We start from the raw sequence: 91312 nt of genomic DNA, 5'->3' as shown, positions 1-91312 counted from the left end.
GGCGGCTCCGGGCCCGTGCCGCGGCCGCCGTCACCGGCGGGGCCCTCCCGCGCGCCGCGGGGCTCGTCCGGGCGGGTGCGGCCAGCCCGACCGGCGGCCGGAGACGCCGCCCCGTGAGGCTCGCTCCCCCGCCGCTGATCGGCCGTCGTCTCGTCCTGGTCTCGTATCACTCGTCACCGCCCGGACGAAGATGGTGACACGTCGGGAAGGTGCCCGGGTGCCCGAGGGCGCATTCACCCATTGCGAGATATCCGACACCACCGCCCGCACCACGGCGCGCGCCCCCCGGCGGCCGCCACTCCTGTCCGTGGCGTGCGGCAGGATGGCCGTCATGCGAGGGAACGAGCCGCAGGGCCCGCCGGAGCCGCCGGATCTCCCGGAGCTCCCGGAATACGCGGAACGGGTGCTGGACGTGGTCGACGGCATACCGCCGGGCCGCGTGCTGACCTACGGCGACGTCGCCGAATGGCTCGGCGAGGGCGGGCCCCGCCAGGTGGGCCGGGTGATGGCGCTCTACGGCGGCGCCGTGCCCTGGTGGCGGGTGGTCCGCGCGGACGGCGTGCTGCTCCCCGGCGCGGAGCGGCGCGCCCTGGACCACTACCGCGCCGAGGACACCCCGCTGCGCTCCGCGGGCGCCGCGGCACCGGACCACACCCCGCGTCTCGACATGCGGAAGGCCCGCTGGGACGGGCGGCCCGTCCGGGAAGCGGGCGGCTGACCACCGGCTGCGGCTGCTCACACGTACCAGCTTCCGTCATCTCCGGCGGCCGGCGGCGCCGAGCCGTCCGTACGGAGTACCCGAGCGACGCGCTGCGGCACGGGCGTCCCCTGGCGTAGCGTCTGCACCACCCGGCACAGACCCTCCCCTAGGCGATCCACGTGAGCTCCTCCCTGCACCCGGCACCCCGGCGTTCCGCCCACCGGCCCGGCGCGGCCGCCGGTGCGTACCGCCTGGTGCGTACCCGGCCGGAGCCGGTGGAGTCCCCTGCCTTGGACGCACCGCAGCGTGCCGTGGTTGACCATGCGGGCGGCCCGCTGCTCGTGCTCGCCGGGCCGGGCACCGGCAAGACGGCCACCCTGGTGGAGGCCGTGGCCGAGCGGGTGCGGCGCGGGGCCGACCCGGAACGCGTGCTGGTGCTCACCTTCAGCCGCAAGGCGGCCGTGGAACTGCGGGACCGGATGGCCGCCCGGATCGGCGGCACCCGGGCGCCGCAGGCCACCACCTTCCACTCGTACTGCTACGCCCTGGTGCGGGCCCACCAGGACGCCGACCTCTTCGCCGAGCCGCTGCGGCTGCTCTCCGGACCGGAGCAGGACCTCTACATCCGCGAACTGCTCGCCGGGCAGCTCGAGCTGGCAGCCGAGGGCCGGGCCCGCATCGCCTGGCCGGACGAACTGCGCGCCTGCCTGACCACCCGGGGCTTCGCCGACGAGGTCCGGGCCGTGCTCGCCCGCAGCCGGGAACTCGGGCTCGGCCCGGACACGCTCGCCGCCTTCGCCCACCGCACCGGCCGGCCGGACTGGGCCGCGGCGGCGGACTTCCTCGCCGAGTACCTGGACGTGCTGGACGCGCAGGGCGTCCTCGACTACGCCGAGCTGGTGCACCGGGCGGTGCTGCTCGCCGGACGGCCCGAGGTCGCCGCCGGGCTGCGCGGGCGCTACGACGCGATCTTTGTGGACGAGTACCAGGACACGGACCCGTCCCAGGTCCGGCTGCTGACGGCGCTGGCCGGCCCGGCGCAGACCCTGGTCGCCTTCGGCGACCCCGATCAGTCGGTCTACGCCTTCCGCGGCGCCGACGTCGGCGGCATCCTCGGCTTCCCCGAGCGCTTCCGGCGGCCCGACGGCACCCCCGCGCCCGTACGGGTGCTGCGCCGCTCGTGGCGCTCCGGCGACCGGCTCCTCGCGGCCACCCGGGAGATCGCCCGGCGGATGCCGCTGAACCGGCTGCCCGCGGAGGCCGTACGGGAGCACCGGGCCCTCGCCGCGGCCCGTGAGGGCGGGCGCGTGGAGGTGCTGACCTGCCCCACACCGGGCGTGGAGCTGGACACCGTGGCCGACCTGCTCCGCCGGGCCCATCTGGAGGACGGCGTCCCCTGGAGCGAGATGGCGGTGCTGGTACGGGCCGGCGGGCGCAGCATCCCCGGAGTGCGGCGGGCGCTGACCTCGGCCGGAGTGCCGCTGGAGGTGGACGGGGACGACGTGCCGCTCCGGCAGGAGCCCGCCGTCGCCCCGCTGCTGACCGCCCTGCGGGCGGTCGCCCGCGCGGCCCTGGAGCGCCCCGCCGCGGACCCGCCGGCGGAGCCCGGCGGCGCCGCGGCCGGCGCGTCCGGGGCGCCCTCCGCGGGGGAGGGGGACGCGGGGGAGGCGGACGCGGGGGAGCCGTCCGCGGGGGAGGCGGACGCGGCGGCCGCCGGCCCTCCGGGGTGGCTGGACACCGAGACGGCGCTCGGTCTGCTCACCTCCCCGCTCGGCGGCATGGACGCCGCCGACCTGCGGCGGCTGGGCCGTGCCCTGCGGGACGAGGAGCGGGCCGCCGGCCGCGCCGTTCCGCGCCCCTCGGACACGTTGCTGGCCCTGGCCCTCGCCGAACCCGAGCGGCTGGTCGCCCACGACCCGGCGTACGCGCGCGGCGCGCAGCGCCTCGGCCTGCTGCTGCGCAAGGCACGGGAGCTGCTGGCGGGCGGCGGTACCGCCGAGGAGGCGCTCTGGCTGCTGTGGGACGGCACCGGCTGGCCGCAGCGGCTGGAGCGTACGGCCCTGCGCGGCGGTCCCGCGGGGCGGAACGCCGACCGCGACCTGGACGCGGTGTGCGCGCTGTTCGCGGCCGCCGCCCGCGCCGAGGAGCGCACCGGCGGGCGTGGCGCGCTCAATTTCCTGGAGGAGATCGACGCCCAGGACATCGCGGCCGACACGATGGCCCCGCGGCCCGTACGCCCGGACGCCGTCCGGCTGCTGACGGCGCACCGGTCCAAGGGCCTGCAGTGGCGACTCGTGGTGGTCGCCGGGGTGCAGGAGGGCCTCTGGCCGGACCTGCGGCGGCGCGGCTCGCTGCTGGAGGCCGACCGCATCGGCCGGGACGGGCTCGCCGAGCCGCTCAGCCCGGGCGCGCTGCTCGCCGAGGAGCGGCGCCTCTTCTACGTGGCGGCGACCCGCGCCCGGGAGCGGCTGGTGGTCACCGCGGTGCGCGCCCCGGCCGACGACGGCGACCAGCCCTCCCGCTTCCTCTCCGAGCTGGGCGTGGAGCCACGGGCGGTGACCACGCGTCCGCGTCGCCCGCTCTCCGTTCCGGCGCTGGTGGCCGAGCTGCGTGCCACCACGGTCGACCCGGAGGCCTCCCCGGCGCTCCGCGAGGCCGCGGCCCGGCGGCTGGCCCGGCTGGCGGCGCTGCGCGACGACGAGGGGCACGCGCTGGTGCCGGCGGCGCACCCGCAGCGCTGGTGGGGCCTGTACGAGCCGACCCGGGCGGCGCAGCCGCTGCGGGATCCGGAACGCCCTGTGCTGCTCTCCGGCAGTGCGCTGGAACAGCTCGCCCAGGGCTGCTCGCTGCAGTGGTTCCTGGGCCGTGAGGTCCGGGCCGAGGCGCCCGCCGGCACCGCGCAGGGCTTCGGGAACGTGGTGCACGTGCTCGCCGACGAGGTCGCCTCCGGCGGCACGCCCGCGGACCTGTCGGCGCTGCTGGAGCGGCTGGACTCGGTCTGGGACGGACTGGCGTTCGACGCCCCGTGGAAGTCGCGGCAGGAGCGGGAGAACGCGCGGGACGCGCTGGAACGCTTCCTCCGCTGGCACGTCCTGGAACGCGGGGAGGGCCGGCGTCCGGTCGGCAGCGAGCACGACTTCGACGTGACCCTGGAAGCGGGCGGGCACACCGTACGGATCCGCGGCAGCATGGACCGCGTCGAGGAGGACGCCGAAGGGCGGGCGTACGTGGTCGACTTCAAGACCGGTCGCGCCAAGCCCACCGGCGCGGAGGTCGCCCGGCACCCGCAGCTCGCGGTCTACCAGCTCGCGGTGGCCGAGGGCGCCGCGGACGGGCTGTTCGGCGGGCGCCGTCCCGAGCCCGGCGGCGCCGAACTGGTGCATCTGCGGCTCGGCGCCACCCGGCGCGAGGGCGGCGACGCCCATCCCGCCGTGCAGCGGCAGGAGGCCCCGGAGACCGGACCGGACGGCGACTGGGTGGGGGAGCTGCTCGCCGTCGCGGCCGGCCGGGTCCTGGACGAGCGCTTCGCCCCCGCCACCGGCCGGCAGTGCGCGCACTGCTCCTTCCGCAGCGCCTGCTCCGCGCAGCCGGAGGGCCGGCAGGTCGTCGAGTGACGCCCCGGCCTCCCGGCCCGTGGACGCAGGGGAGGCCGGGACGCCCGCCCACCGTGCCGCGGGCCGGCACCCGGTCTCCGCAACTCCCGGCCGCCGCAGGGGAAGTGACGGAGCAGTCCCGGGCGGAGCAGGCGCGCGCGGGGCGCATGCCGGGGCGGGCCGTACGCGCTGTCGGTGGCGCCCGCTAGCGTCTGAGGGATGTCCACGCGCCTCACCGACCCCGAGCAGCTCAGGGAGCTGCTCGGCATCCCGTTCACCCCGGAGCAGCTCGCCTGCATCACGGCCCCGGCCGCCCCGCAGGTCGTGGTGGCCGGTGCCGGCTCCGGCAAGACGACGGTGATGGCGGCGCGGGTCGTCTGGCTGGTCGGCACCGGCCGGGTCGCGCCCGAGCAGGTGCTGGGCCTGACCTTCACCAACAAGGCGGCGGGCGAGCTCGCCGAGCGGGTGCGCGCGGCACTCGTACGGGCCGGGATCACCGACCCGGACCCTGCTCCGGATCCCGCGGTCCCCGCAGACGCCGGGGACGGTGGGGAAGCCGTGCAGGGTGAGCCGCAGATCCTCACCTACCACGCCTTCGCCGGCCGGCTGCTGGCCGAGCACGGGCTGCGGCTCGGCGTCGAGCCGGGCGCCCGGTTGCTGGCCGACGCCACCCGGTTCCAGCTCGCGGCCCGGGTGCTGGCCGCCGCCCCCGGCCCCTTCGAGGGGCTGCGGAACGCGCTGAGCACCCATGTGCAGGACCTGCTCGCGCTGGACTCCGAGCTCTCCGAGCACCTCGTCCCCCCGGAGCGGCTACGGGAGTACGACACCCGGCTGCGCGAGGACCTGGCGGCGGCCGAGGCGGCCGGCCGGCTGACCAACCAGGAGTTGCGGCGCATCCCCGGCACCGCGCTGGCCCGTACCGAACTGCTGGGCCTGGTCGAGGAGTACCGTGCCCGCAAACGCGAGCGCGACCTGCTGGACTTCGGCGACCGCATGGCCCTCTCGGCGGTGCTCGCCCGGGACGTGCCCGAGGTGGGGCGGCTGCTGCGCCGCGAGTTCGCCGTCGTGCTGCTCGACGAGTACCAGGACACCTCGGTCGCCCAGCGGGTGCTGCTCTCCGGGCTGTTCGGCGGGGGCCCCGCCGGGGACGCCCCGCGGGAGGGCGCCGGGCACCCGGTCACCGCCGTCGGGGACCCCTGCCAGGGCATCTACGGCTGGCGCGGCGCCTCGGTGGCGAACCTCGACGACTTCCCCGAGCACTTCCCGCACGCCGACGGCCGCCCCGCCGACCGCCTCTCCCTCAGCGAGAACCGCCGCAGCGGCGGCCGGCTGCTGCACCTGGCCAACCGCCTCGCGGCGCCACTGCGTGAGCGACACGCGGGCGTCCGTCCCCTGCGGCCCGCGCCCGGCGCCGAGCACGACGGCGTGGTGCGCTGCGCCCTGCTCCCCACGCACGCCGAGGAGCTGGAGTGGCTGGCCGACTCGGTGGCCCATCTGGTCCGCACCGGCACCCCGCCCGGGGAGGTCGCCGTGCTCTGCCGGACGGCCGGCGACTTCGCCGAGCTCCAGCGGGTGCTGGTGGCCCGGGAGGTCCCGGTGGAGGTGGTCGGGCTCTCCGGGCTGCTTCATCTGCCCGAGGTCGCCGATCTGGTCGCCATGTGCGAGGTCCTCCAGGACCCCACGGCCAACGCTCCGTTGGTCCGCCTGCTCACCGGCCCCCGGTGGCGCGTCGGGCCGCGCGACCTGGCGCTGCTCGGGCGGCGCGCACGGCTGCTGGTACGCCGGGAGGAGACCGCGGACGACGACCCGGAGCGGCGGCTGGCGGCCGCGGTCGAGGGCGTGGACCCGGCCGAGGTGATCTCGCTCGCCGACGCCCTGGACACCTTCCTGGAGAGCGAGGGACACGACGACGAGCTGCCCTTCTCGGCCGAGGCGCGGGTACGCTTCGCCCGCCTCGCCACGGAGATCCGGGAGCTGCGCCGCTCGCTCGGCGACCCGCTGATGGACGTACTGCACCGGGTCCTGGCGGCCACCGGGCTGGAGGTCGAGCTGGCGGCCTCGCCGCAGGCGCTCGCCGCCCGGCGCCGCGAGACGCTCGGCGCCTTCCTGGACGTCGCCGCCGGCTTCGCCTCGCTCGACGGCGAGGCGACGCTGCTCGCCTTCCTCGGCTTCCTGCGGACCGCCGCCCAGTACGACAAGGGGCTCGACTCCTCGCTGCCCGGCGGCGAGGACACCGTGAAGGTGCTCACCGCGCACAAGGCCAAGGGGCTGGAGTGGGACGTGGTGGCCCTGCCGGGGCTGGTGGCCAAGCAGTTCCCCAGCGAGCAGCCCCGGGAGTCCTGGCTGACCCGGCCCGGGGTGCTGCCGCACCCCCTGCGCGGGGACGCGGCGACGCTGCCCGCGCTGGAGGAGTGGTCCGCCCGCGCGCTGCGGGAGTACGACACCCGGCAGCGCGACCACCAGGCCCTGGAGGAGCTCCGGCTCGGCTATGTGGCGTTCACCCGGGCCCGCTCGCTGCTGCTGGGCTCCGGGCACTGGTGGGGGCCGCGGCAGAAACGCCCGCGCGGGCCCTCGGCGTTCCTGGAGGCGCTGCGCGAGCACTGCGCGGAGCACCCGGCGCACGGGGAGGTCGAGGCGTGGGCGGGCCCCCCGGAGCAGGGTGCGGAGAACCCGGCGCTCGCCGAGCCTGCCGAGGAGCGCGCCTGGCCGCTCCCGCTGGACCCCGCAGCGCTGGCCCGCCGCCGCGCGGCGGCCGCCCGGGTGCTGGCCCATCTGGACGGGCCCGGGGAGGCCCCCGGCAGCCCGCGCGGCGAGGTTCCCGGGGACGAGGCGTCCGGGGACGTCCCGGGGTGCGCCGCCGAGGACGCCGCCGAGGACGGGGTGGCCGCCGGGCACCGGGCCGCGGGGCACGAGCCCCCCGGGCACTCCGCGGGGTACGCGCACCCGGGGCATCCTGCAGGACACGCGCCCCCGGGGCAGGCCCCGGCACCCCGCGCCCGTTGCGGGCCCGTGCCCGGCCCGCGCCGGACCGGGGAGGGCACGAAGGCACGGGACCACGCCGCCGGGGAGGAGCCCGCCGCCCCGGAGCCGGTCACCCCCGAGGAGGCGCGCCTCGTCGCCTCCTGGGACCGGGACCTGGACGCGCTCGCCGGCGAGCTGCGGCGGTCGCGGTCAGCCGTGCGTGAGGTGCCGCTGCCGCCCTCCCTGACCGCCTCCCAGTTGCTGCGGCTGGCCGCCGACCCGGAGGGCTTCGCCCGCGAACTCGCCCGCCCCATGCCGCGCCCCCCGCAGCCCGCCGCCGCACGGCGCGGCACCCGCTTCCACGCCTGGGTGGAATCCCGGTTCGAGGAGTTGACGCTGCCGATGCTCGGCCCCGACGAGCTGCCGGGTGCGGACGACGAGGACGCCGGCGGCGCCCACGGAGCGGCACCGCCGCAGATCGCGGACGAGCGGGACCTCGCCGCGCTCAAGGAGGCCTTCGCCCGTACGCCCTACGCGCACCGGACGCCGTACCGGGTCGAGGCGCCGTTCCAGCTCGAGCTGGCGGGGCGGCTGGTGCGCGGGCGCATCGACGCCGTCTACCGCGAGCGCGGCCCGGACGGCGGCACGGTGTGGGAGATCGTCGACTGGAAGACCGGCCGCGGCCGGGACGCCGACCCCCTCCAGCTCGCCGTCTACCGGGTGGCCTGGGCCGAGCAGCAAGGCGTGCCGCTGTCCGCCGTCGGCGCGGCGTTCCTGCACGTCCGCAGCGGGGAGCTGGTGCGCCCGGAAGGCCTGCCGGACCGGGAGGGGCTGGAGCGGCTGCTGCTCGGGGAGCAGCCGCCGGACGGGCCGGAGCCGCCCGGTGCACGGGAGGCGGCGGACGGACCGGACGCACCGCATGGGCCGGACGAGTGAGGCAAGGGGGACAGGCCGGGCGGCCCGGACGCTGGGACGACGGGGAGGGGAGGCAGCAACCGGGCACACCGGGGCCGGCCGGGGCTGCCGCGGGCCCGGAGCAGCCCCGGGGCCCGGTGCCGGCCGCGGAACCGGATTCCGGGCCGGGCGGCCCCGCCGGATAGGGTGCGGCGCATGAGCACCGCCCCGGACAGCGCCGTCCGTGCCTTCGTCGCCGACGCCCGTGAGGCCTTCCTCGCCGACCTGGAGGAGTGGCTCCGCATCCCCTCCGTCTCGGCCGACCCGGCGCACGCGGGCGACGTACGCCGCAGCGCGGAGTGGCTGGCGGAGAAACTGGCCGCGACCGGCTTCCCCACCGTGGAGGTGTGGGACACCCCCGGGCACCCGGCCGTCTTCGCCGACTGGCCCGCCGGGGACCCGGACGCGCCGGTGGTGCTCGTCTACGGGCACCACGACGTGCAGCCCGCGGACCGGACCGACGGCTGGCACACCGGACCGTTCGCCCCGGTGCGGCGGGACGGGCGGCTGTACGCGCGCGGTGCCGCCGACGACAAGGGCCAGGTCTTCCTGCACACCCTCGGCGTCCGCGCGCACCTCGCCGCCACCGGCCGCACGGCCCCCGCGGTGCGGCTGAAACTGCTGATCGAGGGCGAGGAGGAGTCGGGCTCCCCGCACTTCCCCGCACTGCTGGAGGACCACGCCGAGCAGCTCGCCTGCGACGCGGTGCTGGTCTCGGACACCGGCATGTGGGCGGCGGACACCCCCACCGTCTGCACCGGGATGCGCGGGCTCACCGACTGCCAGATCGACCTCTTCGGCCCGGACCAGGACATCCACTCCGGTTCCTTCGGCGGCGCGGTGCCCAACCCGGCCACCGAGGCCGCCCGGCTCGCCGCCGGCCTGCACGACGCCGACCGCCGGGTGGCGATCCCCGGCTTCTACGACGGCGTGGCGGAGCTGACCGAGGAGGAGCGCGCGCTCTTCGCCGAACTGCCCTTCGACGAGCAGGAGTGGCTGCGTACCGCGCACTCGCGGGCCACGCTCGGCGAGCGCGACCACACCACCCTGGAGCGGGTCTGGGCCCGCCCCACGGCGGAGGTCAACGGCATCTCCGGCGGGTACCAGGGTCCCGGCGGCAAGACGATCGTGCCCGCGCGGGCGCAGCTCAAGCTCTCCTTCCGCACGGTCGCCGGACAGGACGCGGAGAAGATCCAGCAGGCGGTGCGGGAGTGGGTGGCCCGGAGTCTGCCGGCCGGCATCCGGCACGAGATCACCTTCTGGGGCGCCACCCGCCCCTGTCTGACCCCGCTCGGCCATCCGGCGCTGCGCTCGGTCGTACGGTCGATGGAGCGCGCCTTCGGCACCCGGGTGCGGTACACCCGGGAGGGCGGCTCCGGTCCGGCCGCGGACCTGCAGGACGTGCTGGGGGCGCCGGTCCTCTTCCTCGGCATCTCGGTGCCGTCCGACGGCTGGCACGCGCCGAACGAGAAGGTGGAGCTGGAGCTGCTGACGAAGGGCGTGGAGGCCGCCGCGCACCTCTGGGCGGACCTGGCGGCACACTGGAGGCCCCGGGAGGACGCGCGCGAGGCGTAGGGGCGGCCGCGCCGGCCGGCCGCCCCCGGCGGGCGGCACCGCGGCTGAGTCGCCGCACCCGACGGCCGCACCCGGCCGCCGTCACGCGCCGGGCACGACGCCGACCGGGAACGCCGACCGGGCCGCCCGCACAGCCGACCCACGCAGACACCCACGCAGACCGCCCACGCAGACGACGAGGGGAAACGGGACACCGCCGTGACCATCTGGACCGACCGCGCAGCCGCCGGACGCCCGATCGCGCTGACCGGCACCGGCGGCATCGACCGCGCCGCGCACCACCGGCTGGACGAGGCCTGGCTCGCCGCGGCCTGGAGCCACCCGAGCACGCGGGTCTTCGTGGTCTCCGGCGGCCAGGCGCTGATCGAGGACACCGACGACGGACGTACCGAGCTGGTGACCATGCCGGCCTTCGACGCGCCCTTCACCGAGGCGCACCGCTACTTCCTGGGCACCGACCCGGAGGGCGTGCGCTACTTCGCCCTGCAGAAGGACGCGCTGCCCGGCCGCATGGACGACGTCGCCCGCCCGGCGGGGCTGCGGGAGGCGGGCGTGCTGCTCTCGGAGCGCGACGCGGAACTGCTGGTGCACGCGGTCGCCCTGGAGAACTGGCAGCGGCTGCACCGCTTCTGCTCCCGCTGCGGCGAGCGGACCGTCATCGCGGCGGCCGGGCACATCCGGCGCTGCCCGGCCTGCGGTGCCGAGCACTACCCGCGCACCGACCCGGCCGTGATCATGCTCGTCACGGACGAGCACGACCGTGCCCTGCTCGGCCGCCAGGTGCACTGGCCGGAGGGGCGCTTCTCGACGCTCGCCGGCTTCGTGGAGCCCGGCGAGTCGATCGAGCGGGCGGTGATCCGCGAGGTGTGGGAGGAGGCGGGCGTCGACGTGGGCGAGGTGGAGTACGTCGCCAGCCAGCCCTGGCCCTTCCCGTCCAGCCTCATGCTGGGTTTCACGGCGCGCGCCACCTCGCCGGAGGTCCGGGTGGACGGCGACGAGATCGAGGAGGCGCGCTGGTTCTCCCGGGACGAGTTGGCGGCCGCGATAGAGAGCGGCGAGGTGCTGCCGCTCTCCGGCATCTCCATCGCGGCGCGGCTGGTCGAGCTCTGGTACGGGAAGCCCCTGCCGCGGCCGGCGTGAGCCCTGCCGGGACCGGCGTGGGCCCCTGCCGCGGCCGGCGTGCGCCGCGGCCGCGGCGGGGCCCGCCGCGGGGGCGGCGGGCCGGCCGGTCAGCCGGCCCCGAGGGCCTGCTTCACCTGGGCCAGGCTGGGATTGGTCATCACGACCTCCGAGCCGCCGTTCATCGGCACCACCTGCACGGTGGGGACCGTCTGGTTGCCGCCGTTGGCCTGCTCGACGAAGGCCGCGGACGCCGGGTCGCCCTCGATGTTGATCTCGGTGTACGCGATGCCCTCCCGGTCCATCTGGCCCTTCAGCCGGCGGCAGTAGCCGCACCAGGTGGTGCTGTACATCGTGACGGTTCCCATGGGCCCTCGTGCTCCTTCGCTCGTCGTGCGTGCTGCCGGTGCGCCGGTCACTCCGTGCATCCCCGCGGACGCACTGTGCAGAGGCCGTGCCAGAGGGAGGAACGCACGGGGGCGCCGCGCCATTCCCGTACCGGAGGCGGGCGGGACCGGTACGACTGTCGACCCGGTTCCGCGGGCTGTGGACACCGCGCGCGGGGCCCGCCGGGGAACTGGCAGCATGGCGGGGTGACTCAGGCAACGGACACCCCGCTCTTCTCCCAGGCCCCCGGACCCACGGCCGCCCCCGGGCCCACGGCAGGCGCCGGGCAGCCCGAGTACGCCCTGCCGCCACGGGACGCCGACGCCGTGCTGGAGGGGCTGGACCCCGAGCAGCGCGAGGTGGCCACGGCCCTCGGCGGCCCGGTCTGCGTGCTCGCGGGGGCCGGCACCGGCAAGACCCGCGCCCTCACGCACCGGATCGCCTACGGCGTGCGGGCCGGTGTCCTCGCGCCGGCCAGCGTGCTGGCGGTCACCTTCACCAACCGCGCGGCGGGGGAGATGCGCGGCCGGCTCCGCCAGCTCGGCGCCGCCGGGGTGCAGGCGCGCACCTTCCACTCCGCCGCGCTCCGGCAGCTCCAGTACTTCTGGCCGAAGGCGATCGGCGGGGAGCCGCCCCGGCTCCTGGACCGCAAGATCCAGCTCGTGGCGGAGGCGGCCGCCCGCTGCCGGATCCGGCTGGACCGCAACGAGCTGCGGGACGTCACCGGCGAGATCGAGTGGTCCAAGGTCACCCGCACCACTCCGGAGGACTATCCGGCGGTGCTGGCGAAGTCGGGCCGCGACGCCCCGCGGGACCCGGCGGAGACCGCCCGGGTCTACGCCCTGTACGAGCAGCTCAAGCGGGACCGCTCGGTGATCGACTTCGAGGACGTGCTGCTGCTGACGGTCGGCGTGCTGCAGGACCGCCCGGACGTCGCGGACACCGTGCGCCGCCAGTATCAGCACTTCGTCGTGGACGAGTACCAGGACGTCAGCCCGCTCCAGCAGCGGCTGCTGGAGCTGTGGCTCGGGGACCGGGAGAGCCTCTGTGTGGTGGGGGACGCCAGCCAGACGATCTACTCGTTCACCGGCGCCACCCCGGACCACCTGCTGGACTTCCGCCTCCGGCACCCGGGCGCCACCGTGATCAAGCTGGTCCGGGACTACCGCTCCACCCCCCAGGTGGTGCACCTGGCCAACGGGCTGCTGGGACAGGCCCGGGGGCGGGCCGCCGAGCACCGGCTGGAGCTGGTCTCCCAGCGGGAGGCGGGCCCGGAGCCGGTCTACACCGAGTACGCCGACGAGCCCGCCGAGGCCGAGGGCACCGCCCGGCACATCCGGGAGCTGCTCGACTCCGGGCTGCCGGCCAGCGAGATCGCGGTGCTCTACCGCATCAACGCCCAGTCCGAGGTCTACGAGCAGGCCCTCGCCGACGCGGGTGTGCCGTACCAGTTGCGCGGCGCCGAGCGCTTCTTCGAACGGCCGGAGGTCCGCGAGGCCGGCGTGGCGCTGCGCGGTGCCGCCCGCGCCGGGGGGAACGACACCCTGCTCGACGGCGCCGGCGACCTGCCGTCCCAGGTGCGTGCGGTGCTCACCTCCCGTGGCTGGACCACCGAGCCCCCCGCCGGGTCCGGAGCCGTCCGGGAGCGCTGGGAGTCGCTGGCCGCGCTGGTGCGGCTTGCGGAGGACTTCGGCCGGGCCCGGCCCGACGCGACGCTCGCCGACCTCGTCGCCGAGCTCGACGAGCGGGCCAACGCACAGCACGCGCCCACCGTGGAGGGGGTCACTCTCGCCTCCTTGCACGCCGCCAAGGGCCTGGAGTGGGACGCCGTCTTCCTGGCCGGGCTCACCGACGGCATGATGCCGATCACCCACGCCAAGACCCCCGAGCAGGTCGAGGAGGAGCGGCGGCTGCTCTATGTCGGCGTCACCCGGGCGCGGCGCTTCCTGACCCTCTCCTGGGCGCTGGCCCGCTCGCCCGGCGGCCGGGCCGGGCGGCGCCCGAGCCGCTTCCTGGACGGCCTGCGGCCGGGCTCGGGGGCGGCTGGCGGTCGCCGGCCCGGCGGGGGAGGCGGCGTCGAGCGCGGGGCCGGGGCGCGGTCCCGGAAGCGCCGGGGCCCGGTGCGCTGCCGGGTGTGCGGGCGCACGCTGACCGATCCGGGCGAGATGAAGCTGATGCGCTGCGAGGGCTGCCCGTCCGATCTCGACGAGGGGCTGTACGAGCGGCTGCGCGAGTGGCGCGCCGAGCGTGCCAAGGAGCTGGGTCAGCCGGCGTACTGCGTCTTCACGGACAAGACGCTGATGGCGATCGCCGAGGCCGTGCCGGACGACGAGGCGGGGCTCGCGCGGATCTCCGGGGTGGGCGCCCGCAAGCTCGACCGCTTCGGGACCGAGGTGCTGGTGCTGTGCGCGGGGGAGGAGTTGCCCGCCTCGGCGGGTGACACGGCCGGTGACGAGGACGGCGTCGCGGGCGGCGGCATCGACGAGGGCCCCGGCGACGGCCCCGAGGGGACCGGGGACGAGGGCGCCGCGGAGGATGTCACGACGGCTGTTACAGAAGAGGCGGGAAAATAGTTTGCGCGCGCCGTGCGCAGCCTCATAGCCTTCCGGACATGGACAGGGCGGGGGCTTCTCGCTTCACCCCATCCATGCTGTACTGACCCCTGAACATCTTCGGATCGACCCGGCTCCGGCCGGAGCGCCGGTCCCCGAGACGCCGAGAGGAGGCGAGCCCAGTGATCAGCTTCATTACCACCGCGAGGAAGACGGACCGCTCGGCCGTCTCCACGTGCCTGCTCGGCTCCCGCTTCGACGGCACCGGTGTGTCCGGCGTCGTGCTGGGCGGCCGCGAGCGGCTCCTCGGCAATGAGCGACCGACCAAGGCACCCGCGGCAGCGGCGAAGGCACAGGCGTGCGCCTATGCCTTCGGCTTCGCGGCCAACGGTGCCGGCGAGGGTCGCCAGAAGCAGCAGCACCACCTGATGTGGGCCATCCGTGGCCACGAACCCTGGAGAGATCCAGCCTGATCGGCAGATCAGGTCGGCACCTTCCAGGGCCGCGGAACCCACACCGGGATCCGCGGCCCTTCTGTTTGCCCCAGCCGCCCGGTCACCAGCCGGGCCGACCAGACAACAGACCCGACAGACGAGGAAGACCCGACTGTGCACACCGACGCGCACGCCCCGTCACCGATGACCGACCTGATCCCGCCCGATGCCACGGAGGACTCCTTGAACGCCCCTCTCATCACCCTGAACGAGCTCGACGAGGCCATCGACCGCCTCGGTGTCGCCGTTCCCTGCCGCTCCTACGACCCGGAGGTCTTCTTCGCCGAGGCCCCCGCGGACGTCGAGTACGCCAAGTCGCTCTGCCAGACCTGCCCGCTGCGGGAGGCCTGCCTCGCCGGCGCGAAGGACCGCCGTGAGCCGTGGGGCGTCTGGGGCGGGGAGCTGTTCGTCCAGGGCGTCGTCGTACCCCGGAAGCGGCCCCGTGGCCGCCCGCGCAAGAACCCGGTCACGGCATGAGCACCCTCGGCACGATCGATCACCCGTCGACGCGCGATCCGGCGCTGCGTCACCTTCTCGAGCAGGACCCGACGATGAAGACCACCGACTTCCAGACCCCCGGCCGGCACCGTGACGACATCGGTGCGGCACGCCAGAAGAGGACCCGAGACATGCAACTCATGCCAGAATCACTGGCTCGTGCCCATATGGACTCACGCCTGCGCGAGGCCGAGTCCGAGCGCAGGGCGATGCGGGTGCTGCTCGCCCGCCGCCTGCAGCGCAGGGCGGAGCGCGCCTCGCTGCGCGCTCGCCGGGCCATCGCCATGGCGGTCATGCAGTGACCGGGCGATAGACCGAAGCAACGAGCGAACGAGGAACCGGGGCGTTGCGCCCCGGTTCCTCCGTGTATCCGGGGGGTGCGAGGGCTATCTTCGGGCGGGTGGAAGAGAAGAACCAGCCCGCGCCTACCGTGTGCTACCGGTGCGGAGCGGTCGCGGAAGGCCGGCCTGTCACCTGGGTCTGCTCCGTCGAGAACGGGGACCGGCGCTACTTCTGCCCCGAGTGCTCACGCGCCCATATCCGCGCCATCGAGGGGAGGCTCGATTCCTCCTGGTGGTGAGGCCACGAAGCCGGGCACCCAGTCCTCCAGCTCGTCCCGCATCCGTACCGTCGCGCCGAGCTGGCACAGGACGCCGATGGTGCTCAGCGTCACGCGGTGGATCAGCAGGTACGACGGCGGCAGGTTGAGCTGCCGGCCCAACTGGTGCGCGGGGGAACGGGGATCGGCTATCCGCGCCGCCTGCTCCCGCATCCAGCCCCGGTCGAAGGTGAAGGCGTCCGCCCGGGCCGGCTCGATGATGGGCACCAGGTAGTCCAGCACCGCGGCCGGGTCCAGCTCGATCGTCTCCTTGACGAAGCCCTCCTCGCACAGCAGGTCGTAGACCCCCTCCGCCCGGTCCTCGAGCGCCATCCGCAGCGCCGTCCCGATCGTCTGGGGCAGGCCCTCGGGCAGCCGGTCCACGGTGCCGAAGTCCATCACCCCCAGCCGCCACCGCTCCGGCGGGCCCTCCGGTGCGTCCTCGGTGAGCAGCCGGAAGTTGCCCGGATGCGGGTCGGCGTGGAGCAGGCCCGTGCGGGCCGTGCCGGAGAAGAGGAAGCGCGTCAGGAGCTGCCCCGCGCGGTCCCGCTCCGCCTCGTCGCCCTCCCGGATCACCCGGGAGAGCGGTACCCCCTCCAGCCACTCGGTGACCAGCACGCACTCGCCCTGGTGCACCACCCGCGGCACGCACACGTCCGGGTCGTCCGCGAACTCCTCGGCGTACGTCTGCTGGGCCTCCGCCTCCAGGGCGTAGTCCAGCTCCTCGGTGACCCGGTCGCGCAGCTCCTCGATCAGCGGCTTGAGATCCATCCCGGGGATCAGAGGGCCCAGCAGCCGGGCGAAGCGGCCGAGCTGGGAGAGATCCGAGATCAGCGCCTCCCCGGCGCCGGGGTACTGCACCTTCACGGCGACCGGACGCCCGTCGTGCCAGACCCCGCGGTGCACCTGGCCGATGGAGGCCGCAGCCGCCGGTTTGTCCTCGAACTCCTCGAAGAGGGCGCGCCAGTCCTCGCCCAGGTGCTCCGCCAGCACCGCGTGCACCGTCTGTGTCGGCATCGGCGGCGCCGCCTCCTGGAGCTTGGTCAGGGTGGCGCGGTACGGCCCGGCGAGGTCCTCCGGGAGGGCGGACTCGAAGACGGACAGGGCCTGCCCGAACTTCATCGCCCCGCCCTTGAGCTCGCCCAGCACCCGGAAGAGCTGCTCGGCGGTGCGCTGCTGGAGCTCGTGCCCCACGAGATCCGCGGAGTAGCCGCCGATCCGCTTGCCCAGACCCCAGGTGGCGCGCCCGGCGAAGCCCAACGGCAGCGCGGCCAGCTTGGCGGTGCGGGTGACCGCCTTGCGGGGAAGATCGGACATGAACCCCTCCAAGTCACTGACTGCACGACCCAGTACGACCGAACGGCGCCATGCGGGGCGGAAGCACCGGCTACCCGGCCATTGTGGCCTGCCGCGGCATCGCTGCCGAGGGCGGAGGGGGGTGCGCCGGTGTGGCCGCACCGCAGGGGCACTCCGGATGCGCGGTGAGCTGCTCGGTGTCCGGCAGAAGATGGGGCAGCGCCAGCCGCAGGCGGTACCCCGCGCCACAGCCGCCGTCACCGTCCAGGAAGCTCAGCGCATAGGAGGCGACGGCCCCCGCGACCATCGTCGCCAGTGCGGCGTCGCAGGCGGGCACTCCGGTGCGTCTGCGCCCGCCCGTGCGCCACTGGCCCACCACCAGCGGCCAGCTCGGCTCCCGCTCCGCACGGGTGCGCAGCAGGCACCCCGCGCAGGGCGTCGTCCCCGGCAGCACCAGCGGGCCCACCACACCGGTCGCCTCGACGATCCCGCCGTACAGATGCGGGATGCCCGCCGCCAGGAAGCGCTCGGCACCGGCCGGGTCCGGGGCGTAGGCGTCCAGGCCGTCGCGCGGGGCGAGCACCGCCAGGGCGAGCCCGTCCCCGTCCCGGGTCCGGGCCGCCCGCGGCCAGGGGCGCGCCGCCCGTACGCTGCGGCGCGCCGCCGTGTCCCGGCGCTCCCCGGTGCGCTCCGCCGGGATGCCGCCGGGCAGGGTCTCCCAGGGCTCGACGTGACCCCCGTCCACGACGTCCACCCGGCCGACTCCCGCCGCCGAGAGCACCGTGGCCACCGTGGCCCCCACCCGGCCCGCGCCCCGCACCTGGACCCGCGCGGCCCGTCGCGCGGCAAGCCGGCGCGGACCGGCGCCGGGCTCGGGGTGCACGGCCCCCAGCGAGGCGAGATCGGCCCGCACCCCGTCACCCAGCTCGGCTGCCGCGGAGCGCTGCGCCGTGGCGTCGTCGAGCACCCCGGCGCGGGACAGCCGGTCCGTCAGCCGGTCCGCGGTGTCCGGGGGCAGCCCCAGCTCGCCGGCCTCGGCACGGAGCCGCGGCAGACTCCGGGTGCCGTCCAGCAGGTCGAGGAAGGCGGCCGTCGCGTCGTCCACGGGACCGAGCAGTACGGCGTGCGCCGGCGCCACGCCGTACTGCACGGTCTGCCGGTCCCGCCATGCCCGTCGCAGCGCGGGCTTGATCATCGGATGCATGACGCCAGCATGCGCGTTTCCGGCGCAGCGGGCTCCGCGCTGTCCACAGCCCCGATGGGATCGTCGTACGCATCCTCGGCGGGCGGCCCCTCCCGCCCTTGCCGCCGCCCACTCTCCCCGCGGGACGAGGCGTGTGACGGTCGCGGGGCGGGAGGCATTCCGGCCCCCGCAGCGGGTAACGTCGGGGCGTGTCCGCCGATCCCCTGAAGAGCGCCGACCGGGGCCTGGTCGAGGTGCGCCGCAGCGCGCGGCGCAGACGGACGGTCTCCGCCTACCGGGAGGGCGACCGCACCATCGTGCTGCTGCCCGCCCGGATGTCCGCAGACGAGGAGAAGCGCTGGATCGGCGTCATGCTGGACAAGCTGGCCGCACAGGAGAGCCGGCGGATGCCGGGCGACCGGGAGCTCGCGGAACGGGCCGAGCACCTCTCCCGGCAGTACCTCCAGGGCCGCGCCCGGCCGGCCACGGTGCGCTGGGTCACCAACCAGAACACCCGCTGGGGCTCCTGCACCCCGGCCGAGCGCAGCATCCGGCTCTCCCACCGGCTCCAGGGCATGCCGGAGTACGTCCTGGACTACGTGCTCCTCCACGAACTGGCCCATCTGCTGGTGCCCGGTCACGGTCCCCGGTTCTGGAAGCTGCTGGAGGGCTATCCCCGTACCGAGCGGGCCCGCGGCTTCCTGGAGGGCGTGGTCGCCGCGGACCGGCTCCCGCACGTTCCCGCCGCAGGGGAGGATGGATCCGTCACCGGTACCCGCTAGCCTGGCGCGACGCACACTCACGGCTCACCGGATGGGGGACGGTCGTTACGTATGGCCAGGGAATTCCAACGCGGCCACAAGGCCAGGATCAGTGACCTGACGGCGGGCACGGATCTGTACGTCGGCGTGCAGATCTCCGGGCCCGGTCTCAGCTTCGACATCGGCTGCTTCGGCCTCGACGCCGGGGAACAGCTTTCCGACGACCGGTACTTCGTCTTCTTCAACCAGCCGAAGTCGCCGGAGGAGGCCGTCCAGCTCCTCGGCGCGCAGGCCGGGGACACCGAGTCCTTCCGGGTCACGCTGGACCGGATTCCGGCGCACGTCCAGAAGCTCTCGTTCACCGCGGCGCTCGACGGCGCGGGTCAGATGTCCCAGATCGGCCCGGGGTACCTGCGGATCGTGGCGGGCGGCGAGGAGGTCGCGCGCTATCCCTTCGACGGATCGGAGTTCACCTCCGAACGCGCCGTGATGCTGGGCGACTTCTATCTGAAGGACGTCTGGCGGTTCGCCGCCGTGGGCCAGGGCTTCGACGGCGGCCTGGAGGCGTTGCTCCGGCACTTCGGCGGCGAGGTGCTGGAGGAGGAGCAGCCCGCGGCGCCGGACGGCGGTTCCGCGGTGCCCGGTTTCGCGCCCCCGCCCGGCCCGGCCGGCCCGGACAGCACCGTGACGCCCGCCCAGCCCGCGCCCGGCTTCGCGCCGCCGCCGGGTGCCGCCCCGGCGGGGCAGCCCCAGCAGCCGCAGGCGCCCCAGCAGGTGCCCCCGCCGCCGCAGCAGCCGGCACACCCCGCCGCGCAGCAGCCCCCGGCCTTCGGCGCGCCCCAGGCCCCCCCTCCGCCCCAGGCCCCGCAGCCGCCGCAGCAGGTGCCCCCGCCGCAGCCCCCGGCGCCCGGCCCACGGGACCAGGCGTCGACACCCACCGTCGCCGCTCCGGTCCCCCCGCCGCCCGGGCAGCAGGGACCGCCCCAGCCGGTGCCGCCGCCCGGCGCACCGCAGGGCGTGCCGCAGCAGCCCTACGGACCGCCCCAGGCCCAGCCGGTGCCACCCCCCGGGGCCCAGCAGCCGCCGGCCCCCGGCGTGCCCGGCCAGGCGCAGCAGCCCCCGGCCCCCGCCGCCCCGGGCCAGTCCCTGCCGAACCCCTTCGGCGGGCAGGCGCCGCAGGCACCCGCCGTCCCGCAGAGCCCGGCGGCCGGCCTCGGCGCCGGCCTGGAGAAGTACCGGGAGGCCCCCACCGGGCAGCGCTGGACGCTGCAGAACGGCCAGCTCGCCCGGGTCGACCTGGGCGTGGACGGCCAGCCGGTGCTCGCCCGGCAGGGCAGCATGGTGCTCTACCAGGGCAAGGTCGACTTCGGCTACAAGGGCGCCGGTTTCCGCGGCCGGGTCGTCGGCAACGCCACCGGCCAGGAGATGCAGCTCATGCGCTGCTCCGGCGGCGGCCAGGTGTTCTTCGCGGACAACTCCGCCCATCTGCACCCGATCGAGCTCCAGGGCGACGCCCTGTGCGTCTCGGCCGAGAACGTCCTCGCCTTCGACGAGTCGCTCCAGCACGAGGTGCGCCGCATCGAGGGCCACGGCATCCCGGGCGGCGCGCTGTTCACCCTGCAGTTCCAGGGCACCGGCACGGTCGTGGTCAAGACGCGGGGCACGCCCGTGGTGCTGCCCGTGACCCCGACGACCTTCGCGGACGCGGACGCGGTCGTCGCCTGGTCCGCGGCCGCCCAGGTGATCGTCTCCAGCCAGGTGCGGCTGCGCCGTCAGGCCTATCCGGGGCACAGCGGGGAGTCCGTGAACCTCCAGTTCCGGGCCGCGCCCGGCAACTTCGTCGTCGTCCAGCCCTGCGAGGTCTGAGGGAGCCCGCCATGAACCAGCAACTCGTCTCGGGCTACGCCCCGACCCAGCCCGCCGCCCGCATGGAGAACCACGGCACCAGCATGCTCAAGGTCGCCATGCAGTCCGGCCAGGACCTGTTCGCGCGCACCGGATCGATGGTCGCCTACGAGGGCTTCGTGCAGTACGAGCCCAACCCGCCCGCGGTGCGCCAGACGGCCTCCCAGTGGCTCACCGGCGAGGGCGCGCCGCTGATGCGCTGCCACGGCGACGGCATGCTCTATCTCGCCGACTACGGCGCCGACGTGGTGGTGCTCAACCTCGCGGAGGACAGCCTCTCGGTGAACGGCACCAACCTCCTCGCCTTCGACGCCCATCTGAACTGGGGCGTCCAGCGGGTCAAGGGCATGGCGAAGTTCTCCGGCCAGGGCCTGTTCAACGTGGCGATCTCCGGGACCGGCTGGGTGGCCGTCACCACCCGCGGCACCCCGGTGGTCGTCGACTGCGGCCGCGGCGCGGACGAGACCTGTGTCGACCCGGACGCCCTGGTGGCCTGGTCGACCCACCTGAAGATGAAGGGCAAGCGCAGCTTCAAGGCGTCGTCGATGATCGGCCGGGGCAGCGGGGAGGCCTACCAGCTCGGCTTCTCCGGCGAGGGCTTCGTCGTCGTGCAGCCCAGCGAGGACAGCGCCGACCGCCTGCGGGCCCGGGGCTGAGGGGGAGCGAGGAAGAATGCAGAGTCCGCTTTTCGGCCACACCGAGGTCCAGACCGGCGAACGCTGGAGCCTGCAGAACGAACGCCTGCTGCGGGTCGCGCTCAGCGGCCACGAGGACGTGCTCGCCCGGCAGGGCAGCATGGTCGCCTACCAGGGCATGCTGGAGTTCGACGGCGAGTACCAGACCCGCGGCCAGCGCCGCGACCGCGCCATGACCGGAGAGGGCCTGGATCTCATGCGGGTCTCCGGCGAGGGCACGGTCTTCCTGGCCAACCTCGCGCAGTACGTGCACATCATGGACGTCGACCACCAGGGCCTGACGGTCGACAGCCAGTACGTCCTGGCGCTCGACTCGGGGCTGCACTGGGAGGTCATCTCGGTGGACAGCCAGTACGGTGTCTCCGGCTCCGGGAAGTACAACCTCAACATCACCGGCCAGGGCCGGGTCGCCCTCATGACCTCGGGCCAGCCGCTGATGCTCCGGGTCACCCCGGACGCGTACGCCAACGCCGACTCGGACGCCGTGGTGGCCTGGTCCGCCTCGCTGCGGGTCCAGATGCAGGCACAGACCAGCTCCTCGGGCGTGTGGCGCCGGCGCGGCAACACCGGTGAGGGCTGGGAACTCAGCTTCATGGGCGAGGGCTACGCCCTGGTGCAGCCCAGCGAGCTGCTGCTGCCGCAGAACGCGGTGCTCGGGCAGGGCCTCGCCGCCCAGTACGGCATGGGCCAGCACGGCGCCCGCGGTCAGAACCAGGGCAACATCTGGACCAACTGAGCCCGTGGCGACGCGGGGGCCGGGCGGTCGTCCCGGCCCCGCGTCACCACGGCCGGTGCCTGCGGGGGGCGCGCACGGGCTCAGACCCGGACGCTCTCCACCAGCCGCACCACCGAGCCGTCGGCCACCCTGTCCACCTCGTCCCAGGGGAACCAGCGCAGGTCCAGCGACTCCTCGCTCACCGCCTCCACGGCGTCCTGCGACGCCAGCGCCGCGTACTGCACGTCGAGATGCCAGGCGCAGGGCGTCCGGTGCCGGTCCAGCCGCATCGGTCCGCCCGGCAGCAGGGCCAGCCCGGGAATGCCGGACTCCTCGGTCGCCTCCCGCAGCGCCGCCTCGCCGAGCGTGGCGTCCGACGGTTCGCAGTGCCCGCCCGTCTGCAGCCACATCCGCAGCTTGCGGTGGAGCGTCAGCAGCACCCGCTCCCGCTCCGGGTCGACCACCAGCGCGCTGGCGGTGAGATGCCCGGCCGTACAGCTCCTGGCCATGGCGTCCGGGTGGGCGGCCAGGTGCTCCAGATAGCTCTGCCGCAGCCGTTCCTGTCCGGTGTCGGGAGCCCGCCACTGCGTGAGCACCCGTACGGCGTCCTGGTGCAGCCCCGCGCCGGCGTACGGCCCGGGGACCTGCTGCCCGGTCACCGCCGCCCGTCGCCGGCGTCGCCCGGGCCGTCCCCGTCCTCACCCGTGGCGGGACCGCGCTCGCCCGGGCCATCCTCGCCCGGACCCTTCTTCCGAGGGCCGCCTGCGCCGCCGCCGGCGGCGTCACCGAGCATCTTGTCCAGCTCCGAGAAGTCGGGCTGCTCCCGGTGCACGAAGCCGTCCGGGTCGTCCAGGTCCCCGGCGGTCGGCAGCATGTCCGGGTGCGCCCAGAGCCCGTCCCGGCCCTCGACGCCCCGCGCATCCGTGAGCGAGGCCCACAGCCGGGCCGCGTCCCGCAGCCGCCGCGGCCGCAGCTCCAGACCGATCAGCGTGGCGAAGGTCTGCTCCGCGGGCCCGCCGGAGGCACGGCGCCGCCGCAGCGTCTCGCGCAGCGCGCCCGCCGACGGCAGATGCGGCTCGGCCGCGGTGTGCACCACCGCGTCCACCCAGCCCTCGACCAGGGCCAGCGCCGTCTCCAGCCGGGCCAGCGCCGCCTTCTGCTCCGGCGTGTCCTCCGGCTGGAACATGCCCTGCTGCAACGCTTCCTGCAGCTCCTCGGGCCGCTGCGGGTCGAGCTGCCCGACCACGTCCTCCAGCTTCGCGGTGTCCACCTTGATCCCGCGGGCGTACCCCTCCACGGCGCCGAAGAGGTGCGAGCGCAGCCACGGCACATGGGCGAAGAGCCGCTGGTGCGCCGCCTCGCGCAGCGCCAGATACAGCCGCACCTCCTCCTGCGGCACGCCCAGTCCCCTGCCGAACGCCTCGACGTTCACCGGCAGCAGCGCGGCCTTGCCGGCCGGGCCGAGCGGCAGCCCGACGTCCGTGGAACCGACGACCTCGCCGGCGAGCACCCCGAGCGCCTGCCCGATCTGCGTCCCGAACATCGCGCCGCCCATCGAGCGCATCATGCCGAGCAGCGGGCCGGCCATGGCCTGCATCTCCTCGGGCAGCACATCGCCCATGGCGGCGCCGACGCGCTCCGCCACCGGGTCGACCAGGTCCTTCCAGACCGGCAGCGTCGCCTCGACCCACTCGGCGCGGCTCCACGCCACGGCCGACCCGGAGCCGGAGGGGAGGGACGTGGCGCCGTCCAGCCACAGGTCCGCCAGACGCACGGCCTCCTCGACCGCGGCCCGCTCCGCCGGACCCACGCTGGTGTCCTTGGAGCCCTCCGGGCCGCCCTGGGCGACGGTCTGGCGCGCGATGTCCTTGGCCATGTCCCAGTTCACCGGGCCGCCCTCGTAGGAGAGCATCTGGCCCAGCCGCTGGAACGCCGCACCGAGGTCGCCCGGGTCGAAGGAGCCGCCCGGGCCGCCGCCCAGCGAGCCGAACATCGCCGCCAGCGGGTTCTCCGCACCGCCCTGGCCGCCCTGGCCGCCGCCGAAGCCGAAGGGGTTCGCCTGGCCGCCCTTGCCGGGCTCCCGGCCCTCGCCGCCCTTCTTCCTGCTGTCGTCGTCCCCGTCCTCCGGCTCCTCGGGAGGTACGCCGAATCCGAATGGGCTGTCACTCACGGTTTCCTCGGCTCTGTCTCGTCGGACGGTGCGCATCGCGCGACCGGTGTGTTCCGGTGCAATCCGTTCTGCACCGGGATGTTCCGGTGTCTTCCGGTGTGATCTGTCTGCGATCTGGCGGGCTCTGCCTCCAGCCTAGACACCCGTCAGGCAGGATGGAGCCTCCGCACCTCGTACCAGAAACAACCACTGGAGACGCCCGGTGAGTTCCTCCGAGACCGACGTTCGCGCAGCGCGAACCCCCACCGTCGCCGTGACCGGGGCCGCCTCGGGGGTGGGCGCGCTGCTCACCGAGCGGCTGGCGGCCTCGGCGGAGATCAAGCAGGTCGTGGCCGTGGACGAGCGGCGCGGCGAGGTGAGCGAGGCCCAGTGGCACATCCTGGACGTGCGCGATCCGGCCATCGCCGACCGGCTGCGGGGGGAGGGGCACGCCGTCGACGTCGTGGTGCACCTCGCCCTCGATCTGGACCTGGAGTCCGATCCCGCCGCCCGCACCGCGTTCAACGTGCGCGGCACCCAGACCGTGCTGACCGCCGCGGCGGCGGCCGGGGTGCGCCGTGTGGTGCTGTGCACCTCGGCCATGGTCTACGGCGCGCACCCGGACAACGACGTGCCGCTCGCCGAGGACGCCGAGCTGCGGGCGACCGCCGAGGCCACCGGCGTCGGCGACCTGCTGGAGATCGAACGGCTCGCGCGCCGCGCTCCCCGTGCCCACCCCGGGCTGAACGTCACCGTGGTACGTCCCGCCCTGCTCGTCGGCGGCACCGACACCGCGCTCACCCGTTACTTCGAGTCGCCCCGGCTGCTGGTGGCCGCCGGTTCCCGGCCGTGCTGGCAGTTCTGCCATGTGGAGGACCTGGTCAGCGCGCTGGAGTACGCGGCGCTGGAGAAGGCGGAGGGGGAGCTGGCGGTCGGCTGCGACGGCTGGCTGGAGCAGGAGGAGGTCGAGGAGCTGACGGGCATCCGCCGCATGGAGCTGCCGTCCGCCGTCGCCCTGGGCGCGGCCTCCCGGCTGCACCGGCTCGGCCTCACCCCGTCCCCGGCCGGTGACCTGGCGTACACGATGCATCCCTGGGTGGTCAGCGGCCGGCGGCTGCACGAGGCGGGCTGGCGCCCGGCCTGGACCAACGAGGAGGTGCTGGCCGAGTTGCTGGAGGAGGTCGCGGGCCGGCACACGGTGGCGGGCCGGCGACTGGGGCGCAAGGACGCCACGGCGGCCGGTGCGGCGGGTGCGACGGTGGCCCTGCTGGGCACGGCGGCCCTGGTCAGGCGGGCCCGCCGGCGGCGCGGGCTGTGACCGGGGCACCGGACGGCGGTTCCGGTACGGGCCCGGGTAGGGCAGCATGAACCGCATGGCACAGACGTACGACCACCCCGGTGAGCAGGCGGCGCCGGACCCGATCCGCCTGCTCGGCGTCCGTGAGACGCCGCTCTCCCTCGACGAGGTCTTCACCGCCGTCGGCGATCCCTCGGCGGGCGGCACCGCCCTCTTCGTCGGCACGGTGCGGGACCACGACGGCGGCAGCGACGTCACCCGGCTGGGCTACTCGTCGCACCCGACCGCCGAGGCGGAGCTCCGCCGGGTGGCGGAGAAGGTCGCCGCGGACTTCCCGGTGCGGGCGCTGGCGGCGGTGCACCGGGTGGGGGACCTGGGTGTGGGGGACGTCGCGGTGATCGTCGCGGTCTCCTGCCCGCACCGCGGGGAGGCCTTCGCGGCCTGCCGCCGCCTGATCGACGACCTCAAGCACGAGGTCCCCCTCTGGAAGCACCAGACCTTCTCGGACGGCACCGAGGAATGGGTCGGCGCGTAGCGCCGTCCGTGAGGGGTGGTGGTCGGGTGACGGGAGGGCCGGTGCGGGTACCGCCCGCGTGTTCCTGTTGCGTAACCCGGGCCGGCAGCCGAGCGTTGTTACCGCCAAGAGTTAAATGTGCTCATCGGCCGGGTCTGCGTCCGGCCGCAGGCCTGCGAGGGTCGGGAGGTTCTCGATGGCGGCTCTCCTCTGGCTACTGATTCCTCTCGCCGCCGGTGTGGCGGCCAGCGTGTGGGGCGGCTGGGCCGTGCGCCGGCGCACGGCACCTCCGGACGCCGCCGGGGTGGCCGGATATGAGCGGTTCCGCGCCGCGATGGAGCGCACGCACGGCGCCGAGTGCGTGGCGCCCGCGGCGTCCACGCCCCGCCTCCCGGCCGGTGCCGGAGGGGTCCCGGACGGGCGGGCCCGGGAAGCCCGCTGAGGGACCGGTCGCGTACTGTCGGTGGCATGCCTCGCCGCACCGCGTCCATGCTCGCGTCCACACTGCTGCTCATAGCCATGCTCTGCGCGGCGGTGCTGATCGAGGTGCCGTACGCAGGCATGTCGCCCGGTCCGACATACAACACGCTGGGCAAGGTGCACGGCGAGGAGGTGCTGTCCTTCCCGGACCGGGACGTCTCGGACAACCGCGCCAGCGGCCATCTCAACATGACCACGGTCCGCGTGACGGGCTCCGAGTACCGGATGAACCTCTTCGAGGCGGTCTACGGCTGGATCAGCGACGACGACGCCGTGGTGCCGCACTCCACGCTCTACCCCGACGACAAGTCGGCGGAGGAGGTGGACGAGGAGAACGCCGAGGAGTTCAGCCGGTCCCAGGAGAGCGCCAAGGTGGCCGCGCTCCGGGAGCTGGGCAGGAAGGTCCCGACGCGGGTGATCGTGCAGTCCGTGCTGAAGGGCGGCCCCTCGCAGGGTGTCCTGCACGCCGGAGACGTGATCAAGGCCGTGGACGGGAAGCGGGTCAGGACGCCGCAGCAGGTGGCCGACCTGGTGACGAAGCACGAGCCCGGTGAGAAGGTCCGCTTCACCGTCGTCCCGGCGGACCGTGCCGAGGCCGCCGAGAAGGCGAAGAAGAACCCTTCCGCGCTGGAGGGCGAGGAGCTCACCCTCAGCACGGAGAAGGCCGACGACGGCCGGGCCATCGTCGGCATCCAGCCCGGCACCGCGCACACCTTCCCGTTCCCCATCAAGATCACGCTGGCCGACGTCGGTGGCCCCAGCGCGGGCCTGATGTTCTCCCTGGGCATAGTGGACAAGCTGACGGACGAGGACCTGACCGGCGGTGCCTTCGTGGCCGGTACGGGCACCATCGACGACAAGGGCCGGGTCGGTGCCATCGGCGGCATCGGCATGAAGACCATCGCGGCGCGCGAGAAGGGCGCCGAGTTCTTCCTGACCCCGGCGCGGAACTGCGCGACGGCGGCCGCGGACAAGCCCGAGGGGCTGACCCTGGTCAAGGTGCGCACGCTGGACGACGCCCTGGACTCGCTGGAGAAGATACGCGAGGACCGGCTCTCCGGCCTGCCACGCTGCACCACCGGCTGACCGACCGGCTGCACCACCGGCCGGCCCGCCGGCCCGGCCCGGTGCCGGCCGCACCGAGCAGTACCGGGCCGGCGCCCGGTGGGGGAACCGGTGGCCGGGAAGTCAGCCGTCGAAGGTGGCCGCCAGCGCGTCCGCCAGCCCCGGCACCAGGTCGGGCCCGGTGAGCACCTCCGTCGCGGTGTCCTTCTCCCGGAGCCGCAGTGCCGACTCCCGCGTGCCGTCCCGCAGCACGGCGACCGTCATCCGTACCTCCTGGCGCTCCGGGTGCCCGGCCACCCAGCGGGCCAGCTCCGCTCCGTCCAGCTCGTCCGGCACCGACTCCTCCGCGCTCGGCGGCAGCATCAGCCGCTCGACGGTCAGCGCGCAGCCCGTCACGGCGTCCGGCCAGGCGATGGTGCCCAGGAACTCGTCGAGCGGCGTGCCGCCGGGCAGTTCCTCCTGCTCGACGGGGGTGAGCGCGCCCTCGCCGTCCCGGGGGCCCGGCTCCGTGCCGCCCTCCGCACCACCGAGCCGCGCGGCGAGCGCGGGCTCCTCGGCGCGCAGCCGCGCGGTGTCGACCAGCGCGAACAGCCGGGCGGGCCGGTCCCAGCCGAGCCCGGCGACATAGCCGTCGATCTCGAGAACGGCCCTGGTCAGCGGAGATGCGGCGAGGGGGGTGCCCTCGCCCGGGGAGTGGTCCGTGTCGTCCATGGCCCTATCGTGCCTTCCCGGACCCCAGGAACGGGAACTGAGTAAAGCTTGAGTAAGTTGCCTAGGTGGGTCCACCATGCGGGCCCAGCTTTCATCCCTGCGAATCTTCGAGGTGCGCACCTTGGCTTTCCAGATGCCGGACCGGGGCTCAGGTGGCCCCACCGGGCCACGGATCAGAGTGGGCCGACCCTCGCGGCGCGCCCGGACGCTGTTGATCACGGCAGGCGTGCTCGCGGTCCTGGCCATGCTTTTCGTCATGTTCGCCGGGTTCTGGACCGACTGGCTCTGGTACCGATCGGTGGACTACAGCTCGGTGTTCACCAGGACGCTGTGGACCAAGGTCGGCCTCTTCGCCGTGTTCGGGCTGCTGATGGCCGGATTCGTCGGGCTCAACATCTGGCTGGCCCACCGGCTGCGGCCGCCGCTCAGCGCGATGTCGATGGAGCAGCAGAGCCTCGACCGGTACCGCATGGGCATCGCGCCGTACAAGAAGTGGATCCTGCTCGGGGTGACGGCGCTGATCGGCCTCATCTCCGGCGCCTCCGCCGCGGGGCAGTGGCGCACCTGGATGCTCTGGGTGAACGGCGTCCCGTTCGGGAAGGAAGACCCGCAGTTCGGCAAGGACATCTCCTTCTACGCCTTCGACCTTCCGTGGTACCGGTTCCTGCTGAGCTTCGGCTTCGCGGCCGTCATCCTCTCCGTGCTGGCCGCGGCGCTGGTGCACTACCTCTACGGCGGGCTGCGCGTGACCAGCCCCGGCGCGCGTGCGACGGCCCAGGCCACCGGCCATCTCTCGGTGCTGCTGGGGATCTTCGTGGCGCTCAAGGCCGTGGCCTACTGGCTGGACCGGTACGGGCTGGCGGTGAAGGGCAGTGACTTCAAGGCGACGGACAACTGGACGGGCCTGAAGTACGTCGATGCCAACGCCTATCTGCCGGCGAAGACGATTCTCTTCATCATCGCGATCATCTGTGCCCTGCTCTTCTTCGGCACGCTCTGGCGGCGCACCTGGCAGCTCCCGGTGATCGGCTTCGGGCTGATGGTGCTCTCCGCCATCCTCATCGGCGGCCTCTACCCGGCCATCGTGCAGAAGTTCCAGGTCGAGCCGAACGAGCAGGCCAAGGAGACGCCGTACATCAAGAAGAACATCGAGGCCACCCGGGAGGCGTACAAGATCGACGATTCCCGGGTGACCGACTACCGCGGCACCAGCGACACGGGGAACGCGCAGCTCCGGGAGGCCGCGGACAGCACGGCGAGCTACCGCCTGCTCGACCCCAACGTGGTCTCGCCCACCTTCCAGCAGAAGCAGCAGGTGCGCGGGTACTACCAGTTCCCGGCGACGCTGGACGTCGACCGCTACACCGGCGAGGACGGCTCCGAGCAGGACACCGTCGTCGGCCTGCGGGAGATCAACACCAACGGCATCCCGAAGAAGGGCTGGATCAACGAGCACTTCAAGTACACCCACGGGTACGGGATGGTCGCCGCCAAGGGCACCGCGGTGGACAAGGACGGCGAGCCGGTCTTCACCGAGAAGAACCTCCCGCCCAAGGGCGAGCTCGGCGAGTACCAGCCGCGCGTCTACTACGGCGAGAAGACGACGCAGTACTCGATCGTCGGCGGCCCGCAGAAGGAGCTCGACTACGCCGACGACAACGGTGAGAAGACGTACACCTACACCGGCGACAGCGGGATCTCGCTCTCCAACGTGGTGAACCGCGCGGCCTACGCGGTGAGCTTCAACGAGCCGCGCATCCTCTACTCCGGCGCGATCGGCGAGGGTTCGCAGATCCTCTACAACCGCACGCCGAAGGACCGGATCGAGGCCGTGGCGCCGTGGCTGACGATCGACGGCGATCCCTACCCGGCGGTCGTCGACGGGCGTATCCAGTGGATCGTGGACGCCTACACGACCACCAACAACTACCCCTACTCCTCGCGCACCACGCTGGGCGACACCACCGCGGACGCGCTCACGGACAGCCAGCGGGCCGTGGTCGCCCAGCAGAACCGGGTCAACTACATCCGCAACTCGGTGAAGGCGACGGTCGACGCCTACACCGGTGAGGTCAAGCTCTACGAGTGGGACACCCAGGACCCGGTGCTGAAGACCTGGCGCAAGGCCTTCCCGGGCACCGTGCAGGACCGCGGGGAGATCAGCGACGCGCTGATGGCGCACTTCCGGTACCCGCAGGACCTGTTCAAGGTGCAGCGGGAGCTGCTGACCCGCTACCACGTCACCTCGGCGTCGCAGTTCTACAGCGGCAGCGAGCGCTGGCAGATCCCGGACGACCCCACCCACAAGGGGAACGCCGTCCCGCCGTACTACCTCAGCATGAAGATGCCCGGGGACGAGGAGCAGAAGTTCTCGCTGACGACCACCTTCAACCCGGTCGAGCGCGAGACGCTGGGCGCCTTCATGGCCGTCGACGCGGACGCCACCAGTGAGGACTACGGCAGGATCGAGATGCTGAGACTGCCGTCCAACACCACGGTGGCCGGCCCGCAACAGGTGCAGAGCAAGATCAACTCCGATCCCGAGATCGCCAACGACCTGAACATCCTCAAGCGGGGCGACTCCGAGATCGAGTACGGCAACCTGCTGACCGTGCCCCTCGAGGGCGGGCTGCTCTACGTCGAGCCGATCTACATCCGCGGCGCGGACACCAACTACCCGCGCATGCGGAAGGTGGTGGCGGTCTACGGCGAGCGGGTCGCCTACGAGAACACCCTCGAGGAGGCCCTGAACGCGGTCTTCAACAGTGACGGCGGCGGCGACACCGGCGAGGACACCGGCGGTCAGGACCAGAACCAGGAGCAGAACCCGGACCAGGACCAGCAGGAGGGTGACCAGGACGGCGGTGGCGACACCGGCGGCGGCTCCCTCCAGGACGCCCTGCAGGACGCCCAGGAGGCGTACGAGCGCGGCGAGAGGGCCCTGGAGCAGCGGGACTGGGAGGAGTACGGCCGGGCCCAGGACGACCTGAAGGAGGCGCTGGAACGGGCCGAGCAGGCCCGCGGTGGCGACGGCGGCTGACGCCCCGTCGTCGCCGGCTCCGGGTCGCCGGTCGGAAAAGCGGTCCGGACCACCCCGCGACGTGGTGTAGAGTGAACATCGTGCTCAGGCACACCCGACGCGGGGTGGAGCAGCTCGGTAGCTCGCTGGGCTCATAACCCAGAGGTCGCAGGTTCAAATCCTGTCCCCGCTACTGAAGATGGGAAGGACCCGGAGTCAACTCGGCTCCGGGTCCTTCACTTGTGTGGGGGGCATCACACGCGTGGCGTTTGAGTCGTACTGGGGTCGGGAAGTCGACAAAGCGCCGAAGAGACCTCACTTGGCTGCGGTATTCCAGGTGTACGCGGGTTGCGGGTGGTGCGACGATGGGGCTTATGGGGGACAAGGTCAGAATTGACGAGGTGGGTGTCGTCGACACCCGCGACACCGCTGCCCTGAGCGTGCTGGGTGCGCAGCTTCTGCGCCGGGGGGATCTCGACGGGGCGGAGTCTCCGCTGCGGGCCGCCACCGCGGCGGGGGACCGTGCCGCGGCCAACAATCTGGGCGTGCTGCTGCACCAGCGCGGCTATGCCGAGGAGGCCGCCGGGTGGTGGCGGATCGCCGCCGTGGCCGGCTCCGGCGCCGCCGCCCACGCACTGGGCCGGTACCACCGCGAGCGCGGTGACGAGCCCGCGGCGCACTACTGGCTGCGCCAGTCCGCCGAGTCGGGCCATGTGCTCGGCGCCTACGCGCTGGCGGACCTGCTGGACCACCGCGGGGAGGAGGAGGCCGAGGAGTGGTTCCGGGCCGCCGCCGAGCGCGGGCACCGGGAGGCGGCGTACCGGGTGGCCCGCATCCTCGCCGACCGGCACCGTGCGGCCGGCGGGGGCGCGCCCGAGCCGCCCGAGGCCGAGCAGTGGTTCCGGCAGGCGGCCGCCCGCGGTCACCGCCGGGCCGCACTGCGCCTGGGCACCCTCCTGGAGCGGCGTGGCGCGCTGCAGGAGGCCGGCCGCTGGTACCTCACCTCGGCCAAGGACGGGGAGGCGCGGGCCGCGTGCGCGCTGGGCTTCCTGCTCCGGGACGCCGGCGACGAGGAGAGCGCCGCCGTGTGGTGGCGTCAGGCCGCCGAGCAGGGAGACGGCAACGCCGCCAACGCCCTCGGTGCGCTGCACGCCGAGCGCGGCGAGCGGCAGGCCGCCGAGCGCTGGTACCGCGTGGCGCTGGAGGCGGGCGACGACAACGGTGCCTTCAACCTCGGGCTGCTCTCCGCCGCGCAGGGCCGCTCGGCGCAGGCCGAGCAGTGGTACCGCCGCGCCGCCTACGCCGGCCACCGGGAGGCGGCCAACGCGCTGGCCGTGCTGCTGCTCCAGCGCGGTGACGCGGAGGGCGCGGAGCCGTGGTTCTCCAAGGCCGCCGAGGCGGGCAGCGTGGACGCGGCCTTCAACCTGGGCATCCTGCACGCCGGCCGCGGGGACGACCGTACGGCCCTGGTCTGGTACACCCGGGCCGCCGACGCCGGGCACGCCGAGGCCGCGCTCCAGGTGGGTATCGCCGCGCTCCGCGAGGGCGACGTGCACACGGCCGAGCAGCGGCTCCGGCGCGCCGCCGGCGGCGGCAGCGTCGAGGGTGCCTTCCGCCTCGGGTCGCTGCTGGAGGACCGGGCCGTGGAGGGGGCCGTCACGGAGGGCGTGGAGGCCCGTCCGGAGCACGAGGAGTGGTACGAGCGGGCCGCCGAGCGCGGGCACCGCCGGGCCCAGGTGCGGCTCGGCATGTGTGCGGCGCAGCGCGGCGAGGTGGTGGACGCCGCTCGTTGGTACCGCGCGGCGGCCGAGGCGGGCAGCCCGAACGGCGCCTTCAACCTCGGCCTGCTGCTGGCCCGGGAGGGCAGTGAGCCGGAGGCGGCGCTGTGGTGGACCCGTGCGGCGGAGGCCGGGCACGGCCGGGCCGCGCTCCGGCTGGCGCTGGTCAGCGCCCGGCGCGGGGCCCTCGACGAGGGCCGCCGCTGGTGCGCCCGGGCGGTCGAGCTGGGTCCGGCCGAGGTGGCCGAGCGGGCGGCGAAGCTGCACGACGCGCTGCACACCGAGCTGTCGGCCTAGGTGTGTTGTCCCGGCACGTCGGTGACGGGCGACACCCCTAGGGCCTGGCGGCCGCGGGTGCCTCGGGTGTGCCCCGCAGGCGGCGCGCCGGTCACGGATTTGCGCTGGTCGGCGCCGCGTGGTTAAAGTAGGGGCACACAACGACGCGGGGTGGAGCAGCTCGGTAGCTCGCTGGGCTCATAACCCAGAGGTCGCAGGTTCAAATCCTGTCCCCGCTACTGTGCCGGAAGGCCCGGATCCTCGGATCCGGGCCTTCCGCATGTCCAGAGGGCGGCCGCGCGGGGCTGCGGGCGGCCGGCCCGGTCTCAGTCCGTCGCGGAGCACCCCGGGCAGAGCCCGCGGTAGGTGACGGTGGCGTCGGAGACGGTGAAGCCGTACCGCTCGGCGGCGGGGAGGGCGGTCAGCGGATCGCCGGTGGGGTGCACGTCCCGGATGGTGCCGCAGCGGGAGCAGACCAGGTGCTGGTGCGTGTGCCGGGCGTTCGGGTCGTACCGCTTGGCGCGGCCGTCGGTGCTGACCTCGATCACCTCGCCGAGGGTCACCAGCTCGCTCAGCGTGTTGTACACGGTGGCCCGGGCGATCTCGGGCAGCCGCTCGGCGGCGCGGGCGTGCACCTCGTCGGCGGTGTAGTGCACGTGGTCGCCGTCGAGCACCTCGGCGACGACTCGCCGCTGTGCGGTGAGCCGCCAGCCGCGGTCCCGGAGGCGCTGCAGCAGGTCACTCATGAGAACAGACTAGCAGCGCAGCGGTCCACGGCCAGAACCGGTACGGGATTCGGACGCTTCTTGACTTAGACATTGTCCAATGTAGGATCGGGTCCCTGGTTCGAGCCAGGACAGGTCTGATGAGCAGGAGGCGCAAGTGACCGTGCAGGACGAGAACACCGGACCGCTGACCACGGAGGCCGGCGCACCGGTCGCGGACAACCAGAACAGCCAGACCGCGGGCGTGGGCGGTCCGGTGCTGGTCCAGGACCAGCTCCTGCTGGAGAAGCTGGCGCACTTCAACCGTGAGCGCATCCCGGAGCGGATCGTGCACGCCCGCGGTGCGGGCGCCTACGGGACGTTCACCGTGACGGCCGACGTCACGCCGTACACGCGGGCGAAGTTCCTCTCCGAGGTCGGCAAGCAGACCGAGGTCTTCCTCCGCTTCTCCACGGTCGCCGGCAACCTCGGTGCGGCGGACGCGGTGCGCGATCCCCGTGGCTTCGCGCTCAAGTTCTACACCGAGGAGGGCAACTACGACCTCGTCGGCAACAACACCCCGGTGTTCTTCATCAAGGACGCCATCAAGTTCCCGGACTTCATCCACACCCAGAAGCGCGACCCCTACACCGGCTCCCAGGAGGCGGACAACGTGTGGGACTTCTGGGGGCTGAGCCCGGAGTCCACCCACCAGGTGACCTGGCTCTTCGGTGACCGTGGCATCCCGGCCTCCTACCGGCACATGAACGGCTACGGCTCGCACACGTTCCAGTGGACCAACGCGGACGGCGAGGTCTTCTGGGTCAAGTACCACTTCAAGACGGACCAGGGGATCAAGAACCTCACCCAGGACGAGGCGGACGCCCTGGCCGGCAAGGACCCGGACAGTCACCAGCGGGACCTGCGGGAGTCCATCGAGCGCGGCGCGTACCCGACCTGGACCGTGCAGGTGCAGATCATGCCCGCCGCCGACGCCCCGCACTACCGCTTCAACCCGTTCGACCTGACCAAGGTCTGGCCGCACGCGGACTACCCGCCGATCGAGATCGGCAAGCTGGAGCTCAACCGCAACCCGGAGAACATCTTCGCCGAGGTCGAACAGTCGGTCTTCTCCCCGCACCACTTCGTGCCGGGCATCGGCCCGTCCCCGGACAAGATGCTCCAGGGCCGCCTCTTCGCGTACGGCGACGCACACCGCTACCGCGTCGGCATCAACGCCGACCACCTGCCGGTGAACCGCCCGCACGCCACCGAGGCCCGCACCCACGGCCGGGACGGCGTGATGTACGACGGGCGGCACGGCCGCGCGAAGAACTACGAGCCGAACAGCTTCGGCGGCCCGGCCCAGACCGGCCGGCCGCTCTGGGAGCCGGTCGCCGTCGCGGGCGGCACCGGTGACCACGTGGCACCCTCGCACGCCGAGGACGACGACTTCGTCCAGGCGGGCAACCTCTACCGGCTGATGCCGGAGGACGAGAAGCAGCGCCTGATCGACAACCTGGCGGGCTTCCTCTCGAAGGTCTCGCGCGACGACATCGCGCAGCGGGCCATCGAGAACTTCCGGCAGGCCGACGCGGACTACGGCAAGCGGCTGGAGGCCGCGGTCCAGGCCCTGCGCGGCTGACCTCCACCCGGGGGACCCGCTCGCCGTAAGAGCCCGGAGGGACCGGATGCCGTGGGGCCCGGTCCCTCCGGTGTGCTCTTCTCCCGGCCGGGCCCGGGTCCGGCCTCAGACCGCCGCGGCGTCGCGGCGGTCGTGCTGGTCCGGGATGCCCGACCAGCAGCGGACGATGTCCCGGACGGAGACCACGCCCACCGGCTCGTGGTCGTTCAGCACGATCAGGTGACGGAAGCCGCCGTGTGCCATGGCGCGCGCCGCCTCGTGCAGGGTCCAGCGCGGGCTGGCGAAGACGACCTCGGTGGTGGTGTGGGACTGTGCCGTCTCCTGCTCGGGGTCGAGCCCGGCCCCGACGGCGTTCAGGATGTCGCGTTCGGTCAGTATCCCGACGCCGCTGTGGTCGGTGTCGAGCACCACGGCCGCGCCGACGCGCCGGGCGGACATGAGCTGCGCGGCCTGCCGGAGGGTGTGGGCGGGTCCGATGGTGAGCACCAGACTGCTCATCGCGTCCTGGACGAGGGTGGGCATGAGGGAAGCCCCTCTCGGAGAGATTCGAGAATGGATTCACAAAGTCACAAGCTCTCGGACTCTCATGCTCACACGCTCGCGGGGGGACAACAAGAGCGCACCCGTGGCGCCACCGGCCCGGGCGCGCTGCCGTCGCCCTCGCGCCGTCCCGCACCACCCCGCGTGCGCCCGTGCCCCGGCGCGCGCTCGTGCGCCGTGCGCCCGTGCCCCGGCGCGGGCCGGAGGCGGCCCGGCCCGTGCCGCACCCGGCGGCGTGCGCCGGGCCCCCGCACGGGCCGCCGGATCAGGCCGTCAGCCGGCGCAGCAGCTCCTCGTGCAGCAGCCCGTTGGACGCGGCGGCGTTGCCGCTGTGCGGTCCCGGCCGGCCGTCCAGACCCGTGAACCGGCCGCCCGCCTCCTCGACGATGACCGCGTTCGCCGCCATGTCCCACAGCGAGAGCTCCGGCTCGGCGCACATGTCCACCGAGCCCTCGGCGACCATCATGTACGACCAGAAGTCGCCGTACCCCCGGGTCCGCCAGCAGGACCGGCTCAGGTCCAGGAAGCCGTCCAGCATCCCGCGCTCCTCCCAGCCGGACAGCGAGGAGTAGGCGAACGAGGCGTCGGCCACCCGGCTCACCTGGGAGACCCGCATCCGCGTCGCCTGGGAGAGGCTGCGCCCGGTGTACGCCCCGCCGCCCCGCACCGCCCACCAGCGGCGGTGCAGCGCCGGCGCCGAGACCACGCCGACCACCGGCCGGTCCCCGCCCTCACCGGTCTCGGTGAGGGCGATCAGGGTGGCCCACACCGGGACGCCCCGCACGTAGTTCTTGGTCCCGTCGATGGGATCGATGATCCACCGCCGGGGACCGTGTCCCTCGGTGCCGAACTCCTCGCCGAGCACGGCGTCCCGCGGCCGGGCCCGCTGGAGGTTGCTGCGGATCAGCTCCTCGGCGGCCTTGTCCGCCTCGCTCACCGGGGTCATGTCCGGCTTGGTCTCGACCTTGAGGTCGAGCGCCTTGAACCGTTCCATGGTCATGGAGTCGGCGGTGTCCGCCAGTACATGGGCGAAGCGCAGGTCATCGTGGTAGTCCGGCATGTGCGAACAGTATCGAGCCCCCGGCTGCCGGGCCACACGACGGTGTCCGTACGGGGGGTCGCACGAGGGGCGCGCCGCCGTACGGGTACACACGTGCCCGTACCCGGCCCGTGGGAGCGTGTACGGGCGGGGTGCTCCCGGCCGTCTTCCGGACGTGCGAGGTGTATTGACAGCCTCTGCCGGTCCGTCAATTCTGTCCGGCACGCCAGCCCGCCGAACGGGAGACGCCGATGCCGACCGCACGGGAGACCCTGCTCGAGGCCGCCCACGCGGCCGTGTCGGCGCGTCCGTGGGCCGGGGTGCGGATGATCGAGGTGGCGGAGCGCGCGGGCGTCTCCCGGCAGACCCTCTACAACGAGTTCGGCAGCAAGGAAGGGCTCGGCATCGCCCTGGTGCGGCACCGGGTGGAGCGCTTCCTGCGGGGCGCCGTCACGGCCTCCGGGCAAGCCGCCCGGAAGAGCGGCGACCCCGCGGCCTGCTGTGTCGCGGCGGCCGCCTGGCTGCTGCGCACCGCCCGGGCAGACCCGATCGTGCGGGCCGCGCTCACCGGCTGCTGGGGCACCCGGATGCCGCTGTCCGTGCGGGACCGGCCGGGGGAGCCGGGCGAACTGGCCGCGGAGTTGCGGGACCGGCTGGTCGCGGCGATGACGGAGCGGCCGGGGCTCCCGGGGACCCGGGACCCGGAGGTCCTGCGCCGGGCCTGCGAGGCCGGGCTGCGGCTGGCGCTCTCCTACGTCGTCGCGCCCGCTCCGGGCGCGGAGGAGGAGGCCTGCCACCGGATCCACCAGGTCGTACGGGCACTGCTGGACCCGGTGCCGGAGGAGCGGGCGTTCCCGCGAGGGGCCGAGGGGGTGCCGGCGGGCCCCGGACGGGCGGACCGGGTCCCCCGCCCCGGCCCCGCGCCCGGAGGCCGTCCGGTCGACCGCGCCGGGGGCTGAGCCGCGGACGGTTCCCCGCCCGCACCGGGAGTGCCGGGCCGCACCGGAGGCCGTCCGGTCGCCCGCGCCGGGGACCCGGCCGTGGGCGGTACCGCCCGCGCGCCCGCCTCTCGTGCCGGAGCGGTCAGTCGCCCTCGCGCCGCTCCCGGGTGGCCAGCAGCCGGCGCAGCGAGTGCAGCCGCTCCGGGCTCGCGTGCCCCTCCGCCACCCAGGCGTCCAGCGCGCAGTCCGGCTCGTCGTGGCTGCACGCGCGGGGGCACTCGGCGGTGCCCGGCTCCAGGTCGGGGAAGGCGTGGATCACCCGCGAGGGGTCGACATGGTGCAGCCCGAAGGAGCGGATGCCCGGGGTGTCGATCACCCAGCCCGTGCCGCCGGGCAGCGGCAGGGCCAGCGCCGAGGTGGTGGTGTGCCGGCCGCGCCCGGTGACGGCGTTGACCTCGCCGGTCGCCCGGGCACGGTCCGGCACCAGCGCGTTGACGAGCGTCGTCTTGCCGACCCCGCTGTGCCCGACGAAGGCGGTGGAGCGTTCCCGGAGCAGATCCCGCACCCGTTCCGCCGCGTCGCCCGACGCCAGCTCGTCGCGGCTGGTCACGACGTGCCGTACCCCGAGCGGGGCGTAGGCCGCCAGCAGCGGGTCGGGCGGCGCCAGGTCGGACTTGGTCAGCACGAGCAGCGGGTCCAGCCCGGCGTCGTACGCGGCGACCAGACAGCGGTCGATGAGCCGCGGGCGCGGCTCCGGGTCGGCCAGCGCGGTGACGATGGCGAGCTGGTCGGCGTTGGCGACCACCACCCGCTCGTACGGGTCGTCGTCGTCCGCGGTGCGCCGCAGCGCCGAGGCACGCGGCTCCACCCGTACGACCCGGGCCAGGGTGTCCTTGTCGCCCGACAGGTCGCCGACGACCGCGACCCGGTCGCCCACCACCACGCTCTTCCGGCCCAGCTCGCGGGCCTTCATGGCGGTGACGGTGCGCCCCTCGACCAGGCAGGTCAGCCTGCCGCGGTCCACCGTCAGCACCAGGCCCCCGGCGGCGTCCTCGTGCTTCGGCCGGATGTGGGTACGCGGGCGGCTGCCCCGGCGGCCCGGGCGTACCCGGATGTCGTCCTCGTCGGTGTGCTTGCCGTAGCGGCGCATGGCGGCTCGCCCCTAGGCTCTCGCTCCGAGCATGCCGAGCCACATCTCGGGGAAGTCCGGCAGCGTCTTCGCGGTGGTCGCGACGTTCTCCACCCGCACCCCGTCCACGGCCAGCCCGAGCACCGCGCCGGCGGTGGCCAGCCGGTGGTCGTCGTAGGTGTGGAAGACCCCGCCGTGCAGCGGCCGCGGGCGGACGCGCAGCCCGTCCGCCGTCTCGGTGACGTCCCCGCCGAGGCCGTTGATCTCCTTGGTGAGGGCGGCCAGCCGGTCGGTCTCGTGCAGGCGCAGGTGGGCGACGCCGCGCAGCACCGACTCGGAGTCGGCCAGTGCGGCCACCGCGGCGATCCCGGGGGTGAGCTCGCCGACCTCGCCCAGGTCGATGTCGATGCCGTGCACCCGGCCGCCGCCGGTCAGCGTGAGACCCCGCTCGTCCAGCTCGCAACGACCACCCATGGCGGTGAAGATCTCCCGCAGGGCGTCACCCGGCTGGGTGGTGTGCGCGGGCCAGTCCGGAATGGTCACCCGGCCGCCCGTGACCAGCGCGGCCGCCAGGAAGGGCTGGGCGTTGGAGAGGTCGGGCTCGACCACCAGGTCGCGGCCGAGCAGCGCCCCCGAGGTGACCCGCCAGACGTCCGGCTCGCCGCCGTCCTCCGGGGCGTCCACCTGGCCGCCGGCGGCGCGCACCATCTCGATGGTCATCCGGATGTGCGGCAGGGAGGGCAGCCGGCCGCCCGTGTGGCGCACCTCCACGCCCTGGTTGAACCGGGCGCCGGAGAGCAGCAGGGCGCTGACGAACTGGCTGGAGGAGGAGGCGTCGATCTCCACCGCGCCGCCGTCCAGCGAGCCGGAGCCGTGCACGGTCATCGGCAGCGCGCCGCGCTTCTCGTCGTCGATACGGGCGCCGAGGGTGCGCAGCGCGTCGATGACCCCGCCCAGCGGCCGCTCGTACGAGCGCGGGTCGCCGTCGAAGCGGACCGGTCCGTCGGCCAGCGCGGCCACCGGCGGCACGAAGCGCATCACGGTGCCCGCGTTGCCGACGTCCACGGTGGTGGGGCCGTGCAGGCCCGCGGGGATGACCCGCCAGACCTCGCCGGGGTGCCGGGCGCCGTCCGCGGGCCCGGTGCTGGACGGCACGGTCTCCTCGATCTGCACGCCCATCGCGCGCAGCGCCCCGGCCATCAGCAGGGTGTCCCGGGAGCGGAGCGGGCGCCGCACCCAGCCGGGCTCGGTGGAGAGTGCGGCGAGCACGAGCGCGCGGTTGGTCACCGACTTCGAGCCGGGCACGGTGACGGTCGCGTCCACCGGGTCGGCGGCGCGCGGTGCGGGCCAGAGAGCGGGATCCGTGACGGTGTGGCCGGTGGTCTCGGTCATGGGACTCACTTTAGGGCCCCCGCCCCCGCTCCCGGGCGGCAGCGCCCCGCCCGGACCGCGGTCAGAGCGCCAGCAGCCAGCGCCCGCCGCCGAGCAGGGAGCAGATCGAGACGGCGTGGAAGAGGAGCAGCCACAGCGCCGGGGGCGCGTGGGTGAGCCGGGCGAGCTGGTCGACGTCGGAGTCCCCGGCCGCCGTCCGCCGTCCGGGCATCGCGCCGGCCACCGGCCAGGACGCCCCCTGCGCGGCCGGCTCCGGGGCCGGGGCGCCGCGCGTCCGGCGCCGCTTCGCCTGCAGCTCGAAGACCGGGCGTACGCCGCCCAGCAGCAGGAACCACACCACGCCGTAGGCGAAGGCGGCCTGCACCTGCGGTCCGGTCAGCCAGGAGACCAGCAGGAAGGCGCCGCCCGCGACCACCACGGTGAGCACGCCGTAGGCGTTGCGGATCATTACCAGCATGGCCAGGAGCAGCGCCGTCGCCCCCCAGAGCAGCGCGGTGATGCGGTCGGCGGAGAGCAGCCAGGCGCCGCCCAGGCCGAGCAGCGGGGGTGCGGTGTATCCAGCGGCGGCGGTGAGCACCATCCCGACGCCGTGCGGCTTGCCGCGGGAGACCGTCAGCCCGGAGGTGTCCGAGTGCAGCCGGATGCCGTCCAGTCGCCGCCCGGTGAGCAGGGCCACCAGGCCGTGCCCGCCCTCGTGTGCGATGGTCACGGCGTTCCGGGAGAGCCGCCACACCCGGTGCGGCCCGACGGCCGCCAGCGCGACGAGGCCGCTGACGACGACCAGCCAGAGGTCCGGCTCGGGCTGGGTGCCGAAGACCCGGCCCCAGAGCCCGGAGATGCTCGTGGTGTCCATACGCTCCCTGGTCCTCCCCTTGTCCGCCGCTCGGCCGCCCCTGCTCCGTCACCGCGGCTCTCCTGCCCCGGCAGCGGCTCTCCTGCCCCGGCAACGGACGGCGGCACGCACGCGTGCCGTGCAGTGTGACACTCCGGCGGGCGGCGCCGGGCACGACAGCCGCCTGCTCAGGTCGGACGGCCGGGGAGGGCCGGGGCGTGCGCGGGCACCGCCTGCTCCGTCCAGATCGTCTTGCCCTGCGCCGTGTAGCGGGTGCCCCAGCGTTTGGTGAGCTGGGCGACGATCAGCAGCCCGCGGCCGCCCTCGTCCGTGGTGCGGGCGTGGCGCAGCCGCGGGGAGGTGCTGCCGGTGTCGGAGACCTCGCAGATCAGGGCGCGCTCGCGGATCAGGCGGAGCAGGACCGGCCCGGTCGCGTACCGGATGGCGTTGGTGACCAGCTCGCTGACGATCAGTTCCGTGGTGAAGGCCAGGTCGTCCATGCCCCACTCCGCCAGCCGCTCGGCGACGAAGGTACGGGCGTCCGCGACGACCGCCGGGTCGGCGGGCAGGTCCAGGGAGGCGACCCGGGTCGAGTCCAGGACCCGGGTACGGGCCAGCAGCAGCGCGGCGTCGTCGGAGGGCGGCCCGGGCAGCAGCGTCTCCACGGCGTGGCCGCCGGCCGCCTCCAGGTCCGGCCCGGCGGTGCCCAGGACAGTGCTCAGCCGGGACATCCCGACGTCGATGTCCCGGTCGGAGGTCTCCACCAGGCCGTCGGTGTAGAGCGCCAGCAGACTGCCCTCCGCGAGCCGGAGCTCGTGGGACTCGAAGGGCAGCGCCCCGAGACCGAGCGGCGGCCCGGCCGGCAGCTCCTCCAGGACCCGTGCGGACCCCTCCGGCGTGACCACGACGGGCGGGAGGTGCCCGGCCCGGGCCAGCGTGCAGGTCCCGCCGACCGGGTCGTACACGGCGTACAGGCAGGTGGCGCCCAGGAAGGTGGCGGCCGCGTCGTCGGTGCCGGCCGCCGGGACGTCCTCGCCGCCGGGCGCCTCCATCAGGTCGCCGACCAGGTCGTCCAGGCGGGCCAGCAGCTCGTCGGGGGGCAGGTCCAGGTTGGCCAGGGTCCGGACGGCCGTGCGGAGCCGGCCCATGGTGGCGGCGGCGTCGATCCCGTGGCCGACCACGTCACCGACGACGAGCGCGACCCGGGCTCCGGAGAGCGGGATCACGTCGAACCAGTCGCCGCCCACCCCGCTCGGCGCGTCGGCCGGCAGGTACCAGGACGCGACCTCCAGCGCGGAGCCCCCGGCGAGCGCCTGGGGCAGCAGCGAACGCTGCATGGCCTGTGCCGCGGTGCGCTCACGGGTGTAGCGGCGCGCGTTGTCCACGCAGAGCGCCGCCCGGGAGGCCAGTTCCTCGGCCAGCCGCACGTCGTCCTCGGTGAAGGGGCCCAGCCGCGGCGAGCGGACGAAGGTGGCCGCGCCCAGGGTCACGCCGCGGGCGCGGAGCGGCACCACCAGCAGTGAGCGGGAGCCGGCCCCTTCGGCGACGACCGGCCCGGCCTCCCCGGACGACGCCACCACAGCCCCCACAGCCCCCACCGCTCCCACCGCTCCGACCGCCGCGGCGGCCGCGTCGGGGAGCCGGGGGCCGCCGTCCGGATGCGCCGCCACCAGGCTCCGGCCCTCCAGCAGGCAGCGGGCCATGGCCGAGGAGGGGAGGCGCGGGACCGGTTCGCCCACCGCCGGGCCGGTGTCCGGCTCCTCCGTGCGGGCCGACTTCCGTCCCGCGCGGACCAGCGTGGGGGTGTGGCCGACCGGCCCGGGTGGCGGTTCCTCCCCCCGCACCACCGTGTCCAGCAGGTCGACCGCGGCGAAGTCCGAGAAGTCCGGCACGGTGTCGTCCGCCAGCTCCTGCGCGGTCAGCGTCACGTCCAGCGAGCTGCCGATGCGGGCGCCGGCGCGGTTCAGCAGGGCCAGGCGCTGCTGAGCCTTCCGGCGTTCGGTGACGTCCACGACCATGTAGCAGACGCCGACGTGCCGGCCGTGGCGGTCCTCCATGGCGAAGAAGGAGGCGGAGTAGGCGCGTTCCTGGTGAGGGTCGGCGAAGGCGGGACCCCGGATCTCGTGGTCCAGCACCGGGGCGCCGGTGGCCAGCACCTTCCGCATCAGCTCCTCGAAGCCCTGCCCCTCCAGTTGCGGCAGCACGTCCCGCACCTGCCGGCCCAGCCTCCGCGGCAGCGGTATCACCCGCTCCAGCACGTCGTTGACCCAGACGAACCGCAGATCGGTGTCGAGCACGGCCATGCCGACGGGGGCGTGCGTGAGGAACGGCTCCAGCATGAGCTGGTTCACCCCGCCGCCGGGCATCCGCCAGAAGGCCCGTTCCGGGGGCCGTCCGACCCACCGGCCGAAGATCACCGCCGCGACGGTGGCGACCAGCACGGCCGGGACCATCTCGTAGATGTCCGACTCCAGGGGGCCGAGCAGCGGGTTGATCCGGTCCCAGAACAGGACGGTGCCCGCGCCGGTCACGATGCCGGCCATGGCACCCGCCCAGGTCATCCGCGGCCAGTAGAGCGAGAGGACCACCACCGGCCCGAAGGCGGCGCCGAAGCCGGCCCAGGCGTGGGCCACGATGCTGAGCACACCGCCCCCCTTGAGGGCGATCCCGTAGGCGACCAGGGTCACCGCCACCACGGCGCACCTCCCGGCCCAGACCAGCACCCGGTCCGGGGCGTTGCGGCCGAGGAAGGCGCGGTAGAAGTCCTCGGTGAGGGCGACCGAGGACACCAGGAGCTGGCTGTCCGCGGTCGACAGGATGGCGGCCAGCACGGCGATCAGCATGACGCCCGCGACCCAGGGGTTGAGCAGGGCGTCCACGAGGGCGATGAAGACCGTCTCCGGGTTGGTGAGCGGTTCGTCGAGCTGCCCGATGCCCACCAGGCCGACCAGCGAGGCGCCGGCGAGCACCACCAGCACCCAGCCCATGGCGATGCGCCGGGCGGCGGGGATGGCGCGGGTGCTGCGGATGCCCATGAATCGGGCGAGGATGTGCGGCTGGCCGAAGTAGCCGAGGCCCCAGGCGAGCAGCGAGATGATCGCGACGGCACCGAGGGGCCCGCCGGCCGACCACTCGCCGCCGGAGAACCCGGCCCGGGCGCCCATGTCCAGCAGGGACGGCGTCCGGGAGTCGAGGGCGTCGCGCAGCGCGCCGAACCCGCCGAGCATCGCGATCCCGGCCACCGGGAGCACCAGCAGGGCCAGGAACATCAGCGTGCCCTGCACCACGTGCGTGAGGCTGACGGCGAGGAAGCCGCCGAGGCACGAGTAGACGACGATCACCAGAGCGGTCACCGTCGCCCCGAGCCCGAAGCCGAGCCCGAAGACCTGCTCGAAGAGCAGCCCGCCGGCGACCAGGCCGCTGGACACGTAGAGGGTGAAGAAGACGACGGTGACGGCGGCCGTGACGATCCGCAGCATCCGGGTGCGGTCCTCGAAGCGCTCCTCCAGATAGGCGGAGAGGCTCACCGCGTTGTCCGCCCGCTCGGTGTAGGTCCGTACGCGCGGCGCCACGAAGAGCCAGTTGAGATAGGTGCCGACGGCCAGGCCGACGGCGATCCAGGTGGCGCCGATGCCGGCCGCGTAGACCGCCCCGGGGAGGGCCAGGAAGAGCCAGCCGGACATGTCGCTGGCCCCGGCGGAGAGGGCGGCGACCGGCGCGGTCAGCCGGCGGCCGCCCAGCGCGAAGTCCGCGAAGGTGCGGGTGCGGGTGTAGGCCCAGACGCCCACGGCGATCATGGCGACCAGATAGACCGCGAAGACGGTCAGGATCGGAGCGCTCAGGTCGAACATGTCCTCACCTGGGGGAACGACGAACTCGTTCGGCCTCCCGGCGGGAGGGGCGGCGGTCGTCGGGGGACATCCAAGGAATATGTGAAGATTAGCCCAATGGGAAGGGGTTTCTCCTTCTCTCTCTCGTTCTCTGCCGATCGTTCCTGCCGTACGGAGGGCCCGTGGGCCGGGGGACGCGGGTACCGTGCGGGGTGGAGCGGCCGAGGCGACGGCGGGCCTCCGCGCCGGTGCGGGGACACCGCCGGTCACAGAGGTGAAGGCGGTATGTGCGGACGGTATGCGGCGAGCAGGCGGCCCGAGGACCTGGTCGGCCTGTTCCAGGTGGAGCGGTGGCGCCCCGAGGAGACCGTGGAGGCGGACTGGAACGTCGCGCCCACCAAGCAGGTGCACGCGATCCTCGACCGGCCCGAGAAGAACTCCGGCGACCCCCGGCCCGTGCGGCAGCTCCGGGTGCTGAAGTGGGGCCTGGTGCCCGGCTGGGCCAAGTCGCCGGACATGGGCGTGAAGATGATCAACGCCCGGGCCGAGACGGTGCACGAGAAGTCGGCCTACCGCCGCCCCTTCGCCGCCCGCCGCTGCCTGCTGCCGGCCGACGGCTACTTCGAATGGATGACGGGCGAGCAGGAGCTCGACCTGGAGCAGCAGGGCCGCCGGAAGCGCTCCCGGAAGCAGCCGTACTTCGTGACCCCGGCGGACGGCGCCGTGCTGGCGATGGCGGGACTCTACGAGTTCTGGCGGGACCGTACGCTCGCCGACGACCACCCGCAGGCGTGGTGGGCCACCTGCACCGTGATCACCACGGCGGCGGAGACCTCGCTGCTGGCCGGCGCCACCGGCGAGGCCGGGGCCCCGGGGCCGCAGTCGCTCGCGGACATCCACCCCCGGATGCCGCTGATGATGACTCCGGACCGCTGGGACGCCTGGCTGGACCCGGCCCGCACCGACCCGGAGGAGCTGCGCGAGCTGCTGGCGCCGCCCCCGCCCGGCACGCTGCGCGCCTACCCGGTCTCCACCGACGTCAGCAACGTGCGCAACAACGGCCCCGAACTGCTGGAGGAGCTGGAGGCGCCGGAGGCGGGCACCCTCTTCTGAGGAGTGGGACCCGGGCCACATTCCGGGACGGCCGGGCGCCCCCGGCGTCTGCCGCGCGGGGTCTCCCGGCCGGGTCCGGGCACGTCCCCCCGGATCCGGCGCCCGGGTACGGCAGGCTGGGCGGATGAGCGAGACCACCGGGAAGTCCGGCAACCCCACGACGGCCCCTGCGCCGTCACGCACCGAAACCGTCCCCACCCCGCACGGCGACGCGCGGATCACCTGGTACGACGCCGCGGCACCCGGCCTGGTGCTCGCCCTCGGGCACGGCGCGGGCGGCGGCGTCGAGGCCCGCGACCTACGGGCGCTGGCGGCGGCGCTGCCAGGGCACGGCGTGACCACGGCGCTGGTCGAGCAGCCCTGGCGGGTGGCGGGGAAACGGGTCGCTCCGGCCCCGAAGACCCTGGACGCCGGCTGGCGGGCCGTCTGGCCCCGGCTGGCGGCACCGGGCCTGCCGGTGGTCGCGGGCGGCCGCAGCGCCGGGGCCCGGGTGGCCTGCCGTACCGCGGAGGAGCTCGGCGCACGGGCCGTGCTGGCACTCTCCTTCCCCCTGCACCCCCCGGGGAAGCCGGAGCGGTCCCGCGCGGAGGAGCTGACCGGCGTGGAGGTGCCCGTGCTGGTCGTGCAGGGTGCCCGCGACCCCTTCGGGCGCCCGGGCGAGTTCCCCGCCGGCACCGAGACGGCAGAGGTGCCGGGCGGTGACCACGGCTTCGCGGTGCCGAAGCGCGCGGAGGTCTCCCAGGAGGCGGCCCTGGAGGTGCTCACCGAGGCCGTGCGCCGCTGGCTGGCCGGTCTGGCCTGAGCACCGGCCGCACCCGGCGCCGGGCGTCCGCCCCCGGGCCGGGCGTCCGCCCAGGGCCGGGCACCGTCCGCGGCGACCGCACCGGCCCGGCGGGACCGGCCCGGCGGGACCGGCTCCGGCCCCGGGCGGGGCGGGAAGCGGGCGGCCGACGGCGGGCGTGACCCGCTGTGACGTGGGAAACCCGGCCGCCGGGAATGGACGGGGTCCGGACACTGTTGTGCCCGGTGCATCGCACGTGCCGACGCGCACGTTCACCACGAGGAGGAGCGGACCGCATGGGTTCTGTCGCTTGCCCGCAGCGTCCCCAGGCCGTCGAGCTGGACTGGGCCACGCTCGCGCTGGCCGGAGGCGTCCCGGCTCAGGCGGCGGGGGGCACGGGTCGTCGTCTATTCTCCGAGGCGGACGGGTCCTCGCGCGGACCCGGCACGGCATCGGAGGAGGTGGGTCCGGTCACCGGGACCGACGACGGCACGGAGAGCACACCGAGCGCGCCGCAGGAGACGGCGGCGGAGCGGAGCGCGCGCTTCGAGCGCGACGCCCTGACCTTCCTGGACCAGCTCTACTCCGCGGCCCTCCGCATGACGCGGAACCCCGCGGATGCCGAGGACCTGGTGCAGGAGACCTACGCGAAGGCGTACGCGTCCTTCCACCAGTTCCGCGAGGGCACCAACCTCAAGGCCTGGCTCTACCGCATTCTCACCAACACCTTCATCAACTCCTACCGCAAGAAGCAGCGGGAGCCGCAGCGCAGTGCGGCGGAGGAGATCGAGGACTGGCAGCTCGCCCGCGCCGAGTCGCACATGTCCACCGGACTGCGTTCGGCGGAGGCGCAGGCGCTCGACCACCTGCCGGACTCCGACGTGAAGGAGGCCCTGCAGGACATCCCGGAGGAGTTCCGGATCGCCGTCTACCTGGCGGATGTCGAGGGCTTTGCCTACAAGGAGATCGCGGACATCATGGGGACACCCATCGGCACCGTGATGTCCCGTCTGCACCGCGGGCGGCGGCAGCTCCGCGGCATGCTGGAGGACTACGCGCGGGAGCGCGGTCTCGTCCCGGCCGGGGCCGCGGGAGACCAGTCGCACGACCGGAAAGGCTCGGGGTCATGAGTTGCGGAGAGCCGCACGAGACGGACTGCTCTGAGGTCCTGGACCACCTCTACGAGTACCTGGACCGGGAGATGCCCGCCGCCGACCGCGCCAAGTACCGGGAGCACTTCGACGAGTGCTCGCCCTGCCTGGAGAAGTACGGTCTGGAGCAGGAGGTCAAGAAGCTCGTCAAGCGGTGCTGCGGGCACGACGACGTGCCGTCCGACCTGCGGGCCAAGGTGATGGGCCGCATCGAGACGATCCGGGCCGGCGAGTTCGTCGAGGAGAGCGAGGAGTCCGGGCCGGAGCCGGGCCCCCGCACGCACCTGGCCTGACACTCCGGGGCCGGCCCCTCGCATCGGCCCGCCCGTCCTCGCCGGCGGCACATTCCCGGAACGCACCCGGCATTCACCCGTACGGGTGCGGTTTGCCCCGGGGGCCTGCCCAAATTGGGCGTATGCCCCCGTAGCCCCGCGTGCCGCCCCTATCGTCCCTCACCTGTGCGCGAGGGCGGCGAGCGAAGGGGGGCACGCCATGAGTGTTCGGGGGGCGGGGCGGCCCGGATTGCCCCTCGGGGCGCGCGCCCTGATCGCGTCCGTCGCGCTCGCGGCGGCGGCGTGCGCCGCACCCGTTCTCCTCCGGCCGGGCGGCGTGGACCCCCGCACGCTGCTCGCCCTCGCCGCGCTGCACGCCCTGCTGGAGTACGCCCCCCGGTGCCCGGCGCTCCGCCGGCACCGGCCGCCCTCCCGCACCGGAGGTGAGCACGGCGGCCCCGCGGAACTCTGCGGGCCGGTGCTGCTGACCGCCGTCCTCCTGCTCCCGCCCGGCGCGGCGGCCCTGGTGCCGCTGGCCGGCGCCCTGACCGGCCGCGTGGCGGCGGGGCACGCCGTGGCCCGGCGGCTCTGGCGCGCCGCCCAGCTCGCCCTCGCCGCGGCGGCCGCCGGGGGCGTGCTGGGGGCCCTCTCCGCGCCCCTCACCCGGGAGACCGCCGCGGGTGCGCTCCCGTCCGCGCTGTTCCCCGCCTGTGCGGCGGCGCTGGCCTTCGGTGCCGTCCGGGTGGCGCTCGACGGGGCGATCCTGGTGGCCGCCGAGGGCTGCCCGCCGGGCAGGGCCTGGCGCGGCCGGTTCCGGCGCGCGGCGGCGCCGTACCTGGTGCAGGGGCCGGCCGGGCTGCTGATGGCGGTGGTCTGGCGCAGCCCGTACGGGCCGGTCGCGGCGCTGACCGTGCTGCTGCCCATGGCGGTCTGCTGCTGGGTCTTCGCCCAGTACCACCGGGAGCGCGCCGCCCATCAGGCGACCGTCCGCGCCCTGGTGCAGGCCGTCGACCTCAAGGACCGCTACACCCGCGGCCACGGCGAGCGCGTGGGGCGGGCCTCGGTGCTGATCGCCCGCGAGCTGGGCATGCCCGAGGAACGGGTGGAGCTGCTCCGGTTCGCCGGGATCCTGCACGACGTGGGCAAGCTGGGCGTCCCCACCCGGCTGCTGCGCAAGGAGGGGCCGCTCACCGCGGCGGAGCGCCGCGTCGTCGAGCGGCACCCGGAGTACGGGCACGAGATGGTGCGCGGCATCGGCTTCCTCCGTGAGGCGTGTACGGCCGTGCTGCACCACCACGAGCGCCTCGACGGCGCGGGCTATCCCTACGGGCTCGCCGGGCGGCAGATCCCGGAACCGGCCCGGGTGGTCGCGGTGGCCGACGCCTTCGACGCGATGACCTCCACCCGCAGTTACCGCCGCGGCCGGCCGGTGGCCGCCGCCGTCGCCGAGCTGCGGCGCTGTGCGGGCACGCAGTTCGACCCGCGGATGGTCGACGCGCTGGCCCGGGCGCTCGAACGGCACGGCTGGCACCCGGCGGTGACCACTGACCAGCCGGACATGCCGGTCCCGGCCGGCGCCGTGCTCCCGCCCGCGGGGGCCGGCGAGGCCGTCGGGTGCCCGACCGCGCCTTCCCCCGCCGCAGCCTGTCCGGCCCTGAGCCCGTCTGCCGGGCCGTGTCCCTCCGTGGCCTGTCCTGCTGTGCCCTGTCCCTCCGCCGGGACCTCCCCGGCCCGGCCCTCCCCAGCCCGGCCCTCCCCGGCCGGGGCTCCGCCACCCGCGGCCGCCCACCCGCCGTACGGCACCGCCACCGGCGCGGCGCCCGGCCTCCCGGTGCACCCTGCGGCGCCCGGCTCCCAGGCCACGGACACGGCACGGGGAACCTCCTCGTCCGGCCCCTCCTCCCCCGAGGCGGCCCCCGGACCGTCGGCCACCCCAGGCGCCGCACGCCCGGGGCGCGGAGGCCCGCGCTCATGAGGCGGTCGTGAGGGGCGGCGGGACCGCGGCCGCCGCGGTACGCGCCGCCGGCGGCCTCGTGGCCGTCGTGGGCGTCGCCGTGACACTCGGGCACGGCCTGCCGCAGCCCCGGGTCGCCCTCGCCTTCGGCCTGGTCGTGGCCCTCGGCGAGGCGCTGCGGGTGCGGCTGCCCGGCGTGGCCCGGCCGGCCGCGCCGCTCGGCGCTGCGGGTGCGCTCGGCTACGCCCTGCTGGACGCGGTCGGCGGGCGGCCGGTCACGCACGGGGTGCCGGAGGTGGTGGCGGTCACCGCGGTCGCCACCCTGGCCGGGCTCACGCCGCACGTCCTGCGTGGCACGGCCGGCCGCGATCCGCTGGAGCACGCGGCCCGCCGGGTGCTCACCGCGGGCTTCGCCGCCACCTGCTGCCTGCCGCTCGGCGCCGGAGGGCCGCCGGGCGCCTGGACCGGCGGCCCGTACGCGGTGCTGCTGCCCGCCGTACTGCTGCTCACCGGGCTCTGCGACGCGGTGCTGCGCGCCGTGGCCGCCGCCCGCAGCGGCCGGCCCTTCCCGCTGCTGCTGCCCGAGGAGATACGCGCGACCGTGGGCATCGTGCCCGCCGTCGCCGCCACCGGCGTGGTGCCGGCGCTGGCTGTGGGCGCCGCCGGGCTGTGGGCGCTGCCGGTCTGCTGTGTGCCGCTGCTCCTCACCCATCTCGCCTTCCGCCGCCACGCCGCCGTACGGGCCACCTACCGGCAGACCGTCGCCTCCCTCGCCCGGGCCACCGAGATCGCCGGCCACACCCCGCACGGGCACGCGCGCCGGGTCGCCGTGCTCAGCCGTGCCGTGGGGCGTGAACTGGGCCTGTCCGGACCGCGGCTCACCGTCCTGGAGTACGCCGCGCTGATGCACGACATCGGGCAGCTCTCGCTGCCGGACCCGGTCGAGGGAGGCGCCACCGAACCACTGGCGGAGGACCGGCGGCGCCGCATCGCCCTGCTGGGCGGCGCCGTGGTGCGCCGTACGGGCGTGCCGGAGGCCGTGGCGGTCGTCGTGGAGCGGCAGGCCGACCCCTACCGGGAACAGCCCGTGACGGCGCGGATCCTCCGGGTGGCCAACGCCTATGCCGAGCTGACGGCCGCCCCGGCCCGTGGCGGGGCCGTGGCGGGGCCGCTGCACGCGCTGGAGCGGCTGCGGCTGGGCGGCGCCCGGGACTTCGACCCGGGCGTGGTCGCGGCGCTCTCCCGGGTGGTCACGGGCGGCGGCCCCCGGCGACCGCCGGGTAGGACCTCCGGGTAGTGAGCGGGGTCCGGACTGGGCATGGTTGGATGCGAGGGGGGAACCGCGGAAGCGACCGGAGACGGTACGACGAGGGGAGACGGAGGCGCTCCAGGGGCGGCGCGCGGCGGACACGGGACATGCGACAGGCGGGACATCAGGCGGACATCGTGAGGATCTTCGGCAGGGTGCGGCACCGGCCCTCCGCCTCCTGGCGGCAGGCGACCGACCGCGCGTTCACACTCATCGGGGACGGGCGTTACGAGGACGCGGGCGCCCTGCTCACCCGTGCCGCCGATCTGGAGCCCTGGCTGTCCGAGTCCTGGTTCAACCTGGCGCTGCTGCACAAGTTCCGCCACGACTGGGATCAGGCCCGCGCGGCCGGGCTGCGCGCGGTGGCCCTGCTGGACCGGGACGCCGGAGCGCCCGACTGGTGGAACGTCGGCATCGCCGCCACCGCCCTGCAGGACTGGCCGCTGGCGCGCCGGGCCTGGCAGGCGTACGGGCTGCGGGTGCCCGGCGAGGCGCACGGCGCCGCCGCGGCAGGCGAGCCCACCGGGATGCAGCTCGGCAGCGCGGCCGTGCGGCTCTCCCCGGAGGGCGAGGCCGAGGTCGTCTGGGGCCGGCGGATCGACCCGGCACGGCTGGAGATCCAGAGCATCCCGCTGCCGTCCTCCGGCCGCCGCTGGGGCGAGGTGGTGCTGCACGACGGCGTGCCGCACGGTGAGCGCACCACCGCCGCCGGGCCGTCCTACCCGGTCTTCGACGAGATCGAGCTGTGGGCACCGTCACCCGTCCCGACCTGGGTGGTGCTGCTGGAGGCGGCGGACGAGTCGGACCGGGACGCACTGGAGCGGCTGGCCGCCGACGCCGGGTTCGCGGCGGAGGACTGGTCCTCGTCGGTGCGGCTGCTGTGCCGGTCCTGCTCGGAGAGCACGATGCCGAGCGACGAGGGCGACGGCACGGTCCACCTGGACCCGCACGACCACAGCTCGCCCGGCCACCCCGGGCCGCTGGGGCACATGACCCCGGGCGGCCCCGGCGATCTCTGGGTGCCGGAGCGCGAGTGCGGGCTGGCCGCGCCGGCCTCGCTGGTGCGCGGGCTGCTCGACGGCTGGGTCGCGGACAGCCCGGACACCCGGGAGTGGCGGGATCTCGAAGAGGTCTGCTGAGCGGGAGCCGTACCCTGTAGGGCGACCCTGCGGACGGCCGCGAGCGCGCGGGGCGACGAGTCCAGACGGTGTCCCGCGGACCGGGCACCCGGTGTGAGGAAGGCGTACGGCGGAATGGCGCAGCAGCAGGAGACCCGGTCGGAGCCGGTCGACGAGTTCGTCGACGACACCCAGGACTGCGAGGAGCGCGAGCAGGCTCACCGCTCCCGCGGCACGGCGCGGCCGATCACGGTCGTCGGCAACCCGGTGCTGCACCGGGAGTGCCAGGAGGTCACCGAGTTCGGCGACGACCTCGCCACGCTGATCGACGACATGTTCGCCAGCCAGCGCGCCGCCGAGGGGGTGGGGCTGGCCGCCAACCAGATCGGCGTCGACCTGAAGGTCTTCGTCTACGACTGCCCGGACGACGACGGCGTCCGGCACGTCGGCGTCGTCTGCAACCCGGTGCTGGACGAACTCCCCGCCGGGGAGCGGGTGCTGGACGACTCGAACGAGGGCTGCCTCTCCGTGCCCACCGCCTACGCCTCGCTGCCGCGCCCGGACGTGGCCGTGGTGCGCGGCCAGGACGCGGAGGGCAAGCCGATCGCCGTGCGGGGCACCGGCTACTTCGCGCGGTGCCTCCAGCACGAGACGGACCACCTCTACGGCTACCTCTACCTCGACCGGCTGTCGAAGCGGGAGCGGAAGGACGCCCTCAAGCAGATGGCCGAGGGCACCCCGCGCTACGAGACGGTGCCGAACGACTGACCCGCCGGCCCGGCACCGGCCCGGTGCGCCGTGGGCAGGTACCGGGCCGGTACACCGGTCAGAAGTCGTCGTCGAGGGAGACGGACCCCTCCACGGCGACCTGGTACGCGGAGGCCCGCCGCTCGAAGAAGTTCGTCAGCTCCTGGACGTTCTGCAGCTCCATGAAGGAGAACGGGTTCCGCGAGCCGTAGCGCGCCGGGAAGCCCAGCCGGGTCAGCCGCTGGTCGGCCACCGCCTCCAGGTACTCCCGCATCGAGCCGGTGTTCATCCCCGGCAGGCCGTCGCCGCACAGGTCGCGGGCGAACTGGAGCTCGGCCTCCACGGCCTCCTCCAGCATCGTGGTGACCTGCTGCTCCAGCTCGGCGTCGAAGAGCTCCGGCTCCTCCTGCCGCACGGTGTCCACCACGTCGAAGGCGAAGGACATGTGCATCGACTCGTCGCGGAAGACCCAGTTGGTCCCCGTGGCCAGTCCGTGCAGCAGGCCGCGGGAGCGGAACCAGTAGACGTAGGCGAAGGCGCCGTAGAAGAACAGCCCCTCGATGCAGGCGGCGAAGCAGATCAGGTTGAGCAGGAAGTGCCGCCGGTCGGCCCGGGTCTCCAGCCGGTCGATCTCCTCCACCTGATCCATCCAGCGGAAGCAGAACTGCGCCTTCTCCCGGATGGAGGGGATGTTCTCCACCGCGGCGAACGCCTTCGCCCGCTCGTCCGGGTCGGGCAGGTAGGTGTCGAGCAGCGTCAGATAGAACTGGACGTGCACGGCCTCCTCGAAGAGCTGCCGCGAGAGGTAGAGCCGGGCCTCCGGCGAGTTGATGTGCTTGTACAGGGTCAGCACCAGGTTGTTCGCCACGATGGAGTCCCCGGTGGCGAAGAAGGCGACCAGGCGGCTGATCATGTGCTGTTCGCCGGGGGAGAGCGCGGCCAGGTCGGACACGTCCGAGTGAAGGTCGACCTCCTCCACGGTCCAGGTGTTCTTGATCGCGTCCCGGTAGCGGTCGTAGAAGTCCGGGTAGCGCATCGGGCGGAGGGTGAGCTCGAATCCCGGGTCCAGCAGGTTCTTCGCGGTGCCGGTGCCGGCGGTGTGCGCGGCGGCGGAGGTGGTCACTGGCATGCCTCGCAGGTCTCGGGGTTCTCCAGGGAGCAGGCGGCGGCCTCGTCCGGGGCGGCGGACTCCGTCCCGTGCCCGGCGGTGGCGCCCGCGGCCTCGTCCGGGGCGCCGGTTCCTCCGGCGGGGCCGCGGTCCGGGCGGGCGGCGGGCACGGGGGCGCCCGCGGCGCGCGCGATCCGGGTGGCCGGCCGGGACCGCAGGTAGTAGGTGGTCTTCAGGCCGCGCCGCCAGGCGTACGCGTACATCGAACTGAGCTTGCCGATGGTGGGGGAGGCCATGAAGAGGTTGAGCGACTGGCTCTGGTCCAGATACGGCGTGCGGGCCGCGGCCATGTCGATCAGTGCCCGCTGCGGAAGCTCCCAGGCGGTGCGGTAGAGGGCGCGGACGTCCTCCGGGAGGCCCGGCAGCTCCTGCACCGAGCCGTTCCCCTCGCGCAGCGCCTCCCGGGTGGTCTCGTCCCACCGCCCGAGTCGCTTCAGCTCGGCCACGAGATAGGCGTTGACCTGGAGGAACTCCCCGCTCAGCGTCTCCCGCTTGAAGAGGTTGGACACCTGCGGCTCGATGCACTCGTAGACCCCCGCGATGGCCGCGATGGTGGCCGTCGGCGCCACGGCCAGCAGCAGGGCGTTCCGCATGCCGGTGGCGGCGACCCGCTCCCGCAGCGCCGCCCACCGCTCCGGCCAGGCGTGTGCGGCACCGGGGTAGTGGTCGGGGTGGAGCACACCGCGGGCCGCCCGGGTCGCCTCCCAGGCGGGCAGCGGGCCGTGCCGCTCGGCCAGCGCCGCGGAGGTCTCGTACGCGGCCAGCATGATCCGTTCGGCGATCCGGGTGGACAGTTCGCGGGCCTCGGCGGAGTCGAAGGGCAGCCGCAGCCGGAAGAAGACGTCCTGGAGGCCCATCACGCCCAGGCCGACGGGACGCCAGCGGGAGTTGGAGCCGGCGGCCTGCTCGGTCGGGTAGTAGTTGATGTCGACCACCCGGTCCAGGAAGGTCACCGCGGTGCGCACGGTGGCGTCCAGCCGCTCCCAGTCCATCCGGCCGTCCGCGCCGAGATGGGCGGCGAGGTTGACCGAGCCGAGGTTGCAGACCGCCGTCTCGCTGTCGTCGGTGACCTCCAGGATCTCCGTGCAGAGGTTCGAGGAGTGGACGACGGAGCCGGGCTCCGCCGTCTGGTTGGCGGTGCGGTTGGCCGCGTCCTTGAAGGTCATCCAGCCGTTGCCGGTCTGCGCCAGGGTGCGCATCATCCGGGCGTAGAGCTGCCGTGCGGGGACCGACTTCACCGCTCTGCCCTCGGCCTCGGCCCGGCGGTAGACGGTGTCGAACTCCTCACCCCACAGGTCCACCAGCTCCGGGACGTCGGAGGGGGAGAAGAGCGACCACTCGGCGTCCGCCTCCACCCGGCGCATGAACTCGTCGGGGATCCAGTGCGCGAGGTTGAGGTGGTGCGTGCGGCGCGCCTCCTCGCCGGTGTTGTCCCGCAGTTCCAGGAACTCCTCGAGGTCGGCGTGCCAGGTCTCCAGGTAGACGCAGGCCGCGCCCTTGCGCCGGCCGCCCTGGTTCACCGCGGCCACCGAGGAGTCCAGGGTGCGCAGGAACGGCACGATGCCGTTGCTGTGCCCGTTGGTGCCGCGGATCAGCGAACCGCGTGCGCGGATGCGTGACCAGGACAGGCCGATGCCGCCGGCGTGCTTGGAGAGCCGGGCGATCTGGTGGTAGCGCTCGTACAGGGAGTCCAGCTCGTCGCGCGGGGAGTCCAGCAGGTAGCAGGAGGACATCTGCGGATGCCGGGTGCCGGAGTTGAACAGGGTGGGAGAGGAGGGCAGGTAGGCCAGCGAGCTGGTGAGCCGGTACAGCTCCGCGATCTCGTCCACCGCCTGCTCGCCACGGTCGCGGGCGAGTCCGCAGGCCACGCGCAGCAGGAAGTGCTGCGGCGTCTCCACCACCCGGCGTGTCGCCGGGTGCCGCAGCAGGTAGCGCGATGCGACCGTACGCAGCCCGAAGTACCCGAACCGGTCGTCCGCGCCGTCTGCCACGGCGGCGTCCACCAGGGCGTTCAGGCGCTCGGCGTGCGCGGCGACGAACGCGGCGGTGTGGTCCGCGATCAGACCTTCGCGCTGTCCGACCGCGATGGAGGCGGAGAAGGAGCCGGCCCCCTGGCCCGCGGCCTCCTCCCGGATGGTCCGGGTCAGCAGCCGGGCGGCCAGCCGCCCGTACTCCGGTTCCTCGCCGATCAGGCCGGCCGCGGACTCGACGGCGAGTGTACGCAGCTCGGCGGTGGTGGAGCCGGGGTTCCGCCCGAGCCGGACGGCGTCGGCGACCCGGCCCGCTTCGGTGGTCGGCAGGTCGGCGGTCAGCTCCGCCAACAGCCGTTCCACCGCAGGGAGGCCGGCCTCATCCGGAGGGGCGGTATCGGGCGCCGGGACGGCTGCGGCCTCGGGTGCGATGGTCACGATGGGGTGCTCTCCCTCGCTCGGCGCGGCCCTTCGGGGGTGGGCGACGGCGCAGGGCGGCCCGGTGTCGAGCAGGCGTCACCTCGCGTCCGCCGGCCCATCCCACGGGGCCCGGACGTGTACGAACCGCCGGCAGGTGCTCGGACTCGCGGCGCGTCGGCGCCCTCCCGGGCGGCACGGCGCACCGCACACCGTTGCGGGACAGCCCCGGACTCGCACCGGGTTCCCCTGCGGCGACGGCGAGCACGAGCATACATGTTGTGCCGCTGCGTGCGAGCACCCCAACATCTTGTGTCGGTGGTACGGTTGGCCCCGGAGTCAGCGGTCCCCGTCCGTGAGGTCGAGCGCGAACGTCAGCAGGGCCAGTCCGGGGATCGGCTCCCAGTCGCGCTCCGGGGTACGGGTGAAACCCAGTCGTCCGTAGAGCCGGTGCGCCGTGGTCATCTCGGGGCTGCTGGAGAGCACCATCCGGTGCAGCCCGCGCTCGCGCGCCCGCGCCAGACATTCCCGTACCAGCGCCTCGCCCACGCCACGGCCGCGCCCCTCCCGGCGGACCGCCAGCATGCGGAACTCACCCTCGCCCGGCTGTGCGATGTCCGCGAACTCCCCGGCATCCCACACGAACGTCGCCGTGCCGACCACGTCCGCCGACGCGGCGGCCACGGCGACGAGGATCTCACCGTGCTCCGCCCGGCGCCGTACGTCCCGCAGCACGGCGAGGTACGAGTCCTCCGCGCCGTAGGTCAGCAGACCGTCGTCCAGATAGGCGCCGGCCGTCAACTCGCCGACGGCCTCGAACTCGTCCTCCCGCGCGGCCCTGATCGTCACGTCCATGCCCCCAGCATGCAGCACCCCACCGACAGGCGGGCCTGCCGGTGGGGTGCGGAGGGCCGGGACGCGCCGCTGCCCGCCGGGAGCGGCCCCGGCGGGCAGCGGCGCGAGGTGCCGGCGGTGCGGCTCAGTGCGCGCCGGTGGGCGCGGGGAGCTCCTCCTGGACGTCGGGGTCGCCCGCGTCCGCGGTGTAGTCGGAGGGCCGGGTCTCGTCCGGCCCGTCGGGCGCCTTCATCGCCCGCAGCACCAGGGTGAGGGCCACCGTCACCACCGCGTTGAGCACGAAGGCGGTGAGCCCGATGTAGCCGATCTCCCCGATGAGCGGGATGGTGTCGCTGCTGCCGGCGAAGTGCTCCTGGGTCGGGCTGGAGACGTGGTACGCCGCCACCGTGCCGTAGAGCATGCCCACGGCCCAGCCGGCGAGCAGCGCCCAGCGGTGGAACCACCGGGTGAACAGGCCGCCGACCAGCGCCGGCATGGTCTGCACGATCCAGATGCCGCCGAGGAGCTGGAAGTTGATCGCCGCGGTCTTGTCCAGGGTGAGGACGAAGGCCAGCGCACCGACCTTGACCAGCAGCGAGGCGATCTTGGAGACCTTGGTCTCCTGCTCCGGCGTGGCGTCCGGCTTGAGGAAGTCCCGGTAGATGTTGCGGGTGAAGAGGTTCGCGGCCGCGATCGACATGATGGCCGCCGGCACCAGGGCCCCGATGCCGATGGCCGCGAAGGCCACGCCGGTGAACCAGTCCGGGAACATGTTCTCGAACAGTTGCGGCACGATGAGCTGCCCGTTGTCCACCTCGATCCCGGCCGCGATGCCCATGAAGCCGAGCAGCGCGAGCAGGCCCAGCATCAGGGAGTACAGCGGCAGGATGGTGGTGTTGCGCCGGATCACCTCGCGGCTGCGGCTGGACAGCGTGGCGGTGATGGCGTGCGGGTACATGAAGAGCGCCAGTGCGGAGCCGAGGGCCAGGGTGGCGTAGCCCCAGTGCGCGTCCGCGCCGGTGATCAGCGACCCGCCGGTGTCCGCGAACTTCTCCTCGGCGCTGGAGAAGATGTCGTCGAAGCCGCCCAGCTCGATCGGGATGTAGACGATCGCGACCGCGATCACGATGTAGATGAGCGTGTCCTTCACGAACGCGATCAGGGCCGGCGCGCGCAGCCCGGAGGAGTAGGTGTAGGCCGCCAGCACACCGAAGGCGATCAGCAGCGGCAGGTCCTTGACGAACCAGTGGGTCGAGTCGCCGCCGCCGATGCCCAGCACGTCCAGCACCGCCTGGATGCCGACGAGCTGCAGCGCGATGTACGGCATGGTGGCGAGGATGCCGGTGAGCGCCACCGCCAGGGACAGCCCGCGGGAGCCGAAGCGGCCCTTCACGAAGTCCGAGGTGGTGACGTAGCCGTGCCGGTGCGACACGGACCAGAGCCGCGGCAGGAAGGTGAAGATCAGCGGATACACCAGGATGGTGTACGGCACCGCGAAGAAGCCGGCCGCCCCCGCCGCGTAGATGGCCGCGGGCACGGCGACGAAGGTGTACGCGGTGTAGAGGTCGCCGCCGAGCAGGAACCAGGTGATCCAGGTCCCGAAGCTCCGTCCGCCCAGACCCCATTCGTCGAGGTTGAGGGCGTCGGCGGCCTTGCGCCAGCGTGCGGCGAGGAAGCCCATCACCGTCACGACGCCGAAGAAGAAGAGGAAGACGATGAGTGCGACGACGTTCACGCCCTCGTTCACGAGCGGCCCCCTTCCTCGTGGCGGCGGCGCCGCTGTGCCTGCTCACGCCGGACCAGGACGTACGCGGTGCCGGTCAGGGCGGTCGCGATGGGCACCCAGAGCATCTGGTACCAGTAGAAGAAGGGGATGCCGATGAACTTCGGTTCCTCGCTGTCGTACGAGCCGACCCACAGCATCGCGACGAACGGAGCGAACAGGCAGAGTCCGGCGATCACACGTGACGGTGTGACCACGGGCTCACTCCGGGCTCCCTGAGGTGGTGACATGGCTGGTGCTCCGTCCCTGGCGCTCAGTGATCTCCTGCGTGATGCGCAGGAAATCTAGTCACCGTCCCGGGGCCGCGTCACTACCCCGCCGCATAACGGACCGGCCACACGGCATGGCGTACAGCCACCGGTCAGCGCTCTGCCAGGGGGGTGTCAGCCGACCGTCAGCTCTCCGGCCGGCGCAGGTTGGCCACGAACTTGTAGCGGTCCCCGCGGTAGACCGAGCGCACCCACTCCACCGGCTCGCCGGCGGTGTCCAGGGAGTGGCGGGAGAGCATCAGCATCGGCAGCCCGACGTCGGTGGCGAGCAGCCCGGCCTCGCGGGGCGTGGCCAGCGAGGTCTCGATGGTCTCCTCGGCCTCCGCCAGGTGGACGCCGTAGACCTCCGCGAGCGCCGTGTAGAGCGAGGAGTACTTCACCAGGCTGCGGCGGAGGGCGGGGAAGCGCTTCTGCGACAGGTGCGTGGTCTCGATCGCCATCGGCTCACCGCTGGCCAGCCGGAGCCGTTCGATGCGCAGCACGCGGCCGCCGGCCGGGATGTCCAGCAGGCCGGCCAGCCGGTCGTCGGCCGTGATGTAGCCGATGTCCAGGAGCTGTGAGGTCGGCTCCAGCCCCTGGGCGCGCATGTCCTCGGTGTAGGAGGTGAGCTGGAGCGCCTGGGAGACCTTCGGCTTGGCGACGAAGGTGCCCTTGCCCTGGATGCGCTCCAGCCGGCCCTCGACCACCAGCTCCTGGAGGGCCTGTCGCACGGTCGTGCGGGAGGTGTCGAACTCGCTGGCCAGCGTGCGTTCCGGCGGGACAGGGGTGCCGGGCGGCATGGTCTCGGTCATCTCCAGCAGGTGCCGCTTCAGCCGGTAGTACTTCGGCACCCGGGCGGTGCGGCCGCCGGCGTTGCCGCCGTTCGCGTTCGCGTGCGCAGCGGTGGGTCCGGCCGCGGGCTCCGCGGCCTGCCCGGCGTGCGCTGCGTGTGCAGGGTGCCCGGGCTGCCCGGCCCGTGCGGCCTGCCCGGCGTTCCTGCCGGCCGCCGTGGCGGCGGCCCCGTCGGTCCCCATGGCACGCCTTCCCGACTCGTGTCCTGCTGCCGTCACCGGCTCCTCCGTGTACGTAAGCGGCTCACATCGTGGCACGGGCCGGGGCGGTGAGGGCGTCCCAGCTCAGATGTCGTTCCGATAACGGAACCGACAGCGAGCTTTATACACCGTTGACACCCCTATAGGTCTAGGCCAAGCTGCGGGCACTGGTCTAAACCATTAACCCGGGGAGGCAGCATCGCATCCCCTTGAGGAGGATGGCGTGAGGCGCAAGCTCATAGCGGCCGTGGGGGTCGCGGCCATGGTCACCAGCGTCGCGGCCTGTGGCTCGGACGACGGCTCCGACGCCGGCGACGGGGGGAAGAAGACGCTGACCGTCTGGGTCATGGACGGTTCCGCCCCCGACCCCTGGACCAAGGCCCTCAACAAGGAGTTCGAAGCCCAGCACGAGGGCGCCGAGGTCGAGATGAAGGTCCAGCAGTGGAACGGGATCCAGGAGAAGATCACCACCGCTCTCTCCGAGGACTCCCCGCCCGACGTGCTGGAGCTCGGCAACACCCAGACCGCCGGCTACGCGGTGACCGGCGGCCTCGCCGACCTCACCGGGATGAAGGACGAGCTCGGCTACGACGCGTGGAACAAGGGCATGGTCTCCTCCGCGGAGCTGGACGGCAAGCTCTACGCCGCCCCCTGGTACGCGGCGAACCGCGCGGTGATCTACGACAAGAGCATCTACGCGGACGCCGGGGTCGAGCCGCCCGAGACCCGTGACGAGTGGATCGACGGCCTCCGGAAGATCAAGGACGAGACCGGCAAGCAGCCGATCTACCTGCCCGGTCAGAGCTGGTACGTCTACGCCGGCTTCCTCTGGGACGAGGGCGGCACGCTGGCGGCCGAGGACGGCGACTCCTGGAAGGGCACACTCGGCACCCCGGAGGCCGCCGCGGCCATGAACTTCTACAAGAAGCTCCAGTCCTTCTCCACCGCCCCCAAGGACACCGACGAGGCGACCCCGCAGCAGTCCACCGACGTGGTGCCGAAGGGCGACGTCGCCTCCTGGATCGGTCTCGGCTGGGAGGCGAGCGGCGCCGTCACCGCGATCGAGGAGGCCGGCGGCAAGGCCGACTTCGGCTACTTCCCGATCCCGGGCAAGACCGCGGACCAGCCGGGTCACGTCTTCTTCGGCGGCTCCAACCTCGCCGTCCCCGAGCGCTCCCGGAACAAGGAGCTGGCGCAGGAGTGGCTCAAGCTCGCCACCTCCACGAAATGGATGAAGAAGTACGCCGAGGAGACCGGCGGCGGCCTGCTGCCGAACAGCGAGGCCGCCCAGGTGCAGCCGGAGGAGGGCTCCTTCGCCGCGGCCATGGTGCAGTCCGCCGAGGCGGGCCGGATCACCCCGGTGACCCCGGGCTGGGCGAACGTCGAGACGGAGCCGAACCCGATCAAGGAGTACATGACCAAGGTGCTCAAGGGCGCGGACCCGGAGCAGGCCGGTGAGGAGGCCGACAAGGTGATCACCGAGCGCATCAACAAGAGCTGACGCCCGCGGGCGCCCCGGCGGACCCGGCCGGGGCGCCCCGCCCGTGGCCCGGGCCGCCCGGCGGGCCCCGGGCCGCGCGGCCCGTACGCCCCAGCGCGCTCCGAGCGCCGCCCCCCCACGAGTCCGCTCGCCCCGCACCGCGAGGAAGAAGACCATGACCGTGCACACCGAGGGAGCGCCTCCCGCCGTCCAGGAGCCGCCGCCCGACAAGCCCGCGCCCCGGCCGGCCGGTCCGGGCCCCCGGGCCCGGCGCTCGCTGCCCCAGGGGTGGGTGCCGTACGCGCTGATCGCCCCGGCAGCCGTCTCGCTGCTGGTCTTCCTGGGCTATCCGCTGGTGCGGAACATCGTGCTCTCGTTCCAGCAGCTCGGCCGCACGGAGATGATCTCCCGGGAGACGGTCTGGACCGGCTTCACCAACTACACCGAGCTGCTGAGCGACGACGCCTTCTGGACCGTCGTGGTGCGCACCTTCGTCTTCATGGGTGTCAACGTCACCCTGATCATGGTGCTGGGCACTCTCGTCGGCCTGCTGCTGAACCGGCTGGGGAAGGCGATGCGGCTGGTGCTCTCACTCGCCTTGGTGATGGCCTGGGCGATGCCGATCGTCGCCTCCGCCACCGTCTTCCGCTGGCTCTTCGACACCCAGTTCGGCGTCATGAACTGGGTGATGCGCAGCCTCGGCTTCGCCGGCTACGAGCAGCACAACTGGTTCGGCACCGGCTTCTCCACGCTGGCCATCGTCACCCTGCTGATCGTCTGGGCCTCGGTCCCGTTCGTGGCGCTCAACCTCTACGCCGGGCTGACCACCATCAGCGCCGAGCTCTACGAGGCCGCCCGGATGGACGGCGCCGGCAACGCGCGGCTCTTCCGCTCCGTGATCCTCCCGATCATGAAGCCGTTCTTCCTGATCACCACGTTCCTGGAGATCATCTGGGTCTTCAAGGCGTTCGCCCAGATCGTGGCGCTGAACGGCGGTGGGCCCGACCGCGAGTCCGAGACCCTGCCGGTCTTCGCCTACATCGAGGGCATGGCCCAGATGAACTTCGGCACCGCCGCGGCCGCGTCCGTACTGACCATCCTCATTCTGCTGGTCGCCATGTCCTTCTACTTCCGCCTGATCCTCAAGCAGGAGGAGGAGCAGTGAGCACCACCCTCGCCGACCGGGCCGCCCTGCGTGCCCGGCGCCGCAAGACGCTGGGCAGGATCTGGCCGAACGCCGTCGCGCTCGTGCTCACGGTCGTCTTCGTCTTCCCCGTCTACTGGATGTTCTCCACGTCCTTCAAGCCGGCCTCCCAGGTCCTCACCAAGACGCCCACCTTCCTCTTCAGCCCGACCTTCGAGCACTACGGCACGGCCACCGAGGTGGAGCTGTTCTGGACCTATGTGCGGAACAGCCTCACCGTCACGGTCGGCGCGGTGCTGCTCGCCCTGCTCGTGGCGCTGGCCGCCGGCTTCGCGATCGTGCGCATGCGGTTCCGCGGCCGCAAGGGCCTGGTGCTCGCGGTGATGATGGCCCAGATGGCGCCGTGGGAGGTGATGGTCATCGTGATGTACCTGATCGCCCGCGACGCCGAGATGCTCAACAGCATCGGGACCCTCACCCTCATCTACTTCGTGATGGTCCTGCCCTTCACCGTCTGGACCCTGCGCGGCTTCATCGCCGCCGTGCCCAAGGAGCTGGAGGAGGCCGCGCTGATCGACGGCTGCGGACGCACCCAGGCGTTCTTCCGGGTGATCTTCCCGCTGCTGGCCCCGGGGCTCATGTCCACCTCGCTCTTCGGGTTCATCACCGCGTGGAACGAGTTCGCCATGGTGCTGGTGCTCAACAAGGAGTCCGAGGCCTACACCCTGCCGCTCTGGCTCACCCAGTTCCAGACGGCCTTCGGCAACGACTGGGGGGCGACCATGGCCGCCTCCTCGCTCTTCGCCGTGCCCGTGCTGCTGCTCTTCCTCTTCCTCCAGCGACGCGCCGTCGGCGGGCTCAGCGCCGGCGCCGTGAAGGGTTGACCCCGAAGGGATACCAGTCCATGACGACCCTCGTACGCGACACCGGGGCCCTCACCCGCGACGCCCTCGCCGTCCTGCAGCCCGGCTTTCCCGGGACCAGCGCGCCGTCCTGGCTGCTCCGGCAGCTCGAGGAGGGGCTGTGCTCGGTCGGGCTCTTCGGACGGAACATCGACTCGCCCGGTCAGCTGGCCGAGCTGACCGCCGAACTCCGCGCCGTCCGTCCCGAGGTGCTCGTCGCCATCGACGAGGAGGGCGGCGACGTCACCCGCCTGGAGTCGCGCACGGGCTCCTCGTTCCCCGGGAACCTGGCCCTCGGCGCGGTCGACGACCCGGAGCTCACCCGGGCCGTCGCCCGCGAGCTGGGCTGCCGCCTCGCCGCCTGCGGGGTGAACCTGAACTGGGCGCCGTCCGCCGATGTCAACTCGAACCCCGACAACCCGGTCATCGGCGTCCGGTCCTTCGGCGACGACCCGCAGCTCGTCGCCCGGCACACCGTCGCCTGGGTGGAGGGGCTGCAGTCCGCGGGCGTCGCCGCCTGCGTCAAGCACTTCCCCGGCCACGGCGACACCGCGGTCGACTCGCACCTCGCCCTGCCCCGTATCGACGCCGACCTGGAGACCCTGCGGGACCGCGAGCTGGTGCCCTTCCGCGCCGCCGTGGCCGCCGGCAGCAAGTGCGTGATGAGCGCACACATCCTGCTGCCCGCACTGGACGACGCCCTGCCGGGCACGCTCAGCCCGGCCGCGCTCACCGGGCTGCTGCGCGCCCCGCGCAGCGCGGGCGGGCTCGGGCACGACGGGCTGATCGTCACCGACGGGATGGAGATGCAGGCCATCTCCGCCACCTACGGACTGGAGCGCGGCAGCGTGCTCGCGCTGGCCGCCGGCGCCGACGCGATCTGCGTGGGCGGCGGGCTGAACGACGAGGACACCGTGCTGCGGCTCCGCGACGCCCTGCTGAAGGCCGTGCGCGACGGCGAGCTGGCCGCGGAGCGGCTGGCCGACGCCGCGGCACGGGTGCGCGCACTGGCGCGCTGGGCGAGGGGCGCAGGCGCGTCGACGGTGCAGGAGGGGAACGCGCCTGGTCCCTCGGCCCCGGGAGGACCGGGCCCCGGAACGGGGACGGCGAGCGGGAGCGCCGGGACCGCCGTGGGGGCGGAGCCCGTCGGCCTGGTCGCCGCCCGCCGGGCACTGCGGGTGACCGGCGGTCGGGGGTACCGCCCGCCGACCGGGCCGCCGTTCGTCGCCTCCTTCGCGGCCGGCGCCAACATCGCCGTCGGGGACGAGACGCCCTGGGGTCTCGCCGCCGAGCTGGAGCGGCTGCTGCCCGGCACCACCACCGCCGCCTACGGGCCTCCGGAGCCCGGCACCGCGGCGTCCGCGCCGGTCGCGGATGTGCTCGGCGCCGCGGGGGATCGTAGGATCGTCGCGGTGGTCCGCGACGTCCACCGCCACACCTGGATGGCCGAGGCGCTGGAAGCCCTGCTCACGGCCCGCCCCGACACCGTCGTGGTCGAGATGGGAGTGCCCCAGGCGCCGCCGGCCGGAGCGCTGCACATCGCCACCCATGGCGCCGCCCGCGTCTGCGGACGGGCCGCCGCGGAGGTCGTCGCCGGCAAGGGGGCCGGAGCCTGATCCCCGCGGACCGCACAGCATCGAGCCCTCTGGAGGCACCCCGCATGTCCGCCCCGACGCCGTCCCCGCAGCTCCCCGTGCCGGGACGGATCATGGCCGGTGAGATGGCCGAGCAGCCCGCCGTCCTGCGCCGCCTCCTGGAGGAGGGCGCGCCCGCGATCCGGGAGACCGCGGAGAAGATCGCGGCGCGGCGGCCCCGCTTCGTGCTGCTGACCGCGCGCGGCACCTCGGACAACGCGGCGCTGTACGCGAAGTACCTGCTGGAGATCCTGCTCGGCAGGCCCTGTGGCCTGACCTCGATGTCCACCACCACCGCCTACGGGGCGACGGCGGACCTGTCGGACTGCCTGGTGATCACCGTCAGCCAGTCCGGCGGCTCGCCCGACCTGGTGGCCTCCACCCGGGCGGCCCGCGAGGCCGGGGCGATCACCCTGGCGGTCACCAACAACGCCGGCTCGCCGCTGGCCGAGGTGAGCGAGTTCCACATCGACGTGCTGGCCGGGCCGGAGGAGGCGTTGCCGGCGACCAAGACCTACACCGCCGAGCTGCTCGCGCTCTACCTGCTGGTGGACGGCATGCGAGGCGGCGAGGGGGCGCGGGCCGCCGGGGCGCTGCCGGAGCTGGCCGAGTCCGTGCTCGCCCGGCAGGACGAGGTGCGGGCGCTGGCCGGGCGGTACCGGTTCGCCGAGCGCATGGTGATCACCTCCCGCGGCTACGGCTACCCGACCGCCAAGGAGGCGGCGCTGAAGCTGATGGAGACCAGCTACATACCGGCGCTCTCCTACTCCGGGGCGGACCTGCTGCACGGCCCGCTGGCCATGGTGGACAACGTCTCGCCGGTCATCGCGGTGGTCACCGACGGCAAGGGCGGCGAGGCGCTGCAGCCGGTGCTGGACCGGCTGCGGGACCGCGGCGCGGACCTGGTGGTGATCGGCCCGGAGCCGCAGGTGGCGGCGGCCTCCGCGGGCTTCGTGCTGCCCACCGGGGGTCTGCCGGAGGAGCTCCAGCCCATCCTGGAGATCATCCCGCTGCAGATGCTCGCCTACGAGGTGACCATCGCCCGCGGTCAGGACCCCGACGCACCGCGCGCCCTGGCGAAGGTCACCGAGACCCGCTGAGCCCGGGCACCGGGACCCCGGGGGCCGTGCGGAGACGCTCCGTACGGCCCCCTCGCACGCCGTACGGCGGGAGCGGCGGGGCTCCGGGGGTGGCCCGGGGGCCCGGAACGGGATGCGGCGCCGGCACGGACGGGCCGCGGCGCCGGCACGGTACGCGGAACGGGCGGGCACCGGGCGGCCGGAGCGCGGCCGGGCCCGGAAAGCACTTCGGGCCGCGGCACCGGGACGGGACCCTCAACCCGTCCGGTACCGCAGCCCGGAGCTCCAAGACCCCGGCGCCGTCAGGGCAGAGAGCGCCGTGAGTCTCGTTCCGCCCTCTTGTGCGGAGAGGGCAGAAGTCTGTGCGACGTCACCTTACCCGGTCATTGTGGACTAGACCTTTCCCGGCTGTCCATGGGGTGGGCGGGATTTCCGCGGCACCCGTGTCCGCCGGAGCGCGCAGCCGTACACCGGCGCACCCGCCGCGCCCGTCGTACGCCCCGCGGGGCGCCGTCCCGCCCGGCGGTAGGCTCGGTGCCGTGCCCTCCATGAACGACCTCGTGCGCCAGCACACCGCCCTCGGGGACGCCGACCTCGAGTGGCTGCACCTGCTGGTGTCCGAGTGGCAACTCCTCTCCGACCTCTCCTTCGCCGACCTCGTGCTCTGGGTGCCCACCCAGGACGGCAGCCGCTATGTCTCGGTGGCGCAGATGCGGCCCAACACCGGGCCCACCTCCTACCAGGACGACATGGTCGGGCACCTGGTCCCGCGCGGCCGCCGCCCGCTGCTGGACGCCGCGCTGGACGAGGGCCGCATCGTGCGCGAGGGCGACCCGGAGTGGCGCGAGGAGGTGCCGGTGCGGGTGGAGTCCATCCCGGTGCGCCGGAACGGCCGGGTGCTGGGCGTCATCGCCCGCAACACCAACCTGCTGACGGTGCGGACCCCCAGCCGGCTGGAGCTGACCTATCTGCAGAGCGCCTCCGACCTGGCCCAGATGATCGCCGCCGGCGCCTTCCCGTTCCCCGGCCAGCAGGGGGAGATGGACGTCTCGCCGCGCGTCGGCGACGGCCTGATCCGGCTGGACGCCGACGGCGTGGTGCAGTACGCCAGCCCCAATGCGCTCTCCGCCTACCACCGGCTCGGCCTCGCCGCCGACCTGGTCGGCCTGCACCTCGGCGAGGCGACCACCGAACTCGCCCCGGCCCGCGGCCCGGTGGACGAGGCCATGGTCAAGCTGGCCAGCGGCTGGGCGCCGCGCGCCGCCGAGGTCGAGGGCAACGACTGCGTGGTGCAGCTCCGCGCGATCCCGCTGAAGCCCAAGGGGGTGCGGATCGGCTCCCTCGTGCTGCTGCGCGACATCACGGAGGTGCGGCACCGCGAGCGGGAGCTGCTCACCAAGGACGCCACCATCCGGGAGATCCACCACCGGGTGAAGAACAACCTCCAGACCGTCGCGGCGCTGCTGCGGCTGCAGGCCCGGCGGATGGACTCCGACCGTGGCCGGGAGGCGCTGAACGAGGCGGTCCGCAGGGTCGGTTCGATCGCCATCGTGCACGAGACGCTCTCCCAGAACCTGGACGAGCGGGTGGAGTTCGACGAGATCGCCGACCGGGTGCTGGCGATGGTCGCGGAGATCTCCCCCGGCCGGGTGACCGGCCGGCGTACGGGCCGCTTCGGCATCCTGACCGCCGAGGTCGCCACCCCGCTCTCCATGGTCCTCACCGAGCTGTTGCAGAACGCCCTGGAACACGGCTTCGGGCCGGAGCGGCAGGGCACGGTGGAGGTCGGCGCGGTGCGCGGCTCCGGCGCGGCGCAACAGGACGGCCGGCTGCTGGTCACCGTGCAGGACGACGGGCGGGGGCTGCCGGAGCACTTCGACGCGTCCAGCGCGGGGAACCTGGGGCTGCAGATCGTACGGACCCTGGTGGAGGGGGAGTTGGGCGGCACCTTCGCCATGGTGCCGGCGGCGGAGCGGGGGACCCGGGTGGTGCTGGACCTGCCGGTGGAGCCGGAGAAGTCCTGACCGGAGGCCGGTCGTGGCGGGCGCCGGGGCCCCGCACAAGCGCGAGGCCCCGGAGGTGACCGGAAGGTCACGCTCCGGGGCCCGGGCTCATGCGGGTGGTGCGGTGCGCATCTGGGCACTGCGCGCTGCGGTTCGGGATAGCAGCTGGTGGCAGCGGGGTGCGGGTCAGGCGGTTGCGGCGTTGTTCCGCGCCCGGTTGCGGGCGGCGCGGCGCTTCATCGCGCGGCGCTCGTCCTCGCTGAGGCCACCCCAGACACCGGAGTCCTGACCGGACTCCAGGGCCCACTGCAGGCACTGCTCCATCACGGGGCAGCGGCGGCAGACGGCCTTGGCTTCCTCGATCTGCAGCAGCGCAGGACCGGTGTTGCCGATGGGGAAGAACAGCTCGGGGTCTTCCTCGCGGCAAACGGCGCGGTGACGCCAGTCCATGGCTGCTACCTCTCCTCGTGTGAATGACTCGTTGCTTGTGAATGTGAACGCTTTCACGAATCCCTCCGCAAGAAAAGGGGTTCCGCGGGGATGTGATGCGGGTCCCACTGGGCTGAGGAGGAGGATTCGGGCTCTCAAGGGAAGCCCCGGCGGGGCCGTCCCGATCGCCATGAAGAGACTCGCAAACCTCGGCGGCGGATACAACCCCTTCCGGAAAGTTTTTTTTGATTCCTTGGTGTCGCCTGGCTCACAGCCGTACTTCCAGGGGGTGGAGGCCAGTCTAAACGTTCGAGTAAAAGGACTTTCGGCCCTTCCGCTTACACAATCACGCGCAGTGCACGCCGAACGCCTGTGAAGTGCACGCTGGAGCGCACTCCCAGGTGGTCACCGTCCATCTGGAAAGGGAGTGGAACCTGTGAATGCAAGGTGAAGTCCGTCTCGTCGTGCAGCGTGACCACATGCTTGCCGTGCGGTCCGCGCTCCGGCGAGGAGGTGAGGAGCTGGGTGGCGTACCGCCCCACCGCGGCGGAGGTCAGCCGCGAGAGACCCAGCAGGTCGAGGCCGGTGTCGAAGGACGCGCGGGGCGCCGCGTAGACCGGCCGGTTGCCGAGGTAGGTCCACGGGGCGGTGTTGCAGACTATGGAGAGCACCAGCTCCTCCACCGGCTCGTGCCCCGGACGCTCCAGGGTGATGGTGCCCCGCCGCCGGTGCGGCTCCCGCAGGAACTGGCGCACCACCTGCCGCACGTACAGGGGGTGGGTCGAACGCTTGCCCTGTTCACGGTGGTGTTCGACCCGGCCCACCACACCGGCGTCGAAGCCGTAGCCGGCGCAGAAGGTGAACCAGCGCGGCGGCACACCCGCGTCGTCCGTCCCCGGCACCCCCTCCGCGCGGCCGAGACCCACCACCCGCTCGCTGCCCCGGTGCAGCGCGTCCAGCAGGGCGCCCGTCGCCTCCACCGCGTTGTTGGGCAGGCCGAGGGCGCGCGCGAAGACGTTGGTCGAGCCGCCCGGCACCACGGCTATCCGTGGCAGCCGCTCCGGGTCCGGGCCCGCGTGCAGCAGCCCGTTCACCACCTCGTTCAGCGTGCCGTCCCCGCCCAGCACGATCACCAGCTCCGTCTCGCCGTCGTCGGCCGCCCGCCGCCCCAGCTCCCGGGCGTGTCCCCGGCGCTCCGTGGTGGCGACCTCCAGCTTCAGATCGCTGGCGAGGGCGTGCGTGAGCACGTCACGGGTCCGCGCGCTGGTGGTGGTGGCGGCCGGATTGACGACGAGGAGTGCGCGCATAGCGTGCAGCGTACATACGGTCCGGGGCGGGGCACAGTCCGGTCCGGGCTACCCTGCTGGGGTGCATGACGACGCCCGGAACCGCCCCCGCCCGGCCCGCCTCGGCGCCGCGGCCGTGCTGACCGCGCTCGAGGGCACGGTGATCGCCGCCTTCGGGCTCTACTCGCTGGTGCTGGTCTTCGCCGGTGATCCGGACGGGCTGGTGCAGGCGCTCACCATGGCGCTGACCGTGCTCGGACTGGCCGCGCTGCCGCTGGCCGCCGCCCGCGGTCTGTGGCTGCGGCGGCGCTGGAGCCGGGGGCCGGCGATGATCGTCCAGTTGCTGGGGCTGCCGGTCGGCTGGCAGATGGCGCAGAACGGCGGCGTGTGGACCGCGGGCGGGGTGGTGATCGGCCTCGTCGCCCTCACCGTCCTGGGCTGCCTGGTCAACCCCACCGCGACCGAGGCCCTGGGCATCGGTCCGCGGGACGCCTAGACCCCCCGGACCCCGGCACCCCGCCGCACCGGCGTCCCCGCCCGCCGGGGGAGGAGGACGCAGGTGGTGCTCACTCCTCCACGAGCAGCCGGTCGCGGAGCTGGGCGAGGGTGCGGGCCAGCAGCCGGGAGACGTGCATCTGCGAGATGCCCACCTCCTGAGCGATCTGGGACTGTGTCATGTTCCCGAAGAACCGGAGCAGCAGGATCTTCTTCTCCCGCGGAGGCAACTCCTCCAGCAGCGGCTTGAGCGACTCGCGGTACTCCACACCCTCCAGGGCGTCGTCCTCCGCGCCCAGGGTGTCGGCGACCGCGGGCGACTCGTCGTCGGTGTCCGGCACGTCCAGCGACAGGGTGCTGTAGGCGTTCGCGGACTCCAGGCCCTCCAGCACCTCCTCCTCGGAGATCGACAGACGCTGTGCCAGCTCGTGCACGGTGGGCGCTCTGCCGTGCTGCTGGGAGAGCTCGGCGGTGGCCGAGGTGAGGGAGATCCGCAGTTCCTGGAGCCGGCGCGGTACGCGCACCGCCCAGCCCTTGTCACGGAAGTGCCGCTTGATCTCGCCCACCACGGTGGGCGTGGCATAGGTGGAGAACTCCACCCCGCGGTCGGGGTCGAAGCGGTCCACGGACTTGATCAGCCCGATGGTGGCGACCTGGGTGAGGTCGTCCAGCGGCTCGCCGCGGTTCCGGAAGCGCCGGGCCAGGTGCTCGACGAGGGGCAGATGCATCCGGACCAGGTGGTCGCGGAGGGCGGCGCGCTCCGGGGCGTCGGGCGGGAGCGTACGCAGGCGCACGAAGAGGGCCCGTGCGCCGCTCCGGTCCTGCGGGTCCGGGTGCGGTGCGGGCCGCGACCCGCCGTGCCCGTTTCCGCCGCCCGGGGCGTGGCCCTGCTCGGTCTCGTGCCGCTGCTGCTCCATCGCGTCCGCCCGCTCCGCTCGCTGACTCCCGCCGTCGGCCGGGTGCGGCCGAGCCTGCTGCTCGGGAATGCCGGGGCCGGCGGTCTCCCAGCCGGCCGCCCACGCTTCTCGTGCCTCGTGCTCGGTCACGACGATTCCGGACCCGAACCGCGCTGCTTGCGCAGACTGATGCTGACCGTGCGGTCCTCGGAGACCGCGGAGGCCACCTCGCCGGCGAGGGCGGAGAGCACCGTCCAGGCGAAGGTGTCGCGCTCCGGCGCGCGGCCGTCCGTGGTGGGCGCCGAGACCGTGACCCGGAGCGACTCGCCGATCAGCTCGAAGACGCAGCTCAGCACGGAACCGGGCACGGCCTGCTGGAGCAGGATCGCGCAGGCCTCGTCGACGGCGATCCGCAGGTCCTCGATCTCGTCCAGGGTGAAGTCCAAGCGGGCCGCCAGCCCGGCGGTGGCCGTACGCAGCACGGACAGGTAGGCACCCGCAGCGGGCAGCCGGACCTCGACGAAGTCCTTGTCTCCGGGCTCGCCTGCGATCTGGGACACCCTCACCTCCAAGGTGGCGCAAGCCGGTTAGGCTCGGTGGCTGGTCGGTGCGCCGGCCCCGGAGCCGCCGGTCACCCGTGCCGGGTGGCCTGCGGAACCGTCGCTCGACGCGCTCGATGTTTCGACTGCGACGCTATCGCGATCCGTGTCCGGATGTCGCCTGCACGAATCTTGAGACGACGCTGCGCGACGCCGTCCCCCACACCCGGATCCTGTCACCCATAGTAAACACATAGCCACTGTCTGTGGCTAGGGGTCGGGGCGGTCAAATCCAGGATGATGACGCTGCGTTGGCGAAAACCTCACCGGATGTGGCCCGTGCTGCGTTTCCCGCCGTTTTCCCGCTGTTTTCCCGCAGTCTCCCGTCGCGCTCCACCACACAGGGTGAACGTTCCGCCACCAAGAGACGTTCCCGGAAAACACGGAGCGGAATCACCCGTGTCACGTTTCGTGTCCGCCTCTCTGGTCGCTCCCTGTCCGCCGGCCGGCTCAGGCCGTCACCACCGCGGTCACCCTGCTGCCCGCCGCGAAGGCGCCCTCCGCCGCCAGCACGGTCAGTCCGTGCAGCAGCTTCGCCACATAGACGCGGTCCAGCGGAGGCAGGCCGTGCCGGGCCGCGAAGTCCTCGGCGAACTCCGCCAGCTCCGGGGAGACCCGGGCGTATCCGCCGCCGTGGAAGCGCTCGTCCAGCGACCAGCGGCCCCGCTCCCGGCCGTACGCCTCCCGCTGGAGGCGGGCCACCTCCCGGCCCAGGAAGCCGCCGCGCAGCACGGGCACCCCGAGCGCTCGCGCCGGGGTACCCGCCAGCCCGGCGGCCAGGCCGGCCAGCGTGCCACCGGTGCCGCAGGCCACGGCCGCCACGTCGGTACGGCCCCGCAGCTCGCGGCCCAGCTCGGCGCAGCCGCGTACGGCCGCCGCGTTGCTGCCGCCCTCCGGCAGCGCCAGGAACGCGCCGAACCGCTCGTGCAGCCCGGCCACCCAGGCCGGCTCGTGCCGCCGCCGGTACTCCGCCCGGGAGACGAAGTGCAGCCGCATGCCGTCCGCGGCACACCCCGCCAGCGAGGGGTTCAGCGGCCGGTCCGCCAGCTCGTCGCCGCGCACCACGCCGACCGTGGCCAGTCCCAGCAGCCGCCCGGCGGCCGCCATGGCCCGCAGATGGTGGGACCAGGCGCCGCCGAAGGTGAGCAGCGTGCGGTGGCCGCCCTCCAGGGCCGCCCGGAGGTTGGGCGTCAGCTTGCGCCACTTGTTGCCGGGCAGCTCCGGGTGGATCAGGTCGTCTCGCTTCAGCAGCAGCCGTACGCCCCGTCGCGCGAACCGCTCGTCGGCCACCTCGGTCAGCGGCGAGGGCAGGCGCGGGGCGAGGGCGGGCAGCGGTGCGGTCACGCTCCGATTGTCCCGCGGGCCGCGCGCCCGGGGCGGGTCACCCCAGGCGCGCGGCTATCCGCTCCCGCATGCCGGCCGGCGAGAAGCCGCGCGGGTCGGACTTGAGGTCCGTCCACTCCTTGTGCCCGATGACGGAGGCGGCACCCCAGCCGTGGTGCCGGCAGAGGGCCGCCGCGGTCCGCTCGACCGCCTCCAGCTGGACCTTCGGCCACGGGTCCGAGCCGTCGCCCAGGTTCTCGCACTCCAGGCCGTAGAAGTGGGCGTTCCCGTCGGTGTCCTGCGCACCCGGCGAGGGGAGGTCGCGCTCGGCGATCACGGCGCGGAGCACGTCCCCGTCGCCCCGGCCGGCGTGGTTGGCACGCCCGTGCCCGACGAGGTGCACCCGGCCGTCCTTGGTGATCACCACGTGGCAGAGCGGGCCGGGCAGCCCGGCGCGGCCCTCGTAGCAGAGTTCCACCGTGCGCTCGGCGCCCTCGGTCACGGTGTGGTGAAGCATCACGCCGTGCACCGGGCCCCAGTCGCCCTTGTGGTTGCGGTTGTGCTCCCGCCAGTCGCGCACCTGCTCGACTCGCAGGTCCTCCTGCTCCAGCGCCGAGACCAGCGCGCTCGCGGTGATGGGTGTGGCCATGGTGTCGGTCCCCGAAGTCCCCGGTCGGTGGTCGGTGGTCGGTGGTCGGTGTCGGCACGGCCGGTGCGGGCGGCCGCTCCGTCCGGCCGCTCCGTACGCCCGCTCGTCGGGTGATGCCCGGTCCGCGCGCCCGCTATCGCTCCGGAACTGCGGGAACCACGGCGCCCGAACGCACCAGCAGCGCTCGCACCCGGGGCTCGCGCCGGTACGGGCGCACCAGCGTCGCCATCCGCGCACGGGCGTGCCGGGCGCGCCCCGACCGCACCAGCGAGCACTCCTCCAGGAAGACGCGCCAGGCGGCGCACGCCTCGTCCAGCCGGCCCGCGGAGAGCAGCACCTCCGCCAGCTCCGCATGGCTCAGCGCCCGGGCACGGCGCTCCGTCACCGGCCGCGCGCGGAGCGAGGAGCGCAGCTCCGTCACGGCGCCGGAGCGGTCCCCGAGCTGCGCCCGCACCAGGCCGGCCTGGTAGCGGAGGGCGGCGTCGGGATAGCCGCCGACCGGTTCCCCGCCCAGCGCGTCCGCCCGGGCCAGCTCCCGCTCGGCCCGGGCGAGCGCGTCCAGCGCCGCCCGCCGCCCGGCCACCGGGGCCTCCGCGACGGCCAGCCCCGCGTAGAGGAAGGCGCGGGCCGACGGCTCGGTGCCGGCGGGCGCGGCGGCGCAGGCCGCGCGGGCCAGCTCGGCGCTGTACCGCAGCCGGCCGAGCTGGTGCGCCTGGGAGCTGAGGGCCCGGCGGGCCAGCGCCACGCCCTCCGCGTCCCCCGCCTCCCGGGCGAGCCCGTCGGCGGTGAGGAAGGCGCGCCGGGCCAGCCCGTGCCGCTGCTCGTCCGCGTACACCCGGGCGAGCAGACAGCTCAGCCGGGCGGCCCCGACGAGGAGTTCCCGGTGCCGCCGCCCGGCGGGACCGGTGCGCAGCCGCCGGGTCAGCCCCGCGACGTACGCGGCCAGCGGCGCCCGTACGGGGCCGCCGCCGTGCCGGTCGGCCTGTTCGGTGAACCGCTGCAGATGCTCGCGGACGGAGGCGGCGTCCGCGGCGACGCCCGCGTGGTGCGGGGAGGGGGAGCCGGCGGCCGGGAGTGGGCCGGGGACGCTCGCGGCGAGCCGGGCCAGGGCCGCCAGGGGGGCGTCCGGTGCCGGGGCGCCGGGCGCGCCGTAGGGGCTCCGCGGCAGGGGGGTGCCCGCACGGCCCGCCGCTCCGAGGGCGGCCGTCCGCGGGCCGGGCCCGGCCGCCCGGGGCGCGGGTTCACACCCGCAGCGGGACCCGTGCGGGCGTCCGGGCGCCCGGCCGGGGTCCGCGTCCGGGGTCTGTGTCCCGGGGGTCGCGGTCCCAGGGCGGGCGGGCGCCGCGCCTGCCGTGCCCGCCGCCCGTGCCGCCCGGCCCGTGCGTGCCGTGCCGGCCGCGTCCGTGGTGCCGGTCGCCTCCGCGCCGGTCTCGTCCGCCCGGTGGGGCGGGTCTGCGGGGGCCGCCGTGCGCGGCCGCCGGCCCGCCGGGGACTCCGTGTCCGCTGTGCCGGGCGGGTCCGCCGCGCGGGGCGCGTCGGCCTCGGCTGCCGGGCAGGGCACGGGGCCGGGGCGGGCCCCGTGGGCCCGCCGGCCGGGCCCGCCCCGGCCCGCCATGCCCAGCGCGGAGACCGGGACCGGTCGGCCGAGGCGCCGGCTCAGCGCCTCGGCCATCAGCCGCTGCACGGCGGGCGCCGGCCGGCTGCCGCGCAGCCAGTGCGCCACCGAGGTGCGGTCGTAGCGCAGGGGTAAGCCCTCCTCGGCGCCGAGCAGGGCGAGGCGATGGGCGAACGCCGCCTGGGTCCAGCCGGACTCCGCCAGCAGCGCGCGCAGCGCGTCGTTGGGCGTGCGGGAGCGGTCAGTCGCGGGCATGGACACCCACCGTCCCCGGGACCCGTCGTGCCGCCGGGATCTGCCGCAGGGGATCGTTCACGGTTCCTCCTCTGGTTGCTCTCCGTACGCATCTCCGCGTCCGGATCGGTCGGTACCAGCCAACCCCAACCGCCCCCGAACAGGCACCATGTGCCCCTTCCCGAGATGCGTGCTGCGTTCGCACCCCGTGTGAACGGATGTTCCGTTACCCTGCGAAACAGGAGATGGACGACCGGAGGGCCGCGATGGAGCCCAATCGTCAACTGGACGCGATGCTCGATCAGTCGGGCATGTCCCGCGCCGGACTGGCAGCGAGAATCAACCGCCTCGGAGCCCGGGCGGGTATCACTCTGCGTTACGATCACACGAGTGTGGCCCGGTGGCTCAAGGGCCAGCGGCCGCGCGGCCGCGTGCCCGAGCTGATCTGCGAGATCCTCGGCGGACAGCTCCGGCGCACACTCACCCTGGACGACATCGGGATGGCGGCGCCGTCCGCCCAGCCGCCGCAACTCGGTGCGGACGACGGCAGCCTGACCCGCTTTCTGGAGCGCACCGCCGTGCTCTGGCGCTCCGACCAACTGCACACCGAGACCCCGGGGCCGCCGCTGCTGACCGGCGCGGCCGCCGTCGCGCCGGTGTGGGAGTGGGAGAACCCGCCGGACGACCTGGACGTGTCGCACACCGGCACGTCCCTGCGGGTCACCGGCCCCCAGGTGGCCGTCCTGCACGCCGCCCGCGGCCACTACGAGCACCTCTACCGCAACGCGGGCGGTGTGGCCACCCGCCCGCGCGTGGTCGGTTTCCTCACCGCCGAGGTCGCCCCGCTGATGCGCGGCACCTACGACGACCGCACCGGGCGGCTGCTCTGCCGGGCGGCCGGCTCGCTCGCCGCGGTGTGCGGGATCTGCGCGTACGACGCCGACGCCCAGGGGCTGGCCCAGCGCTATTTCCACCAGGCGCTGCGGCTCGGCAAGGCCTCCGGGGACCGGGCCTTCGGCGGCTATGTGGTCGGCCTGCTGGTGAACCAGGCGCTCTTCCTCGGCGACAACCGGCGCGCCATCGCCTGCGCGGAGGCGGTCCTGCGCACCGCCGACCCGGGCACCAGTCCGGCGCTCGCCACCGACCTGCACGCCATGCAGGCCAAGGCGTACGCCCGGCTGGGCGACCGGCGCGGCGCGCACCGCTGCATGCGGCTGGCCGAGGCGCACGCGGAGCGGATACGCCCCGAGGAGGAGCCCGCCGAGACCGGCTACGTCCAGCCCGGGCTGGTGGAGGTGCGGCTCGCCGAGGCGCTGCTGGTTCTCGGCGAACTCGACGCGGCGACCCGCTATGCCGAGGAGGCCGCGCGGGCACCCGCCCACGCACGAGGGCGCGTGAACCGGCTCGCCACGCTGACCGACGTCGAGTTGCGCCGCGGCAAGGCGGAGCGGGCGGCGGCGACGGCGGCCGAGATGGTCGGCCAGGCGCAGGGGATCGAGTCGCAGCGGCTGCGGGGCCGGATGCGCGGGGTACGCGACCACCTGGTGCGGCACCCCGGCACCTCCGCCGCCGAGGCGGCACGGCTGATCGAGGAGGCGCTGCGCGTTCCCCTGTGAGGGCGCGGCGTGCTGGGATGTGCGCCCAACCTCCGCCCGGGGAAGGGGGCACGCAGGTGCGATGGAAGAACCTGGGTGAGCATACGGTGTACGAGAACCCGTGGTTGCGGGTCAACCTCGCGGACGTGGAACTGCCCGACGGCCGCCATCTGGACCACTATCTGATCCGGCTGCGCCCGGTGGCGATGGCCACCGCGGTGAACGAGCGGAACGAGGTGCTGCTGCTCTGGCGGCACCGCTTCATCACCGACAGCTGGGGGTGGGAGCTGGCGGCCGGGGTCGTCGAGGACGGCGAGGACCTGGCCGCGGCCGCCGCCCGCGAGATGCTGGAGGAGACGGGCTGGCGTCCGGGGCCGCTGCGCCACCTGATGACCGTCGAGCCCGCCAACGGGCTGACCGACGCGCGGCACCACGTCTACTGGTCCGACGAGGCCGTCCACGAGGGGGATCCCGAGGACGACTTCGAGTCCGAGAAGCGGGAGTGGGTGCCGCTCAAGGAGACGCCGGACCTCATCGCGCGGGGTGAGGTGCCCGCGGCGAACATGGCGGCGGCGCTGCTGATGCTGCACCGGCTCCGCTTCGGCTGACCAGAGCTGACCAGGCTTCGGCTGACCAGACCGGCGGCGGGTGCCCGGACGGGCGTACGCGCCCTCCGGGCACCCACCGCCGCCGTCACCGTCGGCGGGCGGCGCACGCCCCGGCGTGACCGCCCGGCGCGGTGCCGGCCGGCGAGGCCCTCCGCCCGGCCGGTGCGCTCAGCGCAGCGAGCTCTCCCCGTGCTGCGCGACATGCTGCTCCACGGCGGCCAGCGCCCGCTGGACCTCCTCCGGGGAACCGGTGCCGCGCTGCTGCGCGTAGTAGGCCGAGCCCAGCTTGCGGAGCAGGTCGTGGCCCGCGCGCTGCGCCTGGACCTCGCCCACCTTCTCCCGGCCCTGGTTCAGCGCCGTCTGTGCCTGCTCACGGGCCCGGTCGAGGAACCCTGCCATGGTCTGCCTCCTGTGCTGGTGCGGCTGTGCTCGTTCGCTGCTCGTGAAGGGGATGGATCGACGGACTCGACGGACTCGGCGGATGCGACGGGTGCCCGGCCCGCCGTGGCGGACGTGTGAACCCGGCGGGTACCCGTCAGGTCCTCGTGCAGCCTCCTCCGAGGGCCCGTCCTCCTCCGCGCGGTGCCCTCATCCCGCCAACGTATGCCGTGAACGCCCGGTTCCCGCCGTTCCGGCACGCCCGCCCGATCGGTCCCCTCCCGCGCCCGGCCTTCTCCGGCAGGCGGGGCAGGCGCGGACCCGCGGGGGACCGTCCGCCGGTACGCCCCTTACCGTGGTGCGCATGAGCACCTCGCCCGACCCCGCCGCGCCCGCGCCCGCCCCGGCCGCCGCCCCCGCGCGGACGGGCCTGCGCCGGGCGGGCGGCGCCGCGGCACGCTGGGTGCGCGGACCGGGCGGCCACGGCCCGTCGGCCGGGCCCGGGCGCGCCACCGCCGTCGCCCTGGTCTGCGGCAGCGCCTTCTCACTGCAGTTCGGCTCGGCGGTCGCCGCGCTGCTCTTCCCGCGGGCGGGCGCGCTCGGCGTCGTCGCGCTCCGGCTCCTCTTCTCCGCGCTGTTGCTGCTCGCCGTGTGCCGGCCCGGGCTGCGCGGTCACTCCCGTACGGACTGGACCGCCGTGATCGGCCTCGGCGTCGCGCTGGGCACCATGAACACGCTCTTCTACCAGGCCATCGACCGCATCCCGCTGGGCCCTGCGGTCACCCTGGAGCTGCTGGGGCCGCTGACGCTCTCCGTGGTCGGGTCCCGGCGGCTGCTCAGCCTGCTGTGGGCGGGGCTCGCCCTGACCGGGGTCTACCTGCTGGGCAGCAGCGGCTTCGGGGAGCTGGACCCGGTCGGCGCCGGGTTCGCGCTGGCCGCCGGCGCGACCTGGGTGGGCTACATCGTCTTCAACGCCCGCACCGGCGCCCGCTTCCGGGGCGCCGACGGGCTGGCCCTGGCCATGGGGATCGGGGCGTTGCTGAGCGTCCCGCTGGGGGTGGCGAGCGCCGGTACGGCGCTGCTCGACCCGGTGACGCTGGGGCTGGGCGCCGCGGTGGCCGTGCTCTCCTCGGGCATCCCCTACACCCTGGAGCTGTTCGCGCTGCGCGGGCTGCCGCAGGCCACCTTCGCCGTGCTGATGAGCCTGATGCCGGTGGCCGCCACCATCGCCGGCTTCCTGGTGCTCGGGCAGAGCCTCGGCCCGGCGGAGCTGGTGGCGATCGCCCTGGTGGTGGCCGCGAGCGCGGGCGCCGTACGGACCGCGCACACCCGCCGCGGCCGGAGCGCATAGGCTTGCCGGTGTGAACGAACGCCCGACCGTCCACTGGACCGAGGGGACCGGGGAGCGGTCCGCCCGCTGGCGTTCCGAGAGCGGCGCACGGCCACCCCGCCGGATCGTCGTCGCCGACGACCGCACCACCGCCGACGCCGCCTACAAGCTGGCCTGCGAGGGCACCGCGCTGCTCTGGCGCGGCGACTTCCACGGGGCGCGGCAGATGCTCGCCGCCCTCACCCGGCGGGTCGACCGCAAGGCCCGCACCGCCCGCCGCCCGGGCGCGGCACGCGGGCGGGCCCGGGCCACCGCCCCGGCGACCGGACCGGCCGCGGCGCCGTCCGGCGGGCCTCCGGCCGCGGAGTCCTGCGGCGGGCCTTCGGCCGCCGCGGCGTTCCACCGCCACCGCGCCCGGCAGGCGCAGCGCGCCCGCATCCTCGGCATGCTGCTGGTGCCGCTGGAGGGCGACCACACGGTCCCGCTGCGCCGTGCCCCCGACGTCGTCGCGGCCTGCGAGGAGGCGTACGGGCCGCCGGACGGCGAGCCCGCGCTGGTCTCCCTGCGGGAACTGCTCGGGCTGATCGGCGCTCACGAGTGGCACCGTACGGGTGTGCCGGTGCCGGCGTTGGGCGGGGACCGCGTGCACCCCTGCTACGGGGTCTTCTCCCCGGCGCGCGGCGAGTATGTGGACCTGGTGGCCGAGGCGCCGCTGCCGCCGGGCGGGACGGAGTCCGCCTTCGACGTCGGCACCGGCACCGGCGTGCTGGCGGCGGTGCTGGCGCGGCGCGGGGTGCGCCACGTGACCGGCACCGACCAGGACCCGCGGGCCCTGGAGTGCGCCCGGGAGAACCTGCGGCGGCTCGGCGTGACCGGCGCCGTGCGGGTGGTACGGGCCGATCTCTTCCCGGAGGGGCGGGCGCCGCTGGTGGTCTGCAACCCGCCCTGGCTTCCGGCCCGTCCGTCCTCCTCCGTCGAGCAGGCGGTCTACGACCCGGGGAGCCGGATGCTGCGCGGCTTCCTCGCCGGCCTGCCGGCGCATCTGGAGCCGGGCGGCGAGGGATGGCTGGTGCTGTCGGACCTGGCGGAGCATCTGGGGCTGCGTGGCCGGGAGGAGCTGCTCGGCTGGATCGACGAGGCGGGGCTGCGGGTGCTCGGCCGGATCACCACGCGGCCGCGGCACCCGCGGGCGTCGGACCCGGACGACCCGCTGCACGCCGCCCGTGCCGCGGAGGTCACCTCGCTCTGGCGGCTGGCCGCCGCCTGACGGTGGGCCCGGAGGCCTGGCGGTGCAGCAGGGCGGTCTCCCGCGCGGCCGGCGCCGCCCGCCGGACCCGCCCCGCCTGCCCGGCCGGCCCCGCGTCGTGGCCGCACGCCGCGGCCGCCCCGCCCCCTTCCGGGGGCGGGGCGGCCGGGCGTCGGTGCGCCGATGCGGCGGCGCGTGCGGGGCCCCGGCGTCAGCGGACGACGCGGAACTCCGGCTTGAGCGCGCTGCTCAGGCCGTTCGCCCAGAGCTGGTCCACCCGGGCGCTCTCCTCCCAGTTCGGGTAGGCGTTGGTGCAGGAGGTGCCCGGGCCGCCGCCGGACATCAGTTCGCTGCACGGGCCGGAGTAGTGGTCCGGCAGGCCGAGCACGTGGCCGGTCTCGTGGGCGACGACGCGCAGCGAGTAGTACTGCTGGTTCTGCGCGTAGTCCAGGAAGATGTAGCCGTGGCCGTGGCCGTCGGTGTAGGCGTAGCTGCCCCGGGAGTCGTTGCCCTCGTAGTAGTCGAAGTCGGCGCTGCCGGAGGTCTCGGCCAGCGTGACGTTGTCGACCGAGGAGTTCCAGATCTGTGTGCTCTGCGCGATCTCGCTCTGGAACGACGGCGCGCCCGAGTCGTTGTAGGTGACCGTGACGGCCTGTATGCCCGGCTTGGCGGCCTGCTTCTTCTCCGCCTTCTTCATGAGCATGTCAAAGAAGGCCTTGCTGTCGGCGCGCTCGGTCGCGCTGCCGCCCGTGTACGCCGCCGTGACGGCGCCCTTCGGTGCCTTCGGCGCCTCCGGCGCGGGGGCGGCCGTCACGGATGCGGGGGTCGCGGCCAGGGCGGCCGCCGCCATCCCGAGGCCGAGCGCGGTGGAGAGCGCGGTCCTGAAGCGTCTCATGGGGGGTTCCCTCCTCGTCGTCCGCAGGGCGCGCGTGGCGTACGTGTGGGGCGTGTGGGGACGCCGTACGCGACCGGCGGAGGAACGTGCGGTCCCGCTGAGTGTGCGTCAGGACGACCGGGCCGCGGAATGATGCCGACCGGGGATAGCCCGGTCCTATCGGGGCTCTCCGCCACGTGCTCCCGGAAGCGGTTTCAGGGCTCTGGTGCGGCCCACCGGCACGCCGCTATGGTTCCGCCGTGGAGCTCGAGGTGAGACATCTCCGTGCGCTGTGCGCGATCGCCGACGCCGGCAGCGTGCACAAGGCGGCCCGTCGGCTGGGCGTCTCCCAGCCGTCACTCACCACCCAACTCGGCCGCATCGAGCGGGCGGTGGGCGGCAGGCTCTTCACCCGGGAGCGTACGGGCAGCAGGCCGACCCCGCTCGGCCGGTCGGTGCTGAGCCGTGCGCGGCCCATCGTCGCGGAGATGACCGCCCTGATGACCGAGGCGCGTGAGGCGCTCGGCGCCGGCTCCGGCGCCCGGCTGCGGATCGGCAGCACCCACAACCGCGCCGTGCCGGGCTGGTTGCGCCGGCTGCGCGCCCGGCTGCCGGAGACGGACACCACCATCCGGATCGACGTCTCCCCGAGCTCCCTGCTCGGCATGGTCGCCGACGGGCAGCTCGACGTCGCGTTCGTGCACGAGGTGACGGGGTGTCCGCTGGACGTTCCCGAGGGCCTGCGCCAACGGGTGCTGGTGGCCCGGGAGCCGCAGTTCGTCGCGCTCCCGGCGACCCACCCGGCGGCCGCCCGTGAGGTGGTGCCGGTCGCCGAGCTGGCCGGGGAGCAGTGGATGGTGGACCCCAGCGTGGACGGCGAGTGGGCCGGACTGCGCCGGGTGTTCGCGGCCGCTGGGCTCGACCCCCGGATCGTGCACGGCGACTACCTCACCGGTGTCGACCTGGTGGCCGCGGGGGAGTGCGTGGCCCCCTGCCAGCCCACCTCCCGGGCCCGCCCGGGGATGGTCGTACGACCGCTGCGCGGCGACCCCCTGACGGTGCGGCTCTTCGTCGTCACCCGAGCGATGCCCACCGCGGCCGCCGACCTGGACGCCGTCTACGCCGACCTGGAGGAGGCCTACCGTGAGGTGGCCTGGTCCAGCCCGGCCTACCGTCAGTGGCTGCTGCGCACCGGCAGTCCCCTCCTCCGCCACCACCGGGCGGCCTGACGGCCCGCCGTCTCCCTGCGGCCGCAGGCCGGTCCGGGCGCACCGCCGTCCCGCCGGCCCGGCGGGAGGACGTTCACAGGACGACCGTACGGGGCGTGGCGGTGACCGGCGCCGGGCACGGCGGAGCGTCGCCGCCGCCCTCGCGGTACTCCCGGGGGGAGACACCGTGGATCCGCTTGAAGGCCGCGCTCAGTGCGAAGGCGCTGCCGTACCCCACCTGCCGCGCCACGGACGCCACCGTGGCGCCGGGTTCGTGCAGCAGGTCGGCGGCGCGTGCCATCCGCCAGGCGGTGAGATACGCCATCGGCGGCTCTCCCGTCAGTGCGGTGAAGCGGCGCGCCAGCCCCGCCCGCGAGGTACCGACCCGTGCGGCGAGGGAGGCCACGGTCCAGGGGTGTGCGGGGTGCTCGTGCAGCAGTCGCAGGGCGGGGCCGACGAGGGGATCGCTCTGCGCGCCGTACCAGGCCGGCGCGCCCGCTCCGGGCGTGGCCAGCCAGGCGCGGACCACGTCGATCAGCAGCAGGTCCAGCAGCCGGTCCAGGACCAGGCCCTGCGCCGGTTCCTCCCTGCCGATCTCCTCGGCCAGCATGGTCACCAGGGCGTCGTGCCCGCTCGCCGGCCGGACCAGCAGCGCCGGCATGGTGGCGAGGAGCCGCCGGCCCACGGCGCTGGGCGTCCGGTAGGTGCCGCTGAGCAGCACCGCTGCGTCCGGGCCCGAGGCGTCGCCCCAGGTCCGCACGCCCAGCGCCCGGGTCTCCGTCACGTCCTCGCCTCCGGCGGTGCTGCACCGCTGGTCCGGGCCGACGGTGATCTGCACCGGGGTGCCGGGCCGGTCCGCGAGCGTGTACGGGTCCGGGCCCCGCACCACCGCCACGTCCCCCGGGTGCAACAGCACCGGAGTGCCGTGGTCCGGCAGCATCCAGGCCGTACCCCGGGCCGGGGTGACGACGGACACCGGCGCGCGGTCCTCGATCCGCAGCGACCACGGTGGTGCGAGGACGGACGTGAGCAGGAACGCGCCGCGCGCCCGTGGCCCTTCCAGCAGTCCCGTCAGAGTGTCCATCGCCGGGAGCCTAGACGCCGGCCCGGGTCCTCGTGCCCGCGGTGTCCTGCGTCGTCCCGCGCGCTCACCGCGGAGGGTCCCAGACACCACGGGCGGCGGCCTCCCGTGCGTAGTCGGCGAAGTCCCGCGGCGCGCGGCCGAGGACCTGCCGCACACCGTCCACCGGATGGGCGTTGCGGCCGTCCAGCACCGTTCCGAAGAGGCCGGCCAACTCCACCGGGAGGCCCTCCTTCTCCAGAACGGCGCGGTACTCCGCGACGGACACCGGCAGGTAGCGGATCTCCCGCCCGGTGACCGCCGACAGCTCCGCGGCGACGTCCGCAAAGCCGAGCAGCCGGGGGCCGGAGAGTTCGTGGACCCGGCCGGCATGGCGGCCGTCGGTGAGCGCGGCGACGGCGACGTCGGCGATGTCACCGGCGTCGACGAAGGGCTCCACGGCGTCGCCGGCCGGCAGGACCAGTTCGCCGGCGCGTACCGGACCGACGAGGAAGCTCTCGTCGAAGTTCTGGTGGAACCAGCTCGCCCGGACGACGGTCCAGTCGGCGCCGGACTCCTGGAGCGCCCGCTCGGCGGCCCGGGCGCCCTCCTCGCCGCGGCCGGAGAGCAGCACCAGCCGCAGCGCGCCCCGCTCGACGGCGACGCGGGAGAACGCGCCCACGGCCTCGGCGGCGCCCGGCAGGGCCAGGTCAGGGTGGTAGGTGAGATAGACGGCGCCGACCCCCTCCAGGGCGGGCCCCCAGGTGGCGGGCTCCTCCCAGACGAAGGGCGGCGTGCCCGAGCGGGAGCCGACGCGGACGGGCAGCCCGCGGGAGGCCAGGCGGGCGGCCACCCGGCGCCCGGTCTTGCCGGTGCCTCCGACGATCAGGGTCGTCGACATCCCGGTGGTGTGCGGTGAAGTACTCATGTGTTCAGCACATCGCGGAAGCGCGCGCCGGACCATGGCCGGCACGCTCGACTCCATACGCCGGCGTCCACGAACGCCCGGCGCGCCCGCCGTGCGGCGTCGTGGAGTGCGGGCGTCCGGAACCCGGGCCGCTCAGCGCAGCGACAGCAGCCCCCCGGCGCAGAGCCCGGCCGTGCTCAGCAGCAGGCTCACGGCCAGCACCCGGCGGCGCAGCAGGTCGTAGCGGTCCTGGTACTCCCGGCGGAGCTCCCGCGCCCGCCGGGCCGTGCGGACCACGAACTCCCGGGAGTCCGCCAGCCGCTGCTCGGCGTAGACCCGCCGCACCTCCTCCCGCTGCCCGGCGGTCAGCACCCCGAGCCGGTCGGCCAGGGCGGCGGCCTCCGTAAGGGCCCGCTCCACCTCGCCCTGCCACAGCAAATGGCCCTCCAGCCGGGCGATGCCCTCGCGGACCGCCTCGTCCGGTACCCGCGTGCGGTCGCCTACGGGCCGCGCCGTCCCCATCAGGTGCCCGCCCCGGGCCCGGAGGGCTCGGACCGCCCCGGCGTGTCGGGCTCCACGACGTCGCGCCGGCCCTCCGTCTCCCGCCAGTCCAGGGCGGCCGCATAGGGGTGGTGCAGGTCGAAGGCCGGGGACTCGGAACGGATCCGCGGCAGGGTGAGGAAGTTGTGCCGCGGCGGCGGGCACGAGGTGGCCCACTCCAGCGACCGGCCGTAGCCCCAGGGGTCGTCGGTGTCCACGGACCGCCCGCGGGTGGTGGTCACCCAGACGTTGTAGAGGAACGGCAGCAGGGACAGGCCGAGGAGGAAGGAGCCGATGGTGGAGACGGTGTTGAGGGCGGTGAAGCCGTCCGCGGCGAGGTAGTCGGCGTACCGGCGGGGCATGCCCTCGGCGCCCAGCCAGTGCTGCACCAGGAAGGTGGTGTGGAAGCCGACGAAGAGGGTCCAGAAGGTGACCTTGCCCAGCCGCTCGTCGAGCATCTTCCCGGTGAACTTCGGCCACCAGAAGTGGAAGCCGGCGAACATCGCGAAGACCACGGTGCCGAAGACCACGTAGTGGAAGTGGGCCACCACGAAGTACGAGTCGGAGACGTGGAAGTCCAGCGGCGGCGAGGCCAGCAGCACGCCCGTGAGGCCGCCGAAGAGGAAGGTGACCAGGAACCCGGTGGTCCAGAGCATCGGGGTCTCGAAGGAGAGCGAGCCCCTCCACATGGTCCCGATCCAGTTGAAGAACTTCACGCCCGTCGGCACCGCGATGAGGAAGGACATGAAGGCGAAGAACGGCAGCAGCACCGCGCCGGTCACGAACATGTGATGGGCCCAGACGGTGACGGAGAGCCCGGCGATGGTGATGGTGGCGGCGATCAGCCCGATGTAGCCGAACATCGGCTTGCGGCTGAAGACCGGGACGACCTCCGAGACGATGCCGAAGAACGGCAGCGCGATGATGTACACCTCGGGGTGGCCGAAGAACCAGAACAGGTGCTGCCAGAGGAGCGCGCCCCCGTTCGAGGCGTCGAAGACCTCGGCACCGAACCTCCGGTCAGCCTCCAGGACCAGCAGCGCCCCCGCCAGCACCGGGAAGGCCAGCAGCACCAGCACGCCGGTGAGCAGCACGTTCCAGGTGAAGATGGGCATCCGGAACATCGTCATGCCCGGGGCGCGCATGCAGACGATGGTGGTGATGAAGTTGACCGAGCCGAGGATGGTGCCGAAGCCGGAGAAGGCCAGGCCCATGATCCACAGGTCGGCGCCGATGCCCGGCGAGTGCACCTCGGAGTTCAGCGGCGCATAGGCGAACCAGCCGAAGTCCGCCGCGCCCTGCGGTGTGAGGAAGCCGGCCATCGCGATCAGCGAGCCGAAGAGGTAGAGCCAGTAGGCGAGCATGTTCAGCCGCGGGAACGCCACGTCGGGCGCGCCGATCTGCAGCGGCATGATCCAGTTCGCGAAGCCGGCGAACAGCGGGGTGGCGAACATCAGCAGCATCGCCGCGCCGTGCATGGTGAACGCCTGGTTGTACTGCTCGTTCGAGACGATCTGGATGCCCGGGCGGGCGAGTTCGGCGCGCATCACCAGCGCCATCACCCCGGCGGCCACGAAGAAGCCGAACGAGGTGATCAGGTAGAGGGAGCCGATCGTCTTGTGGTCGGTGGTGGTGGCCCACTTGACCACGACGTTGCCGGGCTCCCTGCGGTGCACCGGCAACTGGTCCTCGTACGCGTCCTCCGCCAGGGAGGGGCCGTGGGGATCGGCGGCGCTGCTCACTCGGTTCTCCTCTGCGCTGCGGCCGCGGGGTGCCCGGGGACCGGGCTGCACCGGCGACGGCGTGCCCGGTTCGGGCGAGACGTTACCGATGTCCCGGTCGACTGCAACCCGGCTCGCGCACGTCCCCGCAGGTCACACAGTCATACAGGCCGACGAACGACCGCACCCGGCCCGTACGGCCGCCGCGGGGGCGGGTACGGACCGGGTGCCGGAGAGGGGCCCGGCGGGTCGTCGCGCGGGCCGTGGGGCTGAGGCCGGTGGGCTCAGCCCTTCTTGGTCTCCCAGAAGATCTTGTCGATCTGGGCGATGTAGTCCAGCGCCTTCTGGCCGGTGGCGGGGTCGGTGGACCCCTTGGCCGTGCTCAGCGCCTTGAGCGTGTCGTTCACGAGCTGGTGCAGCTCCGGGTACTTCTCGAAGTGCGGCGGCTTGAAGTAGTCGCTCCAGAGGACCGACACGTGGTGCTTGGCCAGCTCGGCGCGCTCCTCCTTGATGGTGGTGGCGCGCGACCGGTAGTGCGGGTCCTCGTTGGCCTGGTACTTCTCCTGGATGGCCTTGACCGACTCGGCCTCGATCCGGGCCTGGGCCGGGTCGTAGACGCCGCACGGCAGGTCGCAGTGGGCGCTGACCTGCACCTTCGGGGCGAACAGGCGGGAAAGCATGTAGCTGTCCTTCCTCGTGATCGTCTTCTCACGTGCGAGATTACTCCGTGGGGGAAGTCTTTTCGCGTGTGCCCCGGGATGCTTAGGTCAAAAGTCCGGTGCGAGTGTGGTGCCGGTGGAGGATCGGACGGACGGCCGGAGGCGGTGCGGATGCCCGAGGGGGCGCGGGAACGGGAGCGGCACGGCGGGGGCCCGCAGGGCAGGATCGGGATCGCCGAGGTGTACAACCCCTCGATGCTCCCCACGCTGCGCCCCGGTGACCGGCTCCTGGTGCACTACGGCGGCACGGTGCGGCCGGGTGACGTCGTGGTGCTGCGCCACCCCTTCCAGCACGACCTGCTGATCGTGAAGCGTGCGGTGCGACGCCGGCGCGGGGGCTGGTGGGTGCAGGGGGACAACCCCCGGGTGCGGAACGACAGCCGGGAGTTCGGCACGGTGCCGGACGAGCTGGTGGTGGCGCGTGCCTGGCTGCGGCTGCGGTCGCCGCGCGGGGTTCAGCCCTCGGCGCGCTCCCTGCTCGGCTGGGCGTTCTCCGCGGTGCGGCCGCTGGTGTCGTTCTCCAGGCGTTTGCGGGCCCGGTAGGCGGCGACGTTGGCACGGGTGGCGCAGCGGTCCGAGCAGTAGCGGCGCGAGCGGTTGGTCGAGGTGTCGAGGTAGGCGTTGCGGCAGGGGTCGGCCTGGCAGATCCCGAGCCGGTCCATGCCGAGGTCGGTGAGGTGGAAGGCCAGCCCCATGGAGGCGATGGCGGCGTAGCTGGCCGTGGCGTTGGCGGGCTGGTCGGCCAGGTGCATGTGCCAGCGCGGCCGGCCGTGCTCGTCGAGGTCGCCGTGCCCGGAGATCTGCGGGCTGGTCGGGAACTCCATGAGCAGGGAGTTGAGCAGGTCGACGGCCCGGACCTCGTCCCCCTCGGCGGCCGCGGTGAAGACCGCCCGGAGGCGGGTGCGGACGCCGCGGAGCCGGGACACGTCGGCGTCGGTCGCCCGGCGCGCCGCGTGCCTGCTGGGCCCGAAGAGGTCCCGTACGGCCTCCACCGAGGTGAGGGAGTCGGTGCCGCGCTCCGGCTCCTCGGTGTTCACCAGGCGGACGGCGTAGTCCGAGTAAGTGCTGAGTTCCACTTGTGATCCTTACTGCGGGTGTTCTATCGTCGGTAACACCTGAACAAGCATCCAGGGTATTACCCGAGGAGGGCGCATGACGACGGGGACGACCGGCCGGACGGACTGGCAGGAGTGGCAGGAGAGCTGGGACCGCCAGCAGGAGTGGTACCTGCCCGACCGCGAGGAGCGGTTCCGGGTGATGCTCGACATGGTCGAGGCGCTGGTGGGCCCCGAGCCCCGGGTGCTGGACCTGGCGTGCGGAACGGGGAGCATCTCGGACCGGCTGCTGAAGCGCTTCCCCGAGGCCCGCAGCACCGGCGTCGACCTCGACCCTGCGCTGCTGACCATCGCCCGCGGGCACTTCGCCGGCGACGACCGGGTGGAGTTCGTGACGGCGGACCTCACCGACCCGGAGTGGGCGCGGCGCCTGCCGTACGACTCCTACGACGCGGTGCTGACCGCCACCGCGCTGCACTGGCTGCGCACCGACGCGCTGGCGGTGCTCTACCGGCAGCTCGGCGGCCTGGTGCGGGAGGGCGGCGTCCTCCTGAACGCCGATCACATGCCCGACGAGACCACCCCGCGCGTCAACGCCGCCGAACGCGCCTGGGACCGGGCGCGCCGGGAACGCGCCTGGGCGGCGGGCGAGCAGGACTGGGGCCAGTGGTGGGCGTCCGTCGCGGCGGACGGGGAGCTGGCCGAGGCGGCCGCCCAGCGGTTCGCCCTGCTGGGCGACCCGACGCGGGGCGACCACGCCGACGGCCAGGTGCAGTCCGCCGCGTGGCATGTGCGGACCCTGCGGGAGGCCGGGTTCGCCGAGGCCCGGCTGGTGTGGGCCTCGCCCGCGGACGGGCTGGTGCTGGGACTGCGCTGACGCGCGGCCCGGATCGCGGGGGTGTGCGGTGGTGCGGCACCACGTGCGGCGCGCCCCGGTCGCCCGGGCGTACCCGGCGGGCGCAGGTCGTGGCGCACGCGCCCGGCCCCGGGTACGGGGCGGGGCGCGCCCGGCGGGCAGGCCGCGCGCTCGCTTCCGTCCGTGCGCGGGGCCGTCGCCCG

76 protein-coding genes, 2 tRNA genes, 1 pseudogene and 1 riboswitch are annotated in these 91312 nt (G+C 74.2%); of the genes and pseudogenes, 45 read left to right on the top strand and 34 right to left on the bottom strand.

All coding sequences use genetic code 11. The features are described from left to right. Nucleotides 1-331: 331 nt before the first annotated feature. From HOY81_RS10400 to nudC, 5 genes are all read left to right on the top strand, one after another. Complete coding sequence (locus HOY81_RS10400) at nt 332-718, top strand: MGMT family protein (protein ID WP_306423461.1); 387 nt, start codon at nt 332-334, stop codon at nt 716-718. 161 nt (nt 719-879) lie between these two features. Beyond that, nucleotides 880-4314, top strand: coding sequence for an ATP-dependent DNA helicase (locus HOY81_RS10395; RefSeq protein WP_237319980.1), 3435 nt, complete (start codon nt 880-882; stop codon nt 4312-4314). A 198-nt stretch (nt 4315-4512) separates the two neighbouring features. Further along, complete coding sequence (locus HOY81_RS10390) at nt 4513-8190, top strand: ATP-dependent DNA helicase (protein WP_237319979.1); 3678 nt, start codon at nt 4513-4515, stop codon at nt 8188-8190. A gap of 174 nt (nt 8191-8364) precedes the next feature. Beyond that, the gene (locus tag HOY81_RS10385; RefSeq protein WP_237319978.1) at nt 8365-9783 is read left to right on the top strand and encodes a dipeptidase; all 1419 of its coding nucleotides are present in this window, start codon (nt 8365-8367) and stop codon (nt 9781-9783) included. A gap of 198 nt (nt 9784-9981) precedes the next feature. Next, entirely contained in the window at nt 9982-10923 is a 942-nt protein-coding gene (gene nudC, locus HOY81_RS10380) for an NAD(+) diphosphatase (protein WP_237319977.1), read from the top strand. A gap of 89 nt (nt 10924-11012) precedes the next feature. On the opposite strand, the gene HOY81_RS10375 is transcribed toward nudC, so the two are convergent. After that, the gene (locus tag HOY81_RS10375) at nt 11013-11270 is read right to left on the bottom strand and encodes a mycoredoxin (RefSeq protein ID WP_237319976.1); all 258 of its coding nucleotides are present in this window, start codon (nt 11268-11270) and stop codon (nt 11013-11015) included. Nucleotides 11271-11615: 345 nt separating this feature from the next. Here HOY81_RS10375 and HOY81_RS10370 point away from each other — a divergent pair, with 345 nt between their 5' ends. The 5 genes from HOY81_RS10370 (at nt 11616) to HOY81_RS27670 (ending at nt 15413) form a co-directional block, all read left to right on the top strand. Further along, nucleotides 11616-13862, top strand: a complete 2247-nt coding sequence (locus tag HOY81_RS10370; protein WP_237319991.1) for an ATP-dependent DNA helicase UvrD2 — start codon at nt 11616-11618, stop codon at nt 13860-13862. A 161-nt stretch (nt 13863-14023) separates the two neighbouring features. Further along, nucleotides 14024-14314 (top strand): hypothetical protein, encoded by a 291-nt coding sequence (locus HOY81_RS10365; RefSeq protein WP_237319975.1) that lies wholly within the window; start codon nt 14024-14026, stop codon nt 14312-14314. 135 nt (nt 14315-14449) lie between these two features. Next, complete coding sequence (locus HOY81_RS10360; RefSeq protein WP_237319974.1) at nt 14450-14812, top strand: WhiB family transcriptional regulator; 363 nt, start codon at nt 14450-14452, stop codon at nt 14810-14812. Next, nucleotides 14809-15135, top strand: coding sequence for a hypothetical protein (locus HOY81_RS10355; protein WP_237319973.1), 327 nt, complete (start codon nt 14809-14811; stop codon nt 15133-15135). The genes HOY81_RS10360 and HOY81_RS10355 overlap by 4 nt, the downstream gene beginning before the upstream one ends. A gap of 86 nt (nt 15136-15221) precedes the next feature. After that, a complete protein-coding gene (locus HOY81_RS27670) occupies nt 15222-15413 on the top strand; it encodes a hypothetical protein (RefSeq protein WP_237319990.1) in 192 nt (63 codons plus the stop codon). On the opposite strand, the gene HOY81_RS10345 is transcribed toward HOY81_RS27670, so the two are convergent. Together HOY81_RS10345 and HOY81_RS10340 are read right to left on the bottom strand one after the other, a co-directional pair. After that, on the bottom strand, nt 15360-16748 hold the full coding sequence (locus tag HOY81_RS10345; protein ID WP_237319972.1) for an AarF/ABC1/UbiB kinase family protein: 1389 nt from the start codon (nt 16746-16748) through the stop codon (nt 15360-15362). The genes HOY81_RS27670 and HOY81_RS10345 overlap by 54 nt on opposite strands. 70 nt (nt 16749-16818) lie before the next feature. Continuing rightward, nucleotides 16819-17931, bottom strand: a complete 1113-nt coding sequence (locus tag HOY81_RS10340; protein ID WP_237319971.1) for a ThiF family adenylyltransferase — start codon at nt 17929-17931, stop codon at nt 16819-16821. A gap of 188 nt (nt 17932-18119) precedes the next feature. Between HOY81_RS10340 and HOY81_RS10335 the strand changes: the two genes are divergently transcribed. Genes HOY81_RS10335 through HOY81_RS10320 form a run of 4 tightly spaced genes read left to right on the top strand, consistent with a single transcriptional unit; the run spans nt 18120 to nt 22007 of the window. Continuing rightward, entirely contained in the window at nt 18120-18692 is a 573-nt protein-coding gene (locus tag HOY81_RS10335) for a M48 family metallopeptidase (protein WP_237319970.1), read from the top strand. Nucleotides 18693-18743: 51 nt separating this feature from the next. Next, entirely contained in the window at nt 18744-20537 is a 1794-nt protein-coding gene (locus HOY81_RS10330) for a TerD family protein (RefSeq protein ID WP_237319969.1), read from the top strand. 11 nt (nt 20538-20548) lie between these two features. Beyond that, nucleotides 20549-21232: an AIM24 family protein gene (locus HOY81_RS10325; protein ID WP_237319968.1), complete on the top strand. Its 684-nt coding sequence runs from the start codon at nt 20549-20551 to the stop codon at nt 21230-21232. Between the two features lie 16 nt (nt 21233-21248). Then, nucleotides 21249-22007 (top strand): AIM24 family protein, encoded by a 759-nt coding sequence (locus HOY81_RS10320; protein ID WP_237319967.1) that lies wholly within the window; start codon nt 21249-21251, stop codon nt 22005-22007. A gap of 80 nt (nt 22008-22087) precedes the next feature. On the opposite strand, the gene HOY81_RS10315 is transcribed toward HOY81_RS10320, so the two are convergent. Next, a complete protein-coding gene (locus HOY81_RS10315; protein WP_237319989.1) occupies nt 22088-22603 on the bottom strand; it encodes an NUDIX hydrolase in 516 nt (171 codons plus the stop codon). A gap of 38 nt (nt 22604-22641) precedes the next feature. Further along, nucleotides 22642-24156, bottom strand: coding sequence for a zinc-dependent metalloprotease (locus HOY81_RS10310; protein WP_237319966.1), 1515 nt, complete (start codon nt 24154-24156; stop codon nt 22642-22644). Nucleotides 24157-24358: 202 nt separating this feature from the next. Between HOY81_RS10310 and HOY81_RS10305 the strand changes: the two genes are divergently transcribed. From HOY81_RS10305 to HOY81_RS10295, 3 genes are all read left to right on the top strand, one after another. Then, nucleotides 24359-25453, top strand: coding sequence for an SDR family oxidoreductase (locus tag HOY81_RS10305; protein ID WP_237319965.1), 1095 nt, complete (start codon nt 24359-24361; stop codon nt 25451-25453). A gap of 55 nt (nt 25454-25508) precedes the next feature. Next, on the top strand, nt 25509-25967 hold the full coding sequence (locus tag HOY81_RS10300; protein WP_237319964.1) for a molybdenum cofactor biosynthesis protein MoaE: 459 nt from the start codon (nt 25509-25511) through the stop codon (nt 25965-25967). 447 nt (nt 25968-26414) lie between these two features. Continuing rightward, on the top strand, nt 26415-27512 hold the full coding sequence (locus HOY81_RS10295) for a PDZ domain-containing protein (protein WP_237319963.1): 1098 nt from the start codon (nt 26415-26417) through the stop codon (nt 27510-27512). A gap of 102 nt (nt 27513-27614) precedes the next feature. Here the strand turns inward: HOY81_RS10295 and HOY81_RS10290 are convergent, their stop codons facing one another. Next, a complete protein-coding gene (locus tag HOY81_RS10290; RefSeq protein ID WP_237319962.1) occupies nt 27615-28202 on the bottom strand; it encodes a PPA1309 family protein in 588 nt (195 codons plus the stop codon). A gap of 133 nt (nt 28203-28335) precedes the next feature. On the opposite strand from HOY81_RS10290, the gene HOY81_RS10285 reads away from it, so the two are divergent. The 4 genes from HOY81_RS10285 to HOY81_RS10270 all read left to right on the top strand — a co-directional run bounded on the left by HOY81_RS10285 (nt 28336) and on the right by HOY81_RS10270 (nt 33514). Then, nucleotides 28336-31242, top strand: coding sequence for a UPF0182 family protein (locus tag HOY81_RS10285; RefSeq protein WP_237319988.1), 2907 nt, complete (start codon nt 28336-28338; stop codon nt 31240-31242). A gap of 98 nt (nt 31243-31340) precedes the next feature. Then, a tRNA-Met gene (locus tag HOY81_RS10280) sits at nt 31341-31414 on the top strand. 181 nt (nt 31415-31595) lie between these two features. Next, nucleotides 31596-33296, top strand: a complete 1701-nt coding sequence (locus HOY81_RS10275; RefSeq protein ID WP_237319961.1) for a tetratricopeptide repeat protein — start codon at nt 31596-31598, stop codon at nt 33294-33296. A 144-nt stretch (nt 33297-33440) separates the two neighbouring features. Further along, nucleotides 33441-33514 (top strand) — tRNA-Met (locus HOY81_RS10270). Between the two features lie 87 nt (nt 33515-33601). Here the strand turns inward: HOY81_RS10270 and HOY81_RS10265 are convergent. Then, on the bottom strand, nt 33602-34021 hold the full coding sequence (locus HOY81_RS10265; protein ID WP_237319960.1) for a Fur family transcriptional regulator: 420 nt from the start codon (nt 34019-34021) through the stop codon (nt 33602-33604). Nucleotides 34022-34157: 136 nt separating this feature from the next. On the opposite strand from HOY81_RS10265, the gene HOY81_RS10260 reads away from it, so the two are divergent. Continuing rightward, entirely contained in the window at nt 34158-35624 is a 1467-nt protein-coding gene (locus tag HOY81_RS10260) for a catalase (protein WP_237319959.1), read from the top strand. A gap of 105 nt (nt 35625-35729) precedes the next feature. Here HOY81_RS10260 and HOY81_RS10255 read toward each other — a convergent pair whose 3' ends face one another. Both HOY81_RS10255 and hisN read right to left on the bottom strand, forming a co-directional pair. Then, nucleotides 35730-36146 carry a cyclic nucleotide-binding/CBS domain-containing protein gene (locus tag HOY81_RS10255; protein WP_237319958.1) on the bottom strand — a complete coding sequence of 139 codons (417 nt, stop codon included), beginning with the start codon at nt 36144-36146 and terminating at the stop codon, nt 35730-35732. A 283-nt stretch (nt 36147-36429) separates the two neighbouring features. Next, nucleotides 36430-37224 (bottom strand): histidinol-phosphatase, encoded by a 795-nt coding sequence (hisN, locus tag HOY81_RS10250; protein ID WP_237319957.1) that lies wholly within the window; start codon nt 37222-37224, stop codon nt 36430-36432. Between the two features lie 230 nt (nt 37225-37454). On the opposite strand from hisN, the gene HOY81_RS10245 reads away from it, so the two are divergent. Beyond that, complete coding sequence (locus tag HOY81_RS10245; RefSeq protein ID WP_306423460.1) at nt 37455-38162, top strand: TetR/AcrR family transcriptional regulator; 708 nt, start codon at nt 37455-37457, stop codon at nt 38160-38162. A gap of 124 nt (nt 38163-38286) precedes the next feature. On the opposite strand, the gene rsgA is transcribed toward HOY81_RS10245, so the two are convergent. The 4 genes from rsgA to putP form a co-directional block, all read right to left on the bottom strand. Beyond that, nucleotides 38287-39294 (bottom strand): ribosome small subunit-dependent GTPase A, encoded by a 1008-nt coding sequence (rsgA, locus tag HOY81_RS10240; RefSeq protein ID WP_237319956.1) that lies wholly within the window; start codon nt 39292-39294, stop codon nt 38287-38289. A 12-nt stretch (nt 39295-39306) separates the two neighbouring features. Further along, nucleotides 39307-40665 (bottom strand): 3-phosphoshikimate 1-carboxyvinyltransferase, encoded by a 1359-nt coding sequence (gene aroA, locus HOY81_RS10235; protein ID WP_237319955.1) that lies wholly within the window; start codon nt 40663-40665, stop codon nt 39307-39309. A 61-nt stretch (nt 40666-40726) separates the two neighbouring features. Continuing rightward, the gene (locus HOY81_RS10230; RefSeq protein WP_237319954.1) at nt 40727-41518 is read right to left on the bottom strand and encodes a M50 family metallopeptidase; all 792 of its coding nucleotides are present in this window, start codon (nt 41516-41518) and stop codon (nt 40727-40729) included. Nucleotides 41519-41685: 167 nt separating this feature from the next. Further along, complete coding sequence (gene putP / locus HOY81_RS10225; protein ID WP_237319953.1) at nt 41686-45348, bottom strand: sodium/proline symporter PutP; 3663 nt, start codon at nt 45346-45348, stop codon at nt 41686-41688. 264 nt (nt 45349-45612) lie between these two features. Here putP and HOY81_RS10220 point away from each other — a divergent pair, with 264 nt between their 5' ends. The 8 genes and pseudogenes from HOY81_RS10220 (at nt 45613) to def (ending at nt 53793) form a co-directional block, all read left to right on the top strand. Then, complete coding sequence (locus HOY81_RS10220) at nt 45613-46440, top strand: SOS response-associated peptidase (RefSeq protein ID WP_237319952.1); 828 nt, start codon at nt 45613-45615, stop codon at nt 46438-46440. A gap of 124 nt (nt 46441-46564) precedes the next feature. After that, the gene (locus HOY81_RS10215; RefSeq protein WP_237319951.1) at nt 46565-47242 is read left to right on the top strand and encodes an alpha/beta family hydrolase; all 678 of its coding nucleotides are present in this window, start codon (nt 46565-46567) and stop codon (nt 47240-47242) included. A 440-nt stretch (nt 47243-47682) separates the two neighbouring features. Continuing rightward, nucleotides 47683-48351 (top strand): sigma-70 family RNA polymerase sigma factor, encoded by a 669-nt coding sequence (locus HOY81_RS10210; RefSeq protein WP_237319987.1) that lies wholly within the window; start codon nt 47683-47685, stop codon nt 48349-48351. Beyond that, nucleotides 48348-48665, top strand: coding sequence for a mycothiol system anti-sigma-R factor (gene rsrA, locus HOY81_RS10205; RefSeq protein WP_237319950.1), 318 nt, complete (start codon nt 48348-48350; stop codon nt 48663-48665). Before HOY81_RS10210 ends, rsrA begins: the two co-directional genes overlap by 4 nt. 199 nt (nt 48666-48864) lie before the next feature. Continuing rightward, nucleotides 48865-50196 (top strand): annotated as a pseudogene (locus HOY81_RS10200) (HD-GYP domain-containing protein); the annotation flags it as partial. A 430-nt stretch (nt 50197-50626) separates the two neighbouring features. Further along, nucleotides 50627-51895, top strand: a complete 1269-nt coding sequence (locus HOY81_RS10195) for an HD-GYP domain-containing protein (protein ID WP_237319949.1) — start codon at nt 50627-50629, stop codon at nt 51893-51895. A gap of 149 nt (nt 51896-52044) precedes the next feature. Beyond that, nucleotides 52045-53046, top strand: coding sequence for a tetratricopeptide repeat protein (locus HOY81_RS10190; RefSeq protein ID WP_237319986.1), 1002 nt, complete (start codon nt 52045-52047; stop codon nt 53044-53046). A 114-nt stretch (nt 53047-53160) separates the two neighbouring features. Next, the gene (gene def / locus HOY81_RS10185; protein ID WP_237319948.1) at nt 53161-53793 is read left to right on the top strand and encodes a peptide deformylase; all 633 of its coding nucleotides are present in this window, start codon (nt 53161-53163) and stop codon (nt 53791-53793) included. A gap of 58 nt (nt 53794-53851) precedes the next feature. On the opposite strand, the gene HOY81_RS10180 is transcribed toward def, so the two are convergent. The 6 genes from HOY81_RS10180 to HOY81_RS10155 all read right to left on the bottom strand — a co-directional run bounded on the left by HOY81_RS10180 (nt 53852) and on the right by HOY81_RS10155 (nt 61226). Further along, nucleotides 53852-54901 carry a ribonucleotide-diphosphate reductase subunit beta gene (locus tag HOY81_RS10180; protein ID WP_237319947.1) on the bottom strand — a complete coding sequence of 350 codons (1050 nt, stop codon included), beginning with the start codon at nt 54899-54901 and terminating at the stop codon, nt 53852-53854. Then, entirely contained in the window at nt 54892-57348 is a 2457-nt protein-coding gene (locus HOY81_RS10175; protein ID WP_237319946.1) for a ribonucleoside-diphosphate reductase subunit alpha, read from the bottom strand. Before HOY81_RS10175 ends, HOY81_RS10180 begins: the two co-directional genes overlap by 10 nt. Before the next feature lie 113 nt (nt 57349-57461). Then, nucleotides 57462-57608: riboswitch (cobalamin riboswitch) on the bottom strand. A 58-nt stretch (nt 57609-57666) separates the two neighbouring features. Beyond that, complete coding sequence (locus tag HOY81_RS10170) at nt 57667-58182, bottom strand: GNAT family N-acetyltransferase (RefSeq protein WP_237319945.1); 516 nt, start codon at nt 58180-58182, stop codon at nt 57667-57669. Nucleotides 58183-58306: 124 nt separating this feature from the next. Next, nucleotides 58307-59908, bottom strand: a complete 1602-nt coding sequence (mctP, locus tag HOY81_RS10165; protein ID WP_237319944.1) for a monocarboxylate uptake permease MctP — start codon at nt 59906-59908, stop codon at nt 58307-58309. Continuing rightward, complete coding sequence (locus HOY81_RS10160) at nt 59905-60174, bottom strand: DUF3311 domain-containing protein (RefSeq protein ID WP_237319943.1); 270 nt, start codon at nt 60172-60174, stop codon at nt 59905-59907. Before HOY81_RS10160 ends, mctP begins: the two co-directional genes overlap by 4 nt. A gap of 164 nt (nt 60175-60338) precedes the next feature. Further along, nucleotides 60339-61226, bottom strand: coding sequence for a GntR family transcriptional regulator (locus tag HOY81_RS10155; protein ID WP_237319942.1), 888 nt, complete (start codon nt 61224-61226; stop codon nt 60339-60341). 241 nt (nt 61227-61467) lie between these two features. Between HOY81_RS10155 and HOY81_RS10150 the strand changes: the two genes are divergently transcribed. The 6 genes from HOY81_RS10150 to HOY81_RS10125 all read left to right on the top strand — a co-directional run bounded on the left by HOY81_RS10150 (nt 61468) and on the right by HOY81_RS10125 (nt 69507). Continuing rightward, complete coding sequence (locus HOY81_RS10150; protein WP_237319941.1) at nt 61468-62745, top strand: extracellular solute-binding protein; 1278 nt, start codon at nt 61468-61470, stop codon at nt 62743-62745. Between the two features lie 154 nt (nt 62746-62899). Continuing rightward, the gene (locus tag HOY81_RS10145) at nt 62900-63889 is read left to right on the top strand and encodes a carbohydrate ABC transporter permease (RefSeq protein WP_237319940.1); all 990 of its coding nucleotides are present in this window, start codon (nt 62900-62902) and stop codon (nt 63887-63889) included. Nucleotides 63890-63915: 26 nt separating this feature from the next. After that, on the top strand, nt 63916-64752 hold the full coding sequence (locus HOY81_RS10140; protein ID WP_237319985.1) for a carbohydrate ABC transporter permease: 837 nt from the start codon (nt 63916-63918) through the stop codon (nt 64750-64752). 20 nt (nt 64753-64772) lie between these two features. Then, nucleotides 64773-66386, top strand: coding sequence for a glycoside hydrolase family 3 protein (locus tag HOY81_RS10135; protein ID WP_237319939.1), 1614 nt, complete (start codon nt 64773-64775; stop codon nt 66384-66386). Nucleotides 66387-66430: 44 nt separating this feature from the next. Further along, on the top strand, nt 66431-67504 hold the full coding sequence (locus tag HOY81_RS10130) for an SIS domain-containing protein (RefSeq protein ID WP_237319938.1): 1074 nt from the start codon (nt 66431-66433) through the stop codon (nt 67502-67504). A gap of 527 nt (nt 67505-68031) precedes the next feature. Beyond that, nucleotides 68032-69507 carry a PAS domain-containing sensor histidine kinase gene (locus tag HOY81_RS10125; protein ID WP_237319984.1) on the top strand — a complete coding sequence of 492 codons (1476 nt, stop codon included), beginning with the start codon at nt 68032-68034 and terminating at the stop codon, nt 69505-69507. 165 nt (nt 69508-69672) lie between these two features. Here HOY81_RS10125 and HOY81_RS10120 read toward each other — a convergent pair whose 3' ends face one another. Both HOY81_RS10120 and HOY81_RS10115 read right to left on the bottom strand, forming a co-directional pair. Beyond that, nucleotides 69673-69936, bottom strand: a complete 264-nt coding sequence (locus HOY81_RS10120; protein WP_237319937.1) for a WhiB family transcriptional regulator — start codon at nt 69934-69936, stop codon at nt 69673-69675. 317 nt (nt 69937-70253) lie between these two features. Next, nucleotides 70254-71222, bottom strand: a complete 969-nt coding sequence (locus tag HOY81_RS10115; protein WP_237319936.1) for a diacylglycerol kinase family protein — start codon at nt 71220-71222, stop codon at nt 70254-70256. 61 nt (nt 71223-71283) lie between these two features. On the opposite strand from HOY81_RS10115, the gene HOY81_RS10110 reads away from it, so the two are divergent. After that, nucleotides 71284-71697, top strand: a complete 414-nt coding sequence (locus HOY81_RS10110; RefSeq protein WP_237319935.1) for a hypothetical protein — start codon at nt 71284-71286, stop codon at nt 71695-71697. A gap of 70 nt (nt 71698-71767) precedes the next feature. Here HOY81_RS10110 and HOY81_RS10105 read toward each other — a convergent pair whose 3' ends face one another. The 5 genes from HOY81_RS10105 to HOY81_RS10085 all read right to left on the bottom strand — a co-directional run bounded on the left by HOY81_RS10105 (nt 71768) and on the right by HOY81_RS10085 (nt 77033). Beyond that, a complete protein-coding gene (locus tag HOY81_RS10105) occupies nt 71768-72742 on the bottom strand; it encodes an RNA polymerase sigma factor SigF (RefSeq protein ID WP_237319934.1) in 975 nt (324 codons plus the stop codon). Beyond that, nucleotides 72739-73152, bottom strand: coding sequence for an anti-sigma regulatory factor (locus HOY81_RS10100; RefSeq protein WP_237319933.1), 414 nt, complete (start codon nt 73150-73152; stop codon nt 72739-72741). The genes HOY81_RS10105 and HOY81_RS10100 overlap by 4 nt, the downstream gene beginning before the upstream one ends. 489 nt (nt 73153-73641) lie before the next feature. Continuing rightward, nucleotides 73642-74535, bottom strand: a complete 894-nt coding sequence (locus HOY81_RS10095) for a 1-aminocyclopropane-1-carboxylate deaminase/D-cysteine desulfhydrase (protein ID WP_237319932.1) — start codon at nt 74533-74535, stop codon at nt 73642-73644. Nucleotides 74536-74572: 37 nt separating this feature from the next. Then, nucleotides 74573-75163 (bottom strand): N-acetylmuramoyl-L-alanine amidase, encoded by a 591-nt coding sequence (locus tag HOY81_RS10090; RefSeq protein WP_237319931.1) that lies wholly within the window; start codon nt 75161-75163, stop codon nt 74573-74575. 133 nt (nt 75164-75296) lie between these two features. After that, nucleotides 75297-77033: a hypothetical protein gene (locus tag HOY81_RS10085; protein WP_237319930.1), complete on the bottom strand. Its 1737-nt coding sequence runs from the start codon at nt 77031-77033 to the stop codon at nt 75297-75299. A 245-nt stretch (nt 77034-77278) separates the two neighbouring features. On the opposite strand from HOY81_RS10085, the gene HOY81_RS10080 reads away from it, so the two are divergent. Together HOY81_RS10080 and HOY81_RS10075 are read left to right on the top strand one after the other, a co-directional pair. Then, on the top strand, nt 77279-78628 hold the full coding sequence (locus HOY81_RS10080) for a transcriptional regulator (RefSeq protein ID WP_237319983.1): 1350 nt from the start codon (nt 77279-77281) through the stop codon (nt 78626-78628). Nucleotides 78629-78684: 56 nt separating this feature from the next. After that, entirely contained in the window at nt 78685-79215 is a 531-nt protein-coding gene (locus tag HOY81_RS10075; RefSeq protein ID WP_237319929.1) for an NUDIX hydrolase, read from the top strand. Nucleotides 79216-79383: 168 nt separating this feature from the next. On the opposite strand, the gene HOY81_RS10070 is transcribed toward HOY81_RS10075, so the two are convergent. Then, on the bottom strand, nt 79384-79614 hold the full coding sequence (locus HOY81_RS10070; RefSeq protein WP_237319928.1) for a hypothetical protein: 231 nt from the start codon (nt 79612-79614) through the stop codon (nt 79384-79386). A 343-nt stretch (nt 79615-79957) separates the two neighbouring features. Here HOY81_RS10070 and HOY81_RS10065 point away from each other — a divergent pair, with 343 nt between their 5' ends. Next, the gene (locus HOY81_RS10065) at nt 79958-80944 is read left to right on the top strand and encodes a DMT family transporter (protein WP_237319927.1); all 987 of its coding nucleotides are present in this window, start codon (nt 79958-79960) and stop codon (nt 80942-80944) included. 10 nt (nt 80945-80954) lie between these two features. Next, nucleotides 80955-82190 carry a class I SAM-dependent methyltransferase gene (locus tag HOY81_RS10060; RefSeq protein WP_237319926.1) on the top strand — a complete coding sequence of 412 codons (1236 nt, stop codon included), beginning with the start codon at nt 80955-80957 and terminating at the stop codon, nt 82188-82190. Nucleotides 82191-82380: 190 nt separating this feature from the next. On the opposite strand, the gene snpA is transcribed toward HOY81_RS10060, so the two are convergent. Further along, a complete protein-coding gene (snpA, locus tag HOY81_RS10055) occupies nt 82381-83064 on the bottom strand; it encodes a snapalysin (RefSeq protein ID WP_237319925.1) in 684 nt (227 codons plus the stop codon). Between the two features lie 251 nt (nt 83065-83315). Here snpA and HOY81_RS10050 point away from each other — a divergent pair, with 251 nt between their 5' ends. Then, nucleotides 83316-84272: a LysR family transcriptional regulator gene (locus HOY81_RS10050; protein ID WP_237319982.1), complete on the top strand. Its 957-nt coding sequence runs from the start codon at nt 83316-83318 to the stop codon at nt 84270-84272. 73 nt (nt 84273-84345) lie between these two features. On the opposite strand, the gene HOY81_RS10045 is transcribed toward HOY81_RS10050, so the two are convergent. From HOY81_RS10045 to sodN, 5 genes are all read right to left on the bottom strand, one after another. Continuing rightward, nucleotides 84346-85335: an AraC family transcriptional regulator gene (locus HOY81_RS10045; RefSeq protein ID WP_237319924.1), complete on the bottom strand. Its 990-nt coding sequence runs from the start codon at nt 85333-85335 to the stop codon at nt 84346-84348. Nucleotides 85336-85399: 64 nt separating this feature from the next. Continuing rightward, nucleotides 85400-86239 (bottom strand): NmrA family transcriptional regulator, encoded by an 840-nt coding sequence (locus HOY81_RS10040; protein ID WP_237319923.1) that lies wholly within the window; start codon nt 86237-86239, stop codon nt 85400-85402. Between the two features lie 132 nt (nt 86240-86371). Continuing rightward, nucleotides 86372-86740 carry a hypothetical protein gene (locus HOY81_RS10035; protein ID WP_237319922.1) on the bottom strand — a complete coding sequence of 123 codons (369 nt, stop codon included), beginning with the start codon at nt 86738-86740 and terminating at the stop codon, nt 86372-86374. Further along, the gene (ctaD, locus tag HOY81_RS10030; protein WP_237319921.1) at nt 86740-88500 is read right to left on the bottom strand and encodes a cytochrome c oxidase subunit I; all 1761 of its coding nucleotides are present in this window, start codon (nt 88498-88500) and stop codon (nt 86740-86742) included. The genes HOY81_RS10035 and ctaD overlap by 1 nt, the downstream gene beginning before the upstream one ends. Nucleotides 88501-88763: 263 nt before the next feature. Beyond that, nucleotides 88764-89159, bottom strand: a complete 396-nt coding sequence (sodN, locus tag HOY81_RS10025) for a superoxide dismutase, Ni (RefSeq protein ID WP_237319920.1) — start codon at nt 89157-89159, stop codon at nt 88764-88766. 150 nt (nt 89160-89309) lie between these two features. Between sodN and sodX the strand changes: the two genes are divergently transcribed. Next, nucleotides 89310-89741, top strand: coding sequence for a nickel-type superoxide dismutase maturation protease (sodX, locus tag HOY81_RS10020; protein ID WP_237319919.1), 432 nt, complete (start codon nt 89310-89312; stop codon nt 89739-89741). Here sodX and HOY81_RS10015 read toward each other — a convergent pair. Beyond that, nucleotides 89654-90274 carry an ABATE domain-containing protein gene (locus tag HOY81_RS10015; RefSeq protein WP_237319918.1) on the bottom strand — a complete coding sequence of 207 codons (621 nt, stop codon included), beginning with the start codon at nt 90272-90274 and terminating at the stop codon, nt 89654-89656. The two genes, sodX and HOY81_RS10015, sit on opposite strands and share 88 nt — an antisense overlap. A 76-nt stretch (nt 90275-90350) precedes the next feature. On the opposite strand from HOY81_RS10015, the gene HOY81_RS10010 reads away from it, so the two are divergent. Beyond that, entirely contained in the window at nt 90351-91130 is a 780-nt protein-coding gene (locus HOY81_RS10010) for a trans-aconitate 2-methyltransferase (protein ID WP_237319917.1), read from the top strand. The last annotated feature ends 182 nt before the right edge of the window (nt 91131-91312 follow it).

The sequence above is a fragment of the Streptomyces sp. JJ36 genome, assembly GCF_021696945.1.
Lineage (GTDB): Bacteria > Actinomycetota > Actinomycetes > Streptomycetales > Streptomycetaceae > Streptomyces.
Note: the sequence above shows the minus strand (reverse complement) of the source record. Positions and strands in the feature narration are given on the sequence as shown.

Excerpts from the sequence above, each read along its gene's own strand:
- rsgA (WP_237319956.1), bottom strand. The coding sequence starts at position 39,294 with ATGCGCCGCTACGGCAAGCACACCGACGAGGACGACATCCGGGTACGC.
- HOY81_RS10120 (WP_237319937.1), bottom strand. The coding sequence starts at position 69,936 with ATGGACTGGCGTCACCGCGCCGTTTGCCGCGAGGAAGACCCCGAGCTG.
- HOY81_RS10135 (WP_237319939.1), top strand. The coding sequence starts at position 64,773 with ATGACGACCCTCGTACGCGACACCGGGGCCCTCACCCGCGACGCCCTC.
- HOY81_RS10040 (WP_237319923.1), bottom strand. The coding sequence starts at position 86,239 with ATGAGTACTTCACCGCACACCACCGGGATGTCGACGACCCTGATCGTC.
- HOY81_RS10390 (WP_237319979.1), top strand. The coding sequence starts at position 4,513 with ATGTCCACGCGCCTCACCGACCCCGAGCAGCTCAGGGAGCTGCTCGGC.
- HOY81_RS10115 (WP_237319936.1), bottom strand. The coding sequence starts at position 71,222 with ATGCGCGCACTCCTCGTCGTCAATCCGGCCGCCACCACCACCAGCGCG.
- HOY81_RS10275 (WP_237319961.1), top strand. The coding sequence starts at position 31,596 with ATGGGGGACAAGGTCAGAATTGACGAGGTGGGTGTCGTCGACACCCGC.
- HOY81_RS10285 (WP_237319988.1), top strand. The coding sequence starts at position 28,336 with ATGCCGGACCGGGGCTCAGGTGGCCCCACCGGGCCACGGATCAGAGTG.
- putP (WP_237319953.1), bottom strand. The coding sequence starts at position 45,348 with ATGTTCGACCTGAGCGCTCCGATCCTGACCGTCTTCGCGGTCTATCTG.
- HOY81_RS10125 (WP_237319984.1), top strand. The coding sequence starts at position 68,032 with ATGAACGACCTCGTGCGCCAGCACACCGCCCTCGGGGACGCCGACCTC.
- HOY81_RS10155 (WP_237319942.1), bottom strand. The coding sequence starts at position 61,226 with ATGGGGACCGACGGGGCCGCCGCCACGGCGGCCGGCAGGAACGCCGGG.
- HOY81_RS10255 (WP_237319958.1), bottom strand. The coding sequence starts at position 36,146 with ATGCCCACCCTCGTCCAGGACGCGATGAGCAGTCTGGTGCTCACCATC.
- HOY81_RS10170 (WP_237319945.1), bottom strand. The coding sequence starts at position 58,182 with ATGGACGTGACGATCAGGGCCGCGCGGGAGGACGAGTTCGAGGCCGTC.
- hisN (WP_237319957.1), bottom strand. The coding sequence starts at position 37,224 with ATGCCGGACTACCACGATGACCTGCGCTTCGCCCATGTACTGGCGGAC.
- HOY81_RS10290 (WP_237319962.1), bottom strand. The coding sequence starts at position 28,202 with ATGGACGACACGGACCACTCCCCGGGCGAGGGCACCCCCCTCGCCGCA.
- rsrA (WP_237319950.1), top strand. The coding sequence starts at position 48,348 with ATGAGTTGCGGAGAGCCGCACGAGACGGACTGCTCTGAGGTCCTGGAC.
- HOY81_RS10320 (WP_237319967.1), top strand. The coding sequence starts at position 21,249 with ATGCAGAGTCCGCTTTTCGGCCACACCGAGGTCCAGACCGGCGAACGC.
- HOY81_RS10070 (WP_237319928.1), bottom strand. The coding sequence starts at position 79,614 with ATGGCAGGGTTCCTCGACCGGGCCCGTGAGCAGGCACAGACGGCGCTG.
- HOY81_RS10385 (WP_237319978.1), top strand. The coding sequence starts at position 8,365 with ATGAGCACCGCCCCGGACAGCGCCGTCCGTGCCTTCGTCGCCGACGCC.
- HOY81_RS10230 (WP_237319954.1), bottom strand. The coding sequence starts at position 41,518 with ATGGACACCACGAGCATCTCCGGGCTCTGGGGCCGGGTCTTCGGCACC.
- HOY81_RS10035 (WP_237319922.1), bottom strand. The coding sequence starts at position 86,740 with ATGGGGACGGCGCGGCCCGTAGGCGACCGCACGCGGGTACCGGACGAG.
- HOY81_RS10340 (WP_237319971.1), bottom strand. The coding sequence starts at position 17,931 with ATGCATCCGATGATCAAGCCCGCGCTGCGACGGGCATGGCGGGACCGG.
- HOY81_RS10160 (WP_237319943.1), bottom strand. The coding sequence starts at position 60,174 with ATGTCACCACCTCAGGGAGCCCGGAGTGAGCCCGTGGTCACACCGTCA.
- HOY81_RS10355 (WP_237319973.1), top strand. The coding sequence starts at position 14,809 with ATGAGCACCCTCGGCACGATCGATCACCCGTCGACGCGCGATCCGGCG.
- HOY81_RS10265 (WP_237319960.1), bottom strand. The coding sequence starts at position 34,021 with ATGAGTGACCTGCTGCAGCGCCTCCGGGACCGCGGCTGGCGGCTCACC.
- HOY81_RS10180 (WP_237319947.1), bottom strand. The coding sequence starts at position 54,901 with ATGCCAGTGACCACCTCCGCCGCCGCGCACACCGCCGGCACCGGCACC.
- HOY81_RS10085 (WP_237319930.1), bottom strand. The coding sequence starts at position 77,033 with ATGCCCGCGACTGACCGCTCCCGCACGCCCAACGACGCGCTGCGCGCG.
- snpA (WP_237319925.1), bottom strand. The coding sequence starts at position 83,064 with ATGAGACGCTTCAGGACCGCGCTCTCCACCGCGCTCGGCCTCGGGATG.
- HOY81_RS10130 (WP_237319938.1), top strand. The coding sequence starts at position 66,431 with ATGTCCGCCCCGACGCCGTCCCCGCAGCTCCCCGTGCCGGGACGGATC.
- HOY81_RS10065 (WP_237319927.1), top strand. The coding sequence starts at position 79,958 with ATGAGCACCTCGCCCGACCCCGCCGCGCCCGCGCCCGCCCCGGCCGCC.
- HOY81_RS10220 (WP_237319952.1), top strand. The coding sequence starts at position 45,613 with ATGTGCGGACGGTATGCGGCGAGCAGGCGGCCCGAGGACCTGGTCGGC.
- HOY81_RS10375 (WP_237319976.1), bottom strand. The coding sequence starts at position 11,270 with ATGGGAACCGTCACGATGTACAGCACCACCTGGTGCGGCTACTGCCGC.
- HOY81_RS10045 (WP_237319924.1), bottom strand. The coding sequence starts at position 85,335 with ATGGACACTCTGACGGGACTGCTGGAAGGGCCACGGGCGCGCGGCGCG.
- HOY81_RS10215 (WP_237319951.1), top strand. The coding sequence starts at position 46,565 with ATGAGCGAGACCACCGGGAAGTCCGGCAACCCCACGACGGCCCCTGCG.
- HOY81_RS10090 (WP_237319931.1), bottom strand. The coding sequence starts at position 75,163 with ATGGCCACACCCATCACCGCGAGCGCGCTGGTCTCGGCGCTGGAGCAG.
- sodX (WP_237319919.1), top strand. The coding sequence starts at position 89,310 with ATGCCCGAGGGGGCGCGGGAACGGGAGCGGCACGGCGGGGGCCCGCAG.
- HOY81_RS10330 (WP_237319969.1), top strand. The coding sequence starts at position 18,744 with ATGGCCAGGGAATTCCAACGCGGCCACAAGGCCAGGATCAGTGACCTG.
- HOY81_RS10145 (WP_237319940.1), top strand. The coding sequence starts at position 62,900 with ATGACCGTGCACACCGAGGGAGCGCCTCCCGCCGTCCAGGAGCCGCCG.
- HOY81_RS10010 (WP_237319917.1), top strand. The coding sequence starts at position 90,351 with ATGACGACGGGGACGACCGGCCGGACGGACTGGCAGGAGTGGCAGGAG.
- HOY81_RS10400 (WP_306423461.1), top strand. The coding sequence starts at position 332 with ATGCGAGGGAACGAGCCGCAGGGCCCGCCGGAGCCGCCGGATCTCCCG.
- HOY81_RS10325 (WP_237319968.1), top strand. The coding sequence starts at position 20,549 with ATGAACCAGCAACTCGTCTCGGGCTACGCCCCGACCCAGCCCGCCGCC.
- HOY81_RS10295 (WP_237319963.1), top strand. The coding sequence starts at position 26,415 with ATGCCTCGCCGCACCGCGTCCATGCTCGCGTCCACACTGCTGCTCATA.
- HOY81_RS10245 (WP_306423460.1), top strand. The coding sequence starts at position 37,455 with ATGCCGACCGCACGGGAGACCCTGCTCGAGGCCGCCCACGCGGCCGTG.
- HOY81_RS10345 (WP_237319972.1), bottom strand. The coding sequence starts at position 16,748 with ATGTCCGATCTTCCCCGCAAGGCGGTCACCCGCACCGCCAAGCTGGCC.
- aroA (WP_237319955.1), bottom strand. The coding sequence starts at position 40,665 with ATGACCGAGACCACCGGCCACACCGTCACGGATCCCGCTCTCTGGCCC.
- HOY81_RS10300 (WP_237319964.1), top strand. The coding sequence starts at position 25,509 with ATGGCACAGACGTACGACCACCCCGGTGAGCAGGCGGCGCCGGACCCG.
- def (WP_237319948.1), top strand. The coding sequence starts at position 53,161 with ATGGCGCAGCAGCAGGAGACCCGGTCGGAGCCGGTCGACGAGTTCGTC.
- HOY81_RS10080 (WP_237319983.1), top strand. The coding sequence starts at position 77,279 with ATGGAGCCCAATCGTCAACTGGACGCGATGCTCGATCAGTCGGGCATG.
- sodN (WP_237319920.1), bottom strand. The coding sequence starts at position 89,159 with ATGCTTTCCCGCCTGTTCGCCCCGAAGGTGCAGGTCAGCGCCCACTGC.